This is a genomic window from Enterococcus salsurae (assembly GCF_054784955.1).
In genome coordinates this window covers 1-115,343 of sequence record NZ_BAAHWY010000001.1, presented here as the reverse complement: position 1 = coordinate 115,343, position 115,343 = coordinate 1, and the positions used below count along the sequence as shown (strand labels likewise).

110 protein-coding genes, 1 tRNA gene, 1 rRNA gene and 1 other RNA gene are annotated in these 115,343 nt (G+C 42.1%); 81 read left to right on the top strand and 32 right to left on the bottom strand.

The window, feature by feature from the left end; all coding sequences use genetic code 11:
• The first annotated feature begins 80 nt into the window (after positions 1-80).
• The 19 genes from ACYVRS_RS00565 to ACYVRS_RS00475 all read left to right on the top strand — a co-directional run bounded on the left by ACYVRS_RS00565 (position 81) and on the right by ACYVRS_RS00475 (position 24,852).
• On the top strand, positions 81-449 hold the full coding sequence (locus ACYVRS_RS00565; protein ID WP_313538398.1) for a DUF3397 domain-containing protein: 369 nt from the start codon (positions 81-83) through the stop codon (positions 447-449).
• 196 nt (positions 450-645) lie between these two features.
• Positions 646-1,077 (top strand): division/cell wall cluster transcriptional repressor MraZ, encoded by a 432-nt coding sequence (gene mraZ, locus ACYVRS_RS00560; RefSeq protein ID WP_312499293.1) that lies wholly within the window; start codon positions 646-648, stop codon positions 1,075-1,077.
• Positions 1,078-1,092: 15 nt separating this feature from the next.
• Positions 1,093-2,052: a 16S rRNA (cytosine(1402)-N(4))-methyltransferase RsmH gene (rsmH, locus tag ACYVRS_RS00555; RefSeq protein ID WP_461198187.1), complete on the top strand. Its 960-nt coding sequence runs from the start codon at positions 1,093-1,095 to the stop codon at positions 2,050-2,052.
• Between the two features lie 5 nt (positions 2,053-2,057).
• Positions 2,058-2,477 (top strand): cell division protein FtsL, encoded by a 420-nt coding sequence (gene ftsL, locus ACYVRS_RS00550; RefSeq protein WP_054115434.1) that lies wholly within the window; start codon positions 2,058-2,060, stop codon positions 2,475-2,477.
• A complete protein-coding gene (locus tag ACYVRS_RS00545; RefSeq protein ID WP_461202137.1) occupies positions 2,478-4,673 on the top strand; it encodes a penicillin-binding transpeptidase domain-containing protein in 2,196 nt (731 codons plus the stop codon).
• A gap of 14 nt (positions 4,674-4,687) precedes the next feature.
• The gene (gene mraY / locus ACYVRS_RS00540; protein ID WP_312499298.1) at positions 4,688-5,650 is read left to right on the top strand and encodes a phospho-N-acetylmuramoyl-pentapeptide-transferase; all 963 of its coding nucleotides are present in this window, start codon (positions 4,688-4,690) and stop codon (positions 5,648-5,650) included.
• Positions 5,651-5,665: 15 nt separating this feature from the next.
• Positions 5,666-7,033 (top strand): UDP-N-acetylmuramoyl-L-alanine--D-glutamate ligase, encoded by a 1,368-nt coding sequence (gene murD, locus ACYVRS_RS00535; RefSeq protein ID WP_313538404.1) that lies wholly within the window; start codon positions 5,666-5,668, stop codon positions 7,031-7,033.
• A 5-nt stretch (positions 7,034-7,038) separates the two neighbouring features.
• A complete protein-coding gene (gene murG, locus ACYVRS_RS00530; RefSeq protein ID WP_313538406.1) occupies positions 7,039-8,133 on the top strand; it encodes an undecaprenyldiphospho-muramoylpentapeptide beta-N-acetylglucosaminyltransferase in 1,095 nt (364 codons plus the stop codon).
• Between the two features lie 77 nt (positions 8,134-8,210).
• Positions 8,211-9,191 carry a cell division protein FtsQ/DivIB gene (locus ACYVRS_RS00525; protein ID WP_313538408.1) on the top strand — a complete coding sequence of 327 codons (981 nt, stop codon included), beginning with the start codon at positions 8,211-8,213 and terminating at the stop codon, positions 9,189-9,191.
• Positions 9,192-9,342: 151 nt separating this feature from the next.
• A complete protein-coding gene (gene ftsA, locus ACYVRS_RS00520) occupies positions 9,343-10,665 on the top strand; it encodes a cell division protein FtsA (protein WP_054115429.1) in 1,323 nt (440 codons plus the stop codon).
• Between the two features lie 32 nt (positions 10,666-10,697).
• On the top strand, positions 10,698-11,942 hold the full coding sequence (gene ftsZ / locus ACYVRS_RS00515) for a cell division protein FtsZ (RefSeq protein WP_054115428.1): 1,245 nt from the start codon (positions 10,698-10,700) through the stop codon (positions 11,940-11,942).
• Between the two features lie 12 nt (positions 11,943-11,954).
• Entirely contained in the window at positions 11,955-12,629 is a 675-nt protein-coding gene (locus tag ACYVRS_RS00510) for a YggS family pyridoxal phosphate-dependent enzyme (protein ID WP_313538410.1), read from the top strand.
• Between the two features lie 13 nt (positions 12,630-12,642).
• Positions 12,643-13,269 (top strand): cell division protein SepF, encoded by a 627-nt coding sequence (locus ACYVRS_RS00505; protein WP_461202134.1) that lies wholly within the window; start codon positions 12,643-12,645, stop codon positions 13,267-13,269.
• A gap of 35 nt (positions 13,270-13,304) precedes the next feature.
• Complete coding sequence (locus ACYVRS_RS00500) at positions 13,305-13,559, top strand: YggT family protein (protein ID WP_054115425.1); 255 nt, start codon at positions 13,305-13,307, stop codon at positions 13,557-13,559.
• A gap of 19 nt (positions 13,560-13,578) precedes the next feature.
• Positions 13,579-14,361 (top strand): YlmH family RNA-binding protein, encoded by a 783-nt coding sequence (locus tag ACYVRS_RS00495; protein WP_312497764.1) that lies wholly within the window; start codon positions 13,579-13,581, stop codon positions 14,359-14,361.
• Between the two features lie 18 nt (positions 14,362-14,379).
• On the top strand, positions 14,380-15,144 hold the full coding sequence (locus ACYVRS_RS00490) for a DivIVA domain-containing protein (protein ID WP_461198193.1): 765 nt from the start codon (positions 14,380-14,382) through the stop codon (positions 15,142-15,144).
• Between the two features lie 572 nt (positions 15,145-15,716).
• Positions 15,717-18,512: an isoleucine--tRNA ligase gene (gene ileS, locus ACYVRS_RS00485; RefSeq protein ID WP_461202132.1), complete on the top strand. Its 2,796-nt coding sequence runs from the start codon at positions 15,717-15,719 to the stop codon at positions 18,510-18,512.
• A 386-nt stretch (positions 18,513-18,898) separates the two neighbouring features.
• Positions 18,899-23,410, top strand: coding sequence for a glutamate synthase large subunit (gene gltB, locus ACYVRS_RS00480; RefSeq protein WP_461202130.1), 4,512 nt, complete (start codon positions 18,899-18,901; stop codon positions 23,408-23,410).
• 2 nt (positions 23,411-23,412) lie between these two features.
• Positions 23,413-24,852: a glutamate synthase subunit beta gene (locus ACYVRS_RS00475; protein WP_313539197.1), complete on the top strand. Its 1,440-nt coding sequence runs from the start codon at positions 23,413-23,415 to the stop codon at positions 24,850-24,852.
• Between the two features lie 72 nt (positions 24,853-24,924).
• On the opposite strand, the gene ACYVRS_RS00470 is transcribed toward ACYVRS_RS00475, so the two are convergent.
• The 6 genes from ACYVRS_RS00470 to ACYVRS_RS00445 all read right to left on the bottom strand — a co-directional run bounded on the left by ACYVRS_RS00470 (position 24,925) and on the right by ACYVRS_RS00445 (position 30,415).
• The gene (locus tag ACYVRS_RS00470) at positions 24,925-25,479 is read right to left on the bottom strand and encodes a TIGR01440 family protein (protein WP_461198197.1); all 555 of its coding nucleotides are present in this window, start codon (positions 25,477-25,479) and stop codon (positions 24,925-24,927) included.
• Positions 25,480-25,485: 6 nt separating this feature from the next.
• Positions 25,486-25,965, bottom strand: a complete 480-nt coding sequence (locus ACYVRS_RS00465; protein ID WP_054115418.1) for an ECF transporter S component — start codon at positions 25,963-25,965, stop codon at positions 25,486-25,488.
• Positions 25,962-26,753 (bottom strand): hydroxymethylpyrimidine/phosphomethylpyrimidine kinase, encoded by a 792-nt coding sequence (locus ACYVRS_RS00460; protein ID WP_461198200.1) that lies wholly within the window; start codon positions 26,751-26,753, stop codon positions 25,962-25,964. Before ACYVRS_RS00460 ends, ACYVRS_RS00465 begins: the two co-directional genes overlap by 4 nt.
• Before the next feature lie 102 nt (positions 26,754-26,855).
• A complete protein-coding gene (gene zwf, locus ACYVRS_RS00455; protein WP_313539204.1) occupies positions 26,856-28,379 on the bottom strand; it encodes a glucose-6-phosphate dehydrogenase in 1,524 nt (507 codons plus the stop codon).
• A 12-nt stretch (positions 28,380-28,391) separates the two neighbouring features.
• Entirely contained in the window at positions 28,392-29,039 is a 648-nt protein-coding gene (gene efaR / locus ACYVRS_RS00450; RefSeq protein WP_461198203.1) for a transcriptional regulator EfaR, read from the bottom strand.
• Between the two features lie 140 nt (positions 29,040-29,179).
• Positions 29,180-30,415 carry an aminopeptidase gene (locus tag ACYVRS_RS00445; RefSeq protein ID WP_312497755.1) on the bottom strand — a complete coding sequence of 412 codons (1,236 nt, stop codon included), beginning with the start codon at positions 30,413-30,415 and terminating at the stop codon, positions 29,180-29,182.
• A 230-nt stretch (positions 30,416-30,645) separates the two neighbouring features.
• On the opposite strand from ACYVRS_RS00445, the gene ACYVRS_RS00440 reads away from it, so the two are divergent.
• Positions 30,646-31,221, top strand: coding sequence for a TetR/AcrR family transcriptional regulator (locus ACYVRS_RS00440; RefSeq protein WP_054115413.1), 576 nt, complete (start codon positions 30,646-30,648; stop codon positions 31,219-31,221).
• Between the two features lie 39 nt (positions 31,222-31,260).
• Here ACYVRS_RS00440 and ACYVRS_RS00435 read toward each other — a convergent pair whose 3' ends face one another.
• Positions 31,261-31,704, bottom strand: coding sequence for a flavodoxin (locus ACYVRS_RS00435; RefSeq protein ID WP_054115412.1), 444 nt, complete (start codon positions 31,702-31,704; stop codon positions 31,261-31,263).
• A 176-nt stretch (positions 31,705-31,880) separates the two neighbouring features.
• Here ACYVRS_RS00435 and map point away from each other — a divergent pair, with 176 nt between their 5' ends.
• From map to ACYVRS_RS00395, 8 genes are all read left to right on the top strand, one after another.
• Positions 31,881-32,645 (top strand): type I methionyl aminopeptidase, encoded by a 765-nt coding sequence (map, locus tag ACYVRS_RS00430; RefSeq protein WP_054115411.1) that lies wholly within the window; start codon positions 31,881-31,883, stop codon positions 32,643-32,645.
• Between the two features lie 74 nt (positions 32,646-32,719).
• Positions 32,720-33,643 (top strand): YihY/virulence factor BrkB family protein, encoded by a 924-nt coding sequence (locus ACYVRS_RS00425; RefSeq protein ID WP_461202127.1) that lies wholly within the window; start codon positions 32,720-32,722, stop codon positions 33,641-33,643.
• Between the two features lie 19 nt (positions 33,644-33,662).
• On the top strand, positions 33,663-34,877 hold the full coding sequence (locus tag ACYVRS_RS00420; protein ID WP_054115409.1) for an undecaprenyl/decaprenyl-phosphate alpha-N-acetylglucosaminyl 1-phosphate transferase: 1,215 nt from the start codon (positions 33,663-33,665) through the stop codon (positions 34,875-34,877).
• Positions 34,878-34,986: 109 nt separating this feature from the next.
• Positions 34,987-35,973, top strand: coding sequence for an aldose epimerase family protein (locus ACYVRS_RS00415; RefSeq protein WP_461198205.1), 987 nt, complete (start codon positions 34,987-34,989; stop codon positions 35,971-35,973).
• A gap of 113 nt (positions 35,974-36,086) precedes the next feature.
• Positions 36,087-36,530 carry a CopY/TcrY family copper transport repressor gene (locus tag ACYVRS_RS00410; protein WP_312497751.1) on the top strand — a complete coding sequence of 148 codons (444 nt, stop codon included), beginning with the start codon at positions 36,087-36,089 and terminating at the stop codon, positions 36,528-36,530.
• Positions 36,531-36,562: 32 nt separating this feature from the next.
• A complete protein-coding gene (gene copZ, locus ACYVRS_RS00405; protein ID WP_312497750.1) occupies positions 36,563-36,775 on the top strand; it encodes a copper chaperone CopZ in 213 nt (70 codons plus the stop codon).
• Positions 36,776-36,812: 37 nt separating this feature from the next.
• Positions 36,813-38,960, top strand: a complete 2,148-nt coding sequence (locus ACYVRS_RS00400) for a heavy metal translocating P-type ATPase (RefSeq protein ID WP_461202125.1) — start codon at positions 36,813-36,815, stop codon at positions 38,958-38,960.
• A gap of 113 nt (positions 38,961-39,073) precedes the next feature.
• Positions 39,074-39,598 (top strand): type II toxin-antitoxin system Phd/YefM family antitoxin, encoded by a 525-nt coding sequence (locus ACYVRS_RS00395; protein WP_054115405.1) that lies wholly within the window; start codon positions 39,074-39,076, stop codon positions 39,596-39,598.
• Positions 39,599-39,678: 80 nt separating this feature from the next.
• Here the strand turns inward: ACYVRS_RS00395 and ACYVRS_RS00390 are convergent, their stop codons facing one another.
• On the bottom strand, positions 39,679-40,398 hold the full coding sequence (locus ACYVRS_RS00390; RefSeq protein ID WP_313539465.1) for a DUF2087 domain-containing protein: 720 nt from the start codon (positions 40,396-40,398) through the stop codon (positions 39,679-39,681).
• A gap of 173 nt (positions 40,399-40,571) precedes the next feature.
• Between ACYVRS_RS00390 and ACYVRS_RS00385 the strand changes: the two genes are divergently transcribed.
• The 3 genes from ACYVRS_RS00385 (at position 40,572) to ACYVRS_RS00375 (ending at position 45,087) form a co-directional block, all read left to right on the top strand.
• Positions 40,572-41,744 (top strand): pyridoxal phosphate-dependent aminotransferase, encoded by a 1,173-nt coding sequence (locus ACYVRS_RS00385; RefSeq protein ID WP_313539462.1) that lies wholly within the window; start codon positions 40,572-40,574, stop codon positions 41,742-41,744.
• A gap of 193 nt (positions 41,745-41,937) precedes the next feature.
• Complete coding sequence (locus ACYVRS_RS00380) at positions 41,938-42,849, top strand: phosphate ABC transporter substrate-binding protein PstS family protein (protein ID WP_054115402.1); 912 nt, start codon at positions 41,938-41,940, stop codon at positions 42,847-42,849.
• Between the two features lie 252 nt (positions 42,850-43,101).
• Positions 43,102-45,087, top strand: a complete 1,986-nt coding sequence (locus ACYVRS_RS00375; protein ID WP_461198206.1) for a GH25 family lysozyme — start codon at positions 43,102-43,104, stop codon at positions 45,085-45,087.
• Positions 45,088-45,163: 76 nt separating this feature from the next.
• Here ACYVRS_RS00375 and ACYVRS_RS00370 read toward each other — a convergent pair whose 3' ends face one another.
• Both ACYVRS_RS00370 and ACYVRS_RS00365 read right to left on the bottom strand, forming a co-directional pair.
• Positions 45,164-46,888, bottom strand: a complete 1,725-nt coding sequence (locus tag ACYVRS_RS00370) for a sensor histidine kinase (RefSeq protein WP_461198208.1) — start codon at positions 46,886-46,888, stop codon at positions 45,164-45,166.
• Positions 46,885-47,589, bottom strand: coding sequence for a response regulator transcription factor (locus tag ACYVRS_RS00365; RefSeq protein ID WP_054115400.1), 705 nt, complete (start codon positions 47,587-47,589; stop codon positions 46,885-46,887). The genes ACYVRS_RS00370 and ACYVRS_RS00365 overlap by 4 nt, the downstream gene beginning before the upstream one ends.
• Before the next feature lie 145 nt (positions 47,590-47,734).
• On the opposite strand from ACYVRS_RS00365, the gene ACYVRS_RS00360 reads away from it, so the two are divergent.
• The 4 genes from ACYVRS_RS00360 (at position 47,735) to ACYVRS_RS00345 (ending at position 50,318) form a co-directional block, all read left to right on the top strand.
• Complete coding sequence (locus ACYVRS_RS00360) at positions 47,735-48,208, top strand: 2-thiouracil desulfurase family protein (RefSeq protein WP_054115399.1); 474 nt, start codon at positions 47,735-47,737, stop codon at positions 48,206-48,208.
• Positions 48,198-48,536, top strand: coding sequence for a putative DNA-binding protein (locus ACYVRS_RS00355; protein ID WP_054115398.1), 339 nt, complete (start codon positions 48,198-48,200; stop codon positions 48,534-48,536). Before ACYVRS_RS00360 ends, ACYVRS_RS00355 begins: the two co-directional genes overlap by 11 nt.
• Before the next feature lie 14 nt (positions 48,537-48,550).
• Positions 48,551-49,969 carry a signal recognition particle protein gene (gene ffh / locus ACYVRS_RS00350; protein WP_054115397.1) on the top strand — a complete coding sequence of 473 codons (1,419 nt, stop codon included), beginning with the start codon at positions 48,551-48,553 and terminating at the stop codon, positions 49,967-49,969.
• A gap of 154 nt (positions 49,970-50,123) precedes the next feature.
• Positions 50,124-50,318, top strand: a complete 195-nt coding sequence (locus ACYVRS_RS00345) for a CsbD family protein (protein ID WP_054115396.1) — start codon at positions 50,124-50,126, stop codon at positions 50,316-50,318.
• A 48-nt stretch (positions 50,319-50,366) separates the two neighbouring features.
• Here the strand turns inward: ACYVRS_RS00345 and ACYVRS_RS00340 are convergent, their stop codons facing one another.
• The 4 genes from ACYVRS_RS00340 to ACYVRS_RS00325 all read right to left on the bottom strand — a co-directional run bounded on the left by ACYVRS_RS00340 (position 50,367) and on the right by ACYVRS_RS00325 (position 53,965).
• The gene (locus ACYVRS_RS00340; RefSeq protein ID WP_461198209.1) at positions 50,367-51,440 is read right to left on the bottom strand and encodes an endonuclease/exonuclease/phosphatase family protein; all 1,074 of its coding nucleotides are present in this window, start codon (positions 51,438-51,440) and stop codon (positions 50,367-50,369) included.
• A 92-nt stretch (positions 51,441-51,532) separates the two neighbouring features.
• Positions 51,533-52,690 (bottom strand): ABC transporter permease, encoded by a 1,158-nt coding sequence (locus ACYVRS_RS00335; RefSeq protein ID WP_313539450.1) that lies wholly within the window; start codon positions 52,688-52,690, stop codon positions 51,533-51,535.
• Between the two features lie 10 nt (positions 52,691-52,700).
• Positions 52,701-53,582: an ATP-binding cassette domain-containing protein gene (locus tag ACYVRS_RS00330; protein ID WP_461198210.1), complete on the bottom strand. Its 882-nt coding sequence runs from the start codon at positions 53,580-53,582 to the stop codon at positions 52,701-52,703.
• Entirely contained in the window at positions 53,579-53,965 is a 387-nt protein-coding gene (locus ACYVRS_RS00325) for a GntR family transcriptional regulator (RefSeq protein ID WP_313539447.1), read from the bottom strand. The genes ACYVRS_RS00330 and ACYVRS_RS00325 overlap by 4 nt, the downstream gene beginning before the upstream one ends.
• 98 nt (positions 53,966-54,063) lie before the next feature.
• Between ACYVRS_RS00325 and ACYVRS_RS00320 the strand changes: the two genes are divergently transcribed.
• Both ACYVRS_RS00320 and ACYVRS_RS00315 read left to right on the top strand, forming a co-directional pair.
• Positions 54,064-54,633 (top strand): DNA-3-methyladenine glycosylase I, encoded by a 570-nt coding sequence (locus tag ACYVRS_RS00320; RefSeq protein WP_461198213.1) that lies wholly within the window; start codon positions 54,064-54,066, stop codon positions 54,631-54,633.
• Between the two features lie 34 nt (positions 54,634-54,667).
• The gene (locus ACYVRS_RS00315; RefSeq protein ID WP_461198214.1) at positions 54,668-55,192 is read left to right on the top strand and encodes a dihydrofolate reductase family protein; all 525 of its coding nucleotides are present in this window, start codon (positions 54,668-54,670) and stop codon (positions 55,190-55,192) included.
• Between the two features lie 49 nt (positions 55,193-55,241).
• On the opposite strand, the gene ACYVRS_RS00310 is transcribed toward ACYVRS_RS00315, so the two are convergent.
• Entirely contained in the window at positions 55,242-55,793 is a 552-nt protein-coding gene (locus ACYVRS_RS00310) for an NADPH-dependent FMN reductase (protein WP_461202122.1), read from the bottom strand.
• A 247-nt stretch (positions 55,794-56,040) separates the two neighbouring features.
• On the opposite strand from ACYVRS_RS00310, the gene rpsP reads away from it, so the two are divergent.
• The 14 genes from rpsP (at position 56,041) to ACYVRS_RS00240 (ending at position 64,348) form a co-directional block, all read left to right on the top strand.
• Positions 56,041-56,316, top strand: a complete 276-nt coding sequence (gene rpsP, locus ACYVRS_RS00305) for a 30S ribosomal protein S16 (RefSeq protein WP_054115388.1) — start codon at positions 56,041-56,043, stop codon at positions 56,314-56,316.
• Positions 56,317-56,327: 11 nt separating this feature from the next.
• Complete coding sequence (locus ACYVRS_RS00300) at positions 56,328-56,573, top strand: KH domain-containing protein (protein ID WP_054115387.1); 246 nt, start codon at positions 56,328-56,330, stop codon at positions 56,571-56,573.
• A gap of 115 nt (positions 56,574-56,688) precedes the next feature.
• A complete protein-coding gene (locus ACYVRS_RS00295; protein ID WP_313540904.1) occupies positions 56,689-56,952 on the top strand; it encodes a hypothetical protein in 264 nt (87 codons plus the stop codon).
• 79 nt (positions 56,953-57,031) lie between these two features.
• A complete protein-coding gene (locus ACYVRS_RS00290) occupies positions 57,032-57,850 on the top strand; it encodes a hypothetical protein (protein ID WP_461198215.1) in 819 nt (272 codons plus the stop codon).
• A 180-nt stretch (positions 57,851-58,030) separates the two neighbouring features.
• Positions 58,031-58,552, top strand: coding sequence for a ribosome maturation factor RimM (gene rimM, locus ACYVRS_RS00285; protein ID WP_313540726.1), 522 nt, complete (start codon positions 58,031-58,033; stop codon positions 58,550-58,552).
• Positions 58,542-59,276, top strand: a complete 735-nt coding sequence (gene trmD, locus ACYVRS_RS00280; protein WP_461202643.1) for a tRNA (guanosine(37)-N1)-methyltransferase TrmD — start codon at positions 58,542-58,544, stop codon at positions 59,274-59,276. Before rimM ends, trmD begins: the two co-directional genes overlap by 11 nt.
• A 154-nt stretch (positions 59,277-59,430) precedes the next feature.
• The gene (rplS, locus tag ACYVRS_RS00275) at positions 59,431-59,778 is read left to right on the top strand and encodes a 50S ribosomal protein L19 (RefSeq protein WP_054115382.1); all 348 of its coding nucleotides are present in this window, start codon (positions 59,431-59,433) and stop codon (positions 59,776-59,778) included.
• Between the two features lie 248 nt (positions 59,779-60,026).
• Positions 60,027-60,584 (top strand): sugar O-acetyltransferase, encoded by a 558-nt coding sequence (locus ACYVRS_RS00270; RefSeq protein ID WP_054115381.1) that lies wholly within the window; start codon positions 60,027-60,029, stop codon positions 60,582-60,584.
• A gap of 89 nt (positions 60,585-60,673) precedes the next feature.
• The gene (locus tag ACYVRS_RS00265) at positions 60,674-61,078 is read left to right on the top strand and encodes a VOC family protein (RefSeq protein WP_461202120.1); all 405 of its coding nucleotides are present in this window, start codon (positions 60,674-60,676) and stop codon (positions 61,076-61,078) included.
• 140 nt (positions 61,079-61,218) lie between these two features.
• Positions 61,219-61,656: an Rrf2 family transcriptional regulator gene (locus ACYVRS_RS00260; RefSeq protein ID WP_312500112.1), complete on the top strand. Its 438-nt coding sequence runs from the start codon at positions 61,219-61,221 to the stop codon at positions 61,654-61,656.
• Positions 61,657-61,798: 142 nt separating this feature from the next.
• Positions 61,799-62,437, top strand: a complete 639-nt coding sequence (locus ACYVRS_RS00255; protein WP_461202117.1) for an NAD(P)H-binding protein — start codon at positions 61,799-61,801, stop codon at positions 62,435-62,437.
• 100 nt (positions 62,438-62,537) lie between these two features.
• Positions 62,538-62,999, top strand: coding sequence for a GAF domain-containing protein (locus tag ACYVRS_RS00250; RefSeq protein ID WP_461198219.1), 462 nt, complete (start codon positions 62,538-62,540; stop codon positions 62,997-62,999).
• A gap of 150 nt (positions 63,000-63,149) precedes the next feature.
• Positions 63,150-63,377 (top strand): hypothetical protein, encoded by a 228-nt coding sequence (locus tag ACYVRS_RS00245; RefSeq protein WP_313540676.1) that lies wholly within the window; start codon positions 63,150-63,152, stop codon positions 63,375-63,377.
• A 206-nt stretch (positions 63,378-63,583) separates the two neighbouring features.
• Positions 63,584-64,348 (top strand): hypothetical protein, encoded by a 765-nt coding sequence (locus ACYVRS_RS00240; RefSeq protein ID WP_313540678.1) that lies wholly within the window; start codon positions 63,584-63,586, stop codon positions 64,346-64,348.
• Positions 64,349-64,417: 69 nt separating this feature from the next.
• On the opposite strand, the gene ACYVRS_RS00235 is transcribed toward ACYVRS_RS00240, so the two are convergent.
• On the bottom strand, positions 64,418-64,738 hold the full coding sequence (locus ACYVRS_RS00235) for an antibiotic biosynthesis monooxygenase family protein (protein ID WP_313540680.1): 321 nt from the start codon (positions 64,736-64,738) through the stop codon (positions 64,418-64,420).
• Positions 64,739-65,300: 562 nt separating this feature from the next.
• Here ACYVRS_RS00235 and ACYVRS_RS00230 point away from each other — a divergent pair.
• From ACYVRS_RS00230 to ACYVRS_RS00215, 4 genes are all read left to right on the top strand, one after another.
• The gene (locus tag ACYVRS_RS00230) at positions 65,301-66,959 is read left to right on the top strand and encodes a peptide ABC transporter substrate-binding protein (RefSeq protein ID WP_312499823.1); all 1,659 of its coding nucleotides are present in this window, start codon (positions 65,301-65,303) and stop codon (positions 66,957-66,959) included.
• Positions 66,960-67,061: 102 nt separating this feature from the next.
• Positions 67,062-68,135: a dipeptide epimerase gene (locus tag ACYVRS_RS00225; RefSeq protein WP_461202115.1), complete on the top strand. Its 1,074-nt coding sequence runs from the start codon at positions 67,062-67,064 to the stop codon at positions 68,133-68,135.
• A gap of 6 nt (positions 68,136-68,141) precedes the next feature.
• Positions 68,142-69,023, top strand: a complete 882-nt coding sequence (locus ACYVRS_RS00220) for a C40 family peptidase (RefSeq protein WP_461202113.1) — start codon at positions 68,142-68,144, stop codon at positions 69,021-69,023.
• A gap of 62 nt (positions 69,024-69,085) precedes the next feature.
• Positions 69,086-69,892, top strand: a complete 807-nt coding sequence (locus tag ACYVRS_RS00215) for a serine hydrolase (RefSeq protein ID WP_461202111.1) — start codon at positions 69,086-69,088, stop codon at positions 69,890-69,892.
• 53 nt (positions 69,893-69,945) lie between these two features.
• Here ACYVRS_RS00215 and ACYVRS_RS00210 read toward each other — a convergent pair whose 3' ends face one another.
• Positions 69,946-70,647: a GntR family transcriptional regulator gene (locus ACYVRS_RS00210; RefSeq protein WP_313538028.1), complete on the bottom strand. Its 702-nt coding sequence runs from the start codon at positions 70,645-70,647 to the stop codon at positions 69,946-69,948.
• Between the two features lie 171 nt (positions 70,648-70,818).
• Here ACYVRS_RS00210 and ACYVRS_RS00205 point away from each other — a divergent pair, with 171 nt between their 5' ends.
• Both ACYVRS_RS00205 and ACYVRS_RS00200 read left to right on the top strand, forming a co-directional pair.
• Positions 70,819-72,123, top strand: a complete 1,305-nt coding sequence (locus ACYVRS_RS00205; RefSeq protein ID WP_054115368.1) for a PTS sugar transporter subunit IIC — start codon at positions 70,819-70,821, stop codon at positions 72,121-72,123.
• Between the two features lie 18 nt (positions 72,124-72,141).
• Positions 72,142-73,554, top strand: coding sequence for a glycoside hydrolase family 1 protein (locus tag ACYVRS_RS00200; RefSeq protein WP_313537998.1), 1,413 nt, complete (start codon positions 72,142-72,144; stop codon positions 73,552-73,554).
• Positions 73,555-73,594: 40 nt separating this feature from the next.
• On the opposite strand, the gene ACYVRS_RS00195 is transcribed toward ACYVRS_RS00200, so the two are convergent.
• The 3 genes from ACYVRS_RS00195 to ACYVRS_RS00185 all read right to left on the bottom strand — a co-directional run bounded on the left by ACYVRS_RS00195 (position 73,595) and on the right by ACYVRS_RS00185 (position 76,106).
• A complete protein-coding gene (locus ACYVRS_RS00195) occupies positions 73,595-74,695 on the bottom strand; it encodes a mandelate racemase/muconate lactonizing enzyme family protein (RefSeq protein ID WP_461202109.1) in 1,101 nt (366 codons plus the stop codon).
• 215 nt (positions 74,696-74,910) lie between these two features.
• Positions 74,911-75,274: a transfer-messenger RNA gene (gene ssrA / locus ACYVRS_RS00190) on the bottom strand.
• Positions 75,275-75,335: 61 nt separating this feature from the next.
• Positions 75,336-76,106, bottom strand: coding sequence for a Cof-type HAD-IIB family hydrolase (locus ACYVRS_RS00185; protein WP_461202107.1), 771 nt, complete (start codon positions 76,104-76,106; stop codon positions 75,336-75,338).
• Between the two features lie 145 nt (positions 76,107-76,251).
• On the opposite strand from ACYVRS_RS00185, the gene ACYVRS_RS00180 reads away from it, so the two are divergent.
• From ACYVRS_RS00180 to ACYVRS_RS00170, 3 genes are read left to right on the top strand one after another with little or no spacing between them, the layout of a single operon-like run.
• Entirely contained in the window at positions 76,252-76,602 is a 351-nt protein-coding gene (locus ACYVRS_RS00180) for an SdpI family protein (RefSeq protein WP_313510437.1), read from the top strand.
• Positions 76,583-77,296 (top strand): response regulator transcription factor, encoded by a 714-nt coding sequence (locus ACYVRS_RS00175; protein WP_054115362.1) that lies wholly within the window; start codon positions 76,583-76,585, stop codon positions 77,294-77,296. The genes ACYVRS_RS00180 and ACYVRS_RS00175 overlap by 20 nt, the downstream gene beginning before the upstream one ends.
• Positions 77,296-78,756, top strand: coding sequence for an ATP-binding protein (locus tag ACYVRS_RS00170; RefSeq protein WP_461202105.1), 1,461 nt, complete (start codon positions 77,296-77,298; stop codon positions 78,754-78,756). Before ACYVRS_RS00175 ends, ACYVRS_RS00170 begins: the two co-directional genes overlap by 1 nt.
• Positions 78,757-78,848: 92 nt before the next feature.
• Here ACYVRS_RS00170 and ACYVRS_RS00165 read toward each other — a convergent pair whose 3' ends face one another.
• From ACYVRS_RS00165 to ACYVRS_RS00155, 3 genes are all read right to left on the bottom strand, one after another.
• Positions 78,849-79,322 (bottom strand): hypothetical protein, encoded by a 474-nt coding sequence (locus ACYVRS_RS00165; protein WP_054115360.1) that lies wholly within the window; start codon positions 79,320-79,322, stop codon positions 78,849-78,851.
• Positions 79,301-80,038, bottom strand: a complete 738-nt coding sequence (locus ACYVRS_RS00160; protein WP_313538004.1) for a hypothetical protein — start codon at positions 80,036-80,038, stop codon at positions 79,301-79,303. Before ACYVRS_RS00160 ends, ACYVRS_RS00165 begins: the two co-directional genes overlap by 22 nt.
• A 147-nt stretch (positions 80,039-80,185) precedes the next feature.
• Positions 80,186-82,279: an LTA synthase family protein gene (locus tag ACYVRS_RS00155; RefSeq protein ID WP_313510497.1), complete on the bottom strand. Its 2,094-nt coding sequence runs from the start codon at positions 82,277-82,279 to the stop codon at positions 80,186-80,188.
• Positions 82,280-82,516: 237 nt separating this feature from the next.
• Between ACYVRS_RS00155 and ACYVRS_RS00150 the strand changes: the two genes are divergently transcribed.
• Genes ACYVRS_RS00150 through ybaK form a run of 3 tightly spaced genes read left to right on the top strand, consistent with a single transcriptional unit; the run spans position 82,517 to position 84,952 of the window.
• Complete coding sequence (locus ACYVRS_RS00150; protein WP_313538006.1) at positions 82,517-83,686, top strand: class I SAM-dependent rRNA methyltransferase; 1,170 nt, start codon at positions 82,517-82,519, stop codon at positions 83,684-83,686.
• A gap of 5 nt (positions 83,687-83,691) precedes the next feature.
• Entirely contained in the window at positions 83,692-84,450 is a 759-nt protein-coding gene (gene aroD / locus ACYVRS_RS00145; RefSeq protein WP_313538008.1) for a type I 3-dehydroquinate dehydratase, read from the top strand.
• 16 nt (positions 84,451-84,466) lie between these two features.
• On the top strand, positions 84,467-84,952 hold the full coding sequence (gene ybaK, locus ACYVRS_RS00140) for a Cys-tRNA(Pro) deacylase (RefSeq protein WP_312497778.1): 486 nt from the start codon (positions 84,467-84,469) through the stop codon (positions 84,950-84,952).
• Positions 84,953-85,003: 51 nt separating this feature from the next.
• Here ybaK and ACYVRS_RS00135 read toward each other — a convergent pair whose 3' ends face one another.
• Together ACYVRS_RS00135 and ACYVRS_RS00130 are read right to left on the bottom strand one after the other, a co-directional pair.
• Positions 85,004-86,041, bottom strand: a complete 1,038-nt coding sequence (locus ACYVRS_RS00135; RefSeq protein ID WP_461198233.1) for a tagatose 1,6-diphosphate aldolase — start codon at positions 86,039-86,041, stop codon at positions 85,004-85,006.
• A gap of 119 nt (positions 86,042-86,160) precedes the next feature.
• Positions 86,161-87,420, bottom strand: a complete 1,260-nt coding sequence (locus tag ACYVRS_RS00130; RefSeq protein WP_461202102.1) for a BaiN/RdsA family NAD(P)/FAD-dependent oxidoreductase — start codon at positions 87,418-87,420, stop codon at positions 86,161-86,163.
• A 159-nt stretch (positions 87,421-87,579) separates the two neighbouring features.
• Between ACYVRS_RS00130 and gdhA the strand changes: the two genes are divergently transcribed.
• The 3 genes from gdhA (at position 87,580) to ACYVRS_RS00115 (ending at position 90,970) form a co-directional block, all read left to right on the top strand.
• Positions 87,580-88,929, top strand: coding sequence for an NADP-specific glutamate dehydrogenase (gene gdhA, locus ACYVRS_RS00125; protein WP_312497781.1), 1,350 nt, complete (start codon positions 87,580-87,582; stop codon positions 88,927-88,929).
• 102 nt (positions 88,930-89,031) lie between these two features.
• Positions 89,032-90,378 carry a glucose-6-phosphate isomerase gene (locus tag ACYVRS_RS00120; RefSeq protein ID WP_054115353.1) on the top strand — a complete coding sequence of 449 codons (1,347 nt, stop codon included), beginning with the start codon at positions 89,032-89,034 and terminating at the stop codon, positions 90,376-90,378.
• Between the two features lie 382 nt (positions 90,379-90,760).
• Positions 90,761-90,970: a hypothetical protein gene (locus ACYVRS_RS00115; protein WP_054115352.1), complete on the top strand. Its 210-nt coding sequence runs from the start codon at positions 90,761-90,763 to the stop codon at positions 90,968-90,970.
• Positions 90,971-91,012: 42 nt separating this feature from the next.
• On the opposite strand, the gene ACYVRS_RS00110 is transcribed toward ACYVRS_RS00115, so the two are convergent.
• The 4 genes from ACYVRS_RS00110 to ACYVRS_RS00095 all read right to left on the bottom strand — a co-directional run bounded on the left by ACYVRS_RS00110 (position 91,013) and on the right by ACYVRS_RS00095 (position 94,990).
• Positions 91,013-92,815, bottom strand: a complete 1,803-nt coding sequence (locus tag ACYVRS_RS00110) for a glycerophosphoryl diester phosphodiesterase membrane domain-containing protein (protein WP_461202101.1) — start codon at positions 92,813-92,815, stop codon at positions 91,013-91,015.
• Between the two features lie 156 nt (positions 92,816-92,971).
• On the bottom strand, positions 92,972-93,571 hold the full coding sequence (locus ACYVRS_RS00105; protein WP_312497784.1) for a TVP38/TMEM64 family protein: 600 nt from the start codon (positions 93,569-93,571) through the stop codon (positions 92,972-92,974).
• A gap of 214 nt (positions 93,572-93,785) precedes the next feature.
• Complete coding sequence (locus ACYVRS_RS00100) at positions 93,786-94,235, bottom strand: threonine/serine exporter family protein (RefSeq protein ID WP_461198238.1); 450 nt, start codon at positions 94,233-94,235, stop codon at positions 93,786-93,788.
• Entirely contained in the window at positions 94,232-94,990 is a 759-nt protein-coding gene (locus ACYVRS_RS00095) for a threonine/serine exporter family protein (RefSeq protein WP_461198240.1), read from the bottom strand. Before ACYVRS_RS00095 ends, ACYVRS_RS00100 begins: the two co-directional genes overlap by 4 nt.
• 268 nt (positions 94,991-95,258) lie before the next feature.
• Here ACYVRS_RS00095 and ACYVRS_RS00090 point away from each other — a divergent pair, with 268 nt between their 5' ends.
• The 3 genes from ACYVRS_RS00090 (at position 95,259) to ACYVRS_RS00080 (ending at position 96,617) form a co-directional block, all read left to right on the top strand.
• Complete coding sequence (locus ACYVRS_RS00090) at positions 95,259-95,831, top strand: TetR/AcrR family transcriptional regulator (RefSeq protein ID WP_312497787.1); 573 nt, start codon at positions 95,259-95,261, stop codon at positions 95,829-95,831.
• 143 nt (positions 95,832-95,974) lie between these two features.
• Positions 95,975-96,062 (top strand) — tRNA-Ser (locus tag ACYVRS_RS00085).
• Positions 96,063-96,419: 357 nt separating this feature from the next.
• Entirely contained in the window at positions 96,420-96,617 is a 198-nt protein-coding gene (locus ACYVRS_RS00080) for a hypothetical protein (RefSeq protein WP_312497789.1), read from the top strand.
• Positions 96,618-96,710: 93 nt separating this feature from the next.
• Here the strand turns inward: ACYVRS_RS00080 and ACYVRS_RS00075 are convergent, their stop codons facing one another.
• On the bottom strand, positions 96,711-96,860 hold the full coding sequence (locus ACYVRS_RS00075) for a hypothetical protein (RefSeq protein WP_162838221.1): 150 nt from the start codon (positions 96,858-96,860) through the stop codon (positions 96,711-96,713).
• A gap of 361 nt (positions 96,861-97,221) precedes the next feature.
• Here ACYVRS_RS00075 and asnB point away from each other — a divergent pair, with 361 nt between their 5' ends.
• Positions 97,222-99,120 carry an asparagine synthase (glutamine-hydrolyzing) gene (gene asnB / locus ACYVRS_RS00070; protein ID WP_312543054.1) on the top strand — a complete coding sequence of 633 codons (1,899 nt, stop codon included), beginning with the start codon at positions 97,222-97,224 and terminating at the stop codon, positions 99,118-99,120.
• A gap of 48 nt (positions 99,121-99,168) precedes the next feature.
• Here asnB and ACYVRS_RS00065 read toward each other — a convergent pair whose 3' ends face one another.
• The gene (locus ACYVRS_RS00065) at positions 99,169-99,972 is read right to left on the bottom strand and encodes a Cof-type HAD-IIB family hydrolase (protein WP_461202098.1); all 804 of its coding nucleotides are present in this window, start codon (positions 99,970-99,972) and stop codon (positions 99,169-99,171) included.
• A gap of 264 nt (positions 99,973-100,236) precedes the next feature.
• Between ACYVRS_RS00065 and ACYVRS_RS00060 the strand changes: the two genes are divergently transcribed.
• Entirely contained in the window at positions 100,237-101,676 is a 1,440-nt protein-coding gene (locus tag ACYVRS_RS00060; RefSeq protein WP_461202096.1) for an NCS2 family permease, read from the top strand.
• A gap of 102 nt (positions 101,677-101,778) precedes the next feature.
• On the top strand, positions 101,779-102,984 hold the full coding sequence (locus tag ACYVRS_RS00055) for a multidrug efflux MFS transporter (protein WP_312497793.1): 1,206 nt from the start codon (positions 101,779-101,781) through the stop codon (positions 102,982-102,984).
• A gap of 86 nt (positions 102,985-103,070) precedes the next feature.
• Here ACYVRS_RS00055 and ACYVRS_RS00050 read toward each other — a convergent pair whose 3' ends face one another.
• Positions 103,071-103,256, bottom strand: coding sequence for a YjzD family protein (locus ACYVRS_RS00050; protein ID WP_054115335.1), 186 nt, complete (start codon positions 103,254-103,256; stop codon positions 103,071-103,073).
• A gap of 148 nt (positions 103,257-103,404) precedes the next feature.
• Here ACYVRS_RS00050 and dnaE point away from each other — a divergent pair, with 148 nt between their 5' ends.
• The 9 genes from dnaE to ACYVRS_RS00005 form a co-directional block, all read left to right on the top strand.
• Positions 103,405-106,719, top strand: coding sequence for a DNA polymerase III subunit alpha (gene dnaE, locus ACYVRS_RS00045; protein ID WP_461202094.1), 3,315 nt, complete (start codon positions 103,405-103,407; stop codon positions 106,717-106,719).
• Between the two features lie 160 nt (positions 106,720-106,879).
• Positions 106,880-107,842: a 6-phosphofructokinase gene (gene pfkA, locus ACYVRS_RS00040; protein WP_054115333.1), complete on the top strand. Its 963-nt coding sequence runs from the start codon at positions 106,880-106,882 to the stop codon at positions 107,840-107,842.
• A gap of 80 nt (positions 107,843-107,922) precedes the next feature.
• Positions 107,923-109,707 (top strand): pyruvate kinase, encoded by a 1,785-nt coding sequence (gene pyk / locus ACYVRS_RS00035; protein ID WP_312497795.1) that lies wholly within the window; start codon positions 107,923-107,925, stop codon positions 109,705-109,707.
• Between the two features lie 187 nt (positions 109,708-109,894).
• Positions 109,895-110,455 carry a YceD family protein gene (locus ACYVRS_RS00030; protein ID WP_312497796.1) on the top strand — a complete coding sequence of 187 codons (561 nt, stop codon included), beginning with the start codon at positions 109,895-109,897 and terminating at the stop codon, positions 110,453-110,455.
• 56 nt (positions 110,456-110,511) lie between these two features.
• Positions 110,512-110,691 carry a 50S ribosomal protein L32 gene (gene rpmF, locus ACYVRS_RS00025; RefSeq protein ID WP_054115330.1) on the top strand — a complete coding sequence of 60 codons (180 nt, stop codon included), beginning with the start codon at positions 110,512-110,514 and terminating at the stop codon, positions 110,689-110,691.
• Positions 110,692-110,871: 180 nt separating this feature from the next.
• Positions 110,872-112,293: an NADP-dependent phosphogluconate dehydrogenase gene (gndA, locus tag ACYVRS_RS00020; protein WP_312497797.1), complete on the top strand. Its 1,422-nt coding sequence runs from the start codon at positions 110,872-110,874 to the stop codon at positions 112,291-112,293.
• A gap of 142 nt (positions 112,294-112,435) precedes the next feature.
• Entirely contained in the window at positions 112,436-113,122 is a 687-nt protein-coding gene (locus ACYVRS_RS00015) for a response regulator transcription factor (RefSeq protein ID WP_005229193.1), read from the top strand.
• Positions 113,123-113,136: 14 nt separating this feature from the next.
• Positions 113,137-114,642: a HAMP domain-containing sensor histidine kinase gene (locus tag ACYVRS_RS00010; protein ID WP_082348604.1), complete on the top strand. Its 1,506-nt coding sequence runs from the start codon at positions 113,137-113,139 to the stop codon at positions 114,640-114,642.
• Positions 114,643-115,256: 614 nt separating this feature from the next.
• A 16S ribosomal RNA gene (locus ACYVRS_RS00005) occupies positions 115,257-115,343 on the top strand; the annotation flags it as partial.

Sequence of the window (115,343 nt, the reverse complement as noted above, 5' to 3'; positions counted from 1 at the left end):
ATCTATTTTTAACGAAACTGAAATAAGGTTGTAAAGTAAATCAAGTATAGTGACACTAGTTGTTAGAGAGGGTTTTTTGTATGTCAACGTTTAATCCAGTCGTTTTGTTTTGGTATATTTATCCAGTTATCGTCTATCTTGCTTGCCGCTTTTTGGTGTCGGTGTTTTCCTTGAAGGATCGATTTCATCTTAAAGCGCCAGATATCGCAGTACCTTTTTTGATTATTGGTATCCATCAACTATCTATTCATACATTTGATCAAGCCATCACCCTTTACTACCTGTTGTCAATATTACTGTTAGGGATATTGTTAGCAGTTTTTCAGGCATACTACTATCAAGAGATAGATTACGGGCGCTATGGCAAGATGTATTGGCGCAGTATCTTTTTGTTCACGATCGTTTTTCATGTGGTGTTGGTCATGTTTAATCTAATTGGCTATCTATAAGCGACAAACGATCAACCGGCCGCTACGAAGTGCTTAAAGTTTTTTTAAAGACGTTAAAAAGTCGTTATACCCGCAATTGTCCATTTGGTAAAGAATAGTCAAAGAACTTCCCTTCCAAATTTCATATAATTTGTGGTAGAAAGTGGGGGATTGTGGTAGACTGTGAATATCAAGTGGAGATTGGGGGTTTTTGTCGATGTTTATGGGTGAATATCAACATGCTATCGATACAAAAGGCCGACTGATCGTTCCTTCAAAACTCCGTGAAAAACTTGGAGAAAAATTTGTTGTGACAAGAGGACTAGATGGCTGTTTATTTGGCTATCCTTTGTCAGAATGGGAAACACTTGAAGAGAAATTGAACGAAATGCCGCTTGCAAAAAAAGATGCACGAACATTCGTCCGCTTTTTTTATTCAGCCGCTACTGAATGTGAAGTAGATAAACAAGGCCGAATCAATATTCCCGTTGCACTAAGAACGCATGCTGCATTGACAAAAAGCTGTGTGATCATTGGTGTGTCCAATCGAATTGAAATCTGGGATGAAGCACGTTGGCAAGCATTTACCGTTGAAGCGGAAGAAAATTTTGATGAAATTGCTGAAACGATGATTGATTTTGGCTTATAGGAAGAGGAAAAGTAAATGGCAGATTTCAAACACTACACCGTGATGCTTCAAGAAACAGTCGATGGGCTGAATATACGTCCGGATGGCATCTACGTGGATTGTACATTAGGTGGAGCTGGCCATAGTGAATATCTCTTATCGCAGTTGTCCGAGAAAGGTCATTTATATGCCTTTGATCAAGATCAAAAAGCAATCGATCATGCCAAAGTTCGTTTGGCACCTTATATAGAAAAAAACATGGTGACATTTATCAAAAGTAATTTTCGTTATTTGCATGACGCACTCGCAGCGCAAGGGGTTACCAAAGTTGATGGGGTTTTATACGACTTAGGCGTTTCTTCGCCGCAATTAGATGAAGCTGAACGCGGCTTTAGTTACCACCAAGACGCCCCGCTAGATATGCGTATGGATCAATCTGCGTCATTCAGTGCTTATGATGTTGTGAATCATTTTGAGTACCACCAATTGGTCAAAATATTTTTCCGATATGGCGAAGAAAAATTTTCGAAACAAATTGCCCGTGAGATTGAGCGCGTACGTGCTGTACGTCCGATCGAAACGACAGGTGAATTGGTCGAAATCATTAAAACAGCGATCCCGGCACCAGCTCGGAGAAAAGGCGGACACCCTGCAAAACGGGTTTTCCAAGCAATCCGCATTGCTGTCAATGATGAATTAGGTGTGATCGAAGCGTCATTGGAACAAGCCATTGATTGCTTGGCGAAAAATGGACGCATTAGTGTCATTACGTTCCATTCATTAGAAGATCGCATCGTTAAATCAATGTTCAAGGAGTATAGCAGTCCCAAAGATATGCCTCCGGGATTGCCAATCATCCCAGAAGAATTTCAACCAACTTTGAAGTTGGTGACTAGAAAACCAATTTTACCTTCTGAAGAAGAAGTAGAGGAAAACAATCGCTCACGCAGTGCGAAACTGCGAATTGCGGAAAAAACGAAGGAAAGCGAAGGGTAGCAGCTATGGCAGAATTAAAAGTCCATGACTATGAATTCACAGAGTCTCAAGAACGTGCATTCAATGAAGAAACTGAACATATAGCTGAAAAACTTCCCCAAGACCCACAGCGTCCTGAAGTGATTCGCATCCCAGCATCTCCGCAACGTCGGTTAAAAAGTATTTCTGCGTTGGAAAAATTAATTGCTGCCTTTGTTGTTTTGGCTGTGATCACCTTAGCAATCTTAACGATCAGCATTCGGACCAACATCAGTCAAGTTGAACATGATATTTCATTGATCCAATCAGATATCAATGAAAAGACAGCAGAAGCAGAACAATTAGAACAAGAAAAGAATGAACTTTCTAAAACCGATCGGATCAAGAAGATAGCTGAGGATCAAGGATTGACCATCGATGATGGCAATTTAAGGAAAGTGGATTAGATGAAGCTAACAGATAAATTCAAGCAATACTTAAAAAAGAACAATCAAACTACGATGAACAATCGCAAAAAAGTAGGTATTATTCTCTTTGCTACGAGTATTGGATTGTTCTTTTTGTTTGTCACGCGTTTGAGCTATATCGTGATCGTTGGCGATGTTGCAGGTACGTCTTTGGCTGAAAAAACCAAAAACTTGTATCAAGGCAGTGAAGTGATCCAGGCAAAACGAGGAACGATCTATGACCGAAACGGCATTGCGATCGCTGAAGATGTTACCTCTTACTCAATTTACGCTGTGTTGAATCAAAACTACGTAGATGGCAAAAAGAAACTATATGCGGAAGAAGAAAATTTTTCCAAATTAGCCAAAATTCTTTCTGATACGCTAGGGATCGATGAAGATACTACCGTGAATAAATTAAAAGCGGGTGTTGCCGATCAGTTATGGCAAGTGTCCTTCGGGAGTAAAGGCAATAATATCACTTTAGAACAGAAAAAAGCCATCGAAGAAGCAATGGAAAAAGAAGCAATCGCAGGATTTCACTTTGAGAGTCATCCTGCTCGTTTATACCCGAACGGTATTTTTTCTTCTCACTTTATTGGTTATGCGGTAGCCAATGATGATGATACCGGTCTCGAAGGAAAGACCGGTTTGGAGGCTGCTTACAACGACGTTCTTTCTGGAACGGATGGTGAAATCGTTTATCAAAAAGACAATAACCAGAACCCACTGCCAGGCACCGTTGCAGAAACGGTAGAAGCTGTGGACGGAAAAGATGTCTATACGACAATCGATAGCCGCATCCAAAGTTACTTAGAAACATTGATGGATTCGGTATACGAAGACAATGATCCTGAAAACGTAACGGCGAATCTAATGGATGCCAAAACTGGGCAGATCATTGCCATGGCGCAACGGCCAACCTACAATCCAGAAGATTTGGATTCTATCAATGATTGGCAGAATCTCTTAGTAGAAGACAATTATGAACCGGGATCCACCATGAAAATCTTGACGACAGCCGCGGCGATCGATCAAGGGATCTTCAATGAAAATGAAACATTTACCCCAAGCAGCGATGGGTTGAAACTCTATGATGCAACGATCAATGACTGGGATTATGGACAAAAAGGCACATTGACGATGCGTCAGGCCTTGTCATGGTCTAGTAATATCGGCATGGTGACATTGGAGCAACGGATGGCAGATCGTTGGCAGCAATACTTGAAACAATTTGGCTTTGGGCGCAGCACCTATTCTGGTTTACCCAATGAAAATACCGGCATTACCCCTGAAGACAATCCAGTCAGTCAAGCAATGACTTCTTTTGGACAAGCGATCGGGGTCACCAATTTTCAAATGATGCAAGCTTTCACGTCGGTAGCCAATAATGGTACGATGTTGAAACCACAATTTATCAGCAAAATCGTTGACACACAAACCGGTGATACCACGGTCACTCAAACCGAAGAAGTTGGGCATCCAATCACCGAAAATGCGGCGACCAAAGTGCGTGAATACATGCGAGATGTTGTTGAAAGTGAAAATTATGGGAGTGCATACGGCGTCTATGAATTGCCTGGCTATAATATTTCTGCCAAAACAGGAACAGCCCAAGTAGCGGATCCGGATACAGGCAAGTACTTATCTGGCGGATCAAATTATTTGTATTCGGTTGTCTTGATGTTTCCGTCGGAAGAACCAGAATATATTTTGTATCTAACGATCAAGTTGCCGGAAAAACATGAAAGCACCGTCTTAGCTGAAATTGCCAATCCGTTGATGAAACGGGTCATGGATCTTAAAAATACTTCTTTAGAAGAAACGACAACAACAAGTGACGCGATCACTGTCAATGATTACCGCAACTTAGATACAGAGTCTGCAGCAACAGATGTCCAAAAATTGGGTCTGATCCCAGTTGTGATCGGCGACGACGATACAGTGACCGCACAGTCTGTAGATAGCGGCACCACAGTGATGGCCGGTGAACGTATCTTGTTGATCACAGATAGTGATTCATATGAGATGCCGGATACCACAGGTTGGTCCAAAGCAGATCTGATCAAATTTGGTAGTCTGCTCAATATCGATGTCACCTTCGAAGGGGATGGCTACTGTACGGCGCAAAGCGTAGAGGCGTACACAGAATTATCAGGACAATCAATCAAATTTACATTAAGCGAAAACGAATAATAGGAGAGAAAAAAATGGAATGGACAGAGATGATATTACCGCTGGCGAGTAGTTTTGCCATTGTAACAGCTACGATGCCCCTATTTATTGGGTATTTTCAAATGAAGAAATACGGGCAGGAGATTCGTGGAGAAGGACCTAAATGGCATAACATCAAAGCGGGCACACCTACCATGGGCGGCTTCGTCTTTTTGATCGCAACGATGATCACAGCTATTTGGGTTGGTGCTTGGCAACAGCAACTCACCACATCATTGTTCATTCTTTTGTTTATCACCTTGCTATACGGCGCGCTAGGATTTATTGATGACTTCATTAAAATCTTTAAAAAGAGAAATATGGGGTTAAATTCACTTCAGAAATTGATTGGACAAATCGCTGGTGGTATCGTATTTTACTTGGTTTTCTTATCTGAAGGGAATGCCAATACCCTCAACCTATTCGGTATGGCTATTCCATTAAATATTTTTTATGGCTTGTTCGTTATTTTTTGGCTGGTTGGATTTTCTAATGCGGTCAATTTAACCGACGGCATAGATGGATTGGTTGCTGGATTGGGTACAATTTCATTTGCAACCTATGGCATCATTGCTTGGCGCCAAGGCCAAATCGATGTATTGATCGTGTGTTTAGCGGTCATTGGCGGTTTGATTGGCTTCTTTCCCTACAATCGTAAACCTGCAAAGATTTTCATGGGTGACGTTGGTTCACTTGCCTTAGGTGGTCTTTTAGCGGCGATTTCAATTTTGCTGCATCAAGAGTGGACATTGCTGCTGGTAGGTTTGATTTATGTATGCGAAACCGCCAGTGTCATGTTGCAAGTTGCTTCTTTCAAACTAACTGGCAAACGAATCTTCAAAATGTCTCCGATTCATCATCACTTTGAAATGAGTGGGTGGTCAGAATGGAAAATCGACACTGTTTTTTGGTGTATTGCACTGGTTTGTTCGATACTTACATTAGTCATTGTATGGTAGGAGATGGAAAATAAAATGAAAAATATAACATCATATCAAAATAAAAAAGTTCTTGTGTTAGGATTAGCAAAAAGTGGATTCAGCGCGGCCAAATTGTTACATGATTTGGGTGCGTTGGTCACCGTCAATGACGGCAAACCTTTTGCTGAAAATCCAGAAGCACAAGATCTTTTGGCGTTAGGCATTAAAGTGATCACAGGCAGTCATCCAATCGAACTACTGGATGAAGGCTTTTCATTGGTGGTCAAAAACCCAGGTATTCCGTATACCCAACCGATTGTGCAAGGCGCAATAGCCAAAGGCATTCCGGTGATTACGGAAGTGGAATTGGCGTATGAAATCTCGGATGCGCCGATCATTGGTATCACAGGGACAAATGGCAAAACCACAACAACGACGATGATCGCACACATCTTGAATGCAGGTATGACAGAAGGACGAGCCCTTCTGTCTGGAAATATCGGTTTTCCAGCTAGTTCTGTTGCGCAAACAGCTACAGCAGCAGATCGACTGGTCATGGAATTGTCTAGTTTTCAGCTGATGGGGATTGAGCACTTGCGTCCGCATATCGCAGTCATCACCAATATCTATGAAGCCCATATCGATTATCATGGCAGCCGACCTGAGTATGTCCATGCAAAATGGCGTTTGCAGCAAAATATGACAACAGATGATTATTTGGTCATCAACTGGAATCAGCCTGAACTGCAAAAACTGGCAGCACGAACAGCAGCCAAAGTGGTGCCTTTTTCAACAAAAGAAAAAGTAGCAGGGGCCTATCTGCTAGATGGTCAGTTGTACTTTAATGATGAAGCCATCATGGCGGTTACGGAGGTTGGCGTACCAGGCAGTCACAATGTAGAGAATGCATTAGCGGCAATCGCAGTGGGCAAATTATCAGGTATTTCAAACGAAGACATCAAAGAAGCATTGCACACATTTAGCGGCGTGCCTCATCGAACGCAATATGTCGGTACCTATCGTGATGTGAAATTCTATAATGATTCTAAAGCAACCAATAGTCTAGCCACTAAAATGGCATTAGATGGGTTTGACAATCAACACTTGATATTGTTGGCGGGCGGATTAGACCGCGGTAATGATTTTGATGATCTCATTCCTTATTTTAAAGGCTTAAAAGCAATCGTCTTATTCGGCGAAACAAAGGAAAAATTGGCCAAAGCTGCCAGAGAAGCACAAGTACCACAGATTGAAATAACCGAAAATGTAACAACGGCTGTACCTCTTGCTTTCAAACATAGTCAAGCAGGGGACACGATATTGTTATCACCAGCGAATGCCAGTTGGGATCAATACCCTAACTTTGAGGTACGTGGTGACAAGTTTATGACAGCCGTATCAGATTTGAAAAGAAATGAGTGAAAACCATGAAAATTTTAGTGACTGGCGGCGGAACAGGCGGACATATCTACCCGGCTTTATCTTTTGTTGACTATGTAAGGTCTATCGACAAAGAAGCAGAGTTCCTTTATATCGGTGCCACCAGAGGTTTAGAAAATAAAATCGTGCCGCCCACAGGGATTCCTTTTCAAACTTTAGAGATCCAAGGATTCAAACGCAAACTATCGATGGACAATGTGAAAACAGTCCAGTTGTTCATAAAAAGTTATCTAGCTGCTAAAAAGATTATCAAAGATTTCCAACCTGATGTCGTGATCGGGACAGGTGGGTATGTTTCTGGTGCCGTTGTCTTTGCGGCGTCAAGACTAAACATTCCAACGATCATCCATGAACAAAATAGTGTGCCAGGGATCACCAATAAATTTTTGACAAAATATGTGGATCGGATCGCCATTGCTTTTCAGGATGCGGCACGTTATTTTCCTGCCAAAAAAACAGTTTTGGTTGGCAATCCTCGAGGACAAGAAGTCAGAGATGCACAAAAATCTGCTATTTTAGCTGCGTATGACTTGAAGCCCAATCGGCCAACTGTGCTGATTTTCGGCGGTAGTCAAGGTGCCCAAAAAATCAATCAAGCATTGATTGAAGCCATTCCGCTTTTTGCCAAAAAAGACTATCAAGTGTTATATGCTTCCGGTGAACGCTATTATAAAGAAATTGAAGAAAAAATCGGCATGTCTAAAGACGCTTTTCCCAATATTAGTATTCGTCCATATATTGATCAAATGGCAGAGGTGATGGCCAACAGCGACTTATTGATCGGTCGCGCAGGAGCCACATCGATCGCTGAATTTACAGCACTGGGTATCCCGGCGATCTTGATCCCTAGTCCTTATGTGACCAATGATCATCAAACCAAAAATGCACAAAGCTTGGTTCAGGCTGGGGCGGTCAAAATGATTGCAGATAATGCGTTGAACAGCAGTAATTTAGTCGCTGCCGTTGATAGTATTATGGAAAACGAAAGCATGCGCAAGGAAATGGCTCAAGCGTCTAAAGAGCAAGGAATCAGCGATGCTTCTGAAAGATTATTTCGACTTGTGCAAGAGATCATCAAATAGTACAATGTGTGGGATAGAAAGGAGCGATTATCATTAGTAAAGACAAACAACCTCATGATGATCAAACCCCCTCGTCAATGGAAGAATTGACCCCTTGGCAAAGAGAAAATTTAAAATACTTGCAAGATAAAGGTGATCAGCCCCGATGGTCACAATCCGAGAAAGAGGATGAAATCGGCGAAATCCAGACTGAACCATCCGCTGTGGAAGAAGCAGATGGCCACATTGAAGAAGCGGAAGATGAAGTTGAAGAAAAAGAGCTGGCTTACGAAGAGCCACGGTCTTTTGCTGATCGGCTGCCCAACTTGAAGCAGTATCGGAATCGGTTGCTGATCCGTCGTTTAGCGTTGATCATCGGGATCTTGATGGTTCCTTTATTGATCGTTTTATATTTTGTCTCACCTTTTAGCAGGTTGACGGAAGTAAAGGTCAAAGGAAACCAAGAAGTGTCGCAAGAAGAGATTATCGCTGATTCAAATTTGACGCTGAATGAAGACCTATGGCCGCAATTTTTTAGCCGTAACGCCCGTGAAGCAGCAATCGAAAAGGCAATTCCTCGAATCAAACAAGTCACGATTTCATTAGCAGGGCTGAATCACTTTGAGATTGCGGTACAAGAGTACACAGAAGTCGCATTGCTAGCGAAAGACGATACATATGCTGCCATATTGGAAAATGGTGTTGTTCTATCCGAAACGAGCGACCAACCAATCGAAGGTTTGCCAATACTGGAAGATTTCACAGATGAAACACAGATCAAGTCAGTTTTGACCGCTTATCAGCAATTGAGTCAAGAAATACAAGACGGGATCTCGCAAATCAAATTGACCCCACGAGAAAGCAATGATGAATTATTGACGTTGTTCATGAACGATGGCAATCAAGTGATCGTGAATATTTCCAATATGGCAAGCCAAATGCAATATTATCCCCAAATCGCCAGTGATTTGACGGAAGCCAGTATTGTTGATATGGAAGTCGGGATCTTTACCTATCCAATTTCCAGCACCAAAGATGAGGATGCACAGACAGAAGAGTCCACTGACGCTGATTCTTAGAAAAAAATCAAGAGTTTTTTTATTAACTTGTTTCTATAAATCGCCAATATATGGTAGAATTGGTAACAGTGAACAAATTATTCGATTGAACATTAAAAACGGACTGTGATGGTTCGCTATATATCCAATTAACTAGGAGGGAACCCCATCCATGGCAAAAACGGGAATGTATGTTGGCCTTGATATCGGAACGACATCGGTTAAAGTTGTTGTTGCTGAATACGTTGACAGCCAAATGAATATTATTGGTGTAGGAAATGCAAAATCTGAAGGGATCAACCGTGGGATCATTGTAGATATTGACAAAACGGTACAAGCCATTCAAAGAGCAGTAAGACAAGCAGAAGAAAAAGCAGGAATCCAAATTCGCAGTGTCAGTGTAGGTGTGCCGGCGAATTTACTTGATGTTGAAAATTGCCAAGGGATGATTGCAGTCAATAGTGAATCTAAAGAGATCACAGATGAAGATGTTCGCAATGTGGCTTCTGCCGCCCTTGTGCGTTCAACGCCTCCGGAAAGACAAATCATTGCAATCTTGCCGCAAGAATTCACAGTCGATGGATTCGAAGGCATCAAAGATCCCCGCGGCATGATCGGTGTTCGTCTAGAAATGTTCGGTGTTGTCTACACTGGACCAAAAACAATCATCCATAACATCCGCAAATGTGTTGAAAAATCTGGCTTGATCGTGAATGAAATGGTCATCACACCATTGGCTTTGACAGAATCAATTTTGTCTGATGGTGAAAAAGACTTTGGGACGATCGTCATCGATATCGGCGGCGGACAAACGACGACTTCTGCGATGCATGATAAACAATTGAAGTTTACACATGTCAATCAAGAAGGTGGCGAATTTGTCACTAAAGATATTTCAACTGTATTGAATACTTCTTTCAATAATGCTGAAGCCTTAAAAATCAATTATGGTGATGCTTATCCAGAAAGAACGTCTGCCAGTGAAGAATTTCCAGTGGATGTGATCGGTAAATCAGAACCAGTCAAAATCGACGAGCGGTATCTATCCGAGATCATCGAAGCACGGATGGAACAAATTTTCAATAAATCAAAAGAAGTATTGAATGAGATCGATGGCTTAGAATTGCCAGGCGGTGTGATTTTGACCGGTGGCGCAGCTAGTTTGCCAGGTGTCGTAGACTTGGCACAAGAAGTCTTTGAAACAAACGTAAAATTATATGTACCAAACCATATGGGGTTACGTAATCCTGTCTTTACAAATGTGATCAGTATTGTTGATTACTCGGCCAACTTGAGTGAAGTCTACCAATTGGCTAAGAGTGCGATCACTGGCGAAAAAACATCACATCAACAACCTGTTGCTGTCCAACAAGAAGTCAGCTATGAACAACAATACGAAGCACCAGAAGAAACCTATGAAGAAGTGGAAGAAGAAAAAGCAAGCGGCTCGATTACCAATCGTGTAAAAGATTTCTTCTCAAATATCTTTGAATAACCTAAAAATCATTTTCAGGAGGAAGACAAACTATGGAATTTTCAATTGATAATAACATCAATGATGGTGCTGTGATCAAAGTCATCGGTGTCGGTGGCGGCGGCGGCAATGCTGTCAATCGTATGATAGAAGAAAACGTTAAAGGCGTAGAGTTTATTGCGGCCAATACAGATGTTCAAGCATTAAAAAATTCAAAAGCAGAAACAGTGATCCAATTAGGCCCTAAATATACCCGTGGTTTGGGTGCAGGTTCTCAACCTGAAGTTGGGGAAAAAGCTGCAGAAGAAAGTGAAGATGCGATCCGTGACTCACTAGAAGGCGCAGATATGATCTTTATCACTGCTGGTATGGGCGGCGGAACTGGGACTGGTGCTGCACCAATCGTAGCAAAACTTGCCAAAGAGATTGGCGCATTGACTGTGGGTGTTGTGACACGTCCTTTCACATTTGAAGGACCTAAACGCGGCCGTTTTGCAGCAGAAGGAATTGCCAAATTAAAAGAAAATGTCGATACATTATTGATCATTTCCAACAATCGTTTACTTGAAGTTGTTGACAAGAAAACGCCGATGCTTGAAGCATTCCGTGAAGCGGATAATGTCTTGCGTCAAGGTGTGCAAGGGATCTCTGATTTGATCACTGCACCTGGTTATGTCAATCTTGATTTCGCAGATGTGAAAACGGTGATGGAAAATCAAGGCACAGCATTGATGGGTATCGGTGTAGCCAGCGGTGAAGAACGCGTGATCGAAGCAACGAAGAAAGCTATTTCTTCGCCATTGCTTGAAACATCGATCGATGGTGCAGAACAAGTCCTATTGAACATTACCGGCGGCTTGGATATGACATTATTTGAAGCGCAAGATGCTTCAGATATCGTTGCACATGCTGCTACAGGTGATGTCAATATTATTCTAGGTACATCGATCAATGAAGATTTAGGCGATGAAATTCGCGTGACTGTAATTGCTACGGGCATCGATCCGTCAAAGAAAGAACGCACAGCTCGTTCAAATAGACAAAGTCAAAGTCAAATCCATTCTATTCCACAAAAACCAACGTTAGATATGGATCAAGCACGTCCTGCACAAGCAGAGGACAACAGCGGTTTTGGCGATTGGGATATTCGCAAAGAGCAAAATGTGCGTCCTAAAGTTGAAGAGAATACATTTGAAAATGTTGAAAAGAAAGATTTTGATACATTCAGCCGTGAAGATGTCAAATCAAATGATGACGACGAACTAAGTACACCACCATTTTTCCGTCGTAAACGCTAGGAGGCAGAGCACATGATTTCTGAGAACTTGCACAAGATCCAGCAAGAGATACAGGATTCCTGTGCTCTTGTTTCTAGACAGGCATCAGATGTGCATTTGGTTGCAGTTACCAAGTCTGTGGACACGTCAATGACTCAGACATTGTTGGAAAATGGTGTCAGGGATTGCGCGGAAAACCGCGTCGAGCAATTGCTGTCAAAGAAACAAGCACTTAGGAACTATCCGGATGTCAAATGGCATTTCATTGGGAATTTACAGCGCAGAAAAGTAAAATCGATCATCAATGAAATTGACTATTTTCACGCGTTGGATTCATTTAAGTTAGCCCAAGAAATCCAAAAGAGAGCAGACCAGCCGATCAACTGTTTTGTTGAAGTCAATGTGTCGCAAGAGGCTTCAAAACAAGGCATTTCTCCTGAAGAAGTCGATTCGTTCATTCAAGATCTTGCATCTTTGGATAAAATTCATGTTGTTGGATTAATGACGATGGCACCAATCGATGCTTCAAGCAGCGAACGGCATCAGCTATTTAAAACCTTAAAACAATTGCAACAGCGAATTGCTGATCTGCAGCTTACACATGCCCCTTGTTTGGATACAAGTATGGGAATGAGTAATGATTTCTCAGAAGCAATCCAAGAAGGCGCCACATTTGTACGTGTAGGCACAGCATTATTTCAAGAATAAAGGAGGTTGACGGATGTCGCTTAAAGATAAACTAACCAATTTTTTTGGCTTAACAGATGAAGAAGACTACGAGAGTGAGTCATTCGCACAAGACACGAACTTGCGTGCCGTACCTAAAGTTGCGGTCAATCAAAACGCATATACTGCCCCAAAAGCGGCGAACGGGACAGCATACACCTATTCCGAGCCAGAAACAAGGAATCAAACGCAATCATCACAACATCGGTACAAACCGCAATCCGTTAGTCATCAGCAAACGACTGCGGTACCGGAGCGTAACAAGGCTGCATTCAAAACAGAAGAAAAAGTGGTGCCGATGGCGCAGCAGCGGAGCACTGCAAAAGCGAAAGACACGAAGCCGAAAATGGCTGGCAAGATCACGATCGTTGAACCACGGGTGTATTCTGAAGCAATGGGGATAGCCAAGCAAGTCATCAACGGGGATGCTGTACTTGTTAATTTTCACTTAATTGAAGAGTACCAAGCTCGTAGAATAGTTGATTTTTTGACAGGAACAGTGTACGCTGAAGATGGTGATATCAAACGGGTCGGTGATGAGATTTTTCTTTGCACCCCTAAAGGAATGGAAATAGACGGAACTGCGCAAACCTTGGCAGATACGAATTTCTTTGATCTTTAATTTGAGGAGGAACGCCGATTTTAATCTATAATTTATTGAATCTGCTCAATGATGCAGTCTACTTATATACGATTTTGCTTGTGATCTATGCATTATTGTCTTGGTTTCCTGGCGGATACCAATCTGCTTTTGGCCGATTCTTATCAAAAGTTTGTGAGCCGTATTTGAGTCTATTTGACCGAGTGAACCTTAGTATTGGCGGCATTGATTTTACGATCGCAGTAGCAGTGATCGTTTTGCAATTGGCCTCACAGGGGTTGACTGTCATTGTCACATCAATTTTATTTTAGAAGTAAGGGGTGATTATCGGTGAACGCAAATGTCTATCAACATTTCCGCAACGATGAGCGCCCTTTTATTGATTCTGCTGAAGGTTGGATAGAGCAAGTACAAATGCAATATGCACCGTTTCTAACTGATTTTCTTGATCCTAGACAAGCCTATATACTTGAAAGTTTGATCAGACAATCAACAGATCTAAGCTATCGTTTTTTCGGTGGATATGAAGCAGCGGAAAGAAGACGTTGTTTGATCTATCCTGATTATTATGTGCCAACAACAGATGAATTTGATATGACTTTGTTTACGATCAATTATCCCAAAAAATTTACCGTTCTAAGTCATGGGAAAGTCCTAGGAACGTTGATGGGGACTGGGGTCAAGCGAGAATACTTTGGCGATATCTTGTCAGATGGTGAAACGTGGCAAGTATTTGTTGCTTCGGAAGTGAGTCAATTTGTTCAATTGCAAGTAGACAAAATCGGGCATGTATCTGTTCGATTAGAAGAAACGAAATATACGGAACTCGTCGTACCAAAAGATGGCTGGACTGAGGAACACGAAACAGTCAGTTCACTTCGGTTGGATACTGTGATATCTGCCGTGTATCATATTTCTCGACAACGATCAAAACAACTGATTGAGTCCGGAAAAGTCAAAGTCAATTGGACTGAAGTATTGCGACCAGACTTTGTTCTGGATCTACTGGATATCATCTCAGTAAGAGGATTTGGCCGAATCCAAATACAAGGCTTAGAAGGTACGACCAAAAAAGAAAAGGTTAGATTGTTGTTAGGTGTGCTACGTAAATAAATCAAAGAGGTGTAAACTATGGCATTAACTCCATTAGATATTCAGAATAAAAATTTCTCAGTAAAAATGAGAGGGTACAATCAAGATGAAGTCGATGATTTCTTAGATATGATCGTTCGTGACTATGAAGAAGCGGTGCAACGAAATCGTGAACTAGAAAAATCATTGAAACATGCAGAAGAAAAACTAGAATACTTCAATGAATTAAAAGATGCATTGAATCAATCGATCATTGTGGCACAAGATACTGCAGACAAAGTAAAAACCAGTGCTAGCAAAGAGTCTGAAGTCATTGTCACATCTGCGCAAAACAAAGCAGATGAAATGGTTGCTACTGCTGAAAAACGTGCGCATGCGCTGAATGTTGCTGCTGAAGAAAAAGCCAAAGAGATCTTAACAGATGCAACCAATAATGCCCGTCAACTGGCAACTGAAACCAATGATCTGAAAAAGAAAACCCGCGTGTTCCACAACAATCTGCTGGTAATGCTGCAAACACAATTAGCGCAAGTCAAAAGTCCAGAGTGGGAAGAAATTCTGGCACCATTTTCAAGCTATGTCCAAGATTCGCATCAAGTCATTAGAGAAGTTTTATCAAAAGAACTTGACAGTGAAAATACTTCTGGAGTAAACTCAGAAGCAGTAGATGGCCAAATGACACCTGATGTCGATATCGTTGAATCAAGTGAGAAAATCGTTGATGTCAGCGACAGCAGTGAAGTGAAGACATTGGAAGATGCAAGAAACTTATTAGATGAATTAAGTAAAACAGATAACGACTAGAAGCAGAACAAAAAAATTTCTTATATTTTTCAAGCGAGTTTGGGAGAGTGGAAGCCAAATAAAACCCTGTAGGAAATCAAATCATCTGTGAGTCGCAGTTTCGAAAGAACAGGATTGTTCGATTAAAAACCGCCGCCTGATCCCGTTAGCGATCAACAAAGAATTGCCATTGGCAATAAAATTTGGGTGGTACCACGAACACGTTCGTCCCTTCACGGGAAGAACGTGTTTTTGCTGTGAATCACTACGATTGGCGCGCAAAGCGTGACAGAGTAGATGATGAACAGTACTAGGTGACCGAAGGGCACTTAGTCACCTCACAAAGAATCACTACGATTGGCACGCAAAGCGTGACAGAGTAGATGATGAACAGTACTAGGTGACCGAAGGGCACTTAGTCACCTCACAAAGAATCACTACGATTGGCACGCAAAGCGTGACAGAGTAGATGATGAACAGTACTAGGTGACCGAAGGGCACGTAGTCACCTTTACAGTATATGGTCCATGGCATCTAGACCAACGATGGTCTTTATCAAAATAGCTGCAAGCAATCAAAAAGGAGCAAACGAAATGAAAATGAAAGAAACACTCCAACTAGGAAAGACCGCATTTCCGATGCGCGGGAATTTACCTAACCGTGAAGTTGAATGGCAAAAGAACTGGGAAGATGAACAAATCTACCAACGCAGACAAGAATTGAACGAAGGCAAGCCGTCATTCGTTTTACATGATGGCCCGCCATATGCAAATGGGAATATCCACATTGGTCATTCATTGAATAAAATCAGCAAAGACATCATTGTACGTTCAAAGTCGATGTCAGGATTCCGTTCACCTTATGTACCTGGCTGGGATACACACGGATTGCCTATTGAGCAAGTATTAACAAATAAAGGCATCAAACGTAAAGAAATGAGTTTGGCTGAATACCGTAAAAAATGTGAAGAATATGCTTTGACGCAAGTAGATACACAACGTGCCGATTTCAAACGATTGGGTGTTTCTGGCGATTGGGATCATCCTTACATCACATTGACGCCTGATTATGAAGCAGCTGAGATCCGTGTTTTTGGTAAAATGGCTGAAAAAGGCTATATTTATAAAGGCTTGAAACCAATCTATTGGTCACCATCCAGTGAATCTTCTTTAGCAGAAGCTGAAATTGAATACAAAGATGTCAAATCTGCATCGATCTATGTGGCTTTCCCCATCGCAGATGGCAAAGACTTGCTGGATACAGATACTTCCTTAGTGATCTGGACGACAACACCATGGACATTGCCTGCAAACTTAGGTATCTCGGTCAATCCTAGCTTTTCATATGTGCAAATCTTAGCGGATGGTCGTAAATTTGTCGTAGCAAAAGACCTTTTAGAGACTGTAAAAGACGCGATCGGTTGGGAAACGATCGAGGTCTTGCAAGAATTCTCAGGTACCCAACTAGAATATATGACGGCGCAACATCCTTTCTATGACCGCACGTCATTAGTTATGCTAGGCGATCACGTGACTTTGGATGCCGGTACGGGCTTAGTGCATACAGCACCAGGCCATGGTGAAGATGACTACATCGTCAGCAAAAAATATGGCTTAGATGTTTTGTCCCCAGTTGACGGCCGCGGGATGTATACAGAGGAAGCACCTGGCTTTGAAGGCATCTTTTATGATAAAGCCAATCCAATGATCACAGCTTTATTAGAAGAAAAAGGCGCTTTGTTGAAATTGGATTTCTTTACGCATAGTTATCCCCACGATTGGCGTACCAAAAAACCAGTTATTTATCGTGCAACACCTCAATGGTTTGCATCCATTGATAAGTTCCGCCAAAACATCTTAGATGAAATCGAAAAAGTCGATTGGATCATTCCATGGGGCAAAACACGTTTGTACAATATGATCCGCGACCGTGGCGATTGGGTGATTTCCCGACAAAGAGCTTGGGGTGTCCCATTACCCATTTTTTATGCTGAAAATGGAGAAGCAATCATCACACCAGAAACGATTGAACACGTGGCCAACTTGTTTGCTGAACATGGATCAACGATCTGGTTTGAAAAAGAAGCTGAAGAATTATTGCCAGCTGGCTTTACTCATCCAGGTTCGCCGAATGGCGAGTTTTCTAAAGAAACCGACATCATGGATGTCTGGTTTGACTCAGGTTCATCACACGAAGCTGTATTGCGTCAACGCCCTGAATTGACGTTCCCTGCGGATATGTATTTGGAAGGTTCAGACCAATACCGCGGTTGGTTCAATTCAAGCATTACAACAAGTGTTGCAATCAATGAAGTGGCTCCTTATAAAGCTGTTTTATCTCAAGGCTTTACTTTAGATGGAGAAGGCCGCAAGATGAGTAAGTCTTTAGGAAATACGATTGCTCCGGAGAAAGTAATCAAACAAATGGGTGCGGATATCTTACGTCTATGGGTCAGCAGTGTTGACTATGAATCAGATGTACGTGTGTCTATGGACATTTTGAACCAAGTATCTGAAGTGTATCGGAAAATCCGTAACACGTTGCGTTTCTTATTGGCCAATACCAATGATTTTGATCCAGCAAAAGATACTGTAGCTTTTGAAGATCTACGTTCAGTCGACCAATACATGATGGTTCGTTTGCATCAAACCATTAAAACAATTCGTGAAGACGGCTATGACAAATACAACTTTTTGCATATCTATCGGACGGTTATCAATTTCTTAACAGTTGATATGTCTTCCTTCTATTTAGATTTTGCCAAAGATGTTGTCTATATCGAAGGCCAAAACGATTTCCAACGTCGTGCCATGCAAACTGTTTTTTATCAAACAGCCGTAGCATTGACCAAACTATTGACGCCAATCATTCCACATACGGCAGAAGAAATCTGGTCTTATTTGAAAGAAGAAGATGACTATGTCCAATTGGCAGAGCTTCCTGGCTATCAAGTATTTGCCAACCAAGCTGAGCTATTGGATCAATGGTCTGCCTTCTTAGATTTCCGCGACAACGTATTAAAAGCTTTGGAAGAAGCCCGGAATGCAAAACTGATCGGTAAGTCTTTTGAAGCGAAGGTCACTGTTTATCCTTCGGAACCTGTAGCTACCTTATTGAAAGCAATTGATTCAGATATTCCGCAATTGCTGATCATCTCGCCTGACTTCTTTGAAGTTGCTGAGGCAGGAACGGCAGTGCCAGCAGATGCATATGCATTTGAAGATGTTGCAATTCTTGTCGAAAAAGCTGAGGGTGAAGTCTGTGAGCGATGCCGCCAAATGAGAAAAGATGTCGGCAGCCATGATCATTTACCAACGTTATGCGGACACTGTGCTGAAATCGTCGAAGAAAATTATCCAGAAGCAGTTGCTGAAGGTTTCGAGAAATAACCGATTAGACATGACATGAAACAGGTAATTCATCCTATGATTACCTGTTTTTTTGTGCTGTAAAGGATGAAAAAGGGCTTTTTTCTTATCAAATCAAATCAAGATGTGCGTACTAATCACGTAATCATGACACCTTCCACCAATGATTTAGATGAAAACGATTCTCATTTAAAACTTATAAATAACGAGAATAATGTTGTATAATATAAAAACCTTAACCTTACATTTGTATATAAGGTTTTAGAGGGTTTGACTAAATGATAAAATAAAGAAATATTTTTTCCTATATCAATCAATCCTGCGACAAAAGTGACCTAAGCAAAAAAGAAAGATTTGACCTGTTGAAAAATCGGAAAATTCAGAATATTCCAAGGAAGTGTGATTCGATGAATGATTTGAAAAATAGTAAGAACGTAACATCCTCAATGTATGACCCACAATTTGAGAAAGATGCCTGCGGGATGGGTTTCATTGCCCAAAAGGATGGCGTGTATTCTAGAGCGTTGATTCAAAATGCATTGACGATGCTTGAACGAATGAATCATCGTGGCGGTACTGGAGCAGAACCCGATACAGGCGATGGGGCAGGAATTTTGATGGCCATGCCAGATCCTTTCTTTCAAGAAGAAGCCAAACGTGCCGCTATTCAATTGCCGCAAAAAGGACACTATGCAGTGGGCATGCTGTTTTTGCCAGCAGATAAATTGCGGGCGGTTCAAATGCAAGACGAAATCATCAAGGATATCGAAAGCTGGGGTTTTCATGTTATTTGGCAGAGAGATGTCCCTTATGATTATTATCAATGCGGACCAGGTGCGCAAAAAGTCATGCCATCTTTTCTGCAACTGTTTATCGAAAAACCGGTTGATGCTGCACCGGGACGTCCTTTTGAAGATCAATTATATCGATTGCGTCGTAAATTGGAAAAGACTTATCCAGCAGATGAATGTTCGATCTGTAGTTTATCAAGTAAAACGATTGTCTATAAGGGGATGCTTCATGCCTATCAAGTAGGCTTGTTTTTCAAAGACTTGCAGCATCCAGAAATGACTTCAAGTATCGCACTGACTCATTCACGTTTTTCTACCAATACCTTTCCAAGTTGGAATCGCGCACAACCATTTCGCTTTTTAGCCCATAATGGGGAAATCAATACCTTGCGTGGCGCAGAAAATTGGATGCACGGACACCAGATCGAGGTCTATGATGAAGGAAATTCCGATTCTGCCAAATTAGAAAATTGCATGGAGTATTTATATCGACAAGGTAGAGATATTCCACAAGCGCTGTTGATGATGGTGCCAGAAGCATGGTCTGATGAAGCAGGCTTATCCCCAGAGTTGACAGCCTTCAATGAATACAATGCCAGCTTCATGGCACCATGGGATGGACCAGCCGCTCTATGTTTTACCGATGGAGATATGGTAGGCGCAGCCCTTGATCGAAATGGCTTGCGTCCGTCACGTTATTCGATCACAAAATCTGGGTTTGTGATCGTAGCTTCTGAGTCTGGTGTCGTTGACATGCCAGCAGCTGAAGTGATTGAAAAAGGGGTATTAGGCCCAGCAAATATGTTTTTGGTGGATACTGTCAATGGAAAGATTTTGCGCAACCAAGAAATCAAAGATCATTATGCAAAAGCTTATCCTTATCGAGAATGGCTCCAAGACCATTTATTGACGCCTAATGACTTGATGACGAACACGGATGCAGATACCCAAGTTGCTGACATGCAGCAGCTTTGGAAACTGAATGGCTACACAGATGAAATCATCCGCACGTTGATCATGCCAATGGCCGAAAATGGGGAAGAACCTGTCATCTCAATGGGATTTGATTCACCATTGGCCATCTTGAGCGAAAAACCGCAATCGTTGTTTACTTATTTTAAGCAGCAATTTGCGCAAGTGACCAATCCGCCAATCGATGCCATTAGAGAACAACTGGTGATTGGCACAGAATTGTTTTTGGGTCGAGATGGGGATGTCGCCAAAGATAATCAAATCAATTGCAATAAATTGAAAATCAGCAGTCCTGTACTGACGACAGCAGACTATTTGAAGATCAAAGATCTAGATCAAGCGGGACAAAAAACGGTGGTACAATCGATTCTCTATTCACTTGAAAATGAACAAAGCGGTGGACTGCAAGCTGCATTGGAAAATTTGTTCAAGGAAATTGAAACAAAGATCGATCAAGGAGCCACGATCATTCTATTAAGTGATCGTGGTGATTCACCAGAGATGCAACCGCAAAAAGGCAAAATGGCAATTCCGATTTTATTGGCTGTTTCAGGTCTGCATAATTACCTTGTGAAGAAAGGTAAACGCTCGTTGGCATCAATCGTGGTGGATACAGCAGAAGTCTGCGAAGTTCATCACTATGCGATGTTGATCGGCTATGGTGCCAGCGGGATCCATCCCTATGGCGCATATCAAACGTTGGTACACATGGCGTTGCAAGATAACATCGAGAAGTATCGAAAAGCCTGTGAGAAAGGCATTATCAAAATAATGTCGCGGATGGGGATCTCAACGATCGCTGGTTATCATGGGGCCCAGCTTTTTGAGGCAGTCGGTATTTCTGAAGCTGTGATCAAAGAATATTTTGCTGGCACAGCAACAAGGATCGGCGGCTTGTCATTACAACAAATCGAAGAAGAATACATGAATCGTTATGAAGCAGCATACGGCAGCAAACAAACAGATTATCTTGAATCCGGCGGTAGTTTTCAATATAAAGCAGATGGCGAACATCATTTGTTCAATCCGAAAACGATCTATGGTTTCCAGAAGGCGGTACGAACAGGTGATTACAGCTTGTACAAAGCCTATGCAGCTGAGATGGACCAAGATGCTGTCACACATCCAACGACATTACGCGCTATGTGGACATTTGATAAAAATCGACCGAGTATTCCTCTTGCTGAGGTAGAACCGGTGGAAACGATCGTCAAGCGTTTCAAAGTGGGGGCGATGTCGTATGGTTCTTTAAGCGAAGAAGCCCATCGTTGTATCGCGGAAGGTATGAACGCCATAGGGGCGAAATCAAATAGTGGGGAAGGCGGCGAAAACCGCAATCGATTCAAACCAGTCAATGGTATCAATTACAACAGTCGGATCAAGCAGGTCGCTTCGGGACGTTTTGGCGTCAATGCGGCGTACTTGATGAGTGCGGATGAATTGCAAATCAAAATGGCCCAAGGAGCCAAACCGGGTGAAGGCGGTCAACTACCAGGTAACAAAGTCTTCCCTTGGGTAGCAGAAATTCGCGGGTCAACACCAGGCGTGCGATTGATTTCTCCGCCCCCTCACCACGATATTTATTCGATCGAAGATTTGGCGCAACTGATCTATGATCTGAAAGCCATCAATCCATATGCCCGCATCAATGTCAAATTGGTTTCTAGTACGGGGGTTGGAACGATTGCAACGGGGGTTGTCAAAGCAGGTGCAGATGTTGTCGTGATTTCTGGATATGACGGCGGAACTGGCGCTTCTCCACGAAATTCGATTCGTGATGCAGGGCTTCCATGGGAGATGGGCATCGCTGAGGCCCATCAAACATTGGCTATGAACAATCTACGCCAACGTATGACTTTAGAAACAGATGGCAAGTTAATGACCGGTCGTGACATAGCGATAGCCGCGTTGCTTGGTGCTGAAGAGTATAGCTTTGCTTCATTGGCTTTGGTAGCAATTGGCTGTGTGATGATGCGGGTCTGCAGTTTGAACACCTGTCCGGTGGGGATTGCCACACAAAATCCGGCACTGCGCAAATTCTTTGCCGGCAAACCAGAGCATATCATCAATACGATGCACTTTTTAGCTGAGGATTTGCGAGAAACGATGGCAGAACTAGGCTTTAGAACAATTGATGAAATGGTCGGCCATGCAGAAGTATTGACACCACGGTTTGTGGCAAAAGGAAAAGCCAAATCCCTCGACTTTTCTAGAATGATTGGCACAGCGATCCCGATTGAGCGGAAAGTAACTGATCCATTCCTAGAAAAACGTCAATGGCCTGAATTAGATTCCTTTGCGCAAGCAGCGATCGAACAGGATCAACCGATGGCGATGCATCAACCTATCAATAACGTCCAACGGTCGGTGGGTGCCCGCTTAGGTGGCTGGATCGCTGAGCGATTTGGCAATGATCAGGTGACGCCGGGACTATTGCAGTATACCTATCATGGCATTGCCGGGCAAAGTTTTGGGGCGTTTGCTACACAAGGCATTGAACTGAAATTGGTAGGAGAAGCCAATGATTATGTAGCCAAAGGATTAAGTGGTGCCCGTTTGATCATTGTGCCGCCAGAAGATGCTGCCTATGATGTCGAACACTCGCCAATCGTCGGGAACGTTGCTTGTTTTGGCGCTAATCAAGGGGAAGGATACTTCCGTGGTACAGCCGGTGAGCGCTTTTGTGTAAGAAATAGTGGCGCGAAAGTTGTTGTAGAAGGTGTCGGTGATCATGGATGCGAGTATATGACTGGCGGTGTTGTGGTCATCCTAGGCAAGACCGGTCGTAATTTCGGTGCTGGGATGTCTGGTGGGGTCGCTTATGTCTATGATCCAAACCATGACTTTGCTGCGAAGTGCAATATGGAAATGGTCGATTTGTATCAGATCGATGAAAGCGGCAATGATCAGCAATTAAAAGAAATGATCGAACAACATTTTGCTTATACTGACTCTTTAAAAGCTGCCGAGATTTTACAAGATTGGGCCCAAGCCAAAAATGATTTTGTCAAAGTTTATCCAACCGAATATCATCATATGGTTGAAGCAACAGAAGAATTTGCCGCACAAGGATTTGCAGGGGATGCTTTATTAGAAAAAGCCTTCGAGTCTGTTGTAGGAACCCAATTAACGATTCCAGGAAAGGCGCGTGAGTAATTATGGCAGATCCATTTGGATTTTTAAAACATGCAAGAGTTGAGAACCCGACACGCCCAGTTTCTGAGCGCATCACTGATTGGGAGGAGTTACAAATCCCTTTACCGGAAGAAGAACGTCAAGAACAGGCCGCCCGTTGTATGAACTGTGGGATTCCATTTTGTCATACTGGTTCATTCTTTGGCGGTCAGCGGACCGTATCTGGTTGTCCAAATGACAACTTGATTCCTGAGTGGAATGATTTGGTTTATCAAGGCCGAACACAGGCCGCCTTCGAGCGATTGGCACGAACCAATCCATTACCTGAAATGACCGGCCGGGTTTGTCCTGCGCCTTGTGAGAAGGGCTGTACGGAAGCTTTGAATGGTTCAGGTGTAACGATCCATGACAATGAACGTTTCATTATTGATACTGCTTTTGAAAATGATTGGGTCAAAGCTTCTGGTATGCCCCAAGCATCGACCGGATTTAAAGTCGCCATCGTAGGGAGCGGCCCTGCCGGCTTGTCCGCAGCGTGGCGATTGAATCAATTGGGGCATCAAGTCACAGTGTATGAGCGGAGTGATCGCTTTGGCGGTTTGCTGATGTATGGTATCCCAAACATGAAATTGGATAAGGATGTCGTTCAGCGACGTATTGATTTGATGGCAGACTTAGGTGTTCGTTTTATTGGCAATACAGAGATTGGCCGAGATATTTCAGCGGATGAGTTAGCTGCGCAATATGACCGTATCATTTTATCGACAGGCGCAAGTGTCCCTCGTGATTTGACGATCCCTGGCCGCGCATTGACAGGTGTCCAGTTTGCGGTTGACTACTTAACTGAAGCAACAAAAGATGTGTTGAAACATGGAAAAGAAGCGACCAGCAAAAAATTGACTGGCAAACACGTTGTTGTCATTGGTGGTGGTGATACGGGGAATGATTGTATCGGGACGGCAGTACGCCAAGGCGCGGCATCTGTTCGGCAATTGGAAATCACACCACAGCCGCCTTTACAGCGCGCAGCGACAAATCCATGGCCAGAATATCCGCTGACGGCGCGTACTGGTTATGGTCAAGAAGAAGCGGCTGAGGTTTTCCAAAGCCAGGTGACCTATCATGGGGTTTCGACAACTGCGTTTATTGGGGCCGAAAGAGGTCAACTGATTGCTTTAGAAACAGTTTCTGTGGATGATCGTTTTCAACCGATCGCTGGAACAAAAGAAGTGATCAAAGCGGATTTGGTTTTATTGGCGATGGGCTTCTTAGGTCCTGAAACCACATTATTGGATGCCTTTGGTGTCAAAGAAGTTTATGACGACTATACCACGAACAATGAACGGATTTTAGTTGCAGGGGATGCGAAGCGTGGACCTAGCTTAGTGATTTGGGCCATTCGCGAAGGCAGACTGGCTGCAGAGAAAGTCGATCAAGCATTGCGTACATTGGTCTATCAATAAATGCTAGACAACACAAAACGGCAGCACACAATTTTGGTTGATGTGCTGCCGTTTTTATTTTGTTGATTATTTTTACAGTGGATCAAGGTAAGTGGCGCGAGGCCCGCCGATAAATTTCGGCCGTGACCCTAAAGCGGTCACATGGGCACCGCCTAAGGTTTGAATACTAGGTCGAATGGGTATCTGTACGTGCTTGATATGCATACCGATGGCAGTATCGCCAATGTCAATCCCTGCTTTGGCAACGATGTGTTCCACTTCAACTGGAGCATCAAATAATTGGAAGGCTGCAACCGAACAGGCCCCACCAGCATGCAAGGCAGGAACGACTGCCACTTCTTCCAATTGATAACGGTCTGCAGTCGATTGTTCGACGACGAGTGCGCGGTTGAGATGTTCACACCCCTGGACAGCCAATCGAATGCCTTTAGGTCTAAGGATATCCAGAATTGTTTCAACAATCACAACGCCGGTTTCCTGACTCGAATTTTTGCCAATCATGCCCCCAACGACTTCGCTAGTGGAGCAGCCCAACACGAATAGCTCATTTTCTTTGACATTGGCTGCTGAAAGCACCTCATTGACGATTGTTTGTAATGCTTTGCGTAATTCATCTGTTGCTATCATATATGATCATCTCTCATTCAAAGGAAATTTGTTGGTGCGGCGTAATGCTTGTACCAAAGGCAATGCAACGATACTGCCGAAAATCGTTTGGATCAAATTACTAGGGATCGATGCAAGACCAGCACCTAAACCAAATAACAGGATCGTGGCAGCCGCATACCCTAGAATCATGATGAGGCTACCCAGCGTGACTGCTAAGACAGGGCGATGGGCCAAGCGACCTACCAACCAACCTTGAAATCCATGGATCAAAATTGAAAAAACCGCCCATTCGGGATAACCCGACAATAGATCAATCAGACCACCGCTCAAACCGCCGACGAATGTACCGGCAGCTGGTCCAAACAACAACGCTGCGGTATAGATGCCGGTTTCGCATAATGTGACAAAACCTTTCGTTTGGGGAACGGGAATGATGAAGACCAATGACAAGGCAGTGGTCAAAGCGGTCAGCATAGCAATTCGTGTCAGTTGTTTGACGTTCATTGTGTATACTCCTTTCTGAAATAGGCCAGTTGATTCACAATGCCTTCTTGATTGTTTAAAGAGATCCCTGCGTCGATACCCGCCAAGATAAAGGCTTTGGCTGTGTGAACAGCTTCTTCTAGAGGGATGCCTTGTCCACATAACGCGGCAATAGCTGCAGATAAGGTACAGCCGGCGCCATTTGTTGTTTGAGCGGTACTTTTTGGTGCTTCCAATAAAGTAAATGTTCCTTGTTGGTACAAGACATCATAAGCGAAAGCACCTGGGATTCGGCTGCCGCCTTTGATCAGCACCTGCTTCGCACCAAGATGACTGATTTTTTCGGCTGCCAATTTCATATCAGCAACAGTGTGGATCGGCATAGCAGCGAAATGCTCGGCTTCTGCCAAGTTCGGTGTGACTAAAGTACTATACGGAAACAATTGAATCAAACCTTCTTGATACGCTTGATTAAATTGTGTATCTCCTTCTTTGAAAGCAAGTACCGGATCTAAAATGACAGGACTGTCGATCTCAGTTATAAATTCCTTTACTAAATCAATCGCAGGTACTTGATGGATCAAACCAATTTTGATGGCAGAAAAATCAACGGCTTTTTTTAAAGAGTCAAGTTGCGCCTGGATCACAGACAACGGTAAATCGTGAAATAGGATCGGTTGATCGATCGCAACTACAGACGTCAATAAAACATGACCGAAAACGTTGAATTCTTCAAATGTTTTAATATCTGCGGTTGCGCCGCCGCCAGCTAAGCTATCCAAACCGGCAATCGTTAATACTTGATGCATAAAGGTCCTCCGTGATCCGCTTTTTCTTTCAATTATACAAAAAATCAGCAAAATAAAAACGACCAATTGGGTGTTTTTTGAACCATCCAATTGGTCGTTTGTTTAATTGTCTGATAATAAATGTCGTTCACGATACCATTCATCTGGGCGCCAAATCCATTCGAAACCGTCAGCAGCCAATAGATCATACGCTGCTTGCGGTCCCATGGTTCCAGCTGCATAGTTAGGGAAGTCAGGTGTTTCTTGATCCCAAGCGTGACGGATGACATCAACGATACGCCATGATTGTGCGACTTCGTCCCAATGGGTAAAGTTGGTGCCATCGCCATTCAGCGCATCCAGCAGCAATTTTTCATAGGCTTCGGGGGTATTTTCAACGATCTCTGCACTATTGCGGTAATCCAATTTTACAGGGACCGTGTCAAATCCTTGACCGATTTCTTTGCCGTTTAGCGACAATGAAAAACCTTCTGTTGGTTGGATGTAAATCGTTAAGACATTTGGTGCCAGGTTCTCGTTGGTATTTGCTTTGTTCAAGTCTTGTTTGAAGACATTGACTGGGACTTGTTTGAAAACAATATTGATCCGGGTTCCTTTTTCAGTCAAGCGTTTGCCTGTCCGGACATAGAATGGAACACCAGACCAGCGGAAGTTGTCGATCAAGAACTTGCCGGCTACAAATGTTTCTGTCGCTGACGCCTCATCCACGTTGCCTTCTTCACGATACCCAGCAAATGATGTGTCTTCTAGCTTTCCTTTGGCATATTGTCCGCGAACAAAGTGCGTTTTGACTTCTTCTTCGGAATAGATACGAATGGCATTCAGGGCTTTGATTTTTTCAGTCCGCAGTTCTTTTTCTGAGAAGGCGACTGGCGGCTCCATTGCAAGCAATGAAAGAATTTGTAAAATATGATTTTGGACCATATCTTTCAATGCACCGCTTTTATCATAATACCCACCGCGTTCTTCAACGCCTAAGTTTTCTGCGATATTGATTTGTACATTGTCGATATACCGGTTGTTCCACATCGAAGCAAAAATATTGTTCGCAAAACGGATCGCAGAGATATTTTGGATCATTTCTTTGCCTAAATAATGGTCGATACGATAAATTTCTTGTTCTGAAAATACGGTGTTGATCGCATCATTAAGTTCTTTGGCAGTTTCATAGTCACTGCCAAATGGTTTTTCGATGATCACACGATGATAACCATCCGTGTCTAACATGCCTTGTGATTTCAGATGAGAAACGATCGTACCAAAAAAATCAGGTGACATTGCCAAGTAAAACAGTTGATTGCCTTCTAAATGATACTGTTTATTTAATGTATCAGCTAAATTTTTTAGGGAATCGTAATGACTTGTATCGGTGACATCATGGGATTGGTAATAAAAGTGTGAAGCAAATGTTTCAGCTTGTTCCTGGTCTTCGATCAAATCTTTGATCGTATCTAAAATCACTTCTCGATAATGTTCGTCAGACCAAGGACGACGTGCTGTGCCAATCACGGCAAAGTCTTCTTTTAAATCACCTTTCTTGTATAACCGAAACAAGGAAGGGTAGAGCTTGCGCTGGGCCAAATCACCAGTTCCGCCAAAGATTGTAAAAAGTACCTTTTTTTCCATTCTGTTCACTCCTTACAGTTTATCGACAAAAATCGTACTAGCCGCTTTGTAGCTGACCGAGATTTCTTTTGCGTCATTTTTGATCGTGATGGGTCCTTCATAAGCCGCCGCATCGATGATTTGATATTCTTCATGGATATTCAGATCAATCGCTACAAGATAATCCAATAATTCCCGCTCATCAAGAACGCGCGCAATCCGGATCTTCGTGCCGACAGGGAAGCTGCTCATGGTATTTTTTTCTCCTTCATGAATCATCTGACCTTGTTCAGGGATCATGCCGCCATGAGGACAAAAACGGGGATTGTCGAGGTAGGTTTCCAAGCGTGAGGCGAGGGTCTCAGAAGTCACGTGCTCTAAAACCTCGGCATCATCGTGCACTTCATTCCACGAATAATGCAAGTGCTCAACGAGAAACACTTCCCACAAGCGATGTTTGCGGATCAATGCACTGGCAGAGGCAAGTCCGGTATTGGTTAATTGAACGCCCTGATAAGGAGAGTGTTCGACTAAGCCTTCCTTTAGTAGCTTAGAGATCATTTCACTAACGGAGGCTGCGGAAACCGCTAATCCTGACACGATTTGTTTGTTATTGATTTTTTTTTGGTCCCCACCAAGCTCTAGTATCAGCTTTAAATAATCTTCTCGATTTGGTGTCATCGTATCATCCTCTCTGATCAAAGACTATCAACATTGATTTTATCAAAAAAAATAGCCTATGACTATTGTAAAATCTGATGCTGAATAAATATTCTATGTAAAAAACGGAAGCGCAGGATGCGCCTCCGAAAAAAACTGCATTATGCCCAGTCACCATTGCGGAATACTGGAACGGTGGAACCGTCTTCTTTGATGCCATCGATGGACATTTGATCAGAACCAACCATAAAGTCAACATGGGTTTGGCTTCTGTTCAACCCTGCAGCAGCTAATTCGTCTTCTGACATCTCGGTGCCGCCTTGTAAACTGAAGGCATAAGCTGATCCTAACGCCAAATGATTTGATGCATTCTCATCAAATAGGGTGTTGAAGAAAATAATGCCTGATTGAGAGATAGGGGATGGATCAGGAACCAATGCCACTTCGCCTAAGCTTTTGGCACCTTCATCGATCGCTAACAATTTGCCAAGGACTTCTTCTCCTTGTTCTGCAGAAAAATCAACGACCTTGCCATCTTTGAAGGTAAATTTCATGCCAGAAATGATCGTTCCAGCATAGCTCAATGGTTTGGTACTTGAAATATAGCCATCGATCCGACGGGCATCAGGGGCTGTGAAGACTTCTTCAGTCGGCATGTTGGCCATGAATTTCTCATTGCGGGCATTGTAGCTGCCAGCGCCTTCCCAAAGATGATTTTTCGGTAAGCCAATTGTTAAGTCAGTGCCTGGTGCAGTATAGTGCAACGCTGAAAATTGTTCCTTATTCAGCGCTTCGGCTTTGACTTGTAACGTTTCATCATGTTTTTTCCAAGCGGCAACTGGATCTTCTTCATAAATGCGTGTCGTTTTGAAGATTTGATCCCATAGTTTGTCTTGGGCTTCATCGGCAGCAACATCTGGAAAGACTTTTTGAGCCCAATCAGCACCAGCTGCTGCAACGACAGTCCAACTGACTTTGTTGGCTTGGGTTGCTTGACGCAAATTCATCATTGCTTTGCCTGAGGCTGCTTGGAATAACGCAACACGGTCTGAATCAACACCCGCAAGCGCATCTGGATTGGCGGAAACAACGCTGATCCGGCTCGCTCCTTTTTCGACCCAATCATTTGTCTGGTCAATTTTGTATTGAGGGATGTTTGAAAGTCGGTCATCTGCCGCATGGCTCAAAAATTCTTTTTGGACAACATCATCTGTCCACTGTACGATGACTTCAGCAGCGCCTAATTCGTAAGCTTTGGTCGTCAATAAACGAGCCAAAGGTGCTTGGTCAACAGCGATTTGGATCACGATCGTGTGTCCTGCTTGGACATTTACACCAACTTCAGTGATCAGCTGGGCATATTTTTCTAAGTTTTGATTAAAATTTGGTAAAACCATTAAAATTCCTCCATTTTCTTCTTTTTATAACTCACTTTATGATAGCACTTATTTTTTTTCTTCACAAACCAAATTGATTGCAAAAAAACAGGCAAAATATAGTCTTTTTCCTTGAAACATTGAACAAGTATATTTTAAAAGTTGTTTTGCAAACTTAAAAAAACATGATACAATAAGAAAAAGGTTTTTCTGAAAGCGATGTATAGCAGGATTAAGGAGATTAAAAAATTATGGCAAGAAAGAAAACGATCACTAGAGACCAGATTTTAAAAGCTGCCTATGAAGTTGTCGCGACCGAAGGATTCACCCGTTTTACCGCACGCAATATCGCAGCGAAAATGAAGTGTTCAACCCAACCGATTTATTTAGAGTTTAAGAATATGGAAGATTTAAAGAGTGCACTGATCAGTCAAATTTTTGACTACTTAGCGACGGAGGTATTTCCAATTGAACGTCGTGGAGATATCATTGTTGATTTGACATTGAATTATATCGGTTTTGCGAATAAAGAAAAACGCCTATACCGTGCTTTGTATTTAGAAGAATACGGTGGAGGAGATTCAATGCAGCAATTTTCATTTGATTTGTTTGTCAAATCTGTGAAAAAAGATGCCAAATATAGTGAGTTGTCGACTGTGGAATTGCAGTCGCTGCATACAGGTGTTTGGATCGTTGCGACTGGATTAGCTGCTTTAATGTCTTCTGGCATCATTCACCCAACTGAAGACCAAATCGCAAAATTAATGACTGAAACGGTGGACAATATTCTCATTAGAGAAACACCGATCGATATTACGTATCATTAAAAAAAACGTCTCTTTCTTTTGAAAGAGGCGTTTTGTCTGTTAGCCAATCGCCGCAACGATTTTTTTGGCAAAGGCTTCTAAATGCTGAATATCATCTTCTTCAGCAGCTAAATCGACTTTGACGCTATCCGCAGCTTTGGTTGCACCAGTCTTGCTGAATGCAGCTTCAAAATCATCCACTGATTGACAAAAGTCATCATAAAACGTGTCACCAGATCCGCAAACACCAAAAATTTTTCCGCTTAAGTCCAATTCTTGCAGATCCTCATAAAAATCAACGATTTCGTCCGGCAATTCGCCATCCCCATAGGTATAAGTAGCGACGATGCAAATATCGGCATCTTCAAAGTCTTCGGCATCCACTTGGGTGCATTCGTTCATTTCTACTTCTAGACCTGCATCTTCTAATGCTTCTGAGACGATATCGGCGATTTCTTCTGTGTTGCCGGTCATACTCGCATAAACGATTTTTGCTAAAGTCATTGGCTTATTTCCTCCAATCTTTCTACAGTTCTCTCGGGAAAACTCTATTAGATTATAGCAAAATCACGGGAAATTGAAAACAAATCTTGAAAAACTCTTTATAATGGCGGTGAATTTTGTCCAACTGTGTCTTTCTGTGTTAAAATAAGAGGAATTTAATTGAGGGAGACGAGAACATGATTACATTAAAATCAGCCAGAGAAATCGATAGTATGGCTGCGTCCGGTGCTTTATTGGCCGACGTGCACAAACAATTGCGGGACTTTATTCAACCGGGTATCACCAGCTGGGATATTGAGGTGTTTGTCCGAAACTACATTGAAAGTCATGGCGGTATTGCTGCTCAAATTGGTTTTGAAGATTACAAATATGCAACTTGCTGCAGCATCAACAATGAGATCTGCCACGGGTTTCCTCGGAAAAAGCCATTGAAAAATGGCGACTTGATCAAAGTAGATATGTGTATCGATTTAAAAGGAGCAATCTCTGATTCTTGTTGGAGCTATGTGGTCGGAGAATCGACGCCAGAGATCGACCGTTTGATGGCCGTGACGAAAAAAGCCTTATATTTGGGTATCGAACAAGCACAAGTTGGCAACCGTATTGGTGACATTGGTCATGCGATTCAAACTTATGCCGAAAAAGAAGGCTACGGTGTAGTCCGTGACTTTGTCGGCCACGGCATTGGACCAACGATCCATGAAAGTCCAATGATTCCGCATTATGGCGAAGCAGGCAAAGGCTTGCGTTTGAAAGAAGGGATGGTCATCACGATCGAACCGATGATCAATACAGGTACATGGAAGATGAAAATGGACCCGAATGGTTGGACTGCCTATACGTTAGATGGCGGATTAAGCTGTCAATATGAACATAGTTTGGCAATCACAAAAGAAGGTCCCAAGATTTTAACTTCTCAAGGAGAAGAAGGTACGTATTAACGAATGAAGGACGCGCATACAAAGAAACAAAAAATGACAAAAAGGCAGATGACCGCTGGCGGAGGATGGACAACATGAAAATCGTAGATAAAGTCAAAGGCAATCAGAAACTGATGCGATTTATCGAAACAACACAGGTGAGAATCACGGAATCAGAAATGGGCACAACATCAGTAGTTGTCGCCTACTATTTATTGTTTTCACTGTTTCCTTTGCTGATCGCAGTGGGCAATTTACTGCCATTTTTATCCATCGATCCGAATACCGTGTTACCCTATGTCCAGGAATTGTTTCCGAGTGAAATCTATGATTTTATCGGCCCGGCTATCGAAAACTTATTGACCACTAGTTCTGGGGGCTTGTTGTCTATCTCGGTATTGGCTGCATTATGGTCTGCCAGTCAAAGTATCAATGCCCTGCAGATTGCGATGAATAAAGCTTTTGGTGTCGAGCAGCGCGCTAATTTCATTGTTGTACGCGCCGTATCCTTTGTCATATTGTTGTTGTTTATGATCGCAATCGTCGGTGTAACGATGGTCTTTGGCCTAGGGAAGATGATCTTAGATTTGCTGCAGCCGATTTTCCAGTTTCCAGATAATATCATCAGTACATTTCAAACCCTGAAGTGGCCGCTGACGATTTTCGCCCTACTGTTCATTATGATGATGATTTATTGGCTCGTACCCAATGCCAAGGTAAAACTGCGCTCCACGCTTCCAGGTGCCATCTTTTCCACGGTTGGCTGGATGCTGTTGTCACAAGTTTTTGGCTTGTATGCACGCTATTTCACCGCCAAAATCAGCGGGTACCAAATTATTGGGAGTTTCATTGTGCTGATGATCTGGCTGAATCTTGCTGCGACGATCGTCATCTTAGGCGGTATCATCAATGCTGTGGTAGAGGAATATGTGACCGGACAGGAAATCAGAACACGAAAAGACCCCGTAGAACGGCTATCATCTAAAATAGAAGATACCTTCACAAATAAAGAGAAATAATGGAAAGCGAGTAAACAAGATGGATTTTGCCTTTAAATTTGTGGTACGTTTGTTTATCACGATGATCATCTCATTGATCCTCACGCCAATCATCAAATTGGTTTCATTTAAAATCGGCGCGGTAGATCGACCAGGCGATCGGCGGATCAATACCAAGACCATGCCAACAGCAGGCGGATTGAGTATTTTCCTTGCTTTTTCTTTTGCTTTATTATGGGAATTTCGAGAAATGCTTCCATTCGATTATGTATGGCCAATGCTTCTGGGGGCTGCGATCGTGGTCTTTACAGGGCTAATGGATGATATCTTTGAATTGAGTCCGTTGCAGAAAGTGATGGGCTTGACGATTGCCGCACTCGTCATTTATTTTGTGGCCGATATCAAAATCAGCACGATATCTATTCCATATATTGGCGTATTTGATTTGGGCTGGCTGGGGCTGCCAATGACGATTCTTTGGATTTTGGCGATCACCAATGCAGTCAATTTGATCGATGGATTAGATGGGTTGGCTAGTGGGGTGTCGATCATCAGTTTGACCACGATAGGGATCATCAGTTATTTCTTCTTGCCGAATTCGGTAGAGGTACCTATGGTGATATTCACACTGATTGCTGCGATCGTCGGTTTCTTCCCATACAATTTTTATCCCGCAACGATTTTCTTAGGGGATACAGGGGCTTTGTTTCTGGGCTTTATGATTTCAGTATTGTCATTGCAAGGGTTAAAAAATGCCACGTTCATCACTGTTGTGACACCTATGCTGATTCTGGGTGTACCAATCACGGATACAGTGTATGCCATGATCCGCCGCAAGTTCAATAAACAAAAAATCTCATCTGCCGACAAAATGCATTTGCATCATCGGCTGCTATCGTTAGGATTTACGCACCGAGGAACCGTTTTGACGATCTATGCACTGGCATTGGTCTTTTCATTTATTGCATTGCTGATGAATTATGCCAGCAACACGGCAATCATATTGCTGATCATCAGTACTGGCTTTGGGATTGAATTATTTATTGAATTGATTGGTTTGGTGGGAGAAAACCGGCAGCCTCTGATGCATGCATTGAAATTTTTAGGCAATCGTCGGTATCGCCAGGAGATACTGAAGGATCATTCGGAGAAACGGACCGAAAGAAAGTCAGAAAAAGAACGCATTGAAGATGCTGCGCAAATCAAAGATGAACGAATGAAGCGCAAACACTATCAACCAAAGCACAAAAAATGAAACGAGCAGATACTGCTTGTTTTTTTTTTGTGCATATTTGACGCGGAGTGTCATGAAAGTCTATACTGAAGGTGGCTATCAAAATGTAAAGGAAAGAAGGAATATGCAAATGACAAGTGTCAAACAACTGACTTCAGATACAATGGGAACGATTTATGAGTTGACGAATGAGAGCGGTACCATTGTTAGGGTAAGTCCTGAAGGTGCTCGCTTATTAGATTGGGTCATTCCAATCGAAGAAGGAAGAGATATTGTAGCGGGGTATGACTCGATCCAAGGACATATCGATGCCCGCTATTATGGTGCAACGATCGGACCTGTCGCGGGACGGATCGCTGGTACCCGTTTCGTGATCGATGGTACAGAATACGAAACAGAAGACAATGATGATGGCAATACGCTGCATGGGGGTTTCAAAGGCCTAGATACGGATACTTGGCTTGCTGAAACCTTCGAAGAGGCAAATAGTGCAGGGGTGATTTTTACGACGAACCGTACAGATGGGACGGGGGGATTTCCGGGTAATGTTCGCTATCAAGTGACCTATACGTTATCAAATGACCACGAACTATCCATTGCATACGATGCTGTCACGGATCAAGCAACACTATTCAACCCGACCAACCACGGCTATTTCAACTTGACAGGGGATACCCAGCAAGCCATTGATGGACATTTGGTCCAGATCAATGCCCAACATGTCGCAGAAACCAATGATGATGTTACGACAACTGGAGAAAAAACCGCGGTCACAGGAACCAAATTTGATTTTACGAACGAACGTGAGATTGGGGATACGATATTAGATGATCCATTTTTACTTGATCATGATCAAGCCTGGGATCTGCAAGTGACAAGCCCAGATCAGAAAGTGCGCTTAACCGTGACAACAGACCGTCCCGCAGTCGTGATTTATACGACTGGAACTGGCGAAGTCGGGGCAGCAATGAAAACCGGTCCAATGGCGAATCATGGCGCAATGGCGATCGAAACACAAGGCGTTCCAGGTACGGAAAAATATAGTCAATTTGGCGATATCAGCTTGCGTCCTGATACCCCGTTCCACTCCGTCACGACGTATCGTGTCCATTTTTAAAGAGAGAACAAAAAGAGTGCTTTATTCTTGATGAATGAAGCATCTTTTTTTGACAAATTACGATTACAGTTGTAAACTTTGGTTATCGGGTTTATAAAAGTGAGGTGTTAACAATGGAAACAATCAAGGAACCTATCAAAATCAGCGATTCCGAGTGGGAAGTGATGCGCGTGATTTGGACTATGGGCCAATCGACTGCCAAAGAAATCACTGATTTGCTCAGTGCAAACAAAAATTGGAAAACAGCAACCGTCAAAACGCTTTTAGGGCGTTTGGTCAAAAAAGGAATCTTACAGCCGGAATCTCAAGGGAAGAAATTTATTTATACACCATTGGTTTCAGAAGAGGCGACTGTTCGCAGTGCAACAGAGAATTTATTTTCTCATATTTGCGCCAAAAAAATTGGCCAAACGATCGCCGAAATGATCATGGAAGCCGAATTGACTGCAGCGGATATCGCCATGCTGCAAGAAGCACTGGCTGCAAAACAGCCAGTTGCTACGATCGATTGTAATTGTATTCCTGGTCAGTGTCAGTGTAAGGTCCATGGGCATTAACCAAGATAACTAAACAGAAAAGGGGAATAAAGATGAAAAAAATCATGACGATCAACGGGATGAATTGTGCCCATTGTGCTGCCAAAGTCGAGCAAGCTTTGAGTGACGTACCAGGTGTCAAAAAAGCCAAAGTTGATTTGAAGAAAGCACAAAGCAAAGTGAAATATGATGAAACCCAAGTGACGGATGACATGCTGATCAAAGCAGTGACAGATGCCGGCTATGCTGGTCAGTTTCGGGCATAGCTTTCACAAAGAAAGCTGAGGATAGGAGGATGTAAGGATGGGAAAAGATCGTTCAGATAATCATACCATGACGGATCATCATAAGATGGATCACGAACATAAGGATCACGAACATAAGGATCACGAACATAAGGATCACAATCATGAAGATCACGATCATATGGATCATATGCAGATGACCCCTCACGATCATCACGACATGAGTGGCATGGATCATAGTATGCATATGGGGAATTTTAAACAAAAGTTTTGGCTCTCATTGGTTCTCGCCATACCAATCATATTTCTATCACCAATGATGGGGGTCGATCTGCCTTTTCAATTTACGTTTCCAGGTTCAGACTGGCTGGTCCTGATCTTAGCGACGATATTGTTTTTTTATGGCGGTGCGCCTTTTTTAAGTGGCGCCAAAATGGAGTTGAAGCAAAAGAGTCCAGCGATGATGACATTGGTTGCTATGGGGATCAGTGTTGCCTATTTTTATAGTTTATATGCCTTCGTTGCCAATCATTTCTTAAGCGGTGGGCATGTGATGGACTTTTTCTGGGAACTGGCTACATTGATCGTCATCATGTTATTAGGCCATTGGATCGAAATGAATGCAGTGATGAACGCTGGCAATGCGGTTGAGCAATTGGCCGCCCTGCTGCCCAAAGAAGTCACGCGCAAAAATGATCATGGGGAAGAACGTGTTCCATTGGATCAAGTAGTCGAAGGCGATCATCTGATCGTACGCGCTGGTGATAAGGTGCCTACCGATGGGCAAGTGATTGAAGGGGAAACAACGATTGATGAGTCTGCCGTTACCGGAGAGTCTAAGCGCGTCACAAAAAAAAGCGGACAATCTGTGATAGGTGGTTCTGTCAATGGCAATGGATCGATCGTGATCCAAGTAACGGGTACGGGAGAAAGTGGCTATTTGGCAAAAGTGATGGAATTGGTACGGAATGCCCAAGCGGATAAGTCGTCATTAGAAACGTTATCGGACACAGTCGCCAAATGGTTGTTTTATGTTGCGTTGATCGCAGGAATTGGCACGTTTATCGTTTGGCTCTATCTCTCAGATCTGCCCACTGCCTTTGACCGAATGGTGACCGTCTTTGTCATCGCTTGTCCTCATGCATTAGGATTGGCGGTTCCATTAGTGATCGCGCGTTCGACGTCGATTGCTGCCAAGAATGGCCTCTTGCTGAGAAACCGGCAAGCATTGGAAAATGCCCATGAGATCGATGCATTGATCCTAGATAAAACAGGTACTTTGACACAAGGCGTTTTTGCGGTCACAGATGTTTTATCGATGGGGACAATGACAAAGAATGATGTACTTGCCTATTTTGCAGGGTTGGAAAAAACGGCCAATCATCCAATTGCAGAAGGTATTTTAGCAAAAGCTGCTGCAGAAAACATTTCACCCAAAGCAGCAACGGATATCCAAACCGAGGCCGGCATCGGTTTGTCCGGTGTGATCGATCAAGAAGCATGGAAGATCGTCAATCAAAAAGGATTGACACAATTGGGACTGACTGTGCCAGAGGACAAAATCAAATCCTTCAAAGAACAAGGCAATACGATCAGTTTTCTTGTTCATCAAGGCGCAATCGCAGGCGTTATCGCCTTGGGGGATCAGGTCAAAGAAGAAGCCATTGATTTTATTCGGGCGTTGAAAGAGATGCAAATCACACCAATCATGGCAACTGGCGACAATCAAGAAGCAGCTGAGGCTGTGGCAGCCTACTTAGGGATCGATGAGGTTCACGCTGCACTGTTACCAGAAGACAAAGAACAACTGGTCAAATCTTACGTGGCACAAGGCAAACGTGTGGTAATGGTTGGCGACGGTATCAATGATGCGCCAAGTTTAGCCAGGGCAACGATCGGCATTGCCATTGGGGCAGGAACAGATGTGGCCATCGATTCAGCAGATGTCATTTTGACCAATAGCAATCCCAATGATGTTTTGCACTTTTTGTCATTGGCCAAACAAACCCGGCGCAAAATGATCCAAAACCTCTGGTGGGGAGCTGGGTATAATATCGTAGCAATCCCATTGGCTGCGGGGGTCTTAGCGCCTTTAGGTATTTTATTGAATCCAGCAGTGGGGGCGATCCTCATGTCGTTAAGTACGATCATTGTCGCGCTCAATGCCATGACCCTGTCAATCAAAAAAGAAGCATATGGGAGATAACAGCCAACAACGGACAATCAACGCGGCTTTTACTTTTGCAACCAAAATCTTGTATAGCCTCTGAGATACTTTATGCTATAATGAATGCGTTGAGAACAGGGAGGACGTTGATTATGGAACTGAAGAAGCTGGATGTTCCCACTACTTCGATCACTGAAGTAAAAAAATCTCCGATGGATGTATTTAATCAAGCGCGAGAAGCCGGGACAGCCGTCTATGTATTCAATCGTGAAAAAGTGGCGGGGGTCATGCTGACACAAGAGCAATACGAAAAGTTATTACAAGAATTACATGCGTTGCGGGCCAGACCGATAGTAGAAGAAATCGAAGAGCCGGCAGTTGAAGGATTGGAAGAATTTCTGCATATCATGCGTCAAGCCTTGATCACGGGGGCCAGCATTTCCGCTAAGAATTTAGATGAGCGGATGGTTGCTTTAGGATTTATCACCCGAAAAACAGGTTTTGGCGGTGTCGTTGATATGATCAGTGAACTGAAAGAATCTGGGAAAATCATCTATCAACTTAGAAAAAAGCAAGATGGTAAAGCAATCACTGCAGAAGTGATTGGTGAACAAGACAACCAAACCCAATTGTTTGATAAATTGATCATCAAGAAAATTTTCTTGAAAGAAAAATAATTGGTGATACAAATGAGTGCACGAAACAAATGACATCACAAAAAACAGCCTTCCTCATGTATAAGAGGATGGCTGTTTTTTTAGGTACGCCAATAGGTTTTTCCGTCATTTGTTCGCTTCATGAACCCATATTCAATCAAATAGCGTCGAACGGTGACATAATCGCTGATTGCTTGTTTCAAGATATCATTGACAGCGGCTTCTGAGTAGTTTTTTCCTGAATCAAAGCGCTCTGCGAGTACACCCAAGACGACCAATTTCCGCTTTTCTTTACTAGGGAATTGCTTGATAAATCCAGCTTCATCAAAGTAGGTTGCAATAATTTTTTTGCGTTCATCAGCTGTGATCGCATACCGATCATCAATCATTGTGGCCCCTTTATGAGGCGGGACTTCGGGCGTGTCTTGCAACAAGGACATAATACTTAAAAAAACCAGCGCCTGTCGTTGTTTTTCCTTTAATTTAAACCGATGACTCCTAACTGTTGAGGTTGAAATACCTAAACGTTGGGCGATGACAGCGTCTTTCAAGCCTTCTGCAAAGAGTTGTAGGATCTCTTGTTGGCTTTCGGATAGACCGGTTTGTTCTTTCGATTGAGCCAAAAGGCCAGCGATGGGGCCACCATGTGTATCCGCAATATGGGTATTGATTCGATTGTAGGCAGTAAAAAAGTGACCATCATGGGGATAGATTTCTTCTTTGTTGAAAGTAGCCGTGCAAAATAGGCAGTGGTAAGCAGTTTCTGTTTGACTAAAGCCGCGTTGATAGTCGTTTAATTTATCTATAATGCTGTTTTCCATAGTTAGCCCCTTTTTGTTTGCTTATTTATAGACATTATATAGTAATGTTGGTTTATAATCAAACGAAATTGGTTTTTAATTTAATTTGCGTTTTATCTTAAGTTTGTTTCGATTTTGTGGTAGGATTAACAACAATAGCGAAACTATTGCTTACACTAAAGGAGTGACCATTTATGGCAGATGTCAGTCAACGATTTAATCAAGAAGTTTACAAAATCGCGGTATCTTTGATTCGTACATTCGACGAACGGGTTTCATCGATTCCAGATATATTAAAATTGACGTTGGGGGAGCCTGATTTCAATACACCAGAACACGTCAAACAATCTGGGATGACAGCGATCGAACAAAATTTCAGTCACTACTCTGGTATGGCGGGACTTGCCGACGTGCGGGAAGCTGCCAGTCTATTCCTCAAAACAAAATACCAATTGGATTATGATCATCAATCAGAAGTATTAGTCACGATTGGGGCGACAGAGGCCATCTCGGCTTCCTTATTGGCAACATTAGAACCAGGCGACAAAGTGCTTTTACCTGCACCTATCTATCCGGGATATGAACCAATCATCACTTTGGCTCATGCAACACCGATCTATTTAGACACCACAGACAATGATTTTGTTTTGGCACCGGATGTCTTAGAAGCCGCGCTAGAAGAACACGGTGATCAAGTGAAAGCCGTTATTTTGAATTATCCAAGCAACCCTACAGGTGTGGTATATACCCGAGAAGAAGTCAAAGCACTAGCAGATGTACTGAAAAAATATCCAGTCTTCGTCATCAGCGATGAGATTTATTCAGAATTGACGTATGATGAACCACATGTGTCAATTGCCGAGTATTTGCGGGATCAAACGATTGTCATCAATGGATTGTCAAAATCACATGCGATGACGGGATGGCGGATCGGCTTTATTTTCGCTCCAGCAAATCTGACTGCAGAGATCATCAAAGTACACCAATATTTGGTGACCGCTGCCTCGACGATTTCACAAAAAGCAGCTGTCCGCGCATTGGTTGAAGGAATCAATGATGCTGAAGTAATGAAAGCTGATTACCGGGCACGACGTGACTTTTTATTTGAAAAAATGACTGGATTAGGATTTGATATCGCCAAACCTTCTGGGGCATTTTATCTCTTTGCCAAAATACCGGCAGGCTTTGACCAAGATTCAATGGCCTTTTGCGTTGATTTGGCAGAAAAGAATCAATTGGCGATTATTCCAGGCATTGCTTTTGGCCCCGAAGCAGAGGGCTATGTGCGGTTGAGTTATGCAGCCAGCATGGAGAATCTAGAGGAAGCAATGAACCGGCTAACGGATTATGTCACGAACCATCAGTAAGAAGAAAAGAGCAGATGATGCTCTTTTTTTTGTGTCCATACAGGAAATCAGCGATAAACAGAAGCAAGGTGTGCCAACGCAAACCTTTTGTTTACAAAAGATTTACAGAACTCAATCGAATCTTTACATGAAATCTATCAAGGGTTTACACCGTCTTGCTACACTAGGACTATAACGAAAGGAGATTTATCGAATGAAAAAATTGGGACTTTTATTTTTTGCAACAGGATTATTATTAGCGGGCTGTGGCAGCTCGGGTGCCAGCACAGAAAGCAGCCAAGCTGCCAGCGGATCGGCTTCTTCCGGTAGCGCTGCAACAGAAAACGTAGAAATTTTAGCAGTAGGATCAACTGCATTGCAGCCTTTGGTTGAGGCAGCCAGTGAAAGTTATACATCAGAAAATCCCAACTATACAATTACAGTCCAAGGCGGCGGCAGCGGCACTGGTTTGAGTCAAGTGGAAGCCGGCGCTGTAACAATCGGTAATTCAGATGTCTTTGCCGAAGAAAAAGACGGCGTTGATGCAAGTAAGCTAGTGGATCATAAAGTCGCAGTGGTGGGTATGGCGCCTGTTGTCAACAAAGAAGTTGGCGTGACGGACATCAGCAAACAAGATCTGATTGGTATTTTTACAGGAAAAATCACCAATTGGTCTGAGTTAGGCGGTGCGGATCAAGAAATTGCGGTCATCAACCGTGCTTCAGGCAGCGGTACACGGGCGACATTTGAAAAATGGGGTCTAGACGGTGCTGAAACGATCCAAACGCAAGAACAGGATTCTTCAGGGACGGTGCGCAAAATCGTTGCTGAAACACCAGGAGCGATCAGCTATCTTGCTTTGTCTTATTTAGATGATACACTTCAAGCGTTGTCACTGGATGGTGTTGAACCAACGGCCGAAACTATTGCAGACAATCAATGGCCGATCTGGTCTTATGAACACATGTATACCAATGGTGAACCAGATGCCAATGTCAAAGCATTCCTTGATTATATCTTGACGGAGGATGTCCAACAAGGCGCGGTCAAAGATCTAGGCTACTTGCCGATCACTGACATGAAAGTTGAACGCAGTGTAGACGGAGATGTCACCAACGTCGAATAAATATAGTGCCCCCAAGCGTATCTTCTCCCAAGAGAAGGTGCGCTTTTTATACATTTATTTGGTCATTGTTTGTCACGAAGCATGAGATCATAGCGTGGACAGTAGGTATAGATGAATCATAGAAAAATAGCAATGTCATATTTATGCAAAGTAATTCCGTTAAATTTATCTTTTTCGGTGTTTTTTTCCTTTTTTTTTCGGTAAAATAGAAGCAACGGTAATTGAAAGGGGAAAAAAATGATTAGGGGTAAAATGAAACGTATAAGATTAGGGGTATGTGCAGTCACAATATTTTTCTGGGGCGCTGTCGGTACATATGCAGAAACAACAGAATTAAGCAGTGAAACATCAAGCAGTACAAGTGCAACAACTGTCACTGAACCTGCGACACAACAGACCGAAAGTTCATCAAGTGTCGAAAGCAATACGAACGGTACTGCATCATCAGAAACCAGCACATCAACGATTGCTTCTAGTACTGCAGAAACGACAGTTTCGTCATCAGTCGATGCATCAGAAGCGTTATCAACTAGTGAAACCCAACCAACAGAAGATCAAGTGTATTATGATACCAGTTTAGGATTGGATCCAACCTATCGCAATCGTTCTGACATTAAGGTCAGCCTGGCACGTGAGTTACGTGCGGCTTCTTCGGTTCCGTATGTTGAAGCCGGGGATTCCACGACACCTAGCCAAGATTTCATCGACATCTCTTCTCATAATGGCATGATTACTGTAGATCAATTCAAGATCATTAAAAGCTATGGTGTGTCCGCAGTGGTCGTCAAATTGACCGAAGCAACATCCTATCAAAATCCTTTAGCAGCTTCTCAGATCGCCAATGCCAAAGCGGCAGGATTGATCGTACACGTCTATCATTATAGCTGGTACACTACGGAAAGTGGTGCCAAAGCAGAGGCAGATTATTTTGTCAGCTATGCCAAACAATTGAATTTGCCAACATCAATGTTGATGGTCAATGATTACGAGGAATCGACTATAAAAAATAAAGCCGATCACACGGCATTAGCGAAAGTCTTTGAAAATCGCTTAAAGGCTCTGGGCTATACGAATACCCATCATTATATCGGTATCTCATGGATCACAGAGAAAGTGATTGATCCAGAAGCTTTGGGTAAGAATAAGGTTTGGATCGCCCAGTATCCGTATCAACCTACCTTGCAAAAGCATACAGAATATAGTGCGTGGCAATGGACCTATAATGTAACCTTCCCAGGCGTTTCCGGTACGTTTGACATGAATTCGGATTACAATAAAAATTTTATCAGTCAAGGACAAGGTGGAGCCATCTCAGACGGCCGCTATGCAACGATCACCAAAGACAATTATACAATATGGCAAAATTTCTCATGGACAAAGAAAGCTGATTCAAAAGCGTACCTTGGTCAAACATTGCAAATCAAAGTCCGCTACGAGCATATCAATGGCAGTACTTATTATTCACTGTATGACAATCAAGGGAAATGGGTTGGCTATATCAATGCTGGCGGAACCAAAGTCGCGACCGGTGCACAAGGCAATTGGCAATCAAAAAATACCTATGTGAAGTTTAAACAACAAGACACGATCTATCGTGATTTTAGCTTTAATAAAACCACGAAAGTGACAGCTGCGATGTTAAAAAACACATATAAAGTGACCGGTACGTACCGACATTTCAATGGTACAGTCTATGATTCAGTCTACGATATGAATGGGACGTGGATTGGTTATATCCCCACAAACAAATTGAGCGTGCAAGCAAATCAAGGTCCAGCGATCTCAGACGGGCGCTACGTTACGATCAAAAGTGCCAACTATTCGATCTGGCAAAATTTTTCGTGGAAATTGAAATATTCCAGCAAAGATTACTTGAATCAAACATTTTTGGTCAAAGTTCGCTATGAACATTTGAATGGCAGTGTCTATTACTCACTGTATGACAATCAGGGCAAATGGTATGGCTATATCAATGCCACTGGAACCAAAGTCGCCAACAACGCAGGCGGTGTTGCAATCTCCAGCAACCAATCGGTCACGATCTCGAGTAAGAATTATTCAATTTGGCAAAACTTTTCATGGAAAGAAAGAAACAAAAGCAGCAATTTATATGGGCAAACGTTCCAAGTCAAGGTCTATTACAATCATTTTAATGGCAGCACCTATTATTCACTATACGACAGCAAAGGCACATGGTATGGTTATATCAATGCCAACGGAACAAAATTAGTCAAATAAATGTTGTTGATGAGAAGCACGGGAAACACGTAAAAACAACCACGGCACAAACAGTGACTATCTGTGCCGTGGTTGTTTAGTTATCTAATGGAAATGTCAACGTAAAAGTCGTACCCACGTTAGGGAAACTGTCAACGGAGATCGTGCCGCCTAAAATCGTCGTGTAATCTTTGACGATCGCTAAGCCTAAGCCGGTTCCGCCGGAATTGCGGGCACGGGCTTTATCTACACGATAAAAGCGTTCAAAAATCCGTTCTTGGTCTTCTTCGGCGATCCCAATTCCTTGATCAGCTACTTGAAGGCGTAGATTGGAACCAACAATCTGATAAGACAATGTGACGGTACCCCCTTGTTTGGCATAAGTCACAGCATTTTCAATCAAGTTCTTGATGATTGGCTGCAGCAATTCTAGCTTACTTGTGATGGATAGCTGGTTTGGACCATGGATCTCGAAAACCAATTGTTTTTGATCAGCAAGGGGTTTGTAAGTTTGCGTAATACTCGATACGAGCGCAGCGACATCAATCGGCTGATCTTCGTAAGCAAACGAGTCGCTATTCTTTGAAAGCTGGATAATTTCTTGGATCAGATTTTTCAAACGATAGGCATCTTTTTGAATGATTTCCAGAAAAGCCTGCAACGTTTGAGGATCTTCTTTCGCACCATCAAGCAATGTTTCGGTAAAACCAATCAAAGATGTGACTGGTGTTTTCAGTTCGTGGGACACGTTGCCGACGAAATCTTGCTGCATTTTTTCTAACTGCCGGATTCTCGTCAAGTCGTAAACCAAACCGATCCGTTGCTTTTCCTGAAATGAACGCAAAGTGATATCAAGGACACGTGGATGGTCACTGCCAATGGTTGTTTCTGCATGTAATACAGGGGTATGTTCTGTGAACTGATAAATCAACTGAATCAATTGCGTATCATGGATGACTTCAGTAAATGCCACTGGCATAGGTGGCATTTGGGAAATCGCGAGTTGATCTTGCATCGTTGGATTCATCAACAACAATTGGTCCTCGTCATCAATGATAAAGACGCCAATCATCAATTCACCCAACAAGTCATACAGCTGCGCTTCTGAAGCTGCATACGCGCGGTATGTTTGGCTCATTTGTTCGCTGAGTTGATTGATCAATTGATAGAGTTCATCATGCTCTGGTGTTTCTTGCATGATGATCGCTTGTTGTTCAGGGGATGAAATCATTTTTTTGATGACAGGCAAAATTGTTTGAACGGGCCGATTTTTTTGGCGCAGTGTGTGAAAAATCAGCACGCTGATAAACAAGCAGAACAGAACATAGACCAGTAAGATCGATTGTTCGATCGATTGGCTTTTAGCAAAAAAGGCAGCTGTGGGCTCTGCAATGCGGAGAATTTGGGTAAGATTGCCGTCTTCTTTGATTGGCACAGCCACATACAGCAATTCTTCATGTAACGTATCACTTTCTCTAAGTGACTGGCCGACGCTGCTGCCTCGCAAAATAGCTTGGACTTCGGGTCGATTTGAACGGTCCTCATGCAATGTATGATCATACGTATCATACATAATGGTGCCTTGCGCATCCATTAAGGTCATCCGGCTATTGCCATTTTGAACATAGGCATCAGCGAACTGCTGCAATGTGTCTGTTTGGGTTTGGGAAAGATCTAAAAAGATCGAGGCTTTTTCTTCTAAAAAATCGGCTTGCTGTGCGATCACTTGCTGGCGATAGAAACTGCTCAATAACTGCCAGCAAAGGAAAAAAACGATAAATAGCAAGATGGCCCATAAACTATAGCCAAAGCGTTTTTTCATCTATCCGGCTCCTGAAACTTATAGCCGAATCCTCGTACTGTCACCAAATATTCTGGCTGTTTTGGATCTTTCTCGATTTTTTCCCTTAAATGACTGATATGAACATCAACGATGCGGCTTTGCCCATCAAAATCGAAATTCCAAATACGATTGAGTAAGGTATCGCGGTCAATGACCCGTCCTTTACGTTTCATAAAGTAGACCAGAAGTTCGAATTCTTTAGGGGTCAAAAAGATTTTTTCACCAGCAACAGTGACTTGATAGTTGGTGATATCAGCGACGATCTTGCCGACTTGGATCATTTCGGCTGGTTTATCTTCCTCACGCATGCCTCTAGGCTCTAAGCGTCTGGAAATGGCTTTGATCCGTGCAAGCACTTCCCTAGGACTAAAAGGCTTCGTCAAGTAATCATCAGCACCAATTTCTAAGCCTAATATCCGATCGATCGGATCATCTTTGGCTGTTAATACCAAAATAGGGGTTTCGATTTTTTCTTGGCGTAATTTTTTTGTGATCTCGATCCCATCCATTGAAGGCAGCATGACATCCAAAATGATAAAATCAAAGGCTTCGGCTACAGCCATTTCAAAAGCTTCTTTCCCATCAGCCACCGAAACCACGCGGTAGCCTTCTTTTTCTAAATTAAAGGTCAAAAGTGTGACGATAGACGGTTCATCATCCACAACTAGAATTTTTTTCATATGTACTCCTTTGGTTTCTTTTTAAGAAACGAATGATTTTCAACGAACAAGACCTATTTTAGCACGAATAGGGAATTGGTACTATTGTATCGGCTAAATAAATGCTATAATAGAGGACGATTTCATAGAAAGCTGAGGGGTTTGAATGATTGGGATCAGTGCATGTCTTGGCGGTGTTTTATGCCGCTACGATGGAAGAAGTCAAACAGTGCCTCAGTTGATGACACTTGTGCAAACAGGTCAAGCCGTGATGGTCTGTCCAGAAGTTCTGGGGGGGTTGCCGATCCCTAGGGAACCAGCAGAAATCATTGGCGGTGATGGAGAAACAGTCTGGCAAGGTCAAGCAATCGTCAGGACGATTTCAGGAGAAGATGTCACAGAACAATTTAAAGCTGGCGCGATCTTAGCGTATCAGAAGCTGCAAAAATTAGAAATCGATCAATTGATACTCAAAGAAAAAAGCCCATCATGCGGCAGCCGCATGATTTATGACGGTCAGTTTTCTGGTATCAAAAAAGCCGGTGTCGGCGTTGCTTGTGCGTATTTTCGCCAACAAGGCTTGCAAGTGATGTCGGATGTCGAGTGGCTTGAAAGCCTGGAGGAAGCAAATGGAAATTGAAAAAACCAATCGAATGAACGCTTTGTTTGAATTTTATTCCACATTGCTGACAGAAAAACAGATGAATTACATGGAATTATATTATGCAGATGATTTTTCTTTAGGTGAGATTGCCGAAGAATATGAAATCAGCCGCCAAGCAGTCTATGATAATATCAAACGGACGGAACGTATTTTAGAAGATTATGAAAAAAAGCTGCACTTGTTTTCTAACTACATTATGCGAGAAACATTGCTTGAACAAATCACGGAATACACACAAACCCATTATCCGAAAGATGAAATGTTACAAGGGTTTATCCAACAGTTTCAAGAAATCGAAGAATAAAGGAATGAATATGAATGGCATTTGAAAGTTTAACAGATCGCCTCCAGCAGGCAATGAGCAAACTACGCCGCAAAGGAAAAGTGACTGAAGCGGACGTAAAAGAAATGATGCGGGAAATTCGTCTGGCGCTACTTGAAGCCGACGTGAATTTGCAAGTCGTAAAAGAATTCACCAAAAATGTCCGCGAGCGGGCAATTGGTGTTGAAGTCTTAGATAGTCTATCCCCAGCACAACAAATCGTCAAAATCGTCGATGAAGAACTGACCAAAACGCTAGGTTCTGAAACCGTAGGCATCGAAAAGTCTCCAAAGATCCCAACGATCATTATGATGGCAGGTTTGCAAGGGGCCGGTAAAACGACCTTCGCCGGCAAATTAGCCAATCATTTGATGAAGACGGAGAATGCACGGCCGTTGATGATCGCCGGCGATATTTACCGACCAGCGGCCATTGACCAATTGAAAGTATTGGGTCAGCAATTGAATGTGCCTGTTTTTGATATGGGTACAGATGTCAGCCCAGTCGAGATCGTACGCCAAGGATTGGCTGTTGCCAAAGAAAAGAAAAATGATTATGTGTTGATTGATACAGCCGGCCGGTTGCATATCGATGAACAATTGATGGACGAATTGAAGCAAATCAAGGATTTAGCCCAACCGAATGAAATCTTATTGGTGGTCGATGCGATGACCGGGCAAGATGCGGTCAATGTGGCAGAAAGCTTCAATCAACAACTCGGCATCACAGGTGTGGTCATCACCAAATTAGATGGGGATACCCGTGGGGGGGCCGCGTTATCGATTCGTCAAGTGACCGGGGCACCGATCAAATTCACTGGTACTGGTGAAAAACTGACTGATTTGGAAGTTTTCCATCCAGATCGCATGTCAAGTCGTATTTTGGGTATGGGGGATATGCTGACCCTGATCGAGAAAGCCCAACAAGATTATGATGAGAAAAAAGCAGAAGAGCTTGCCCAAAAAATGAAGGAAAATTCCTTTGACTTCAATGACTTCGTTGAACAGATCGATCAAGTCATGGGGATGGGACCGATTGAAGATTTATTGAAAATGATTCCTGGGATGAGTCAAATGCCAGGGATTGAAAATGTCAAAGTCGATCCTAAGCAAATTGCCCGACAAAAAGCTATGGTCTATTCTATGACACCAGCGGAACGGGAAAACCCCGATCTATTGAACCCAAGCCGACGCCGTCGAATCGCAGCTGGTTCAGGAAATAGTGTAGTCGAAGTCAATCGAATGATCAAACAATTCAAAGAATCCCGTAAAATGATGCAGCAAATGAGCAAAGGCAACATGAATATTCCTGGGATGGATCAAATGTTCGGTGGTGGCGTCAAAGGTAAATTAGGCAAAATGGCGATGAACCGCATGGTCAAGAAGCAAAAGAAAAAGAAGAAGAAGCGGAAATAATGCGCTTTTGATTCAATAGAAAAATACGCTATTAGGCAGCCAGTCGTTCAATGGCTGCTTTTTTGCTGCTCGTGCATTGGCAAGCAAATCATTCGTACTTTCCCACAGTTGGTGCTACTATTGGTTTATAGAAATGATGAGAGGAGCATTGACGATGACAAACAAGGATCGTGTAGAAGGTAAAGTAACTGAAACAAAAGGTAAACTTACGGGGGATGACTCCGAAGAATTGAAAGGCAAAGCCCAAAATAAATACGGCAAAGCCAAAGACAAAGTAGAAGACTTTGCAGATGATGTATCCCGCAAAGTGAATGACTTCTTTGACAAGAAAGACGATAAAAGAGATTGATTGATCAATAAAGCCTCCGCTCATATCAAGTGAGCGGGGGTTTTTATCTTACTGCTCATTCAACTTAAAATCGATCACAACTGGATTATGATCAGAATAGGTAAATCCACCATCATGAACGGCAACCTCTTGGACCGAGATATTGTCGGACACCATAAACCCATCTAGCACACTCACATAAGAAACCCCAGGTTCATAGGGAATATCCAACTTGCGGGTAGTGGGAATCGCGTCTTCGGCGATAGTGCCTTTAGGAATCGTGAACCCTTCAGGCAAAGTTGATTCTGGGAAAGGCTGATCCCAACTATGCCGCTCGGCGGTCGTATTGAAAATCGTTGGGCTGTCCCCAAGCATATCATGGTTGAAGTCGCCGCCAACCAATACATAATGACCGGCTTGATAAGACTGCGTCATCACATCATATAATTTATTGATCTGTGCTTCTTGCACCGCAGGATCATCGGTATAAGCTGACAAGTGGACATTGATCGCAATCAGTTCTTTGCCATTTGATACAGGAATATGACTGACAGAAAAGGCACGGTCCAAATCAAAAAATTTATTAAAATTGGTTTCGATCGGCAAGCAATAGCGGATCGCTTCTGTTATGTCGCTTTTGGCAAGGGTGACGAGGCCAGATGTCGCTTGTCCGATGGGATCCAAGAATGGGTAGAACAAATAAGCAGATTGGTAGTTTTGTGCGTAGACACTGCTGTTGTTTGGAAATTGTTCTTGTAAAAAGGCCACTTCGTTTACGTGCCGAGAGCGATCACCATCTTGATCGACTTCTTGGAAAAAGGAAATCGTTGGATCAATCGCTGTGGTCGTTTCAGCTACGCCAGTCATATTGCCTTCAACAGTTGCTTGGTCTTTGGCCCGAGAACTTTTGCCACCGTCCATAAAGAAGGTATAATCGGCAGTGTAAGCACCATACCCAATATTGAAAGTCATGCCACGATAGCGTTGGTCAGTTGTCAAGACTTCTTGATTGTTGTTTTCAGGTGTCAGGACCTGTTTGTCAGCAATACGCTGATAACTTAAGAATAAATACGCGATGTAGCAAAACAATGCCACGATGATCACACCAACCACGACACCAATATAAATCAACATCTTTTTCATTTTCCTCCTCCTTTAACCCTATCATACAAAAAAGCCAACAAAAAAACCAGTTTTACTAGAAGCGTAAAACTGATTCAAAGTGTCAATGAGATTTAAGTAAGTTTGTTCCGCCGTTTGTGCCACCAACCCATGAGTGCTTTCGGGTAGACCATCAGTAGACTGATGATCAAGCAGACGAAGAGCAGCAGCAAGGATCTGAAGATGATCCCTTGATAGGTCTCAGAAAAGTCATCATACAGTTTGATATAAAAGAAATCGTGGGGATAGTAGTTGGCCATGAACAGATAGAACCAAGTGCCTAGGGACATGATCCAATAGGCAGGTGCTCTTAAGAAGGGCACTGTCACATACTCCCCTTCGTTATCCAATGACAAAGCAAGAAAGACTTTTTCCATCACTACGAATAAAAGCAAGAACAGCCCTGCATATAAAAGATATACCCACCAGTCGTAGTACCTTCCTTCTGGCCAAGCGATCCATAGCGAAAAAGGCGCATAGACATCTTCCTTTCCGTTCAAGAAAGCCAAACTGTATAATAGTCGGAAACTAATGTAAAAATTGCTGCCGATCGTTGATAGAAAAAGAACGAACAAGACGGAAAGGGGACCAGCCACGAGATTGCCTAGTGAGATTCCTAAAAACAAGCCAGCCATAAAGACCAGTATATTGGTAAAGAATGTACTTAGGCCAGATAAGAGCAAGTTTGCTATAGGGATCATAAAGTAGGATTGGTCGATCATCAATGACCGAATCAAACAATTTCCCACGATGCCAATCAATAAAGCCATACTGATCGGTAACAAAACAAAACCTATTTTTTTTCGAAAAAGTGTTTTTTTCTGTACTGGCAAGGTGAGTAGAAAGCGGGTGAAATTGGTTCGATAGTCTACAAAAAAGGCCAGAAAACCTAAAATGAATAGCGTCAGCAGAATCAATTGAGGTTGGGCATAACTGAAATCATTGTAAAAATACGTATCATTCCCGTCGTGATTTTTGCCAATTGTCAATACATCTTGCCGATAGGCATCAATCGATTCGTAGCGAATTTCTTTCTCACCGTCGTAACTTTTGACGTAATTAGAAGGATGGTTGGTATAGTCATAGATAAATTCATCTGAATACAAGTAGTTATATTGCGTGTGCCAGTCTTTTTGGCTCTGCCAGCCGGCACCAAGATAGATGGCAATCAAGATCAAACAAGCCCCAATCAATGTTTTGCCATAACGTTCTTTAAAAATTTGAGTCAACATATAGTCACCTTTACCCTTTCATCAAAGTTTCGCGGCTGAGGTTGGCCTCGAATAAGTCTTCTAAAGTCAATGGCAATTCCTCGAACAACAATGGTTCTAACCGACGAATGTCATCCGCTAAGGTTTGATCGTAATGTTCAAACAATGCCACCAGTACCCGGCCTTGTCGATGGATCAATTTTGCATGCTGTTTGATCAGCGGCGGCACTTGCTTGCTGCGAAAGACCAATTGGATCTTGCGGGCATGTTCTCTCAAAGTCTCTAGGCGATAATCAGCTTCAATCGTCTTGCCCTTGATCAAAAGTGCGCGGTCGATGATCGTTTCTAATTCATTTAGATTATGAGAAGCAATCAAAGCCGTCCGTTGTGTTTCGCCTAAATTTTCTAATAGTAGACCAACCACTTTCTTGCGTACGATGACGTCTAAACCATCAAAGGGTTCATCTAAGAGTAAGAAAGTTGCATTTGATGCAATGGCTAAAATCATTTTGTACAAGCCTTGCATCCCTTTGGACATCCGGCGATAAGCATGATTGAGTGGTAACCCATGGGCATGCATCGTTTCCAAATATAAATCTTGATCGAATCGAGGATAAGCCAATCGATAAAACTGATTGATTTTCTTTAAGGAATACGCATTAAGAAAGTTCTCTTTTTCGTCAATATAAAAAATTTGTTCCTTGAATTCAGGATAAAGATCTATGCGCTGATCGTCTACCGATATTTCCCCATCATCTAGCAGGTAATGGCCTGCGATGGTTCGAAATAAAGTTGTTTTTCCAGAACCGTTTCGGCCAATCAAGCCGACGATCTCACCTCTGCCTAAGGCAAAATTGACATCTTCTAAGATCGTCTGTTGGTCAATCAACTTTGTTACGTGTTCAATCTTCATTTTAAATCGCCTCCCAATTCATTTTCAAATGCTGCTAACCATTCTGTGATTTCTTGGATGCTGAGGTGTAAGTGCGTAGCTTCGATCACAAGTTCTTTTAGCCGTTCTCTCAGCTGTTGAATCCGCAATTCATCTCTGGGCAAGCGATTTGTTTCTTGGACAAAAGTTCCCTTCCCTTTGATGGTCACTAGGATTTGTTCCGTCTCTAGGACTTTGTAGGCTTTACTGACCGTATTTGGATTCATCAGCAGTGTTTTTGCCATTTCCCGTACAGATGGAATTTGATCTCCAGCAACCAATATACCGTTGATAATGTCTTCTTTAAGGCTTAATACTAATTGTTCATAATAAGGTTTGCTGCTGGTCTTATTGATACTGACCATGGCTATCAGCTCCTTTCTGTTTATGTGTACTAGTATACGCAGTACACTAGTGGAAGTAAAGAGCTTTATGTTAAAATATGTAAAAAGGAGTTGGTAGTGTGACAAGATGTGATTGGGCGATGAGCAATACGGCGATGCAAGTGTACCACGATACAGTTTGGGGAAGACCTGAATATGATGACCAACAGTTATTTCGAAAACTCGTTCTCGATATGAATCAAGCGGGGCTAAGTTGGCAAACGATTTTAAATAAAATGGCAAATTTTGATCAAGCATACGATGACTTTGATATTCAAACGGTTGCCGGATACACCGAAGCAAAAGTTGACTCATTGATGACGGACGCTGGGATCATTCGCAATCGGCGCAAAATTGAAGCGGCGATCCATAATGCCCAACAGGTGTTGGCAATCCAAAAAGAATATGGCAGTTTTGCGGCGTTCTTGTGGCAATATGTCAACGATCAGCCAATCGTCAATCACTTTGAAGCTATCACTGAAGTGCCGACACATTCAGTTGTTTCTGATCAATTGGCAAAGGATTTGAAAAAGCGGGGATTCAAATTTGTGGGTACCACCACGATTTATGCGTTTATGGAAGCAGTCGGTATGGTCAATGACCATTTGGTTACGTGTATTTGCCGTCAAGATCAGGGCCGTGAAGTTTGATACATCGGATTATAACTAAGAAGGGATGAAAGATATGGGGAAAGTTGTTTTTTATGGCGCGATTAGTTTAGATGGTTTTTTAGCAGATCAACAGGACGGATTGACCTGGTTATTTGAAACAGAGACAGGTGAGCAGACGACTTATGAAGCGTTTTTCAAGACAATCGATACGACATTGATGGGACGTAAAACCTATCAAGAAGCAAAGAAGCTGCTTTCAGGTGCATTGCTTTATCCAGAGAAAGAAAACTATGTCTTTTCACGCACGCTTTCTGCGCCCTTGCCAGATGCTACGATTGTAGAAGAGGATCCAGTTGCATTCATACACGCCCATAAAGCAAAAAACATCTGGGTCGTTGGCGGCGGGCAGCTGCTGCAACCGCTTCTAGAAGCAGACCTGATCGATGAGTGGTACATCCAAATCGCGCCAGTGCTGCTGGGATCCGGGAAACGATTGTTTCAAGAAGGGGACTACGCATCACGGTTGCAATTCGTCGATACAACGCAAATGGGGGAACTGATTGAATTGCATTATGTGCGGCCCGCAAGACATCAATAGCGCAATGAAAAGAGGTGCAGCAAATGCTGCACCTCTATTAGTAGGCTGTTTAGTTGAAGCGATTGAAAAATTCAATGTATTTGTCTGTGATGGTTTGGAAGAAGCTCACAGTATCTGCTTTGATCTCATTGTTTTCATCAATCAAGTTTGTGATACCGCCAATGTATGCTTCAGGTTGTTGCATGGTTGGCATATCTAAGAATACAAGAGATTGACGCAAGTGATGATTGGCACCGAAACCTGCGATCGCACCAGGTGATACGCTGACAACCAATGCAGGTTTGCCTCCCCAGCTGCTTGCGCCGTAAGGACGAGAACCAACATCTAAGGCATTTTTTAATGCGGCTGGTACAGATCGGTTGTATTCCGGTGTGAAGAAGAAGACTCCATCTACGCCTTGCACGTCTTGACGGAAGCTAGTCCATTCAGCTGGGATATGGCCTTCTACATCCAAGTCTTCGTTATAGAAAGGCAATTGTCCAATCTCAAGGAAGACTGCTTCGAAGCCTTCAGGTAATAATTCAGCAAATTTTTTGGCCACGATTTTGTTGAATGAGTCTTCGCGTAAGCTACCTACGATAAAACCAATTTTTTTTGACATATAAAATTCCTCCTTGTGTTTGATTACTCTTTTAACTTACCAAAAGTAAGTTAAAAGTGCAAATAAAAAGTATTGTGCGTAAAGATTTTGTGCTACTACTAATGATACGCGTGATTTTTTATTCTGGCAAAAGATATCCATGAAGGGAAATTGCGCTTTTTTTTAACTGTAAAGAAAAAACTCTTTACACCGTCGTGAAAACCTGTTAAACTAGCTCTTGTGATTAAAACATATGGAGGTGTAAATAATGGCAGTTAAAATTCGTTTAAAACGTATGGGTTCTAAAAAGAAACCTTTTTACCGTATTGTCGTAGCAGATTCACGTTCTCCTCGTGATGGACGTTTCATCGAAACAGTAGGTACTTACAATCCTTTACAAGATCCAGCTCTAGTAACGATCAAAGAAGATTTAGTTCTAGATTGGTTGTCTAAAGGCGCACAACCTTCTGATACAGTTCGTAATATCCTTTCTAAAGAAGGCGTTATGAAAAAACATCACGAAGCAAAATACGCAAAGAAATAAGGTGACCTCGGATGAAAGATTTGCAAGAATTAGTCTTAATGATCGTTTCACCATTGGTTACCAAGCCTGATGAGATTCAACTTGATGTGGTCGAATCAGATGATTTCTTAGAGTATAATCTTACCGTAGCACCTGAAGATATCGGGCGCATCATCGGCAAACAAGGTCGTGTCGCGAAAGCGATACGGACGATCGTTTACGGTGTGCGCACCAATGGACCCAAAAAAGTTCGTTTGAATATCATTGATGGCAAATAAGTAAGAAACGAAAGCATTCTTTTTTAAGGAATGCTTTTTTTGTATGATCTCATTCTCGAGATGTATGACAAAAGGTCTGTTTTTTGCGATAATATGCGAGAGGGAGGTGGAGCAAATGTCACAAATCATTGCATGGATCGTGGTATTGCTGATCGTGGTCTTTATTTATAAAGTCGGTTCATTTTTATGGCGGACATTAGGCATTTTATTGTTGCTCTTTCTGCTATGGGTCTATCGCGAGGAAATTATAACGCAGCTAAACCAATGGACGCAAAACTTTCGCTGGGGTGATCTATACACGCTAGGCGATCAACTTGTCCAATGGCTCAAAGACATCGGATCAACGATCCAACGCTGGATCAGTAATCTTTCATTTTAATGAGAAAAATGACAAACAGTGTGCATTGTTTGTCATTTTTTTTAGGCAGGCGTATGCTTAAGTGAAGGGGGAATTTATTGTGAAAAAAGAAGTTGGATTATTGATGACCTTATTGACTGTTGGCGCTTTGGCAGCTTGCAGCAGTGGCGATACAGATGAAACCCAGTCAAGTACATCAACCAGTGAACAAATAAGTACCCAAACGAGTGAAAGTATGACAACTGACAGCACGAGCAGTGAGATGTCTTCAGTGTCATCCGATATGGATAGTGACAGCGAAGAAGACACTGCGACAGGTGAGGCCAGTGCATTTGATCAATTGGCAAAAAACTTTCCGAACATCACTTTGCCTGCCAAAGTACCAGTTGGTGAAGATAAAATCGTCAATGCAGCCACGGATGGCGATGAAAATGATTTGTCGATCCTTTACTATGGATTGGATACGCAACGAGCAGTCAACGATACGACATTGAATAATGAAACGGCGATTGCGGGATATAAGACAAAAGTCTACGACGCAACAGAGGATGCCGCTGCAGCGGTCAATGTCACAGCAGATGAAGGTGGACAAGCAGTCGATTTGGGCCATGGCATCACCGGGCATAGCCAAGGGGCAGCTGGATCCACATACCTGAGCTGGCAAGAAGGCAATTGGTCGTTAACCGTGCGCGCAGTAAACCAAGACCAGCAAGATCCGACAGGTCAAGCCAAAGAAGTCGTTGCCTATCTAGAAGAACATATGCTGCCTGTCCCAGATGTGGGCCAAATCACAATCGATATGGGACAAGATGATTATCTTGCCACAACTGTTGTGTGGCAAGAAGACGATCGCGTCTATACTGTTGAACATCAAGAGGCCATTTCGGCACTAGAGATGGCTGTATCGATGAATCAATAATCATCACTCGTATCTCTGAGTAGAAATAGGGGATTCGACGCGCCTTTCTTCGATGATCGCTTCATCGAAGAGAGGCGCGTTTTGTCCATCAAACGAAAAGGAGCGACGGGTTTTACAGGTAGAATTCAGGCATTGCCTGTGCTAAAATAGGATAGAAATCAGAAGAAATGAGGAACGAACGTGACCGAATATTTAAATGTAGGCAAGATCGTCAATACCCATGGTATTCGTGGAGAAGTGCGGGTGATCTCCCAAACCGACTTTCCGGAACAACGCTACCGTAAAGGCAAGCAATTAACCTTGTTTCGTGAAAATCAGCCAGCGTTAGACTTGACCGTTTCGGGTCACCGCAAACATAAAAACTTTGATTTGCTGACCTTTGAAGGCTATCCGAACATCAATGATGTTGAACCATTCCGTAACGGTATCCTAAAAGTATCCAAAGAAGATTTGGCGCAGCTAGAAGAAAATGAATTTTATTACCATGATATTATTGGTTTGACCGTTTTAGAAAACGATCAAGTGATCGGCAAAGTCAAAGAAATTTTGTCACCAGGTGCCAATGATGTCTGGGTCATCCAACGCAAAGGAAAGAAAGATGCGTTGATCCCATACATTGAATCGGTCGTCAAAGCAATCGACCTTGCCAGTGGAGAAGTTCAAGTGGAGATTCCAGAAGGGTTGTTGGATGATGCGGATTGATGTGTTGACGTTGTTTCCACGCATGTTCGATGGGCCGCTAGGCGAATCGATCATAGGCAAAGCCCGTGAAAAAGAATTGTTAGAGATCAATGTCTCAAATTTCCGCGATTTCTCGGACAACAAGCACCAAACCGTTGATGACTATCCTTATGGTGGCGGTGCGGGGATGTTGTTGAAAGTCCAACCGGTGTATGACAACTTGAAAGCCATTGAAGCACAGACGCCAGATGTCAAAAAGCGGGTCATTTTATTAGACCCCGCAGGGAAGCCCTTCAATCAAAAAATGGCCGAAGAATTTTCTGCAGAAGAACATTTGGTTTTTATTTGCGGTCATTATGAAGGGTATGATGAACGGATCCGCAGTTTGGTGACGGATGAAGTTTCTTTAGGGGATTATGTGTTGACAGGTGGTGAGCTAGGGGCGATGGTGATGATCGATGCCACAGTTCGTTTGTTGCCAGAAGTACTGGGCAACAATCTGTCTGCCCAAACCGATTCTCACTCGACTGGCTTATTAGAACATCCGCAATATACCCGTCCGGCTGTCTTCGAAGGGATGGAAGTGCCGGCTGTCTTGATGAATGGCAACCATAAGCTGATTGAAGCGTGGCAATTGAAAGAATCCTTGCGTCGCACCTATCTGCGTCGGCCAGACATGTTGGCTGAGTATCCATTGACACCTGAAATGGCGCAGCTGCTTGAGGAAATCAAAGCTGAAGCTTGATCCATCGCAGTAATTTGCATCTGACAAGAAAATCTTCTTTACAGCAGAGTGTATTCTATGGTAAGATATTTCAGTGAGTGTAAACTCAACTATTACGATGTTCCGCTGGAGCTGATGGCTTTATGAATGTTTGGGAATAAGGAGAATGATAAAAATGAATCCATTGATTCAAGAACTAACTCAAGAACAATTACGTAGTGATATCCCAGCTTTCCGCCCTGGTGACACTGTTCGCGTCCATGCGAAAGTTGTCGAAGGTACACGGGAACGTATCCAGTTATTCGAAGGTGTTGTAATCAAACGCCGCGGTGCTGGAATCAGCGAAACATATACAGTACGTAAAGTATCAAATGGTGTCGGTGTTGAACGTACCTTCCCATTGCACACACCTCGTGTTGCACAAATCGAAGTTGTTCGTTACGGTAAAGTACGTCGTGCAAAATTGTACTACTTGCGTGCATTACACGGAAAAGCAGCGCGTATCAAAGAAATTCGTCGTTAATCATTTATTATCAGATGAAGCAAAAGCCCTTGGTTTCAAGGGCTTTTTTCTTTTGTTGGCTAATAATTTGAATGATACATTTGTCTAAAAGCGGTTCCTCACAGCAACAAACATGATAAAATGGTCTTGTACATAAAATAGATTGAGGTGCACACCTGCTTTTTTGCAAGTGATGTCTCGCATGTAGTCGAGCACAGTATTTAGTTTATTGTACAGTAAATCATCAGTTAGAATGTAAGGGGTACCAAATGAACTTAGAAGAAATCAAACAGCGTATGCACAATGGCTCGATCTATTATGAAAATTCGGAGATCGGCAAAGAACAAAAGAAATACAATGAATTGCTTTACGATTTTAACCAAATCAGACCCTCCGATGAGCCAGCTAAACAAAAGATCTTAGCTCAATTATTAGGTGCATTAGGAGAAAATGTCTATATCGAAGCACCATTACGGGCGAACTGGGGAGCCAATACGTATATCGGCAACAATGTCTACGCCAACTTCAATTTGACATTAGTCGATGATACCCGCATCGAGATCGGCAATGATGTGATGATCGGACCCAATGTGACGATTGCCGCAGGCACTCATCCACTGGATCCAGCATTGCGCTTAAAGAAAGCCCAGTATAATTTGCCTGTCACGATTGAGGACAATGTCTGGCTAGGGGCAGGGAGCATTGTCTTGCCTGGTGTGACCATCGGCAAAAATACAGTCATCGGTGCCGGCAGTATCGTCACCAAAGATATCCCTGCCAATTGCGTGGCAGTAGGTTCACCTTGTGTAGTGACGAAACATCTCTGAACAATGCGTGTGCATCGTTAGGGGAGAAGACAAGAACTGGTGTATAATGAAACCACACACACTAAATGGTGCGGAGAGGACGATAGAAAATGCAGCAAAAAATGGTCTTTGTTAATTTACCAGTCACTGATGTCAAACGTGCTACGGCTTTTTATGAAGCACTAGGGTTTGTAAAAAATGATGAATTCTCCAACGAAACCAGTAGTGGAATGATGTGGAGTGATTCAATTTGGGTCATGCTTTTGTCACATGATTTTTATCGTCAGTTTTTAAATGGCAGAGAGATTGCTGATACCAAAAAAACCAGCGGGGCATTGACGGCCTTTAGTTTTGATACACCGGAAGGGGCAAAGCAATTTGCTGAAACAGCCAAGGCCAACGGCGGCGATTACTTTCAAGTAGACATGGGGATACCAGAAGACGTGATGGTCGGGTATGAGATCATTGATTTAGATGGCAATCAACTAGAGTCTGCCTGGATGAAAGGCTATTAAAGATTCGTTGACAGAACAGTATACATGATTGATCGATCTAAATAGAGAAAGGGGATGACGCAAGGTACGCAAAACGTCATCCCCCTTTGTCATATTGGGCAAAAAGAGGTATGATATCAAGATAGAAAAGGAGTGAGCGGATGAAATATTCAACCAAATACAGCGATGCCATCCATATCCTTGCTTATATCCATTTGTTCAAAGGAACGGATCTATCAAGTGACCGTATTGCCCAAAGTGTCGAAACCAACCCAGCGTATGTTCGGCGGATCATGAGTGATTTGAGGATAGCAGGATTGATCGATAGCCAGCGTGGCAAAGCGAATCCAACTTTGACCAAAGCGCCACTAGATATTTCTTTGCTTGATATTTATGACAGTGTCGAAAAGGATCATCATCTATTGCATGCGGATAAAAAAACCAATCCCAATTGTTTGGTCGGCGGCAATATCCAGAACGTACTTGAGCAGACATATGCCGCATTGCAACAAAAAGTAGAAGCTGAAATGGCGGCGATTTCGCTGCAATCAATCATCGAAGGGATTCAAACCGAATCTGTGAACAGCATAAAGGGATAAACATGGCCGTTCTTTCTTGCGAAGGCTTTATCAGCACTGTCAAATTCTTGACAGCAGGTAAAGATTCTTCTATACTTTTGTTGTAATTAAATTAGTAACAACCGGATAGAGAAAGCAAGAAACAACAGAAAGGATGAAGGATATGAAAGTCGGGATCATTGGGGCAACTGGCAATGCAGGAGCGGCTATTTTTAAAGAAGGACAACAAAGAGGTCATGAAGTAGTAGCCATTGTCAGAAATGCGGCCAAAGCCAAAGCGCAGTTAGGGGAAAATAGTCTGATCATTGAAAAAGATGCGTTTTCTTTAGCGCAATCAGATCTGCAAGATTTTGATGTGATCATTGATGCATTTGCAACGAGTCCTGCTCAAGCATATTTGCATGTTGATCTGGCAACGAAATTAGTGGCTTTTTTCCGCGAGCAAAAAACCAGACTCTTTTTTATTTTAGGCGCGGGCAGTTTGCTGAACGAACAAGGTGAGCGCAATATCAACGATTTGAAAAAAGCACCTGGCAGTGAAAGCTGGATCGCCATTCCGGAAAATCAGCTAGATGAGTATCTGTTTTTGCAAACGGTCAAAAATGTTGATTGGGTAGGTATTTCCCCGGGGAACTTATTCCAAGCAGGGGAAGCTGTACCGGCAATTTCAGGAAAAGATCACTTGTTGTTCAACGACCAAAAACAATCAGTCACTTCCGGCGGTACGTTAGCCAAAGCAATTCTTGACGAAATCGAAACACCACAACAGCACAATACACGATTTACAGTCATTGATGCCTAATAAATGGCCCAATCTTCTCAACGCATTTTGTTGAGAAGATTGGTTTTTTTACAAGACAAATCACTGCGGAATGCTTATAATCAAAAACAGAGGTGATCAAATGGATAAAAAAATCGAGATGTATGAATTAATGTTGCTTCAATTGAAGGGGCTTTTGGAGGCAGAGAGTAATTGGATCGCAAACTTAGCCAATTCTGCTGCTTTATTAAATGAAACCTTAACAGACACTGTTTTTGCGGGCTATTATTTATTTGATGAAGGTGAACTGATCTTAGGTCCATTCCAAGGACGTGTGTCATGTACACGCATCAAGTTAGGGAAAGGCGTTTGTGGTGAAGCCGCTGAAAAGAATCAAACGATGATCGTATCGAATGTCAAAGAGCACGAAAATTATATCTCTTGCGATTCAGCAGCGATGTCAGAAATCGTTGTTCCTATGAAGGCTGGCGATCAGTTACTAGGGGTACTAGATTTAGACAGCAGCCAAATTGGTAGTTATGATGCGATCGATCAAACATATTTAGAGGCATTTGCCCAATTGTTGATTGAAAGCAAAAAATAAAGATTATATTGTTTAAAAAAGCGCTATCCACTGATGGAAGTGCTTTTTTTTATTTTATATATATATTTGAAGGGATATTGCTTTATTAAATTAGAATTCAACGATGTTATGGTAATATAATTAGAAAAATGAAATTTTAAGGAGAAAAACATGAATGCAGAAACAGTTGTTTTAGGAAAAGCTTATGAGTGCCAGCCAGTGGGGATCAAACGCCGTATTGTTGGAGAAGTCATTAGTAAAATGGAAAAATGTGTGGTCCTAAATGTGATTCGTTATGACGGAATCGATTATGAGGACATCGAGGAACGATGTGGACGTGTCATAGCGAAGTATGATGAAATCTACGGACCAGCATTAGTTGATTGCTTCTTTAGCTAATTGTTTCTATAGTTGATTGAACATAGGCATTGTGCAAACAGGAACCAATGCGTGTCTACAGGAACATATTCAGGAACAAACAGATGATCGGTAAATGATCATCTGTTTTTTTAAGCAATCATGTCGCAGTGATTTTGTCTGTAATGGTATAATGCACTTAAAATACTAGAAGATACTAGGGAAAACACTAGGGAGGCAAATAAAAGATGAAGATAGAAACGATAGACGTTGATCAGCAGCATTTATTGCTTAGGTTACCTGATGAAGCGGGGCAAGTGGAGATCATTGATCAGCCAAAGTCGATCCAAAAGAACAGTGTCTTGTTTTTGTTAGCAAACAATCAGATCGTGGATGTGCTAGATGACCATCAATATGATGCCAAAAAAACACCAGTACGTCTGCTTATTTTAACACCCAATTGGGACATCATTGCCGCGTATTTGGCACAGTATTACCGGCAAAAATATCAGATCTCACATGTGGAAGATACCGTGATCCCGAGTGAACAAGTCAAGCATGTAGAAGCCTGTGCAGCCATATTTGATCCATTACTAGATTGGTTAGGCTATCGTCCAATAGGCGCGGCTGTGGCTGAGGAGAAAAAAGCAAAATCAGGCAAACCCCAACATAAATGGACAAAACAATTGAGTGAACATCCGTTTTATGTGGACTATCAAGGAAGTAAAGCCACCGTGTATTGGCAAAAGAGGAATCAGGTACGCATCGAAAAAGGGGCGATCCTGAGTCAGCAGATGACGTTGAATAAAGACGGTTCAATCGGCTATTCCGCACGACTATCCGAAAAAATCCGGCAGGATAATCAAGCCGCGATCACTGATTATCAAACAACAGAAGATGTTATATTAAAAAGTGTCAATGAGATGGGGATGTTCCTCTATTATGGCGGTACCAATGGCTGGCTGGTTTTGGTAGATGATGAAGGTAAAACGTTGAATGAGTGGACAATCTAGAAATCTGCTTGCGGGCTAACATAAAAAAAGATGACTCCTGTACGTAACTCGGGCGTCATCTTTTTGCTTTTATTCTGTGATCAGGGAAAATTCTTGGCTTGTTTTTGAGAGAACGATGCTTGGTTTTTCTTGCCCTTCTTTTTCGGCGCGATGGGCATCTCGGTGTTTTTGCAAATGCTCTGGTCGTTTTAACCACGCTTGGAAATCTTTTTTCTCTTGCCATTTAGATACGAGTTGGAAAGTCACGCATTTTTTTGTTTCTGCTAACCAGGCTTCAGTGGCTAGACAGCCTTCAAATTCTTTCATAGATGCAACATCTTTGGCTATTTTCTTGTAGAAGATGTCTTTTCCTTCTGGACGCACGTCAAAAGCGACTGTTCGAATATACATTTCGGGTTCCTCCTTTATAAAAAAATCGCTGTATGTTGAATGATTATATGCGAGAATGAGAATCATTGTCAATGGAAAAATCGATATATGATTGGACAAACATGACTTAACCGTTTGTTCCAATGTTGCGTTTTTCTTTAAAGAATAAAAAAAAGCACGTATAGTAGTTATACGTACGCACAATACCGAAGAGTACTTGAGAAAATGGATACTTGGGGAAGTCTTTCGTTTTCTCGTGCAGTGTACTCTTCGTTTGTTCAGTGTACCATTCTCTTTTCGAAATAGATACGTTTTTTTTACTTCTTCGAAGAAATATTTTTGACCGTTTCATTGGCCAATTTATTTTATTTTAGGCAAAAAAATACACCGATAGCTTGTCAATGATCACGGATCTTTTAGTATAAAGAATGGCCTTTTGGAGATTATCTCTTACCTCACATCTGGATGTAAACACTTTCTTTTTTGCGGTGATCCTATTGACAGGTGTTCAATGAAAGGGGTACACTTTTTTTAACACGCAGAATTGTTTGAATTGTCTGAATGTTAGAGGGGGATGAAACAGATGGGGAAAAGAGCAAAAGGGACCGTTTTGGTGTTAATGAGTAGTCTTGTTTTAGCTGCTTGTCAAAATGGTTCAGATGACAATGACCAATCAGCTTCAAGTACGACAGATGTAGATCAGGAGATCACTGTGCAATTCTCAGCGGAAATGGGGAGTGCAGATATTTCTTTGGCGACAGATTCTTATAGTTTTATTACTTTGAACAATGTGTATGAGGGACTTTATCGTCTAGATGAAAACAATGAACCGGTGATTGCCGGGGCTAGTGAAGATGCTGTGATCAGTGAAGATGGTTTAACATATACGGTCAACCTGCGTGAAGATGCCAAGTGGTCCAATGGGGATCCGGTGACGGCTGCAGATTATGTCTTTAGTTGGCAACGAACCGTCGATCCTGCTACAGGTTCCAATTATGCTTATATGTTAGAACCTGTCAAAAATGCTGCTGCGATAGCAGAAGGTGCTGCTGATAAGAGCGAGTTGGGGATCGAAGCCGAGGGGGATTATACGGTGAAAATCACATTGGATAAACCAACGCCTTATTTCCTTTCTTTGTTGGCTTTTCCAACTTTTTTCCCGCAAAATGAAGCAGCTGTGACATCTTTCGGTGATCAATACGCCTTGACTAGTGAAGATGCCGTGTATAATGGCCCCTTCATGTTAACAGAATACGATGGTCCAGGAACCGATATCCAATGGTCATTGACCAAAAATGAAGACTATTGGGATGCAGCAAATGTTCAATTAACCAAAGTCAATTTTGATGTTGTCAAAGATTCTGCAACGGCCTTTAATTTATATGAGAGTGGTCAAGCGGATGACATTACGTTGAGTGGCGAGTTGGCGATGCAAAATGTCAATCATGATGATTATATCGTCCAGCCAAGTGCGACGACCCAATATTTAGAAATGAATCAGGCTAGTGAAGATTCACCTTTTAGAAATGAAAATCTGCGGCAAGCAATTTCTTATAGTATCGATCGGCAGCAGCTTGTAGACAATATTTTAGGCAATGGCTCACTTGCGGCTGTTGGTTTTGTGCCTTCTGATCTGGCGTTCAACCCAGATACCAAAGCTGATTTTATTGAAGATGCACAAACAACCTTGGATTTTGATGAAGAACAAGCCAAAGAATATTGGGAAAAAGCGAAGTCTGAGTTAGGGGTTGATCAACTTTCATTCGAGCTGTTGACATCAGATACTGACCAGTCCAAAAAGCTTGCCGAGTATATTCAAGGAACGCTGCAACAGACCTTGGATGGCTTGACCGTTGAAGTGACGAACGTGCCTTTTTCCGTTCGTTTAGATCGATCCAACAGCGGAGATTTTGACATGGTGATGAACAATTGGATCGGCGATTATGCGGATCCAATCAACTTCCTGGAGCTTTTCAAAAAAGACAGTTCCTATAACCGTGGCAAATGGTTGAATGATGCGTATGATACGCTGATCGAACAAGCATCAAATGAACATGCCAATGATCCTGCTGCCCGTTGGCAAGATATGGTGGATGCTGAAAAAATACTCAATGAAGCATTAGGTGTGATTCCATTGTTTCAAAGTGCGGAAGCCCACCTACGTTCGCCGAACATTCAGGGTCTGGTGATCCATAGTGTCGGTGCAGCCTATGACTATAAACATGTATCTGTGACAGAATAATAAACGATCAAACAGAGGGCTTTACTCATTCAGACAGCGCGGCTTCTTTGACTGAGTGAAGCGCCTCTTTGTTTTTTCGTTTATCTGATGAAGGAGAATAAAATGATTATTGACAAGATTGAGATCAAAAAAGTACCGATTAAGCTAAATGCGCCTTTTAAGACGGCGTTAAGAGAAGTGCAAGTGTTAGATGTCATTCGCGTACTGATTTTCTTTACCAATGGCCTCGTTGGTATCGGTGAGGCAGCCCCAACTAAGGTCATCACTGGGGATACTGAGGCGCGGATCATAGCGGATGTTTCTAAGCGATTTGCCCCGTTTCTGATTGGGAAAAAAGTCGAGACATCTTTAGCGGTTTTAGATGAAATGAATCAGTTGGTCGAAGGGCATAGTAGTGCCAAGGCGGCAATTGATATCGCATTGCATGACGCTTTGGCTAAAGCGGCCAACGTACCGCTGTATCGTTATTTAGGCGGCACAAAACAATCACTGGAAACCGATTTTACGATCAGTATTGGTTCACCTGAAACCATGTGTCGTGAAGCGCAAGAGAAAGTAAGTAAAGGCTTTACATCCTTGAAGATCAAATTAGGATTGGGCACGATCGAAGAAGAAGTGAAGAAAATCAAGCAAATCAATCAGCATCTGAAAGGACAAATTCCATTTCGGATCGATGCCAATCAAGGCTGGACCAAAGAAGAAGCAGTCCAAATTTTACAGGAATGGCAAGGCATCCCCATCGACTTTGTAGAGCAGCCTGTAAAAGCGGCTGATTTTGCTGGACTGAAATACGTGACAGAACGCAGTGCTATCCCAATTATGGCAGATGAAAGTGTCTTTTCTTATCAAGATGCCAAACAGTTGATCGAAGAACAATGCTGTGACGCACTCAATATCAAATTAATGAAGACGGGCGGGATACGGGAAGGACGCAAAATTTTTGCTTTGGCTCAAGCACATCAAATGCCCGTCATGGTAGGATCGATGATCGAAGGTTATGCTGGGATGGCGGCAGCGGCACATTTTGCCTTGGGGATGTCCGACGTCCGTTATATTGATCTAGATGTTCCTTTCATGTGGGACACAACTGGTATTTCGATTGCCCAGCAAGGTGTGTTGCTGCAACCCGGACGTGTGGTTGTGACTGAAGCGTTTGGGTTAGGAATAGAAAGGTAGATCGCGATGAAAAAAATAGTTCAAGCAAGTAGCTCATTCTTATGGAAAGCACCAAAAAACAATGCAGTTTTGGACATAATCAACCGCTACCCAATCAATCTGCTGCATACATTTTTAACGGCTGCTGATACAATGCGTCTGTATCAAGAAGATCTTGTCGACTCGGAGGTATTGTATGGGACGGTCGTAGACGTCTTGTCGGAAGCTGATGGTTGGGCAGAAGTGATCGTTTTGGATCAAGCAAGCAACAAACATTCCCTAGGTTACCCAGGTTATTTACCTAGCGATACCTTAACGGAGCTATCGGCATCAGCAGATAGGTCACAGCAACAGGTAGGGATCACTGCCAAAGAGGGTTTGCTGCTTTTTGAAACGTTTCATGGACAGCAGCTATTGTCCTTTGGCACCACGTTGCCTTTGGTCAGGGAAACGACTGAAGATTATCAAGTGGTTACGCCGCATGGTCTAGGCAGAATCAGTAAGACCTTTGCAACACGCATTGAAGAAACCGTAGATGCACCGCAACGAATGATTGCCTTAGCAGCGCAGTTTATCAATCAACCCTATGTCTGGGCAGGCATCAGTGGCAGTGGCTTCGATTGTTCCGGTTTGATGTACAGCCTGCATCGTTTACAGGGAATCAATATTCCTAGAGATACGATTGAACAGGCGCAACAAGGCCGTATTGTGTCCTACCAAGAAGCGTTGCCAGGAGATTTGCTTTTGTTTGCCTATCAGTCAGGTCAAGGAGAAGTCCATCATGTAGGCATGTATTTGGGAGAGGACCAAATGATCCATTCAAGGACACCTGGCTCTCGGGTAATGAAAACAACGATCAGCGGTTCGGCTTATGAGGCGGAATTGGCAGTAGTTGCCCGTTATTGGTGATAGGACATGTAGTTAGTGTTGCCGGTAGACGCAGAAAAAATCGTGGAGAGTGGGGTGTTTTGATGGATAAGAACCACCATTTTGGGGCAGAAATGGATCGCCTGCTGTCGCATTATCAGGCTTCTTTGCAGATGGGGCTTTGGGTTGGTACGGAAACAGATTGTCTGTATGCATATCACAGTCAGCAACGCTTTCCCGCGGCCAGCATCATCAAATTGGCGGTGTATCGTTATTATTTGCAACAGGTGCAGCAGCATCAGTTCTGCCTCGATCAAGCAGTGGAGATCGCGCCGCAGCAGTTTGTCGCTGGGGCAGGGATATTGACGCATTTACCGGAAAGAAGGAATTGGCAGCTCAAGGAATTATTGCTGCTGATGTTGGTAGTATCAGACAATACAGCAACCAATGTCTTGATCGATTTTGTCGGATTATCCGTGATTCAAGCGTCATTGACAAGTTCTGACATATGTCTTGCGCGCTATATGATGAAACCTGAACAAAACAAAGAAAATCAAGTGACTGCAGCAGCTAGTGCCAGACTGCTGAGGGAGTGTTTGGCGATGGAATCCATCCTGCAGATCACCCCATCCTTTTTGGCTAAACAACAATTTCAAGAAGGGGTGCCAGGGCTCTTAGCTGAAGCGGATCTTCCTGGGTTGCAAATCTATAATAAAACCGGCCGTTTGCATCTGATCGAGCATGATGTGGCTTGTTTTGAATCACATCAGCAAAGGATCTATCTGGCGGGGCTTTCCTACGATAAAAAAGGGACTGGTCAGGGGATCATGTGGTTAAGAGAAGTGGGTCAAATCGTTTATGATTATCTGTTAAGCGATTCCCCCTCAGTTCAAGTCGATGCAAAAAGATAGACACGGACATGCTGTTTTGCGCCCAGAGGGGGAAACAGCAGTCTGTGTCTTTTTTAGGTATTGATTACGATAAAATCACCCATGTCATAGCGATGGCGGGATTGTGAAAATTCAAAGGGGATGCCATTGCCGAGGTAGACGGTTTGCTCCACTTCTAAAATGGGATCGGTCGCAGCGCAAGCCAAATACTGCTGATCGTAAGTATCTGCATGATCCGCTTTGATCCGGCGAATGGAGGTACCGATTGTTTGATGCAGATGATTGGTAATATAGCCATAAACTGAAGAAGATAACACAGATGTGGTAATGCCGGGAATGATGTGCAGCGGCATGATCGTATATTCCAATACAACAGGAATATCATCAAACAGTCTTAGCCGAACAATATCATAGATTTGCTGATCGGCAGTGATTTTTAATTTTTCTTGTTCTTTTTCATCAGGATAGATCACGTCGAAAGAAATAATTTTACTCGTGATTTTACCCGTTTCACCTAAACGTTTGGTCAAACCTCGATTGATTTTTGCATTGTAGTCGAAAGTAGAATAGCTATCACTGATAAAGGTACCAATGCCTTTTTTGGCGTAAATGATGCCTTCCATCTGCAACATGGTCAAAGCTTTCTGGATCGTCACACGACTTGTTTGATAGTGGCTAGCAAGTTCACTTTGTTTAGGCAGTTTATGTTCTTTTTGATAGAATCCATGATTGATTTTGCTGCGGATATCGGCAGCAATGTCTTGATAGTTTGCCAATGTGTTCACCTCATCCTCATGATAGAGGATAACTGACCATATGTAAACGTTGAGATTTACATACCCCTGCCGGACACGCTGTATGCGGTTTACATTACAGGATAAATGGATTACATTTGTGATGTAATCGTTTACTGAATGAATCAAATGGCATTATTTAGGAGGGGTAATATGCAAGGGAGTTTGGATAAATTAGCGAATGTATTAGGAAAGTTTGCAACAAAAATCAATAGTTTAAGATACATCATGGTGATCAAAAATGCGTTTGCTGCACTGATTCCAGTGATTATCACTGGTGCGTTCGGCACATTATTTTCAGCGATGGTCTTCGATGCTGAAAATGGGTTGGCGCAAATCGAAGCATTGCGTTTTTTGGAAAATTTGAAACCGATTTCTTCCGCTGTCAGTTATGTGACATTGAGTTTCTTGACGATCTATGCGGTGTTCCTGATTGGGATCGAGTTGGCAAAACTCAATCAAATTTCTGGTGTGTTTCCAGGGATCATTGCGGTGATGTCGTATCTGTCTGTGAATCCAATGGTTTACGAGTTTTTACATGAAGACGCGACTGTGATTGCAGAAAATGTGCTTGCCAAACAGTACACAGATACGAAAGGGCTATTTTTGGGGATGTTTGTCGCCATTCTGTCGATTGAATTATATGCCTGGCTAGGAAGGCAAAAAAGTTTGCAGATCAAAATGCCCGACAGCGTACCGGTAAACGTATCGGCAAGTTTTTCGGCATTGTTCCCAACGATCTTCACTGTGACGATCATTGCAACCGCTGGTTTTGCAATCAAATCAGTCACTGGTATGTATGCTTATGACATCATTTATAATGTTGTCCAACGACCTTTAGAAGGTGTTGTTCAAGGCTTGCCGGGTATCTTGTTATTGATGTTTATTGCGCAGGTGTTCTGGGTGATTGGTATCCATGGCAATCAAATGGTCAAACCCATCAGAGAACCATTATTGCTGGCAGCGATTGCTGTCAATACGGAAGCCTTTGAAGCTGGAAAAGAAGTGCCCAACATCATAACCATGCCTTTTTGGGACATGTATATGAGTATGGGCGGATCTGGTGTCACGATTGGGTTATTGATTGCTATATTGATCGTTGGCAAACGTGAGGATATGCGTCAAATCACGAAACTGTCATTGGCACCGGGGATTTTTAACATCAATGAACCAGTGATTTTCGGTATGCCGATCATGCTGAATCCAATTTTGGCCATTCCATTTATACTTACCCCATTGGTTACTGGGACGATTGGCTACATCGCAACATCCTTAGGCTTTGCAGCCAAAGCTGTGGTGATGGTGCCATGGCCAATGCCACCGATCGTCAATGCTTACTTGGCGACGGCTGGGGATGTTGGGGCAGTGATTACACAAATCATTTGTATTGTCGTCGCGATTCTGATTTACTTACCATTTGTCATTGTATCGAATCGCACAACAAACGAAGTTGCATAGAAGGAGTTTAAAAAGTTTATGAAGATACCAAAAGAGTTTATTTTAGGGGCAGCATCATCTGCCTGGCAAACGGAAGGCTGGCAGGGGAAAAAAGCAGGACAAGATTCCTTTTTGGACCGCTGGTATAAAGAAGAGCGTTTTGTTTGGCACAATGGGTATGGCCCTGCGGTCGCTACTAATTTTATGGAACAATTTCCTGAAGACATCGCAATGATGAAAGATATCCATTTGACGCATTACCGCACGTCAATCAATTGGGCGCGCTTTTTTACAGATTATGAAAATCTGGTGGTTGATGAGGCATATGCGGCACACATCGATCAAGTGATCGATCAATTGATTGCAGCTGGCGTTGAACCGATGTTGTGTTTGGAACATTATGAAGTTCCTGCTTATTTAATGGACAAGTATGACGGTTGGAGTTCGCGGAAAGTAGTGGATTTGTATACTGGATATGCGAAAATCGCCTTTGAACGATATGGAGATCGTGTCAAACACTGGTTCACATTCAATGAGCCAATCGTGGTTCAGACGCGTTGTTACCTAGATGCGATTCGCTGGCCCCATGAACAAAACACGAAAAAATGGATGTTGTGGAATTACCATAAAGCCTTAGCAACTGCGCAAGCGGTAGCTGTGTATCACCAAAATGATTATCCAGGACGTATCGGTTGTGTGCTGAACCCGGAAATGGTCTATGCGCGTTCTTCTTCAGCAGCAGATCAAAAAGCCAAAGATATGTATGACTTATTCTTTAACCGGGTCTTTTTCGATCCAATGGTCAAAGGAGAATACGCAGCAGAATTGATCGAACTTTGCCAAAAATATGGGATTTATTTCGATCCAACAGCAGCAGACTTGGAAACGATCAAAAACAATACAGTAGATTTTCTGGGGATCAATCAATATTATCCGAAACGGGTAAAAGCGCCACGTTATCAGTGGCATGAGGAAACACCTTTTCACCCGGAAATGTTCTATGAAACCTTTGATTTGCCAGGAAAACGCATGAACAATTCTCGCGGTTGGGAAATATATCCGCAAGTGATGCTGGATATGGCGAACTACCTGACTGAAAATTATGGGGACATCCCGTGGCTGATTACTGAAAATGGGATGGGGCGTGAGGCAGAAGAACGCTACATGGACGAAAATGGGCAAGTGCAAGATGATTACCGGATTGCCTTTATTGGCGAACATCTTTACTGGTTATTGAAAGCAGTGGAGGCAGGCGCAAACTGCGAAGGCTATATGTTGTGGGCCTTTACCGATTGCGTATCACCAATGAATGCCTTCAAGAACCGGTATGGGCTGGTACGGATCGAGTTGAACGATCAGCGAACCCGCTCGCTAAAAAAATCAGCAGGGTGGTATCGTTCATTGATCGATGAACGGATATTGGACTTTGATGAAGAACCGTTGATCAAATAGAAGAAGCAGAGCATCCAAAAAAAGGATGTTCTGCTTTTTTTCAATAAGATTGCTGATGAGGGGCTAGCTTCTCCCAGTCGAAGATAACGCCTGTACCAGGGGTTTCTGGTGCAACGGCCATGCCATCTGAGCGATCAATGACTAGTGGACGTGTGGTATATTGGTCAATGGGAAAGCTGTGCATTTCAAGATAACCAGCATTTGGCATAGCTGCCAATAAACTGACATGCAATTCTTGCATCCCGTGGGTTGATACGGATAGGTTGTTGACTTGTGCCAATGCGGCAACTTTTAACCAACCAGTGATACCACCACAATTTGATGCATCAGGTTGGGGGAAATCAACGGCGCCATACTTGATCATATGGGCAAATTCAATCGGTGTACGCAAATTTTCACCGCCAGCTACCGCAATTTGACCTTCGCGCGCGATGCGGCCATAGCCCTCATAATCTTCAGGGAGGGTCGGTTCTTCTAAAAAGAGAATATTGTAGGGCGCCATCAACTTCGCGGCCTTGATGGCTTTCTCAACAGACCAGCTCATATTGGCATCTACCATAAAGGTGATATCTGGGCCAATCAATTCTCGAACTGCTTTGATTCGTTCAATATCTTCTGCTAAGGTTTTTTGACCGAGTTTGATTTTGACAGCCCGCAATCCCATATCTAAGTATTTTTGGTTATTGGCTAAGAGTTTCTCTAGCGGGAAGTTCAGATCGATTGCACCGCCATAGCATTTGACTTTATTGCTGCTGCCGCCTAACAATTTGTACAACGGCTCTTGTGCGTTTTGCCCCCGCAGATCCCATAAGGCAATATCGCAAGCGGCAATGGCAAAGCTCGCCAATCCGCCCCGGGCCACATAGTGGATCCCCCAGTTCATTTGATCCCACAACGCTTCGACACATGCAGGATCCTTGCCTATTAAAATATGCTTGAGTTCTTTATCGATCAACTTGGCAATCGATTCACCGCCAAAACCACCTGTATACGTGTAGCCAACGCCTTCGCGGCCATCATCCGTCCGGATTTTGACGATGGGCACTTCAAAATGGGTATGTAACCCATGTTTGGCATCTTCCATGATCTCAGGTAGTGGAATCCGATAATACAAGGTTTCGATTTCTGTAATTGTAGACATAATTCTCCTCCTTATTTATTGTTAACGTGTGCATTTTAAATGTTAACGTTTGCATTTATATAATAGCATGATGGTTTCGGTTTTACAAGGTACATATTTTTGCAGCAGAATTGATGTAGATATCGCTTTAATTCTGTAAAAATCTGTAAAAACAAAAAGATAAGAATGTTGATAAATCAACGATTCTTATCTTCTTTAAAAGCCTGTAAAACATACTATGGAGATGGCGGGAGTCGAACCCGCGTCCAAACACATTGCTACCTAAAAATCTACGCTCATAGTCCACTCATTTAAAGGTTCGCGTTACAGCTTGCCGAGTGACAGGCAGTCTGTATTGCTAGTCTGATGATCTCTGTTTGACCTTCCAGACGGAAAGATCAACCGTATCCCACTTAGAATAGGACCCTTACTCGAGCACATGGGCGATGCCGAGAGGATCTACGCTAACTGTTTTTAGGCAGCTAAAGCGTAAGAGTTTTCGTTTTTAGCAGTTATATTTAACTGTAACGTTTTAACGTAGACGTAACCTACGAAGCGCAATTCAGGCTCAACTATGCCTGTCGAATCCGTAACATCCCCCTAAAATAGGGGTATCTCTACCAATCATTAGTATAGCATAAATTGGCAGCGATGCAAAGAATCAAATCAAGTTAAAGTGCTGCAAGGCATGAACGATCCCGCCTTCGGTGTTCTTCAAGGTCACGAAGTCCGCTAATTCTTTCAACTCTTGGATGCCATTGCCCATTGCGATTTTATGGTCGCAGGCTTCTAATAACGCAAAGTCGTTGCTGCCATCGCCAAATCCGTACGTAGGAACATTTTCTAAGCCTAATAATTCGACTAATCTTTTGACCCCAGTACCTTTAGACGTGCCTTTTTTAACGACATCAATAGAAAAAGGCGTATTGCGATAAAAAGTCAATTCTGGGAAACGTTGGTGATAATAATCATCATTGCCCACACCCAAAACCAAAAGCATGTTCACTCTGTCCTGCTCAAAATAGAGGGGATCGATCTCTGGTAAAGGACTGCGGACATAGTTATACGCGCCAATCATTTCCTCTGTGTAGCCTGTAGCCCGATAGCCCCGTTCGTTGTAATAACACAATTCATCGCCGTTTTCTTTGGCCGCTTCATACATCTTGCGACAAAGATCGTCAGACAAAGTATCAGAAAAAACCTCTTTCCCATCAATACGGATGAAGGCGCCGTTCATCACAATATTAGAAGTAATCCCAGAAGCTTCTCTGATGGCATGTACTTCAGGCTCAGTTCGGCCGGTTGCAATGATCGGTAATACATCATTTTTCCGCAGTGCGGCCATCGCCTCTGCAATTTCACTAGTGATTTGCGAATGTTCATTTAAAAGGGTGCCATCTAAGTCAAAAAAAGTCAGTGCTTTATAAGTCATATTTACTGCTCCTAATCTTCAATTTCATAGTCTACTCACAATCTTACCAAAGATTGAAAAAAAGGCAAACCTTTGTGAATAAATCGTGAAGTTGTTGGTAGATACAGGATTTTCGAGTATACTAAAGGAAGAATGGGGTGAAAGAATGATTTTTTTAGTCATTGGTATCATTTTTTTATTGATAGGGTTGATTTTTTTCATCTTTCCATCAAAAAAAATCAATTTTATTTATGGATACCGTTCGTTTCTTGCAAAACAAAATGATATATATTGGCGTTACGCCCAAAAAATCAGTAGTCGCTATTTTCTCTTATTTGGCGCATTGATGACCTTGATTGGGGGCGTCTTGCGATGGCAAGATTGGACCAATTTTTTTATTTTAGAAATGATTGCAATGCCATGGTTTATCGTGCCGATGTTTGGCTTGATCGAAGAAAATCTACAACGTTTTGATAAAGAGTACAGAGGTGAAGACAATGAATATATTAATGATTGAAGACAATGAATCCGTTTCGGAAATGATGCAAATGTTCTTCTTGAACGAAGGTTGGGAAGCGACATTCAAATATGATGGAAAAGAAGGACTAGATGCCTTTACGGCAGAACCGGATAAATGGGATATGATCACCCTTGATTTAAACTTGCCATCGATGGATGGTATGATGGTTGCAAGGGAAGTTCGGAAAGTGTCCAGTACCGTACCGATCATTATGTTAACCGCTCGGGATTCTGAAAGCGATCAAGTCATTGGACTTGAAATGGGCGCAGATGACTATGTGACGAAGCCATTTAGTCCATTGACATTGATTGCACGGATCAAAGCACTGCACCGGCGCAGTGAAATGGTTGAGAAAACCACATCTGAACCGTCAGACAATCGCTTTGATATCGTCACAGATCATTTCAAGATGAATACGAAAACCCGGGAAGCTTACTTGAATGAAGTGGCGATCGAAGGGTTGACGCCCAAAGAGTTTGACTTATTGTTTACGTTGGCCAAAAAACCTAGACAAGTCTTTTCTCGTGAGCAATTATTGGAATTGGTTTGGGATTATCAATACTTTGGCGATGAGCGTACAGTTGACGCCCATATCAAAAAATTACGGCAAAAAATTGAAAAAGTAGGCCCGCAAATCATCCAAACGGTTTGGGGCGTCGGGTACAAATTTGATGATGCAGGTGTTGCCTAATGCGTTATTTGTACCAGCAGCTGATTGCCTTCTTTGTTGTGATCTTAGTGATTCTGATGACGATTGGTGTCGCTTTTACACAGATGACCAGACAAACATTGCAGGAACGAAACTACGAACAGTTGATGGGGTATGCGTCATCAGTTGCTAAAATTTCGCAAATTAGTGATTCTGATTATTTGCAGCAAAATATGACCCGAGATGGCTACTTGCAATATTCACTGCAATTGGCAGAGAATATTTTAAGCAATCAGGATATTTCTTTTGCTTTTTTCAAGAGTCCAGATGAAGTCTTATATCCATTGGATGCAGCGAATAATGTTGATTTTACGATTTCTGACAGTGACTGGTCATCCTTACAAAGCGGTGCCCGCTTGCAAATGACGGCAAGTACCGATCTGTCTGGAGAAAAAGAGCTTACTTCCTATGTGTTGATTCCTTTTTCTGTCAATCGAACAGAATTTTATGGTGTGATGGTCGTCTCACAGTCTGCAAGCAGTATTTTGAATTTGGTAAGTGCATTTAATCAGAATTTGTTCAAAGTGTTCGTGATTTCAATCATCGTGTCTTTATTGATCAGTTATCTCTTCGCCACTTTCCAAGTCCGGCGCATCAATCGTATGAAGCGTGCGACGAAGGAAATCACCAACGGAAACTTTGATATCGAATTGCCTGTACACAATCGGGATGAATTCGATGAATTGGCGGAAGACTTTAATACGATGTCCCATTCGTTAAAAGAGTCGCAAGAAGAAATCGAACGGCAAGAAGAGCGGCGTCGCCAGTTTATGGCCGATGCGTCCCATGAAATGCGGACCCCTTTGACAACGATCAACGGCCTGTTGGAAGGGTTAGAATACAACGCGATTCCCGAGAATCAAAAAGACAATGCGATTCGATTGATGAAAAATGAAACCAATCGCTTGATCCGTTTAGTCAATGAAAATTTGGATTACGAAAAAATCAGAACCAATCAAATCTCAATGGTGATCAAGAAATTCAATGCAACAGCAACGATAGAAAATCTGTTGACGCAATTAGAAAGCAAGGCAGAGCTGGCACGAGATGTCTTGATATTAGATACGAAAGAACCAATCGATGTTTATGCTGATTATGATCGCTTTGTACAAGTGCTAGTCAATATCTTACAGAATGCCATTCAATTTACAGAAGATGGCGAGGTTCATGTGGGGATCGAAAAAGGGTATCTAGAAACGATCATCGAGATCAGGGATACCGGCATCGGAATGTCAGAAGAACAAGTCAAAAACATCTGGGATCGCTACTATAAAGTCGATCCATCTCGCAAAAATAAACAATTTGGGGAATCTGGTTTAGGCTTATCGATCGTGGAACAACTGGTTCGTTTGCACAAAGGTAAAATCTCAGTTGAAAGTGAATTGGGTGTAGGCACCACATTTCGTATCTCATTTCCAGATGTTGATTTAGAAGAAGCCTGATAGAAAGATGTGTAACTTCGGTTACACGTCTTTTTTTGCGGTCATTCGACAAAAAAACGCCGCCCTTTTGATAAGGCGACGTCACATACTATTCATAAAGTTGTCATATACGGTGTATGGGCAAATCGCTGGTCTTCGTGAATCAAAAAGATTTGCAGACCAAAGTGTTTGGCGAGGCCTTGGCACATGGGCAGCAACAGTTGAATATCACTGGTGGATAAATTACTGAGGACGTGCTCCATGACGAAGATCTCTTTTTCTAGTAACAAAGCTTGCAGCAACTGTATTTGGCGTTCTTCGATTTTTGTCAAAGCAGCTTGCTCTTTCTTGATGATGGCTGGTTCTAAGCTCAAAAAAGGAAGGATGTCTTCTAGAGCAGTCTTTTTCTTAGCCGTTAAGGCCAAGTTGTCTTTTAGAGATAAAAACGGAACAGGTGACCAATGATCTTTGATCAATGCAGCCTGCTGCTGCATGACCAGATGATCTAGTTCTGTTAATAGCTGCTGATTCTCCTCTAATACAAAATATAACCCAAATGGATACATTAATTGAGTTGGTTTTTCCATTGTTTTTTCCTCCAATACAAACAATGACCGCTGACTATCAAACTAGTGATCGTTGTCACTGCAGCAGTTAAAATAAGGATGGCTTGTCGCGTACTATGAAGCATGATCGATAACCAAGCGGTGCTGTTCAATTCAACGTTTTGGACAAAGACCTGGTTATTTTGGGGAATCGTGATCCCGAATTCTTCGTTCTGGGAACTTTGGACACTCTGCCAAATATGGGCCGAGGTGTTTTCTCGATCTAAGACAAAGATGTGACCGCTAAGCAGCTCTTGTTGGAAATAAGGTTGGAAGAGCATCAGCAGTGTAAATGCAGCAATTGCTGCAAGCATCAAGGGAACCCACATTTCAATCAACTGCATCCCAGCCCACTGACGGGTAGAGGATCCAGTGGTCAGCCATGCTGAATATTCATTGCGTTTATGTAACTGATAATAAAATTGAAAACCGCAAATCACCAGTAAATACGCCCCAAAAATCAAATAAAACAGGTGCTGATAAAGGGTGGTGATCGGTTGTATCTCATTGGTTAATTTTGATTGCAGATCATCTGTGCCCAAGAGTTCATTCGTCTGGGCCAGTACTTGATCTAAAGAGTAGATCAAGGCAAAGGTGACGATCAAACCGAGCATCGCAAAAAAAGAAACGAGCGTATACAGAATCATTGCTTTTTTATGATAAAACAAACTAGCTATTGCAAACTTCACGGTTCTCATTTCATTCACCTCATCTTATCTATAGTATAAAATGGGAGTTTGAATAAAGTATGAAGTTCTTATAGTAAAAAAAAGAAAACATTTGAGGTACGACGATCATTGACAAAAAAAACACCCACCAGTAATGAACTGGTGGATGAACATAGGCTAATCTTGCGAATCGCTGGTATCTTCTTGAATCTGTTCTTCGTATTCTTTATAGGTCTTTGTTTGATAAAGATCTACAGTAGATTGATTGCCATTTTGAGAGAACAAGCTTGTCGAGTCATCGCCTAGATTCGATTCGATATCAAGCATTTGCTGTAGGCCATCTTTGTAGTTGTAACTATCTGGATCGACTTCTTCTAAACCACTCTTCGCATAAAAACGCAGTAAATCGCCATTGTTGATTTGATCAGAAACCGATAACTGTTTGTCCACTTTGGCTTTCCAATCATCTACCTGCTGCTGCAATGCATCGGAAGGATTGGTAATCGCCATGCCAGTACTGTTGCTATACAACGTCCCACCATAATACGTATACTCAGGTGTGACAAAGTCGCCATCTCTAAAGGCCACCAATTGTTCATTCTCATCTGAGAATAAATCTTGACCTAGTTGGATATAGTTTGATGTATCAACACCCAACAAGTGAAGTAATGTTGGCAATGCATCGACTTGACCGCCATACGTATGATTGATCCCGCCATTGGTTTGACCAGGGATATGAATCATATAAGGTACACGTTGTAAGGAAGCATTGTCATAATTTGTCCAGCTGCTGCTTGATTTGCCAAGCAATTCAGCCAAGTTTTTGTTTCTTGAGTTTGAGATACCATAGTGATCACCATAAAGCACGATCACTGAATTGTCATACAAACCACTTTCTTTCAAGTAGTTGAAGAACTCTTCGACTGCTGTATCTAAATAATTCGCAGTAGCAAAGTAGCCGTTGATCGTTTCGTCAGATGTAGTTGCTAATGGGAAGCCACCATCATCATTGGTAAATTCTGAGTAAGGATAGTGATTGGATACAGCTAAGAATTTGGCATAAAATGGTTGCTGCAAGTGTTCCAAATATTGAGCAGATTGTTCAAAGAACGGTTTGTCATGCAAGCCGTATTGGAATGAATTTTCATCAGTGACATCATAATAAGAAGCGTCAAAGAAATAATCGTAGCCAAATCGTTTGTAGGTTTCATTCCGATTCCAGAAAGTACCGGTATTCCCATGGAAAACAGCACTTGTATAGCCTTCAGTTTGACCAAGAATATCTGGTGCTGCTTCAAAGGTGTTTTTGCCCCCGAGTTGTGTAAACAAAGCCCCTTGATTCAATCCAAACAATGAGTTTTCAAATAAAGTTTCAGCATCACTGGTTTTGCCCGCTTTGACTTGATGGAAGAAATTATCAAAACTAAAGGTACTGTCACTATGATAAAGACTATTGATGAATGGCATGACTTCATGTTCCACACCATTTTCATCTTTCAATTTGTAATCGATCAGAAATTGCTGTGTACTCTCTAAATGGATATAGATGACATTTTTGCCTTTGGCGATACCAAACAAGTCATCATTGGGTTCAGCATAATGTTCTTTGACATAGCTTTCGACCTCGTCCATATCATTGGGACTTGCTTCAGCACGAACTTGTGAAGCTTGATAGGTCTGAACGCCATCATAGACAGTAAAGGCATTGATCCCTAGGTATTTGACCAAGTAATCACGAGAGAATGTCCGTGTCAATAATTCTGGACGATCTGCTTCTGCCATAAATAGATTGGCAGAAAAGACCATCACTGCAAGTGTCGACATGGCAAATGCCATTCTGGCACGCACTGGACGTGTATCCATTTTGATTTTTTTCATGACGAAAGCAGCAATCAGAATGATAAAGTCGATAAAGTACAAGACATCATAAGGTCTAAACAACCGAATCGCACTTTCACCTAATCCACTGGCCACTTTCCCAGCACCCAACATTGTATTGATCGTGATGAAATCGGTAAATTCACGATAATAAGACACATTGGAGAAGAGCAGCAAGGTCATTAAGAAATAGATCACCAGCATTGTGATATAGGCGGCCTTCGTTCTTCTAACATATAAAGCGATGGATAATAGCAGCAAGGTAGTTGCTATCGGATTGATAAACAGAATGAAATACTGTACCGCACTTTCAATCCCAAGGTGGAAATCCACCATATAAGCAAAAATATTTTTTAACCAAAACAATAGGGCCAACAAAAAGAAAAAGCCCATTCGTGTATTCACTATCGTGGATACTTTATTTTTTTTCAAAGGAATCGTCCTCTCTTTTCCTGTATAAACGAAATTTGATCGATTTTACATCACAATATATTCTACTAGTCAAGGTCATAGGTGTCAAATGTATTCCTTGAAGCAGCAGGGAATTAAGTATTTCTTTACTTTCAAGAATACAGACAAAGAATCGGCTTTTTGCTATACTTGAAACAAGAATGAATGGAGCCGATCAATATGAATATAACATTAAACAAAAAAGGGATAGCCAAGTTTCGCAAACGCCATCCGCTGATCCAAAAAGAGGATCTAGAACAAGCTAAAACCAGCACTGAATGGGTCAACTTTGTCGACCCGCAGCAACAGATTTTAGGCGTAGGGTATCTAGGAGAACAAAACAAAGGCTTGGGCTGGGTATTGGCATTTGAAGAGACTGTCATCAATCAAGCGTTCTTTGAAGGCCGGTTTGCAAAAGCCAAAGGGAAGCGCAGCAGCTACTATCAAGATGACACCACGACAGCATTTCGCGTGTTCAATGGCGAAGGGGATCAAGTTGGTGGTCTGACGATTGATCTTTATGCGACCTATGCCGTTTTTTCATGGTACAACCAGACCCTCTATCAGCATAAGCAGGAAATCGTTGCAGCTTTTCAACAGATCTTTCCTGAAATTATCGGCGCAGCCGAAAAAATTCGTTTTACCGCAGATTTGCCTGAGTCGCAATGGTTATTTGGAGAAACAGCACCGGAACCGTTATTGGTATTGGAAAATGGCATTGCCTATGCGACCTACTTGAATGAAGGCTTGATGACTGGTATTTTTTTGGATCAAAAAGAAGTGCGCGGCCAACTTGTGGATGGTTTAGTTAATGGGAAAACACTATTGAATATGTTCAGTTATACCGGTGCCTTTTCTGTGGCAGCAGCCATGGGGGGCGCCAGTCAAACAACCAGTGTTGATTTGGCGAAACGAAGCCTAGAGAAGACACGAGAACAATTTAGCGTCAATGGGATCGATCCAGAAACGCAAAAAATCCATGTGATGGACGTCTTTGGTTATTTTCAATATGCCAAGAAGAAACATCTGCGATTTGATGCAATCGTGTTGGATCCGCCAAGTTTTGCCCGCAACAAAAAGAAAGTTTTTTCTGTAGCCAAGAATTATGGGGAGCTGGTAACTGACAGCTTAGCGATCTTAGCAAATGATGGGCTATTGATCGCTTCAACGAATGCAGCCAATTTACCGATTGGCAAGTTTCAAGAATTGATCGAGGACGCACTGAACGACGCACACGTGTCCTTTGACTGTTTGCATACTTACCGTTTACCAAGCGATTTTGCAGTCGATCGCCATTTTAATGAAGGCAATTATCTAAAAGTATTCTTTTATCAAATCCATAAGGAGTGAAATAGATGACAATAGAAATTCCGACAACTGAAAACGGCAAACAGCCCTTGATATGTGTGCCGTTGATTGGCACTACAAATGAAGAAATCATCAAAGAAGCATTGGCAGCACAAGAATCTCATGCAGATGTCGTTGAATGGCGTGTTGATCATTACAAACATGCAGCAGATGTACAGGCAGTTTTAGATGTGCTCTCTCATATTCGCACAACGCTGAAATCAAAAGTCTTATTGTTCACGTTTCGAACGCTGGAAGAAGGTGGCCAGCGGCCATATTCATTGACCCAATACAAAATACTTTGCAAGGCAGCAGCGGAATCCGGCTTGATTGATTGGATCGATATTGAATTGGAAAAAGCGGAATTTCTAGGTCGACAGTTTATAAAAGAAATCAAAGCAGCCAAAGTCAAATTGATTTTAAGCAATCATGATTTTGAAGGAACACCAGAAGATGCGGTCTTGATTTTGCGGATTGGTATCATGAATCAGTTTGGCGCAGATATCGGCAAGTTAGCGATGATGCCGAATCAAATACAAGATGTCTTGCGTTTAATGGGGATCATCACGAAGGCCCGCGGCTTTAATCAATTGCCTTTAGCGATTATGTCCATGGGAGATTTAGGCAAAATCAGCCGTGTCAGCGGCTCATTGACCGGCTCAGTGTTTACCTTTGCTTCTTTAGGCGAGGCATCAGCACCAGGTCAAATTCCCGTGGAACACATGCAAAGTTACTTAGATGAATTTGAGATCAAAATGGAATCATAGAGATAGAAGGGACATTATGGCAAAAAAGAGTCAAAAAACCAATGCGATTCGATTGGTGGAGCAACGTAAAATCAACTATCAAGAATATACCTATGCATGGTCTGAGGACCATTTAGATGCAACAACCGTAGCTGAACAATTGGATACACCACAAGCCATCTACAAAACGTTAGTGGCAGTTGGCAACAAGACGGGCCCTTTGGTGGCAGTAATTCCAGGAAATGCGGCTTTGGATTTAAAGAAAATAGCAAAAGTCAGTCAAAATAAAAAAGTCGAGATGCTTCATGTCAAAGAATTAGAAGAAACCACCGGTTACATTCGTGGAGGCTGTTCACCGATCGGTATGAAAAAATTATTTCCGACATTTGTTGATGCAAGTGCGGAGAATCTGAAGGAAATCATTATTTCCGCAGGCAAACGCGGATTACAGATGGGCCTTGCACCAGAGGATCTCTTGGTGTTGACAAAAGCCCAGTTTGTCGATATTTTGGCAGCTGAATAAGCAAAAAGCGCAAACCAAGTCGTCTTGGTTTGCGCTTTTTGTCGTCTGGCATCAGTCCGCCACGTTTAGATCAAAGACCTCAATATTTTCTAAGCCACCATAAAATGCATACCACGGTGTGGCATATTGTGTCAAAATGGCATTCAACTCTTCCACATTTTCTTTGCCTTTGGTATCTAACCATTCAATCAGCGCATCTGCCCCTTGTTTGCCATAGATGTCAACACTATCTCGCCAAGTGGCACGCCCCCCTAAGATGCCGGAGAATGTGGCGCCATGTTGTCCAGCAAAAATGAGTTCCTCTCGAAAGACATTTGCCGGCACACCTGCACTCAAATAGATAAATGGACGAGTGGCCGCTTCACTGGCTTCTTTAAAGTAGTTAGCCGCTTCTTCTTGCGTGTAGACTGCTTCTAAACCTTCTTTTTGATAGCCTTCAACCAAGTTGAATTGCACAGGTACCTCGACTTTCAAAATATCGATATGGTATTGGTCTTTGGTCAATTCTTGGATCGTCCGTATCACCTTGCTTGGCTTGATTTTGGCAAATGCTGGCGATATAGGATCTGTGATCTCATCATCATACACGATGGGCTCGACAAATAATGGAATATCAGCAGCTTGCGCTTCAGTGCCCAAACGTTCTAGGAAAGCATGTTTTATGTCCAATATTTCTTGTGGTTCATCAGGATTGTAGTAAACCAATACTTTCGCAGCATCCGCCCCTTTTTTGACTAGGCGTTGTAAAGATTCATTTGGTAAAATCTCAGGTAATCTGCCTGGCGTGTTGACATCATAGCCTGTTTTTTCATAAGACAAAATCAATCCAGCCTGCGGGTTTTTCGCTTCGATGCCCATAAATCCATATTCTTCATCAAGCAGAATACTACTGACATACTTGGTTAACTCTTGTGAAACCAACTTTTTGTATTCGTAGATATGATCCATTGTGAAGTTGTCAGGTCCCGTAGCAGCCTTCATCATTTTTTTCATGGAACCTCTTTGGTCGATCGCCAACGCGGCAATCACACCATCTGCATTGGCTAATTTTTGCATTTTGTCAAATTTTCCTCTGGACATTCGTTTCATGGCAATCACACTCCGTTATTTAGTTAGCTTAAGTGTACGCCTTCTGCAGAGAAACACCAACTGATACGCAAAAAGAGCCAGCCGTAAAGACTGGCTCAAGGAGCTAACGAAAGAATGAACTAATAGGCAAAATAACTAGCGGTTTCTGCGGCGTTCTTTCCAGAAACATGACCAGTACAAAAAGCTGCCGTAATATTGAAGCCACCTGTGTAGCCATTGATATCGATCAATTCGCCAGCAAAATATAGTCCATTGATTTTTTTGCTTTCCATTGTTTTGGGATTGATTTCTTTCAGATGGATCCCACCACCGGTAACAAATGATTTTTCAATGGGGAAAGTGCGGATGATATTGATCTCAAAACCTTTCATCAAGCCCGCAAGATCTGTCAATTCCTCCAGAGAAGTTTTTTCAGCAATTTTGTCCATCAAGCCGAGCCTTTCAATAAAGAAGCGCATCAAACGCTCTGGCAAGAACCCGCTTAGCGCGTTGTTGAGTTGTTTTTTCGATTGGGCGGCATCGTGAAGTTCTGTTGCTAAAGCAGTTACGCTGCGTTGTGGATAGCTATCTACAACAACGGACACAGGACCGTCTTTCAATGCGGTATTAACGAAGGAAGAACAGCGCAAAGCCGCAGGTCCAGAAACACCGAAATGGGTAAACAGCAAGTCCATCGTGTGGGTGACGACTGGTTTTCTTTTGGCATTCAAGACGGTCAAATCGATGTCTTGCAAAGAGATACCTTGTAAGGTTCTTTCAAGGATAAAATCATCTTCGGAGATCAAAGGCGATTCCGTGGGATAGAGTGGGGTGATCGTATGGCCCACTTTTTTGGCCATTGTATAGCCATCACCTGTGGAACCAGTGGATGGATAGGTCTTTCCGCCTGTTGTTAAGATCACGCTTGGTGCAGTGTACTCGTCTAGCTCTGTTCGGACACCTTGGATCTGTTGGCCATCGTGCAGTAGTTTCGTAACGACAGTATTGGTCAGTAGCGTCACACGCTGGTCATTGATTGCTGTGTGCAAGGCCTCCACAATGGTTTTCGATTTATTTGTGACGGGAAACATTCTGCCATGGTCTTCTTCTTTCAGCACGACCCCCAAATCATTGAAGAATGTCATCACATCAAAATTATTAAACTGAGAAAAGGTACTATAAAGAAATTTGCCATTCCCAGGAATATGTGCCACTAGGTCATCAACAGGACGATTATTGGTGACATTACAACGACCACCACCAGTGAGTAAAAGTTTTTTACCGATTTTTTTATTTTTTTCTATCAACAACACGCGTGCCCCTTGTTGCGCCGCCGTGATGGCAGCCATCATGCCGCTGGTCCCAGCACCTACAACGATGACATCGTAGTTTTTATTCATCATTTTCACCTCTGTTGCATTGTAACATATCCCATACAACTGCAGTAGAGCAAGCATCTTAAAAGGAATTGAAAAAAAATTCTGACAATTCGAAAAAAAAGCGTGCAATTTCTGAAATTTTCTATAAAATAGAGAATATCTTAAAGGAGGTAATGCACTATGACAAAAGCTTCAGCATATGTTCAAGACATTCAAACGAAAATCCATGATAGAGACCAGTACCAAACGGAATTTCTGCAAGCAGTAGATGAATTCTTACCGACAATTGTTCCTTTTTTGGAGGAGCATCCAGAATATATTGAATCAAATGTGCTAGGGTTGTTGACTGAACCAGAACGCTTTATCCAGTTCCGTGTTCCTTGGCAAGATGACCAAGGAAACTGGCAAGTCAATCGCGGCTACCGCATTCAATTCAACTCTGCCATGGGACCTTACAAAGGCGGATTACGTTTCCATCCAAGTGTCAATTTGAGTATTTTGAAGTTTTTGGCGTTCGAGCAAATCTTCAAGAACAGTTTAACTGGTTTACCCATCGGTGGTGGGAAAGGTGGAAGTGATTTCGACCCTAAAGGCAAATCTGATGCTGAAGTCATGCGTTTTTGCCAAAGCTTTATGACCGAATTATCGAAACATATTGGCCCAGACTTAGATGTTCCGGCGGGGGATATTGGGGTTGGCGGCCGTGAGATTGGCTACTTATTCGGTGCGTACAAACGATTAAAACAATATGATGCCGGCGTATTAACCGGTAAACCTCTAGATTTCTGGGGCAGCAAGAACCGGACGGAAGCAACAGGGTATGGCGCAGTCTATTTTGTCAAACATCTCTTGAAGGACTTAGACGAAGATTTCTCTGGCAAAAAAGCCATCGTTTCTGGTAGTGGGAATGTCGCTATCTATGCCATCGAAAAATTACAAGAATTAGGTGCGATCCCTGTGACATGTTCTGATTCATCAGGCTTCATTTATGACAAAGAAGGCATCGATCTGGCTTTACTGAAAGAATTGAAAGAAGTCAAAAGGGAACGCCTAACAGCCTATGCTGAGGCACGTCCTTCTGCAGAATACCACGAAGGCGCATCTGTCTGGGACTTTGATACAGAAGCGGAATTGGCTTTTCCATGTGCAACGCAAAATGAAATCAATTTGGAGCAAGCAAAAAGAGCGAAGAAAAATGGTGTGAGAGTCGTGTCAGAAGGCGCAAATATGCCCAGTGTGCTAGAAGCGGCAGAATATTTCATCGAAGAAGGCATCTACTATTGCCCAGGTAAAGCAGCCAATGCGGGTGGCGTAGCCGTATCTGCATTAGAAATGAGCCAAAACTCTCAACGATTGCAGTGGGAGAAAGCAGAAGTGGATGAAAAATTAGACGATATCATGAAAAATATTTATGAATCTTGCCGTGATACTGCTGAAAAATTTGATCAAAAAAATAATTTCATGCTGGGTGCCAACGTGGCAGGGTTTGAAAAGGTTGCTAAAGCAATGTTTGCCCAAGGACTTGTCTAAAAATACCTAACAGGCGATATATTAGGAATTACTTGAAAAAACTTGAAAAAAAACGTAAAGTAGATACTGTATGAAAAACTATTTTTTCAAGGAGGACAAATCATGTCACACATCAAATTTGACTATTCAAAAGTAGCACCTTTCGTCAATGAATACGAATTGGGTTACATGCAAAGTCAAGTCACAGCAGCAGACAAACAATTAAGAGAAGGAACAGGCGCAGGAAGTGACTTTTTAGGTTGGATCGATCTACCTAAAAATTATGATAAAGATGAATTTGCACGAATCAAAAAAGCAGCAGAAAAAATTCAATCAGATTCTGACGTTTTAGTTGTTATCGGAATTGGCGGTTCATATTTAGGTGCCAAAGCGGCAATCGATTTCTTGAATCATTCTTTCTATAACTTAGTTGGCAAAGAAGAACGTAAAGCACCGCAAATCTTCTTCGCTGGAAATTCAATCTCATCTACGTACTTGGCAGATTTGATCGATATCATTGGCGAACGTGATTTCTCAGTGAACGTGATTTCTAAATCAGGTACAACGACTGAACCTGCAATCGCCTTTCGTGTCTTCAAAGAACGTTTGATCGAGAAGTATGGTAAAGAAGAAGCCAACAAACGGATCTATGCAACGACGGATAAAGCCAAAGGTGCTGTAAAAGTTGAAGCTGATGCGGAAAACTGGGAAACATTCGTGATTCCCGATGATATTGGTGGACGTTTCTCTGTCTTAACAGCTGTTGGGTTATTGCCAATCGCCGCTACAGGTGCTGACATCGATGCGTTGATGCAAGGGGCTGCTGATGCAAGTGATGCGTATGCGACAGATGACCTTGAAAAAAATGAAGCATATCAGTACGCAGCTATGCGTAATATCCTTTACCGTAAAGGCAAAGTAACTGAATTATTGATCAACTACGAACCAGGCATGCAATATTTCTCTGAATGGTGGAAACAATTGTTCGGCGAATCAGAAGGAAAAGACCAAAAAGGCATTTACCCTTCAAGCGCCAATTTTTCAACTGACTTGCACTCTCTTGGTCAATATATCCAAGAAGGCCGTCGCAATATCTTCGAAACAGTCGTAAAAGTTGAAAAACCACGCAAATCAATCACGATCCCAACCCAAGAAGCTGATCTAGATGGATTAGGCTACTTACAAGGTAAAGAAGTTGATTTCGTCAATACAAAAGCGTTTGAAGGTACGTTATTGGCCCATACTGATGGCGATGTACCAAATCTTTTGGTGAAGATCCCTACGATGGATGCCTACACTTTAGGCTATACAATGTACTTCTTTGAAATTGCCGTTGCAATCTCAGGATACTTGAATGGCGTCAATCCATTTGACCAACCAGGCGTAGAAGCTTACAAGAAAAACATGTTTGCTTTACTTGGCAAACCAGGTTTTGAAGATCTTGCCAAAGAATTGAACGAACGTCTATAAGCGTCAAGACTCATCAAAGTCCCTGTCATCCAATTTTCTGGATGGCAGGGTCTTTTTTATTTCAAGCAGACAGTAGACGGCATTATGGCATGCATCAATGGTTTTCTTTTAAGCCGAAAAGCAATGCAGCTGACAATAACAAAATGACGAATGTTTGAATCATAGGCATGATCATCACTCCCTCATTGATTTTCTCTAGTGTAATACGAAAAGTCAGGACAGGCACGAACAGGGTTGAGAGAACGAGCGAACGAATTTGTCATCTAAAAGTGAGATAAAAACAGCGGAATAAAAAAATACTTTTTTTGTTTAAAAAGCGTTTTCATTCGCTTGTTTATTTGTTATGATAGCCTTAAGAAAAATGATTGTTTGAGGTGAGTATATGGAACAGATCAATATTGGACAAACCTATCGTTGTCAACCGGTGGGTACGAAAAAACACGTAGAAGGCACAATAGAGAAGTTATATCTGAATACAGCGCTGATTATTGTCACGGCTTGTGAAGAAGAAGACAAAGAGTGGGTATTTGAGTGCAATCATCGAATGATCGTGACTTTTAATAACATACACGCTGCGATCCATGCAGCATAATAAAAGCTGTTGATGCGATCGTACATCAACAGCTTTTTCCATTTAGCCAACCCCGATCACAAAGTTCAGCAGTTTATCTGAATAGGTCATCTCATCCATGTCGACATTCACTTCTTGATTCAATAGACCCATCTGATCAGTAATGATCCCATCTACCCCGTAGAAACGCATCCGACTAATATCATCTGTGTCAATCGGCGTCCAGACAAAGACCTCCTTGTCATCCGCTTTGGCAGAGGCGATGAAATTACGGTTGATCGTACTGAATTCCATTGTCAAAAAATCAGCGCTGGTAATAGGCGGTCCAACGATATTGAAAGGCATGATATAGCCAGTCACCAATTCTGGTGCTTGTGTTTTCAATTCTTCCACGACATTGTACGTCAGACTTTGCATGATATGTCCATTCGTGATCAAGTCTTCTTGGTATTGTGCTAAGAAGTTTTGGACAAGGGTATCGACTTCTTTTTTTTGTGTTTTGATCTCAACCAATAGTTTTTGATCCAGTTGATTAGCTAGTGCCAGATACGCATCAAAGGTTGGAATCTCAGCGGTTTCCCCGTTTTCTGAAACAGTTAACGATTGCGCGTAGGCTAGCGTCGATTGCTCCGGTTTTCCTTTGGCACCTGTCAATGTCGGAAAAGTAAAATCATGGTAAACGATAAAGGCACCATCACTCGTTTGCTGGACATCCATTTCCACGTAATCGGGATGATACGTTTCACTTGTGAAACGCAACGCTTCAAGGGAATTTTGAACGCCTTGCCCATTACTGACCCCACGATGAGAAATCGTGAGGGGTTTGGCACTCGCTGCTGAAGTCAGGTAGTTCATATTGTACAAACTCACACCTACACCAAAAAGGACGGTTATAAAGGTAAATAAGAATCCTTCTACCCCTAAAAATGTTTTGGAAGCCATCGGTTCTTGAATAAAGCTAGCCGGAATAGCCGGCAAAAATCCTTCATCATCCATAAAATCGACAATAATGTAGAAAATAGCCACCGTCGACAGAATGATATTCAGCAACAGAATAAACTGTAAGAAAGTCATAATAAAAACGGCGCTATATAAAGATGAGGTTGGGAAAAAATTTTCGATCAACGCTTGCAGTCCAATCAGCAAGCTGAAACCAATGGAAGAAAGCAAGAGAATACTGCCCCCGATAAAAACAAACTGACCAACGATTGCAAAGAAGCGGCGTTTAGTCACTTGCAGACTTTCCTTGATTGCTAGACGAAAAGGCAAATCCCTTAAAATCATTTCCGGTAAAGCAAAAATGACGCGGATCCCAAGATAGATCAGCAACACATAGATCAGTAAGACAGCACCAATAATGAGTACACGATTGGCAAAAATGAAATCCATAATAAAAGCCGGAATTTTGATTTTTGCCAATAAATCAGAATTGAAACTCAATCCGCCAATCGGCAATACCAGCAAGAAATAGAACAAGAAAAACAAAAACGTCATTGGTCTTAATTTTCTTATCTGCAACAAGGTCATCCGCAACAATTGTTTCAAGCTGATCGGTTGCTGTTTCTTAATGAAGTAAACACTCAGCAACAGAAAAGTGAATTCAAAGAATACCGCAACTAAAATCAAAAGTAAAATCACGGTCAAAGAGAACAACACCATCGGATGCTCAGTAAAGATACTCCCAACATTGTCAAATGACAAATAAGTGAAACCGCCGCGTTTCAGTACGAATTTCGTTGATGCCGATAGAATAGGGATCACCAAAAATAAAAGGGCCCCATGCATCAAGAGCACATCACGAAAATAAGCATCACTAGATTTTAGAAAATCCCATGTATTGATCAAACTGTTTTTTAAATAGTTCATATGCCTCATCCTAACAAAAAGTTGTTGTCAATTAGTATATAACAAATGGAAATAAAAAAGAACCAACTGCCAGAGAAGTCATCAACAAGCCCATAACAAGTTAGGTACTTGCGAGAGTTCCTCACAGTTGATTCGTAAAAAAGGGTAGGAGATCAATCAACCACCCAATAAACCTGTCAAGAATGTACCACCATAGATCAATGCCATGCTATACAAGAAAATAGAGATCGGTTTTGCTAATAGAATGATCAAGGTAAATTTTTTCAAAGAAATATTGGTCAAACCAGCCATCAAACAAAGTGCATCGTCCGGTGCGACAGGTAGGAAGATCGCGACAGCAAAGAGTTTTTCAAAGCGGCTTTGGTTGTCTAACCAGCCAATATATTTGTTGTAAGTTTTGTCACTGATCATGCTGAGAATAAATGGCTTACCATATCGCCGACCTAGCAAAAAGATAATGACTGAACCGATACAGATACCTACATAGTTATAAACAAAGCCCATATATGGGCCAAAGATCAAGACACCAGCTGCACTGGAGATTCCGCCAGGAATGATCGGTATGACGACTTGCAAGATTTGTAAACAGATAAAAATGATGGGTCCTAAGATCACAGAGTGTCCGACCAATCCCCTCAATGCATTGATGTCTTTAAACACACCTAGATTGATAAAATAAATGGACAAAGCAATCGATAAACCTAACCCGATGATTGAGATCATATTAATAATTCGACGAGAAGTTGCAACACTCACAGGACTTCATCTCCTTTATGTTTCATTAATTTCACTATACTGGGTGGAAACGAAAAAAGCCAGTAAAAGAAATGACATTCATCAAACAGTTTTGTAAGTTCTGTCTTGATTATAGAAGAATCCTTGTAAAATTGCATTGTACTAAAGTCTGAAATAATAAAAAATTATGATTTGAAACCGTTTCGTACTCAAAATCATCCTTTTCAACGGCTTATTATTTATTGAATAAGCGTTTCATTTGCCAATGCATGATCGACTTTTCTACAACATTTGTCATCATAAATCCCCCGGCGATCGCGCCTGCTGTGATCACAACGATCATCAGATTTTCCAAACCAACAAAATTGTCGCCTAAGGCAAATTCTCGCACCGCTTTATATGCTGGACCACCCGGTACTAAAGGGACTAAGCTAGGAATGTTAAAAATGATCATCGGCATTTTCTTTCGTCTAGAGAAAAAGATACTGACACAACCAACCGCAAATGCAGCCAAAAAGTTCGCGCTGCCGATACCATAACCCTGTTGCTGCAATCCCCAATAAATCAACCAGCCAATCATGCCAGCTGCACCAGTGGCAATCAATGCCCGTTTCGGGATGTTTGTCAGCACACCGAACGCAACAGTACTGAAAAAACTAAAAGCTATATGGATCAAAATCGTCATGAGATTCCTCCTAACAAAGTAAAGATCGTAGCAATCCCAACACCGATCGCCGCCGCAGTGAAGATTGCTTCCGTTCCTCGTGCCATGCCACTGATCAGATGCCCGGCTAGAATATCACGAAATGAATTGGTGATCGCCACGCCGGGAACCAAAGGCATGACAGCCCCAATGATCAAGTTGTCGACATTGACTGCGACCTGAAAATGGACCGCCAAGATCGACAAACTGCCAATCACCAATGACGCACAAAACATATCTAAAAAGCGGATGTCAATGCGTTTTTTGACCCAAATGGCAATCATAAATCCGATACTGCCAATCAAAAATGTCGGCAAAAAATCAATCCAGCCACCGCCGAAAATGATCATCAACGTACTGCTGACGACGCCTGCACTAAGGACCTGCAAGGGGAAAGAAAAACTCGGCGTGGTGCTGTTGACTGCTTTAAGCGCGTGATGCAATTCGATCAGTGAAAGCGATTTGGCCGCATATTCTCGCGACAAGCGATTGACAGCAACGATTTTTTCTAGATTGATCACACGGTCATGTACATTCTCCACTTGCGCGTAATGGCTGCTGCGCAAGCCCATGAAAATCCCAGTTGCCGTCACGTAACTAATGCTGTCAGCTTCACCGGCATTCGCCGCAATTCGATTCATTGTGTCCTCTACACGGTACACTTCTGAGCCATTTTCCATCATGATTTTCCCTGCTAACAAGCAAGTTTCTAATAGCAACTCTTTTGATTCCACCATCGGCATACTCCTTTGCTGCGCTTTTGTGCGCTTAGCATATATCTTCCTAAGTGTACAATTTCTTCTGCTTATGAACAAGAATGAATAGACAAACTTTTTAAACATAACATTGGGAACAAGTTTCTCCTAGATTTGTTTATATGTTTCTATTGATTCATTTGCATCTTTTTGTCAGAATAATAAATAAGATAACTAGTGGTGTGTTTCATTTTAAATTTTCTTTATTCTCATGTACAATTGAATAAAGAGTAAAAGGGGGATTTTTTTGATGCGAAGGAAGGTCTATACAAGAGAGCACATTTTGAAGGCCGCGTACGAATTGATCAACAAAGAAGGATTCGGTAATTTCACGGCGCGAAACATCGCGAAACACATGGGCATTTCTACCCAACCCATATACTTAGAGTTCAACAATATGCAAGACTTGAAGAACACGTTAGTAGAGGCTGTTTTCAAAGATTTATCAGAAAATGTTTTCCCCGTTGTTAGAACTGGAGATAAGCTTGTTGATTTAGGTTTGAACTATATTCATTTCGCTCAAGAAAAACATAACCTTTATATCGCCCTTTTTATCGATGATTATGGCGGTGGGGAAATGATGCATGAATTTTCATCAAACTATTTCAAATCACTGATTCTATCAGAACCGAAGTACAATGATCTTGCTGAAGATACCATAGAAGCGTTGCATAATGGTGTCTGGATCGTTGTGACAGGGATCGCTTCGCTGATGTCGGCTGGGATCATTGCACCGTCAGAAGATCAAATCATCAAAGTGATCAATGAAACGTTTCAAGGTGTTTTAGCCAAAACAGATACATATATTTTTAATCAGGCATAAATGAAGGAGAGATAACCGTTATCAACCTTGTTTTAGGAAGATTGAGAACGGTTTTTCTGCGTTTTGAAGCAATAGATAGGTCCAGGGGATTTTTTGAATTTATCCTTGACATTTTTAAAAAAAATAGCGAAAATAACTGTTATGGAGAGTTGGCAGAGTGGTAATGCAGCGGACTCGAAATCCGCCGACCCGGTTCATCCCGGCGCGCAGGTTCAAATCCTGTACTCTCCTTACGCAATATATGAAAAGAAACCAGCGAGGTATAAGAATTACTTATGCCGCGCTGGTTTCTTTATGTTGATATTTAATAAAAATGGCCTTCAATCAGAGAACATGGCGTCTTTCTATACTTATTTTTTTAAAAAAGCTGCTAGTAAAAACAATAGTGCAGGCAACCAGAAAAATTTCATGCTTATCCCTAGAATAAAGAAGGTAATGGCTACAGCAAAAAATGTTTTGTCAGCATCCTTATATGTATGGAATTTCATGATGCACCTCCGAATGTGTGCTATGATAGATAGAAGAAATGGCGCAAATAGCATGCCGCTTCTGTTTAATATATTTTACGATAACCTAGGAGGGATCACAATGGCTGAATACGAAAAAGATTATATTATGCGTGTCACCAAAACGGCGGTCAAAGGGTTGAATGTATTTTTGAAAGCAGATTCTGTGGATGCAATTATGCATGTAGATGAAGCCCAGACAGGACAGAAGAAAGAAAAAGCGTCGGCCAAAGCGGATGGATCCGCGGTGAAAGATCATGATGAAAAAGCGGAAAATTGAATAATACGTCCATAAAACACAAGAAAGCACCTGCTAATCAGTTTAGCGAGGTGCTTTCAGTACGAATCGGTTTCCTTCATTTGGATGAACTCCTTATGCAGTTTTATTCAATTCTTGTACAGCTTGTTCGATCGTAATACCTGTCGCAAAGTGATTCGCATTTTTCTTGTCAAAGACAATAAATAGATTCAACTTTGTATCAAGGGTTACCCGATATTGCATATCTGTGTTATAGAATGTCATTTGTCATTCTCCTTTCTTAATCGTTGAAACGAAAGGCAACGGTTAGTTGATAACGAAATTCCATTATCAGAATAGCACCTTTTTTTGATTTCGTCCAATAAAAACTGGATAAGACCAGTAATGATAAATAATTTCTTAAGAATTGCACAGATGTTTTTGTATTTCCAGATAACAGTTTTGTAAGGTGAGAACCCCGACGATCAAGCAAAAGATTGCTGTACGAGCATTCTTTTGCTTTTTATTTTTAGTGTAAATTTAAATTATTGCTATAATATAAAAAAACAACTATAAAGAACAGAATTTTGTGGTATGATATATCTTGACTGTAATGAAAATGTAATATGAAAACGGAAGTGAAAATATGTGCGGTATAGTTGGTTTTGTAAATACGAAAAAAGGTAAAGAGCCAATCATTCAAGAGATGATGGAGCGAATCATTCATCGCGGACCGAGTAGTGCGGGTCAATTTGTGGATGATCACGTTGCTTTAGGCTTTCGCAGATTGTCGATCATTGATTTGGCGGGTGGTTCCCAGCCAATTTTTAATGAAGATGGCAGCAAAGTGATTATTTTCAATGGAGAAATATATAATTTTCAATCGTTAAGGAAAGACTTGATTGCTGCAGGACACATTTTTTCGACGCATGCGGATACGGAAGTGGTTCTCCACGGATATGAAGAGTGGGGAACAGAAGTCTTGCAAAAACTGCGAGGGATGTTTGCCTTTGCCATCTGGGATCATGAGAAAAAAGAATTGTTTGGTGCCCGCGATCATTTTGGGATCAAACCGTATTACTTTGCGCAAATGAATGACACATTTATGTTTGGCTCAGAGATCAAAAGTTTTCTGCCTCATCCAGATTTTGACAAAGTACTCAATAAAGCGGCGTTAAAACCGTATTTGACTTTCCAATACTCACCCTTAAATGGTGAAACCTTCTTTAAAGGCGTGCATCGTTTACAAGAGGGGCATTACTTTATCTATAATCGTCACGGGTTGTCGATACAAGAATATTGGGATGTCGACTTTACGAAGAAACAATCTTTTTCGAGAGAAGAATGGGTCGAAAAAATTGATCAAGCCGTCCAATCCTCCATCGATGTGCATACGATCAGTGACGTGGAAGTGGGATCGTTTCTATCCAGTGGAGTGGACTCCAGTTATGTTGCGTCTGTCTTGCGCCCAGCACGCACCTTCTCCATTGGTTTTGATGACAAAACGTACAATGAAGCGATCGAAGCACGAAAACTAACGGAACAGCTGAATTTGACGAATACAGCAGCTGTGATCAATGGTGAAATGTCTTTCGACGCATTTCCCTTGATTCAGTATCATTTAGATGAACCTGATGCCAATCCAAGTTGTGTGCCTTTGTATTTTTTGGCCAACTTGGCTGCCCAGCAAGTACGGGTCGTTCAATCAGGGGAGGGTGCCGATGAATTGTTTGCCGGGTATGCTGCCTATGGGTTCCATACAAATTCCAAAGCTGTGCGTGTCTTCGCACAAGGATTGAAGAAACTCCCGCGGGCATTGCGCTTTAGCTTAGGCCGGCAAATCGGAAAAATGAAAAATTTTCATGGTCGTATCCATTTGTATGAAGCAACAGCACCGGCAAGAGATTTTTTCATTGGACAGGCGGAGATTTTTGAAGAAGCAGCAGCTGCAGCCATTCTAACGGCTGCGTATCAAGAGGCACCGACAGTTGCTGACATCGTTGCGCCATTTTATGATAAAGCAGATGGACTTCAGGATGAGGTCAATAAGATGCAATACTTAGATGTGCATCAATGGATGCCGAAAGATATTTTGTTGAAGGCGGATAAATTGTCCATGGCGAGTTCATTGGAGTTGCGTGTCCCTCTGCTGGATGTCGAATTGATGAATCTAGCGCAAACGATCCCTGCAAAATATTTGATCAATCAAAACAATACCAAAGACGTATTTCGTCAAGCTGCCAATCGGCACTTGCCAAATGAATGGGCCAATCGTGAAAAACTTGGCTTCCCAGTACCAATCAAAGCATGGTTGAAAGAGGGAACCGGGTATGCTGCGGTCAAAACATTGTTCAAATCTGATTTTGCAGCTGAGTTTTTTGATCAAACTGCTATTTTGCAATTGCTTGAAGATCATCGTAATGGGCAAGGTGAGTTGCAACGTAAGATTTGGACGGTATTCACATTTCTGACATGGTATAAAGTCTTCTTCATCGATCAAGAAATGCCCCAGCCGCAACAAATCGATTATGAAACAATCACATAAAAAGCGGAGGCTGTCATGAGCCTCCGCTTTTTTGCGATCAATCTTTCATTATAGTGCGAGATATTTTTCCAGATAATCCGCCATACCGTCTTCGCCGTTTGTTTTGTCGGTCACGTCATTGGCGACTGACTTCAACTGTTGGGTTCCATTTGCCATAGCAACACCCCAACCCGCATATTCCAGCATTTCTAAGTCGTTATGTTCGTCCCCGAAAGCAATGATGTCTTCAGGTCCTAATGACATCGATTTGGCAATTACAGACAGGCCTAATGCTTTGTGTACACCTTTTGGCACAATCTCAAGAATAGCTTGCGGGCCACCCCATGTGCGGACATCAACAGCGTCATCGAATTGGTCTTTGATGCGCAATGAAACAGATTCAGCTAGCTCATTTTGGGTTTTTACCAATAAAGAGGTGGGGTCTGTTTTCAAGTTGGACAGAAGATTTTTTTCAGAAACAGTGTCGTAAGAAAAGAAGTGCTGATCGAAACTATCTAATCGATCGATAAAAAAAGTTTCACGATTTTCAGCAGCAACAAAGGATAGACCAAGTTTTTCACGTTGTGCCATCAATTCAAACGCAATTTCACGAGAAACGGCATGTTCAGTTTCAGAGGCCCAAATTTGACGCGGTTTATGGACTAAACCACCATTAAAGTTAATCATAGGGGTATTCAGATCAAGGGCACGGTAGAATTGATCACTCATACGAAAAGGACGCCCAGTAGCAATTGTTACATAATGGCCAGCGCGAATAGCACGGCCTAAGACATCACGCGTTTTGGTTGATAGTTGAGATTCGGTATTTAAAGTAGTGCCATCCAAATCAATAGCAATGATTTTTGGTTTCAAAAATTTCACTCCATTCTATTGTGGTAGTGGCTTAAGTGTAACATATTTCTGGTATTTCACAATCTATGAAAGTTTTCAATTTCCTTTCTTTGTCTCCGCTTCGTAAAACACGAACATTAAATGGTTTGATAGAATATATATTGTGTATTTTGTTGAAAAGCGAATGATTGTCCTATATAATTTGTAATTGTTCGATGAGAAGTGCTATTATTCCTTATTTCTTTTCAAAGACTAAAATGATGAACACGGGAGTGGAAAATTTACATGGAAAAGTTTTTCAAATTAAAGGAAAATAAGACAACAGTATCAACTGAAGTGATGGCCGGGGTGACCACCTTCTTCGCGATGAGTTATATTTTATTCGTCAATCCATCCATCTTGTCAGCAGCAGGCATGCCATTTCAAGCAGTCTTTCTAGCGACGATCATTGCATCCGTTATTGGCACATTAGTGATGGGGTTGTTTGCCAACGTGCCATATGCACAAGCACCAGGTATGGGATTGAATGCTTTCTTCACTTTTACAGTTGTTTTTGGTTTGGGTTATACATGGCAACAAGCATTGGCGATGGTTTTCATTTGTGGGTTGATCAATATTTTGATCACGATCACAAAAATCAGAAAATTGATCATTCATGCGATTCCTGAAAGTCTTCAACATGCGATTGGGGGCGGAATCGGGATCTTTGTAGCGTATGTTGGTATCAAAAATGCCAATCTATTGAGTTTTTCGGCTGATACAGCTGCAGTTACCGGATCAACGATCGATGGCGATACGATCATTAGTGCCAATTTTAACGGCGGGATCGTTCCTGCATTGGCAAACTTTAACAATACGCCAATTATTTTGGCCTTGATTGGATTGGTTTTGACGACATTGCTTGTGGTCAAAAATGTCCGGGGGGCAATCATTATTGGTATCTTAGGCACAACGATTATCGGGATTTTGATGGGTGTTGTTGATCTAAGTGCGATCGATTGGCACGGGAATTCTTTGGGCAGTTCGATCAATGAACTAGGAACAACCTTTGGGGCAGCATTTGGATCTGAGGGGATGGGTTCTTTATTCAGTGATTCTGCGAAAATCCCTCAGGTGATCATGACGATCATTGCATTTAGTTTATCTGATACGTTTGATACGATTGGCACATTTATCGGTACCGGTCGCCGCACAGGTATTTTCTCTAAAAAAGATGAAGAAGCGCTCGAAGATAGCAATGGATTTAATACTAAAATGGATAAAGCGCTCTTTGCCGATGCCATCGCTACTTCAGTAGGTGCCATTTTTGGGACCTCTAATACAACCACTTACGTAGAGTCAGCAGCTGGAATTGGTGCTGGTGGACGGACTGGATTGACTTCGGTCGTGGTTGCTGTGTTGTTCGCTTTGAGTAGTTTCTTTTCACCATTGATCTCGGTGGTTCCTGCGCAAGCTACAGCACCTGCCTTGATTTTAGTCGGTGTGATGATGTTGGCTTCTTTTGCAGATATCAATTGGACAGATTTAGAAGAAGCGGTTCCGGCTTTCTTTGCTTCGATCTTCATGGGGCTTTGCTATAGCATTTCATACGGGATTGCGGCTGGATTCATTTTTTATGCATTGGTGAAAGTTGTCAAAGGCAAATTCAGTGACGTTTCACCGATCATTTGGGTAGTGAATGCCTTATTTATCCTAAACTTTGTCATTTTAGCATTGATTAGTTGAGCTTAATGAGAAAAATCTTTCTGCAATTTTCATGCAGAAAGGTTTTTTTTATTTGAATTTTAAGCTCAATACGGTATAGTAGGTGTGAAAGAAGGTTTATACATGAAGATCGATTGGAAGCGAAACCTCCTGATATCCTGGGTAGGTTGTTTTTTTACAGGTGCTAGTTTCAGTCTTGTCATGCCATTTATTCCCTTATATATAGAAGAGTTAGGTGCACCAACGAATCAAATTGAGTTGTTCTCAGGCCTAGCAATCTCAGTAACGGCGTTTGCAGCAGCTATCGTTGCACCCATTTGGGGGAACTTAGCTGACCAAAAAGGCCGTCGTTTGATGATGATCCGAGCTGCAGCCGGTATGACCGTGACTATGGGATCTTTGGCTTTTGTACCGAATGTCTATTGGTTGTTGATTATGCGCTTTTTCACCGGCATTTTGTCTGGTTATATCCCAAATGCAACCGCATTGATTGCGTCTCAAGCACCGCGAGAAAAAAGCGGTTGGGCACTTGGGACATTAGCAACTGGTGCCATTGCAGGGAATTTGATCGGGCCTTCAATGGGTGGGGCATTGGCTGAATGGTTTGGGATGAAAAATGTCTTTATCATTACTGGGGTCGTATTGCTGATCACTTTGTTATTGACGATTTTCTTAGTACAAGAAAACTTTACACCAGTTGAAAAAGGCGACATGCTTTCAATCAAAGAAATTTTCAGCCAAATCAAAAACGTACAGTTATTGATTGGTTTGTTCATTACTTCTTTGATTTTGCAATTGGGTGTCACAAGCATTAGTCCAATTTTGACATTATATATTCGTGATTTGAGTGGAGATACCAATAATGTGCTTTTCGTCAGCGGCTTGATTGTTTCGATTGCTGGTGTGTCAGCGATTATTTCCTCCCCATTTCTGGGTAAAATCGGCGATCGTTATGGCAACCACAAAGTTTTGTTAGGCGGATTGGTTTTATCGTTTATCTGTTTTATCCCAATGGGCTTCGTATCGACGCCGTTTCAGTTAGGGGCCTTGCGGTTTATGCTCGGCTTTTCAACGGGGGCTTTGATGCCTTCGATCAATACGCTGATCAGTAAGATCACACCGATAGAAGGGGTCAGTCGGGTATACAGCTACAACCAAATGTTTTCGAACTTTGGGCAAGTCTTAGGGCCAATGGTGGGATCGACCGTCGCAGCCGGGTTTGGCTATCCAGCCGTTTTTTGGGTCACCAGCGGTTTTGTACTGATCAATATTATTATTTCAAGTTTTAATTTCCGGAAAAGTTTCCGCAAAACAGATATCAGCCAATAGTTGAAAAGAAAAAAAAACCAGTTACAATGATAGTAACTGGTTTTTTTGCTGCGAATCACTACAAGTGATGATTCGCAGTGGTTGCACTAATTGTGACTCGTCTTTTCAGGCGCAGGTGCGATCGTTCCAATCAGTAAGATCACCACACCAGTGACCAAAGAGATGATTGTCGTTAATTGAAAATCATAAGTGGCTCCTGTTAACGAGCTGCCTAGATAACCAACAACTTGACCTAATACGAAAGTCCAAAATAATGTGACTAAGTAACGCATGACGACACCTCTTTTCCACGTAGCTTACTTTTCGCCTTTAGTGTATCACAAAAAAAATTAATGTAAAGATTTTCACTTTTTCATAGATGCTTTTCAAATTTATTTGCTAGCAGTTCGTAAGAGAACTTTCATATAAGGAGGAATGTCAATGTATGCGCCGCTTACAACGTTAAGTTCATATTCTTTGCTTCAAAGTACCATTAAAATTCCTCAATATATTGCCCAAGCCAAAGAAATGGGCTACCAAACGATTGGGCTGACCGATCGAAATGTCATGTATGGTGCTGTTGATTTCTTTCGCCAGTGTCAGGCGCAACAGATCCAACCAATTTTTGGGGTGTTGTTTGACTGCAATGCCACAGCAGGATCAATGACATTCCCACTCTATCTTTTTGCCAAAAATATCCAGGGCTATCAAAGGTTGATGCGTCTTTCCAGTAAGAAAATGACCACCGATGAACTGTTCATTGCCAATGAATCAACGTTGGCGGATCTTTTTGGGGTGTTGCCCACTGGTCAAGGCTTTTTGTTGGATCAGACGAACGATCCGCAAAAAAACTATACGGAATTAAAACAACTGCTTGATTTATTTGATCAAAACAGTTTGTTTTATGGCGTTGAAAATGATGAGGCAGCGCAAGCGCCATCTTTTGAACCTTTTAGACAATTAGGGATCGAAGCTTGTGCCTATCAAATGGTAACAGCATTGTTTCAAGAAGAAGCTTTTGCTGTTGATGTGATGGGGCATATCAAAGCCGGCACGCAGATTGAAGACTTTCGTCATGTCAAAGAAGAGGGAACGTCAGTCCATCATCTGCAAACGCCAGCACATATGCAGACGTTATTCGATCCTGATTCAGAGGCGCTGAAAAACAATCAGCGGATCGCAGAGGAATGTCGCGTAGAGATTCCATTGCATCAACGGTTGCTGCCGCATTTTCCATTATCAGAAAAGCAAGATGCAGCGACGTATTTACGGCAACTGTGTTTTGAACGCTTGCCGCAAAGAGTGGCGCATGTGACAAAGGCATATCAAGAACGATTAGAATATGAACTCTCAGTCATTCATAAAATGGGCTTCGATGATTACTTTTTGATTGTCTGGGATGTGATGGACTTTGCTCATCAGCAAAAAATCGTTACAGGTGCTGGACGTGGATCGGCCGCAGGGGCGCTGACAGCCTATGTGTTGTCGATCACAGATGTGGATCCGATCAAGTATGAGTTGCTTTTTGAACGGTTTCTAAATCCCGAGCGATACACGATGCCCGATATCGATTTAGATATCCCCGACAATCGCAGAGATGAGATTTTGCAGTATGTGCGGCAAAAATATGGGCAAGAGTATATGGCGCAAATTGCCACATTTGGCACGATGGCTGCCAAAATGGTCTTGCGGGATGTTTCGCGGGTCTTCGGTCTTTCTCAAAGCGAAGCCAACCGATGGTCCAAAGCCATTCCCAATGCGCTGAAAATGACGTTGACACTTGCTTATGAACAATCCAATCAATTGCGTGAATTGGTTGCTTTCAATGAACGAAATCAGTTGCTGTTTCAAGTGGCCAAAACGTTAGAAGGATTGCCCCGACATGTATCCACCCATGCAGCAGGCGTGGTGATCAGTGACCAAAACTTATTAGATCTAGTCCCTTTGCAAACGGGCAGTGATGATATTTGGCTGACGCAGTTTACGATGAATGACGTTGAAGCAGTGGGCTTGTTGAAGATGGACTTTCTAGGATTGCGTAATCTATCGATCATTGACAACACATTGCAAGGTATCAAGCGAATCACCCATAAAGAAATGACGCAAAAGGAAATCCCCTTGGATGATCCTGAAACGTTGATCCTCTTTCAAAAAGGAGAAACTGCCGGTATTTTCCAATTTGAGTCAGCGGGCATCCGCAATGTTTTACGCAAGTTAGGCCCTGAAAGTATTGAAGATATCGTTGCAGTCAATGCGTTATATCGACCGGGTCCGATGCAGCATATCGATACGTTTATCAAACGCAAGAAAGGCCAAGAGCCGGTTGTTTATCCGGATGACAGTTTGATTTCGATTCTGAAAAACACATACGGCATCATTGTGTATCAGGAACAAATCATGCAAGTTGCTTCAAAAATGGCCGGATTTAGTCTGGGACAAGCAGATATTTTGCGCCGAGCCATCAGCAAAAAGAAAAAAGACATCTTGGACGAGGAACGACGCCACTTTGTTCAAGGCGCTGTCGAAAATCAGTATGATGCCGATAAAGCAACGCTTGTCTATGATTATATCGAGCGCTTCGCAGATTACGGATTCAACCGTTCGCATGCCTTTGCTTATTCGGTGATTGGTTTTCAAATGGCGTATTTAAAGGTTCATTATCCAGCGCCTTTCTTTGCAGCCATTCTGCATTCTGTCCGCCACACGACGAGCAAAATGAAAGAATACCTAAATGAGGCAGCGAAATATAAAGTTTCAGTTCTTCCGCCAACCATCAATACCAGCGGCTATAGTTTTCAATTACAAGGAGATGCAACCATTCGCTTTGGCTTCAGCAGTATCAAAGGGATCAGAAGGGATATGATCCAAGACATCATTGACGAACGCAAAATCAATGGTGCGTATCGATCGTTGGATCAATTTTTGCTGCGGTTGAATCAACGCAACAGTAAATGGCTGAAGCTTGATTATCTGGTACCCTTGGTCAGTATTGGTGTTTTCGATGAGCTGACGAAAAATCGAAAGCAAACATTGATCCAATTAGAAGGTAAAATCCAAAATATCGCCTATAGCGGAGGCAGCTTAGATCTTTTAGAAACGATGGCATTGAAAGAAGCAGAAATTGCAGATTATCCACTAGAAGAAAAGCTGGCTTTGGAAGAGGAATATCTAGGCGTGTATCTGTCTGGACATCCAGTAGAACAATTTCATAAATTGAAGCAATTTAAACGTGTCACAGATATTGCCAATCTTGTACCTAACGAACGAGTCAAGATCTTGCTTTATGTGCGGAAAATAAGGGAAATCAGAACCAAAAAAGGCGAACAAATGGCATTTGTTGAAGGAACGGATGCCAGTGGAGAATTATCTGTGACAATTTTCCCTTTGATTTATCGACACGTTCGACCGCAAGTTGAAGAAAACGCAGTTTTATATATAGAAGGCAAAGTTGAAGTAAGTCGTTACAATGGTGAAATTCAGCTGGTTGCTGATAAAATAGATGTAGCAGAACATGAACAAAGCAAATTGGCGCAGCAAACCTGCTACCTGAAAATTTCTGCTGAAGCACAAGCGATGCATATGCAAACGTTGGCCAATTTGATGAAGCAATACCGAGGCACGGTTCCTGTAATCATGTTTTATACCCAAAGCGGCAAGAAGTTGTTGGTGAATGAAGCGAACTGGGTCAGTGATGATCCGCATTTTGTTGCACAGCTGGAAGAATTATTAGGAAAAGGAAATGTAATTTTCAAGTAATTTTCGGAAAACAGCAATCGAACTTACACTTTTTTCAACTTTTTCCTAGTATCCAAAGACATTTGTCGTGAATAATGGTAGAATATGACTCGTGGTTATTACTTGAAAAGTATCAAACAGGGTTTGCCCTAACAAAATCTTTTGATGAGGTGAAAGAATAATGAAACGCATTGGAATCCTAACCAGTGGCGGCGATGCACCAGGTATGAACGCAGCGATCCGCGCAGTTGTCAGAAAGGCAATTTTTGACGGACTTGAAGTATATGGTATCAACTATGGGTATGCTGGTTTAGTTGCTGGCGATATTCGTCGATTGGATGTAGCTGATGTAGGCGACAAAATCCAACGAGGTGGTACATTCTTGTATTCAGCAAGATACCCTGAATTTGCGACACAAGAAGGCCAATTAAAAGGGATCGAACAATTGAAAAAATTCGGTATCGAAGGCTTAGTCGTTATTGGTGGAGATGGCTCTTATCATGGCGCAATGGCGTTGACACGTCATGGTTTCCCTGCAATCGGTATCCCAGGAACGATCGATAATGATATTCCAGGAACAGATTTTACTATTGGTTTCGATACAGCAATCAATACTGTGTTAGAATCGATTGACCGTATTCGTGATACAGCAACTTCTCATGTTCGGACATTTGTGATTGAAGTCATGGGTCGTGGCGCTGGAGATATCGCGCTTTGGTCTGGTGTTGCTGGCGGTGCGGATGAAATCATCATCCCTGAACATGATTTTGACATGCAAGTCGTTGCTGATCGTATTCGTGAAGGCCGCGACCGTGGCAAGAAACATTGCTTGATCGTCCTTGCTGAAGGTGTGATGGGCGGAAATGAATTTGCAGACAAATTATCTGAATATGGCGATTTCCACACACGCGTATCTATCTTAGGTCACGTTGTACGTGGTGGCTCACCAAGCGCCCGCGACCGTGTGTTGGCAAGTAAATTTGGTGCATACGCAGTTGAATTACTGCAAGAAGGCAAAGGCGGCTTGTGTATCGGTATCGAAGACAACAAAATGATTGCTTCAGATATCATCGACACTTTAGAAAACAACCGTCACAAACCAGATGTTTCTTTATATGAATTAAACAAAGAAATTTCTTTCTAGGCAATCTGGCAGTAACGCACAAAACTTTTAAAAAGAGCTTTTTTTAGCTATTTTAAATAAATGAATAGGAGCGTTTAGTAATGAAAAAAACAAAAATCGTTAGTACATTAGGACCAGCAAGTAACAGTGTGGAAATTATTTCTCAACTGATTGAAGCCGGTGCGAATGTTTTCCGTTTCAACTTCTCTCATGGAGATCATGAAGAACAATTGGCACGGATGACAATGGTTCGCGAAGCAGTCAAAAAAGTTGGTCAAGATGTAGGTATCCTTTTAGATACAAAAGGTGCTGAAATTCGGACTACTGTACAAGATACGACTGAAGCAGATTTTGGCCGTGCTGGATACATCCAATTCAACGTAGGTGATGAAACACGCATCTCAATGGACCCAGAACACAAAGGCTCAAAAGAAAAAATTGCTGTAACATATCCTGGTTTATTTGAAGACGTACATGTTGGCGGACACATCTTGTTTGATGATGGTTTGATCGATATGGAAATCACAGAAAAAGACGAAGCAACCCGCGAATTGATCGTCACTGTCAAAAATGCTGGTATGCTAGGATCACGTAAAGGTGTCAATGCACCAGGCGTATCAATCAGCTTACCAGGTATCACTGAAAAAGATGCCGACGATATCCGTTTTGGTCTTGACAATGACATCGACTTTATTGCCGCTTCATTTGTACGTAAAGCACAAGATGTTCTTGAAATTCGTGAAATCTTAGAAGAAAAAGATATGACACATGTGCAAATCTTCTCTAAAATCGAATCTCAAGAAGGGATCGACAATATCGACGAAATCATCAAAGTTTCTGACGGTATCATGGTCGCTCGTGGCGACATGGGTGTTGAGATTCCTGCGGAAGAAGTACCAATGGTTCAAAAGAGCATTATCAAAAAATGTAATGCTGCTGGAAAATCAGTTATCACTGCTACACAAATGCTAGAATCAATGCAACAAAACCCACGTCCTACACGTGCGGAAGCTTCAGACGTTGCCAATGCTGTCTTTGATGGTACAGATGCAACAATGTTATCAGGTGAATCAGCAAATGGTGATTACCCAGTTGAATCTGTTGCGACAATGGCTCGTATCGATATCGAAGCAGAAAAATCATTGTCTGAAAACAGCACATTCCAAATCAATCAATTTGATAAAACAGATGTTACTGAAACAATCGGTTTATCAGTTGCCCGTGCAGCGAAAAACTTAGGGGTTAAAACAATCGTAGCAGCAACTGAATCAGGTTATACTGCAAAAATGATCTCTAAATACCGTCCAGACGCAGATATCTTAGCTGTGACATTTGACGAACGCACAAAACGTGGGTTGATGTTAAACTGGGGTGTTTATCCAACTGTTGCCCAAAAACCAACAACAACAGATGAAATGTTTGAATTGGCTTCAAAACAAGCTGTAGATTTAGGTTTCGCTAAAGAAGGCGACTTGATCTTGATCACTGCTGGTGTGCCAGTTGGCGAACGCGGAACTACAAATGTGATGAAAATCCAATTGATTGGTTCTAAATTATTAGAAGCACAAGGAATCGGTGAAAAATCAGTTGTCGCAAACGCTGTGATCGCACATTCTGCAGAAGAAGCAATCGCTAAAGCAAAAGACGGCATGATCCTTGTAGTACCAACAACAGATAAAGAATATATGCCAGCAATCGAAAAAGCTGCAGCATTGATCGTTGAAGACGGCGGCCTAACATCTCATGCAGCTGTAGTAGGGATTGCCAAAGACCTACCAGTTATCGTTGGTGCCAAAGATGCAACAGCAACAATCAAAGACGGCGAATTGATCACCCTTGATTCACGTCGTGGTATCGTATATCGTGGCGAAACAACTGCCATTTAAGGGTATATGCGTAATTGATCGGAACAGGCAGTGTATAACATACTGTCTGTTCCGATTTTTTGTTTTTTTACAGGGGATAAAACAGGTAAAACGGTACCAAAAGTTCTGAGAAAGGTGTCAAGAAAATTTCATTGACAAAGCCTCAGAAGCCCTGTATAATTGCTTTTGTTGCTTAGGAGTGATAAGAATGAAATGGTCTTTATTGGAATTAAAAAAATACCAAGAAGAACCACTAGTGTTCGATGAAACATTGGACTTGAAAAATCAGCTGATCAAAAGAGATGAACAAATCATTAATTTGGGACCAGTCAAAGTGAAAGGTTTTATTAGTGCTGGCAAGCATGAATACTTGTTGCACTATCAAGTTGTAACGACAATGACTTTGCCGTCTACTCGTTCTCTTGAACCAGTTGCTTTAGGCCTTGATTTTACTGTCGATGAATGTTTTATGACACCAGAGCAATTTCAGCGCCGCGATGAAACGATCGTTGAAGAAGAAGTATTATTGATTGATGGACAAACGATCAGTCTAGACGATTCCGTAGCGGATAATTTATTACTTGCGATTCCGTTGCAAGTCTTGACCGATGAAGAGAAAGAAAGTACGGAAATGCCTTCTGGTAATGACTGGACTGTTCTCTCAGAGGAAGATTTTGCAAAACAAAAAGAAACGCAAGCCCAACAAGTTGATCCTCGTCTTGCAAAACTATCAGAGCTATTCAATGAATCAGATGATGATAACGCGTAGGATTGGAATAAATTGCAGCCTCAAGGTTGCGTTCATTAACAAGGAGGTGTAGCAAAATGGCAGTACCAGCTAGAAGAACTTCGAAAGCGAAGAAAGCAAAACGTCGTACACATTACAAATTGACGATCAATGGTTTGAACGAATGTGCAAACTGTGGTGAAATGAAAAAAAGCCACCATGTCTGCGCAAACTGTGGTCATTACGATGGCAAAGACGTTGCAACAAAAGAAGCATAACCCTTTTTTTGAAAAAGGATTTTAAAACCACAGGCTAACCATGGAGCCTGTGGTTTTTTGTTTTTTTTGCAAATGTGTAATTTTTCTGAAAAATTTTTGATAGTTCGGGAGAGAATGGTTCAAAAGCCAGCATATTTGCGCTATAATGATGAAGATAATTCAATCTTAGGAGGATGCAAGATGACAAAACAACAAATCGGCGTTGTCGGTATGGCTGTAATGGGCAAGAACTTAGCCCTAAATATTGAAAGCCGTGGTTACTCTGTTGCCCTGTTTAACCGTACTGGTTCTAAAACCGAAGAAGTAGTAAATGAACATCCTGATAAAAATTTCAAAGCAACATATACGATAGAAGAATTTGTACAATCGATTGAAACACCCCGTCGTATCTTGTTGATGGTCAAAGCTGGATTTGCAACTGACGCTACGATCCAAGAATTATTGCCTCATCTAGACAAAGGCGATATCTTGATCGATGGAGGGAATACATTCTTTAAAGATACAGTGCGCCGGAATGAAGAATTAGCCAACTCTGGCATCAACTTTATCGGTACTGGTGTCTCTGGTGGAGAAGAAGGGGCTTTGAAAGGCCCGTCAATCATGCCTGGCGGTCAAAAAGAAGCTTATGCGTTAGTCGCACCGATCTTGGAACAAATCTCTGCTAAAGCAGAAGACGGTTCTCCTTGTGTGACGTACATTGGCCCAAATGGTGCAGGACACTATGTAAAAATGGTCCACAATGGGATCGAATATGGGGATATGCAATTGATTGCTGAATCCTATGATTTGATGCAAAATATTTTAGGTCTATCTGTAGCTGAAATGGCAGATATCTTCGCTGAATGGAACAAAGGCGAATTGGATAGCTACTTGATTGAGATCACAGCAGATATCTTGACCCGTAAAGATGATGAAGGCACGGGTAAACCACTGGTAGATGTGATCCTTGATGCCGCTGGAAACAAAGGAACCGGTAAATGGACCAGCCAAAGTGCATTAGACTTAGGTGTACCATTACCATTGATCACTGAGTCAGTGTTTGCACGCTATATCTCAGCATACAAAGAAGAACGTGTGAATGCCAGCAAAGTATTGCCAAAACCTGAAGCTGTCACTTTTGAAGGTGATAAAGAAGCGTTTATCAACAAAATTCGCGAAGCGTTGTACTTCAGCAAAATCATGAGCTATGCACAAGGCTTTGCACAATTACGTACAGCTTCAAAAGAATACGATTGGGATCTGCCATTTGGTGACATTGCAAAAATCTGGCGTGCCGGCTGTATCATTCGGGCACAATTTTTACAAAAAATCACCGATGCATATGATAAAGATGCAGATATCGAAAACTTATTATTAGATGAGTACTTTATCGATATTACAAGAAGATACCAACAATCCGTACGTGAAGTGGTAGCTTATGCTGTGCAAGCAGGTGTACCAGTTCCTACGTTCTCTTCAGCGATCGCTTACTTTGATTCTTATCGTTCTGATCGCTTACCAGCCAACTTGATCCAAGCACAACGGGATTATTTTGGTGCACATACTTATGAACGTACAGACAAGGAAGGTATTTTCCATTATTCTTGGTATGACGAAGCATAAGCATTTGCTTATTACAAGGAAGAGAATGGCCAAAAGTCAGAACTTTTGGTCAATCTCTTTTTTATTTTTTAGATACATGCTAAAATAAAACAGATAATGCTTGATATATAAGCAGAAATAACCAATAAAGGAGCTATCAATCATGAGTAATATTCTAATCATTGAAGATGAGAAGAACTTAGCTCGATTTGTGGAATTAGAATTAAAGCACGAAGGATACAATACCGAAGTACATTACAATGGCCGTACAGGGCTGGATGCTGCTTTAAATAATGAATGGGATGCAATTTTACTCGATCTTATGTTGCCCGAATTGAACGGACTAGAAGTCTGTCGTCGTGTCCGTCAAAGCAAAAATACGCCAATCATCATGATGACTGCTAGAGATTCAGTGATTGACCGTGTATCAGGATTAGATCATGGTGCAGATGACTATATCGTTAAACCGTTTGCGATTGAAGAATTATTGGCACGCTTGCGGGCATTGTTACGCCGAATCGACATCGAAGGGGACAAAAACGTAGCCAAACAAACAACCATCACGTATCGTGATTTAACGATCGAAAAAGAAAATCGGGTTGTTCGTCGCGGGACAGACGTCATCGAATTGACCAAACGTGAGTATGAACTGTTATTGACATTGATGGAGAACGTCAATGTAGTTTTGGCAAGGGATGTATTGTTGAACAAAGTTTGGGGTTATGAAACGGAAGTCGAAACCAATGTTGTTGACGTGTATATTCGTTATCTCCGCAATAAAATCGATGTACCTGGGGAAGAAAGCTATATCCAAACCGTTCGTGGTACAGGATATGTGATGCGCTCGTGAACCTGAAAAATAGAATGAAAAAATTGAGAGAACTGAAGGGGCCTTCTTTAACTGTGAAGTGGGCCTTCGCAAGTTCTTTCTTTATATTTGTTGTTTTTACGATTTTTGCGGTCATCACGTATAAAACGTCCGTCAACTTGATCGTAGCCAAAGAAGAGAATAATGTCGAGCGGACGATGTCAGAAGTAGCTTCTCGTTTGGCGAATTCCGATCAAGAATTGACATTGGTGCGCACCTATCGCAATCTGACAAAAAATGATACAGGAGAAACAAGTATCTATGATAGAACATCTACGATCGATGGAAATCTAATGAAGATCGATTCGTTTATTTCAGAACTAGGACAATCGTCATTAAGTTTATTTGTGTATAATCTGAGTCAAGATTTAGTCTTTAAAACCCATGAAAATGATTTGGCTTTGATTGACGTTGCGCGCAAAGCACCTACGATCGTCACGTTGGATGGTGTTACTGGGTTTTTATCGATCCAACCAATCTATTCAAAAGAAACGAGAGAGAAAATCGGCTATGCACAAACCTTTTATGAGTTGACTTCATTTTATGAGATTCGTAGTAAGTTGCTGCTGACACTGATCATCTTGGAAATCGTGTCATTGATTTTAAGTAGTGTACTTGGCTTCTTCTTATCCGCTTATTTCCTGCAACCATTAAAAGTCTTGCGAGATACAATGGAAACAGTGCGCAAAAATCCGCAGTCAACTGTCCATATGCCCGAATTGAATTCAAATGATGAATTGTCTGATCTAGCGGATATCTTTAATGAAATGCTCGATCGGATGCGCTCGTATATCGAGCAACAAGAACGTTTCGTTGAAGATGTGTCCCACGAATTACGGACACCAGTCGCAATCATTGAAGGTCATATGAACTTGCTGCAACGATGGGGGAAAGATGATCCAGAAATTTTAGATGAATCATTATCGGCTAGCCTGCAAGAAATCAGTCGTATGAAAACACTGGTGCAAGAAATGCTGGATCTCTCTCGAGCAGAACAAGTAGATGTTCACTATGGAAACGAAACGACGAAAGCGAAAGAAGTTGTTTATCAGGTCTTTAACAATTTCAAGATATTGTATCCTGATTTTGTCTTTACCTTAGACGATGATTTATATCATGAGTTGATTTTGAAGATCTATCGCAATCACTTTGAGCAAATCATTATTATTGTATTGGACAATGCTGTTAAATATTCAACAGAGCGAAAAGAAGTCCATTTGTCGATTTCTAAAGAGCGGGATCAATTCATGGTTGCGATCCAAGATTTTGGCGAAGGGATCACTGGGGAAGATTTGGATAAGATATTCAATCGTTTTTATCGTGTCGATAAAGCCCGAGCGCGAACAAAAGGCGGCAATGGATTAGGATTGTCGATCGCGAAGCAATTACTTGCAAGTTATAAAGGGAAAATCACCGCTGAAAGCGTCATTGGCCAAGGGACGATTTTTAGAATCAAAATACCAATTTCAAAACCTAAAGATAGAGAAGCAAGAGAACGTTGATCCGTAAACAGCGTTCTCTTGTTTTTTTATAAAAATACGCATTCAGAACGATTGAAATGCATGATTAAACGAACAATCACAGTTAATTTCAATGAATGATTCGCCTATAAAAAATAATCAAAAAAAGGCTATGATTTTAGTTGATTTTTCTTATTAGAATTGCTATATTATTACTTGTCTTTGTAAAGCAATTGGAATAAATGTTCTTCAATCTTTTTTTAAAAAGTAGTTGACGGATGATTTTACAAGTGTTATTATAACAAAGTCGTAAAAAACAAATCGCCTTTAAATGCTTTTGAATCAAAAACTTTTATCAAAAAAGTGTTTGACAAATAACATTAAAGATGATATGATAATCAAGTCGTTGTGAGTGGTGTTCGAATTAAATAACACCTAGCAAAAAAACTTTTATAAAAAGTGTTGACAATCACTTGTCACTCTGATATGATATAAAAGTTGCTAACGCAGCACTGTAGACCTTTGAAAACTGAACAAAGCAAGCAAACGAACCAATGTGTAGGACGCTTCATTTTATGAAGCAAATACATGCAAGCAATAGCTAGCAAAGTTTTAATTTTATGAGCTTAACGATCCTTTGGATCGTTCAAACAAATCATTATGAGAGTTTGATCCTGGCTCAGGACGAACGCTGGCGGCGTGCCTAATACATGCAAGTCGAACGCTTTTTCTTTCACCGGAGC

Excerpts from the sequence above, each read along its gene's own strand:
- ACYVRS_RS00565 (WP_313538398.1), top strand. The coding sequence starts at position 81 with ATGTCAACGTTTAATCCAGTCGTTTTGTTTTGGTATATTTATCCAGTT.
- mraZ (WP_312499293.1), top strand. The coding sequence starts at position 646 with ATGTTTATGGGTGAATATCAACATGCTATCGATACAAAAGGCCGACTG.
- rsmH (WP_461198187.1), top strand. The coding sequence starts at position 1,093 with ATGGCAGATTTCAAACACTACACCGTGATGCTTCAAGAAACAGTCGAT.
- ftsL (WP_054115434.1), top strand. The coding sequence starts at position 2,058 with ATGGCAGAATTAAAAGTCCATGACTATGAATTCACAGAGTCTCAAGAA.
- ACYVRS_RS00545 (WP_461202137.1), top strand. The coding sequence starts at position 2,478 with ATGAAGCTAACAGATAAATTCAAGCAATACTTAAAAAAGAACAATCAA.
- mraY (WP_312499298.1), top strand. The coding sequence starts at position 4,688 with ATGGAATGGACAGAGATGATATTACCGCTGGCGAGTAGTTTTGCCATT.
- murD (WP_313538404.1), top strand. The coding sequence starts at position 5,666 with ATGAAAAATATAACATCATATCAAAATAAAAAAGTTCTTGTGTTAGGA.
- murG (WP_313538406.1), top strand. The coding sequence starts at position 7,039 with ATGAAAATTTTAGTGACTGGCGGCGGAACAGGCGGACATATCTACCCG.
- ACYVRS_RS00525 (WP_313538408.1), top strand. The coding sequence starts at position 8,211 with ATGGAAGAATTGACCCCTTGGCAAAGAGAAAATTTAAAATACTTGCAA.
- ftsA (WP_054115429.1), top strand. The coding sequence starts at position 9,343 with ATGGCAAAAACGGGAATGTATGTTGGCCTTGATATCGGAACGACATCG.
- ftsZ (WP_054115428.1), top strand. The coding sequence starts at position 10,698 with ATGGAATTTTCAATTGATAATAACATCAATGATGGTGCTGTGATCAAA.
- ACYVRS_RS00510 (WP_313538410.1), top strand. The coding sequence starts at position 11,955 with ATGATTTCTGAGAACTTGCACAAGATCCAGCAAGAGATACAGGATTCC.
- ACYVRS_RS00505 (WP_461202134.1), top strand. The coding sequence starts at position 12,643 with ATGTCGCTTAAAGATAAACTAACCAATTTTTTTGGCTTAACAGATGAA.
- ACYVRS_RS00490 (WP_461198193.1), top strand. The coding sequence starts at position 14,380 with ATGGCATTAACTCCATTAGATATTCAGAATAAAAATTTCTCAGTAAAA.
- ileS (WP_461202132.1), top strand. The coding sequence starts at position 15,717 with ATGAAAATGAAAGAAACACTCCAACTAGGAAAGACCGCATTTCCGATG.
- gltB (WP_461202130.1), top strand. The coding sequence starts at position 18,899 with ATGAATGATTTGAAAAATAGTAAGAACGTAACATCCTCAATGTATGAC.
- ACYVRS_RS00475 (WP_313539197.1), top strand. The coding sequence starts at position 23,413 with ATGGCAGATCCATTTGGATTTTTAAAACATGCAAGAGTTGAGAACCCG.
- ACYVRS_RS00470 (WP_461198197.1), bottom strand. The coding sequence starts at position 25,479 with ATGATAGCAACAGATGAATTACGCAAAGCATTACAAACAATCGTCAAT.
- ACYVRS_RS00465 (WP_054115418.1), bottom strand. The coding sequence starts at position 25,965 with ATGAACGTCAAACAACTGACACGAATTGCTATGCTGACCGCTTTGACC.
- ACYVRS_RS00460 (WP_461198200.1), bottom strand. The coding sequence starts at position 26,753 with ATGCATCAAGTATTAACGATTGCCGGTTTGGATAGCTTAGCTGGCGGC.
- zwf (WP_313539204.1), bottom strand. The coding sequence starts at position 28,379 with ATGGAAAAAAAGGTACTTTTTACAATCTTTGGCGGAACTGGTGATTTG.
- efaR (WP_461198203.1), bottom strand. The coding sequence starts at position 29,039 with ATGACACCAAATCGAGAAGATTATTTAAAGCTGATACTAGAGCTTGGT.
- ACYVRS_RS00445 (WP_312497755.1), bottom strand. The coding sequence starts at position 30,415 with ATGGTTTTACCAAATTTTAATCAAAACTTAGAAAAATATGCCCAGCTG.
- ACYVRS_RS00440 (WP_054115413.1), top strand. The coding sequence starts at position 30,646 with ATGGCAAGAAAGAAAACGATCACTAGAGACCAGATTTTAAAAGCTGCC.
- ACYVRS_RS00435 (WP_054115412.1), bottom strand. The coding sequence starts at position 31,704 with ATGACTTTAGCAAAAATCGTTTATGCGAGTATGACCGGCAACACAGAA.
- map (WP_054115411.1), top strand. The coding sequence starts at position 31,881 with ATGATTACATTAAAATCAGCCAGAGAAATCGATAGTATGGCTGCGTCC.
- ACYVRS_RS00425 (WP_461202127.1), top strand. The coding sequence starts at position 32,720 with ATGAAAATCGTAGATAAAGTCAAAGGCAATCAGAAACTGATGCGATTT.
- ACYVRS_RS00420 (WP_054115409.1), top strand. The coding sequence starts at position 33,663 with ATGGATTTTGCCTTTAAATTTGTGGTACGTTTGTTTATCACGATGATC.
- ACYVRS_RS00415 (WP_461198205.1), top strand. The coding sequence starts at position 34,987 with ATGACAAGTGTCAAACAACTGACTTCAGATACAATGGGAACGATTTAT.
- ACYVRS_RS00410 (WP_312497751.1), top strand. The coding sequence starts at position 36,087 with ATGGAAACAATCAAGGAACCTATCAAAATCAGCGATTCCGAGTGGGAA.
- copZ (WP_312497750.1), top strand. The coding sequence starts at position 36,563 with ATGAAAAAAATCATGACGATCAACGGGATGAATTGTGCCCATTGTGCT.
- ACYVRS_RS00400 (WP_461202125.1), top strand. The coding sequence starts at position 36,813 with ATGGGAAAAGATCGTTCAGATAATCATACCATGACGGATCATCATAAG.
- ACYVRS_RS00395 (WP_054115405.1), top strand. The coding sequence starts at position 39,074 with ATGGAACTGAAGAAGCTGGATGTTCCCACTACTTCGATCACTGAAGTA.
- ACYVRS_RS00390 (WP_313539465.1), bottom strand. The coding sequence starts at position 40,398 with ATGGAAAACAGCATTATAGATAAATTAAACGACTATCAACGCGGCTTT.
- ACYVRS_RS00385 (WP_313539462.1), top strand. The coding sequence starts at position 40,572 with ATGGCAGATGTCAGTCAACGATTTAATCAAGAAGTTTACAAAATCGCG.
- ACYVRS_RS00380 (WP_054115402.1), top strand. The coding sequence starts at position 41,938 with ATGAAAAAATTGGGACTTTTATTTTTTGCAACAGGATTATTATTAGCG.
- ACYVRS_RS00375 (WP_461198206.1), top strand. The coding sequence starts at position 43,102 with ATGAAACGTATAAGATTAGGGGTATGTGCAGTCACAATATTTTTCTGG.
- ACYVRS_RS00370 (WP_461198208.1), bottom strand. The coding sequence starts at position 46,888 with ATGAAAAAACGCTTTGGCTATAGTTTATGGGCCATCTTGCTATTTATC.
- ACYVRS_RS00365 (WP_054115400.1), bottom strand. The coding sequence starts at position 47,589 with ATGAAAAAAATTCTAGTTGTGGATGATGAACCGTCTATCGTCACACTT.
- ACYVRS_RS00360 (WP_054115399.1), top strand. The coding sequence starts at position 47,735 with ATGATTGGGATCAGTGCATGTCTTGGCGGTGTTTTATGCCGCTACGAT.
- ACYVRS_RS00355 (WP_054115398.1), top strand. The coding sequence starts at position 48,198 with ATGGAAATTGAAAAAACCAATCGAATGAACGCTTTGTTTGAATTTTAT.
- ffh (WP_054115397.1), top strand. The coding sequence starts at position 48,551 with ATGGCATTTGAAAGTTTAACAGATCGCCTCCAGCAGGCAATGAGCAAA.
- ACYVRS_RS00345 (WP_054115396.1), top strand. The coding sequence starts at position 50,124 with ATGACAAACAAGGATCGTGTAGAAGGTAAAGTAACTGAAACAAAAGGT.
- ACYVRS_RS00340 (WP_461198209.1), bottom strand. The coding sequence starts at position 51,440 with ATGAAAAAGATGTTGATTTATATTGGTGTCGTGGTTGGTGTGATCATC.
- ACYVRS_RS00335 (WP_313539450.1), bottom strand. The coding sequence starts at position 52,690 with ATGTTGACTCAAATTTTTAAAGAACGTTATGGCAAAACATTGATTGGG.
- ACYVRS_RS00330 (WP_461198210.1), bottom strand. The coding sequence starts at position 53,582 with ATGAAGATTGAACACGTAACAAAGTTGATTGACCAACAGACGATCTTA.
- ACYVRS_RS00325 (WP_313539447.1), bottom strand. The coding sequence starts at position 53,965 with ATGGTCAGTATCAATAAGACCAGCAGCAAACCTTATTATGAACAATTA.
- ACYVRS_RS00315 (WP_461198214.1), top strand. The coding sequence starts at position 54,668 with ATGGGGAAAGTTGTTTTTTATGGCGCGATTAGTTTAGATGGTTTTTTA.
- ACYVRS_RS00310 (WP_461202122.1), bottom strand. The coding sequence starts at position 55,793 with ATGTCAAAAAAAATTGGTTTTATCGTAGGTAGCTTACGCGAAGACTCA.
- rpsP (WP_054115388.1), top strand. The coding sequence starts at position 56,041 with ATGGCAGTTAAAATTCGTTTAAAACGTATGGGTTCTAAAAAGAAACCT.
- ACYVRS_RS00300 (WP_054115387.1), top strand. The coding sequence starts at position 56,328 with ATGAAAGATTTGCAAGAATTAGTCTTAATGATCGTTTCACCATTGGTT.
- ACYVRS_RS00295 (WP_313540904.1), top strand. The coding sequence starts at position 56,689 with ATGTCACAAATCATTGCATGGATCGTGGTATTGCTGATCGTGGTCTTT.
- trmD (WP_461202643.1), top strand. The coding sequence starts at position 58,542 with ATGCGGATTGATGTGTTGACGTTGTTTCCACGCATGTTCGATGGGCCG.
- rplS (WP_054115382.1), top strand. The coding sequence starts at position 59,431 with ATGAATCCATTGATTCAAGAACTAACTCAAGAACAATTACGTAGTGAT.
- ACYVRS_RS00270 (WP_054115381.1), top strand. The coding sequence starts at position 60,027 with ATGAACTTAGAAGAAATCAAACAGCGTATGCACAATGGCTCGATCTAT.
- ACYVRS_RS00265 (WP_461202120.1), top strand. The coding sequence starts at position 60,674 with ATGCAGCAAAAAATGGTCTTTGTTAATTTACCAGTCACTGATGTCAAA.
- ACYVRS_RS00260 (WP_312500112.1), top strand. The coding sequence starts at position 61,219 with ATGAAATATTCAACCAAATACAGCGATGCCATCCATATCCTTGCTTAT.
- ACYVRS_RS00255 (WP_461202117.1), top strand. The coding sequence starts at position 61,799 with ATGAAAGTCGGGATCATTGGGGCAACTGGCAATGCAGGAGCGGCTATT.
- ACYVRS_RS00250 (WP_461198219.1), top strand. The coding sequence starts at position 62,538 with ATGGATAAAAAAATCGAGATGTATGAATTAATGTTGCTTCAATTGAAG.
- ACYVRS_RS00245 (WP_313540676.1), top strand. The coding sequence starts at position 63,150 with ATGAATGCAGAAACAGTTGTTTTAGGAAAAGCTTATGAGTGCCAGCCA.
- ACYVRS_RS00240 (WP_313540678.1), top strand. The coding sequence starts at position 63,584 with ATGAAGATAGAAACGATAGACGTTGATCAGCAGCATTTATTGCTTAGG.
- ACYVRS_RS00235 (WP_313540680.1), bottom strand. The coding sequence starts at position 64,738 with ATGTATATTCGAACAGTCGCTTTTGACGTGCGTCCAGAAGGAAAAGAC.
- ACYVRS_RS00230 (WP_312499823.1), top strand. The coding sequence starts at position 65,301 with ATGGGGAAAAGAGCAAAAGGGACCGTTTTGGTGTTAATGAGTAGTCTT.
- ACYVRS_RS00225 (WP_461202115.1), top strand. The coding sequence starts at position 67,062 with ATGATTATTGACAAGATTGAGATCAAAAAAGTACCGATTAAGCTAAAT.
- ACYVRS_RS00220 (WP_461202113.1), top strand. The coding sequence starts at position 68,142 with ATGAAAAAAATAGTTCAAGCAAGTAGCTCATTCTTATGGAAAGCACCA.
- ACYVRS_RS00215 (WP_461202111.1), top strand. The coding sequence starts at position 69,086 with ATGGATAAGAACCACCATTTTGGGGCAGAAATGGATCGCCTGCTGTCG.
- ACYVRS_RS00205 (WP_054115368.1), top strand. The coding sequence starts at position 70,819 with ATGCAAGGGAGTTTGGATAAATTAGCGAATGTATTAGGAAAGTTTGCA.
- ACYVRS_RS00200 (WP_313537998.1), top strand. The coding sequence starts at position 72,142 with ATGAAGATACCAAAAGAGTTTATTTTAGGGGCAGCATCATCTGCCTGG.
- ACYVRS_RS00195 (WP_461202109.1), bottom strand. The coding sequence starts at position 74,695 with ATGTCTACAATTACAGAAATCGAAACCTTGTATTATCGGATTCCACTA.
- ACYVRS_RS00185 (WP_461202107.1), bottom strand. The coding sequence starts at position 76,106 with ATGACTTATAAAGCACTGACTTTTTTTGACTTAGATGGCACCCTTTTA.
- ACYVRS_RS00180 (WP_313510437.1), top strand. The coding sequence starts at position 76,252 with ATGATTTTTTTAGTCATTGGTATCATTTTTTTATTGATAGGGTTGATT.
- ACYVRS_RS00175 (WP_054115362.1), top strand. The coding sequence starts at position 76,583 with ATGAATATATTAATGATTGAAGACAATGAATCCGTTTCGGAAATGATG.
- ACYVRS_RS00170 (WP_461202105.1), top strand. The coding sequence starts at position 77,296 with ATGCGTTATTTGTACCAGCAGCTGATTGCCTTCTTTGTTGTGATCTTA.
- ACYVRS_RS00165 (WP_054115360.1), bottom strand. The coding sequence starts at position 79,322 with ATGGAAAAACCAACTCAATTAATGTATCCATTTGGGTTATATTTTGTA.
- ACYVRS_RS00160 (WP_313538004.1), bottom strand. The coding sequence starts at position 80,038 with ATGAGAACCGTGAAGTTTGCAATAGCTAGTTTGTTTTATCATAAAAAA.
- ACYVRS_RS00155 (WP_313510497.1), bottom strand. The coding sequence starts at position 82,279 with ATGGGCTTTTTCTTTTTGTTGGCCCTATTGTTTTGGTTAAAAAATATT.
- ACYVRS_RS00150 (WP_313538006.1), top strand. The coding sequence starts at position 82,517 with ATGAATATAACATTAAACAAAAAAGGGATAGCCAAGTTTCGCAAACGC.
- aroD (WP_313538008.1), top strand. The coding sequence starts at position 83,692 with ATGACAATAGAAATTCCGACAACTGAAAACGGCAAACAGCCCTTGATA.
- ybaK (WP_312497778.1), top strand. The coding sequence starts at position 84,467 with ATGGCAAAAAAGAGTCAAAAAACCAATGCGATTCGATTGGTGGAGCAA.
- ACYVRS_RS00135 (WP_461198233.1), bottom strand. The coding sequence starts at position 86,041 with ATGAAACGAATGTCCAGAGGAAAATTTGACAAAATGCAAAAATTAGCC.
- ACYVRS_RS00130 (WP_461202102.1), bottom strand. The coding sequence starts at position 87,420 with ATGAATAAAAACTACGATGTCATCGTTGTAGGTGCTGGGACCAGCGGC.
- gdhA (WP_312497781.1), top strand. The coding sequence starts at position 87,580 with ATGACAAAAGCTTCAGCATATGTTCAAGACATTCAAACGAAAATCCAT.
- ACYVRS_RS00120 (WP_054115353.1), top strand. The coding sequence starts at position 89,032 with ATGTCACACATCAAATTTGACTATTCAAAAGTAGCACCTTTCGTCAAT.
- ACYVRS_RS00115 (WP_054115352.1), top strand. The coding sequence starts at position 90,761 with ATGGAACAGATCAATATTGGACAAACCTATCGTTGTCAACCGGTGGGT.
- ACYVRS_RS00110 (WP_461202101.1), bottom strand. The coding sequence starts at position 92,815 with ATGAACTATTTAAAAAACAGTTTGATCAATACATGGGATTTTCTAAAA.
- ACYVRS_RS00100 (WP_461198238.1), bottom strand. The coding sequence starts at position 94,235 with ATGACGATTTTGATCCATATAGCTTTTAGTTTTTTCAGTACTGTTGCG.
- ACYVRS_RS00095 (WP_461198240.1), bottom strand. The coding sequence starts at position 94,990 with ATGGTGGAATCAAAAGAGTTGCTATTAGAAACTTGCTTGTTAGCAGGG.
- ACYVRS_RS00090 (WP_312497787.1), top strand. The coding sequence starts at position 95,259 with ATGCGAAGGAAGGTCTATACAAGAGAGCACATTTTGAAGGCCGCGTAC.
- ACYVRS_RS00080 (WP_312497789.1), top strand. The coding sequence starts at position 96,420 with ATGGCTGAATACGAAAAAGATTATATTATGCGTGTCACCAAAACGGCG.
- ACYVRS_RS00075 (WP_162838221.1), bottom strand. The coding sequence starts at position 96,860 with ATGACATTCTATAACACAGATATGCAATATCGGGTAACCCTTGATACA.
- asnB (WP_312543054.1), top strand. The coding sequence starts at position 97,222 with ATGTGCGGTATAGTTGGTTTTGTAAATACGAAAAAAGGTAAAGAGCCA.
- ACYVRS_RS00060 (WP_461202096.1), top strand. The coding sequence starts at position 100,237 with ATGGAAAAGTTTTTCAAATTAAAGGAAAATAAGACAACAGTATCAACT.
- ACYVRS_RS00055 (WP_312497793.1), top strand. The coding sequence starts at position 101,779 with ATGAAGATCGATTGGAAGCGAAACCTCCTGATATCCTGGGTAGGTTGT.
- ACYVRS_RS00050 (WP_054115335.1), bottom strand. The coding sequence starts at position 103,256 with ATGCGTTACTTAGTCACATTATTTTGGACTTTCGTATTAGGTCAAGTT.
- dnaE (WP_461202094.1), top strand. The coding sequence starts at position 103,405 with ATGTATGCGCCGCTTACAACGTTAAGTTCATATTCTTTGCTTCAAAGT.
- pfkA (WP_054115333.1), top strand. The coding sequence starts at position 106,880 with ATGAAACGCATTGGAATCCTAACCAGTGGCGGCGATGCACCAGGTATG.
- pyk (WP_312497795.1), top strand. The coding sequence starts at position 107,923 with ATGAAAAAAACAAAAATCGTTAGTACATTAGGACCAGCAAGTAACAGT.
- ACYVRS_RS00030 (WP_312497796.1), top strand. The coding sequence starts at position 109,895 with ATGAAATGGTCTTTATTGGAATTAAAAAAATACCAAGAAGAACCACTA.
- rpmF (WP_054115330.1), top strand. The coding sequence starts at position 110,512 with ATGGCAGTACCAGCTAGAAGAACTTCGAAAGCGAAGAAAGCAAAACGT.
- gndA (WP_312497797.1), top strand. The coding sequence starts at position 110,872 with ATGACAAAACAACAAATCGGCGTTGTCGGTATGGCTGTAATGGGCAAG.
- ACYVRS_RS00015 (WP_005229193.1), top strand. The coding sequence starts at position 112,436 with ATGAGTAATATTCTAATCATTGAAGATGAGAAGAACTTAGCTCGATTT.
- ACYVRS_RS00010 (WP_082348604.1), top strand. The coding sequence starts at position 113,137 with ATGAAAAAATTGAGAGAACTGAAGGGGCCTTCTTTAACTGTGAAGTGG.